Raw genomic sequence first — 108,675 nt, forward strand, 5'->3', positions numbered from 1 at the left:
CGGTGGCGCGGGCGTCGGCGCAGACCTACGGAATGATCTTCAACCAGCCGGTGTTTTACGATTTTGAGAAGCTAAAGATGCCGACCGTGTTGTTCATTGGTCAGAAGGACAACACCGCCATCGCCAAAGATGCTGCACCAGAAGTACTGCGCAAGGAGTTGGGCAACTATCCGGAGTTGGGCAAGGCCGTTGCCAAGCGCATCCCTCAGGCGACGCTGGTGGAATTCGCCGGGCTTGGTCACGCCCCGCAGATTCAGGACCCTGAGCAGTTTAATCGGGTGTTGATCAGCAACCTGAAGCGTTAATCCTTGTTGGCGCCGGTGGGATACCGCCCACTCGCGCCATGAGGATCACTGACGTAAGCGCATACGCAGCATCGGATAGGGCCTTCCCAGCCCATCGACTTTCGAGCGGCCGACGACTTCAAACCCTTGCTTCACATAGAAGCCCAAAGCTTGCGGGTTCTGTTCGTTGACATCGAGCTGGTCAATATCGAAGTGCTCGATGGCGTAGTTCAGCAGCTTCTTTCCCAGCCCTTGGCCACGGCATTCAGGAGCGATGAACAGCATTTCCAGCTTGCCGATGGTGGTTCCCGCGAATCCTGTGATTTTCAGGTTTGAATCGCGCAGACAGATCAAATTGACCGCGTCCAGGTACTGGGTCAGCAACAGGTTCTTCAGCAGGGCGATATAGCCGTCGGGAAGGAAATCATGGGTAGCGCGTACGGAGTCCTCCCAGACCCGAGCGATTTCCGGGTAGTCATAAGCTTTCGGCAAATAGATGACCGAATGGTGAGGCATGGTGCCGGCTCTCCCGTGACTCAGACCTGTACGCTGAAGCCCTTACGATAGCCAGAAAAAACAAACCCCGCCGTTGGAGGGGCGGGGTTGGTGTCACTCAGATCAGATTGTCTCGGCCCACAAATCGTATTCATCGGCATCGATCACGCGACACATCACTTTGTCCCCAGGCTTGAGGTTCTTGTCGCTTTCGACGAACACACTGCCATCGATTTCCGGAGCATCGAAGAAGCAACGGCCCACGAAACCTTGCTCGTCCACTTCGTCGATCAGGACTTCGATTTCCTTGCCGATCTTCATCTGCAGACGCGCGGCGCTGATGGCCTGTTGGTGAGCCATGAAACGGTCCCAGCGTTCCTGCTTCACATCGTCCGGCACGATGGCTGCGTCCAGCAGGTTGGCTGGCGCGCCTTCGACCGGGGAGTACTGGAAGCAACCGACGCGATCCAGCTGCGCTTCGGTCAGCCAGTCCAGCAGGTACTGGAAGTCTTCTTCTGTCTCACCCGGGAAGCCGACGATGAAGGTGGAACGGATCACCAGATCCGGGCACTGCTCACGCCAGTTCTTGATGCGCGCCAGGGTCTTGTCTTCGAAGGCCGGACGCTTCATCAGCTTGAGGATCTTGGGGCTGGCGTGCTGGAACGGGATGTCCAGGTACGGCAGGATTTTGCCTGCGGCCATCAACGGAATGATTTCATCGACGTGCGGGTACGGGTAAACGTAGTGCAGACGGACCCAGACGCCGAGCGAACTCAGGGCCTGGCACAGCTCGGTCATGCGGGTGCGGACCGGCGCGCCGTTCCAGAAACCGGTGCGGTACTTGATGTCGACGCCGTAGGCGCTGGTGTCTTGCGAGATCACCAGCAGCTCTTTGACGCCGGCTTTGACCAGACGCTGTGCTTCGTCGAGTACATCACCCACCGGACGGCTGACCAGCTTGCCACGCATCGACGGGATAATGCAGAAACTGCAACTGTGATTGCAGCCCTCGGAAATCTTCAGATAGGCGTAATGACGCGGGGTCAGCTTGATGCCTTGCGGTGGCACCAGGTCGATCAGCGGGTTGTGATTGAGGTTAGGTGGCGCGGCGTCGTGCACGGCGTTGACCACCTGCTCGTACTGCTGCGGACCGGTCACCGCCAGCACGCTGGGGTGAACATTGCGGATGACGCTCTCGTCCACGCCCATGCAGCCGGTCACGATAACCTTGCCGTTTTCGGCCAGGGCTTCGCCGATCACTTCCAGCGATTCTGCCTTGGCGCTGTCGATAAACCCGCAGGTATTGACCACCACGACATCGGCGTCTTCGTAGGTCGGCACGACTTCGTAGCCTTCCATACGCAGCTGGGTAAGGATGCGTTCGGAGTCGACGAGTGCCTTCGGGCACCCAAGGGATACGAATCCAACCTTCGGGGCGGAAGGCGTGGTAACGATGGACATGACTAACCTCGGCGTAGTGTGCCCAGGCTGTTGGCCGAGACACTGACTGGGCGCTTGGTGCGCCTCTGATCAAAAAGTGCGCAATTCTAGCGATGAGTCGCGCGATTGACCAGTGTTAAACCAAGAATTACGACGAGTGCTGCGCTATGCTTCGCCGCGTTGCACCCAAGGTACAGACTGCGGGCGGCATCTGAATTTAACGGTGGGGCGTGGGTCAATCTCCCAGTGCGCTATCGCGACGCTCGAGTCATGGTTTCAGGAGTGGTAAATGGGTCACGCAAACAGTTCGGCAGAAGCCGGGCATCAGTCCGCCAAACCATTGAGTCTATTGGTGGCAGCGGTTGGTGTGGTGTATGGCGATATCGGCACCAGCCCGCTTTACACGCTCAAGGAAGTGTTTAACGGCGGTTATGGCGTGCAGGTCAGTCATGACGGGGTGTTGGGCATTTTATCGTTGATTTTCTGGTCCCTGATCTGGGTCGTTTCCTTCAAGTACATGGCATTCGTCCTGCGCGCTGACAATCAGGGCGAGGGTGGAATCATGGCCCTGACTGCGCTGGCGCGGCGAGCCACCGCCAAATATCCCAAATTGCAATCGGCGATGATCGTCTTCGGCCTGTTCGGCGCGGCGCTGTTCTACGGCGACAGCATGATCACTCCCGCCATCTCGGTGTTGTCGGCCATTGAAGGCATGGAGTTGGCGTTCGACGGGCTCGAACGCTGGGTGGTGCCGATTTCCTTGGTGGTGCTGGTGGGCTTGTTCCTGATCCAGCGGCACGGTACGGCGCGCATCGGCATTTTGTTCGGCCCGGTGATGGTGACGTGGTTTGTAGTGCTTGGGGTCTTAGGCGTTTACGGGATCGCACAGCAGCCGGAAGTGCTGCACGCGGTCAACCCGATGTGGGCCGTGCGCTTCTTCATCGTGCATCCAGGCATTGGCGTAGCGATTCTGGGTGCTGTGGTGCTGGCGCTGACCGGTGCCGAAGCCTTGTATGCGGACATGGGGCATTTTGGGCGCAAGCCGATTTCCCGCGCCTGGTTTGCACTGGTGCTGCCAGCGTTGGTGCTCAACTACTTCGGGCAGGGCGCTCTGGTGTTGCAGGACCCTGAAGCGGTGCGCAACCCGTTCTATCTGCTGGCGCCAAGCTGGGCGCTGTTGCCTTTGATCGCGCTTTCTACACTGGCCACGGTTATTGCCTCGCAAGCGGTGATTTCCGGCGCGTTCTCGATGACCCTGCAAGCGATTCAGCTGGGCTACATTCCGCGCATGTTCATTCAACACACGTCCAGTGATGCCCAAGGCCAGATCTACATCGGTGCGGTGAACTGGTCGCTGATGGTTGGCGTGATCTTGCTGGTACTGGGTTTCGAGTCATCTGGCGCGCTGGCTTCTGCGTACGGCGTGGCGGTTACCGGCACCATGCTCTGCACGACGATACTGGTGTCGTCAGTGATGCTGTTGTTGTGGAAGTGGCCGCCTTTACTGGCAGTGCCGATTCTGGTGGGCTGTTTGCTGGTGGATGGTCTGTTCTTCGCCGCCAACGTGCCGAAGATATTCCAGGGCGGCGCATTCCCGTTCATCGCCGGTATCGCTTTGTTTATCCTGATGACGACATGGAAGCGCGGTAAGCAGTTACTGGTGGAGCGTATCGATGAGGGCGGCCTGCCGTTGCCGATCTTCATCAGCAGCATTCGTGTGCAGCCGCCCCATCGGGTGCAGGGCACGGCTGTGTTTCTGACAGCCAGGCCAGATGCCGTTCCACACGCGCTGTTGCACAACTTGCTGCACAACCAGGTGCTGCATGAGCAAGTGGTGCTGTTGACGGTGGTGTACGAGGACAGCCCGCGAGTGCCTGCGTCCGAGCGCTTTGAAGTGGAGGCGTATGGGGAGGGGTTCTTCCGGGTGATCCTGCATTTTGGCTTCATCGACGAGCCAGATGTACCAGCCGCACTGAAGCTGTGTCACTTGCCTGAGCTGGATTTCAGCCCGATGCGAACCACCTATTTCCTGAGCCGCGAGACCGTAGTGTCTTCCAAGCTGGTGGGCATGGCGCGTTGGCGTGAAGGTCTGTTCGCCTTCATGTTGAAGAACGCCAACGGCAATCTGCGGTTCTTCAAGCTGCCGTTCAATCGGGTGATCGAACTGGGTACTCAAGTAGAGATGTAACGCACCCCTGACGATAAAAAATCCCCGCAGTCTCACGAGTGCGGGGATTTTTTTTGCGTGCAGTTCGTGGCTTATTGTGTCGCTGTCTTGCCCTGGCGCTTGTTGATGGCATCGATCAGGCGCTTGGCCAGCGCAGGGTAGTTCTCATCGAAGTGATGCCCCCCTGGCAATTGCAGCTTCTCACCTGGGGCCGTGGCTTCGGTGCAGCCGCTTTCGTCCTTCTCTTCAATGCCGTAGACGCACAGCACCTTCGCCGCCGGAAGCTTGGCCATTTCAGGGCCGGTAGCAGCTTCTTTACCTGCGGCGCCCAGCCAGCCTTCTACTGCAATCTCGAAACTGCCAGTGCGCGCGAAGGCCAGCAAAACGATGCCGTCGACACGGTTTTGATCATCAGGATCAAGGCGGTTGTAGATTGCTGGCAGCACGTCGGCGCCGAACGAGTAACCCATGAGGATGAAGCGCTTGGTGCCCCATTTCTGACGGTAATGGGCCATCAGGTCAGCAAGGTCAGTGGCCGTCTGCTCCGGGGATTTGTGCTCCCAGTAATAGCGCAAAGTATCGATACCCACGGTCGGGTAGCCGACTTTGGCCATTTCCCCGGCGACGTCTTTGTCGAGGTCGCGCCAACCGCCGTCACCGGACAGAAACAGTGTGACAGTGTCAGTCGGCTGTGCGACCGGGACTTCCACCACTGGAATGCGCAGGCCACCGTCGTCATCGTCGCCACCCACGAGTTGGTGACGAAGCGCGGTGTTCAGCACCTGCGGCAATTTGATGTCGTAATCGCCGATGCTGGTTTCAGCGTTGGGCTGGTCGCGGACCAGCTTGGCTGCGGTGTCATCCGGCCAGTCATTCCAAGCGGCATACCAGTGACCATGGGCGGCTGATTGCGGCAGATTGTCATGGCAGCCTGGATCTTCAAGATTAAGGCCGACCGAAATGGCGACTGCCTTGTCATCGGTCTGCTCTGCGAGCCAGCGCCAGGCCAGAATCGAACCTGGGCCTATGCCCCCGACCAGCGTGGCAGGCTTATCGAGTTTGCCGGCCGCCTGCTTGAACGTTTGCTCTTGCAGTGCGCAATCGTCCTTGGGCAGTAGCACCTGAACGATCTGCGCGGAACCGTCACGGCTCAGGGCCAGCAATTGTTTCTCGCTCAACGCATCTTCTGCTGTGACGGCCAGCGCGACGTGGGCTTTAGGGCTGGACGGCGGAGTAGCACGGATCAGCGCAGTGCCGTTGTCTAGTGTGAGGTTTTCCAGGGTGGCTTGCGGGGCAGGGCGGTTCCACATCCAGGCCGCCAGTGCAACGGCGAGAATAATCAGACCTGCAAGCAAAAATCGCCAGTAGCGTTGAATCATCAGCGTTTCACCAATCCAGTCAGGCCGCCTGCAATCAGGGCGGCGGTGTCAGCCAGTGCAACGAGCGGATCTAGTCCGGCGGGCACGGCCATATAGCGGGGTTCCCAGTCAGGCTGGAATTTGTCTTTGAAACGGCGCAGACCCTGGAAGTTATAGAGTTGCTCGCCGCGACTAAATACCATGGAGCCCAGACGTTGAGTCAGCGGCGCGCCGCGTCGGGGTTGCAGGCCCGATAAAGGCACCATCCCTAGGCTGAAGCGTGCGTAACCTTCCTTTTTGTAATGCAGTATCAAGCCGACCATCATGAATTCCATGGTCAACTTCGGCGCCTCAGGGTGGGCGCGCATCAGGTCCAGGCTTGCCAGGTCGTGGCGCGAGGTTTCCAGTAGATTGGAAAACGCTACCGGCTTGCCTTCGAAGTGAATGATCGCGATGCGGAAGTGCTTGAGGTACTCGGGGCTGAAGCGGCCCAGCGAGAAGCCTTTTTCGCGAACGTTCTTGCCGGTGAGCCAAGCGTCGGAGATAACTTTGAGTTCATCCAGCGGCGCTTGTCCGACTTCGTAGATTTCCAGCGAAAGACCATCACGACCACCCCGATTCCAGGTGTAGCGCAGGTCTTTCATTTCCTTGCCCTTGGCTTCGATGTCGAACTTGTGCAGATCGACCCGTGCTTCCTCTCCCAGCTTGATCGCGGTCAGCCCGATGTCCATGTAGAACGGCAGGTTCTCGGCGCGGACCTGATAGAACACAGGGCGTGCATGGTGGACGTCGCACAGATCACGAAATTGCCAGATCAGCTCGGCACGCTGTTGCGTCGGGCCGATAGGGTCATACAGCGCCACCAGACTGCGACCACGATGGGCGTACATCAGAAACGCGTTGCCGTCGGGGTGCATCAGCACTGCTTTGTCGCCGGTCAGGACCAGTCCGCCGTCAGGCTGATTAGAGGCATTGATGATCTGCGCCGCTTTCGCCAACTCTTCAGCGTCGGGCAGATGGATGACCGGGCGTGCGGTGCGTAGCAACCAGGTCAGCGACACGATCACCAGCAATACCGCGCTGCCCAGCGCTGAACGCAGACCCCGCGGGGCGTCGGCGTCAAGGGTGAATTGCCACCACAGCTGATGGCTGTACGGAACGTCCTGGTAAGCGAACAGCAGCAGCCAGAATGACGCGCCCAGCACGCAAATGCTGGCAACCAGATACAGCGGTGAAAACGGCAGTTCCAGCAGACGGCTTGGGCGGTAGAAGGAGCGTCGGAAGATCGCCAGCAAACACGCTGTCAGCAACAGCATGCTCGCTTCTTCCCAGTCGAAACCCTTGAGGATCGAGAGAATCGAGCCGACGAATAGCAGAATCGTGGTCAGCATCCAGGCCGCGGAAAGGCGACGCCGCAGGCCCTGGGCAAGCAGCAGGCACAGCACGCCAATCAGGCTGGCGCCAAAGTGCGACGCGTCGATCAAGCGATGGGGAATCAAGAACCCGAGACTTTCCAGGCGCGTATCGATTTCGGGAGTCGCCCCGGAAAACAGCAGCACCACGCCCGACAAAAAGACCAGCAGCGCGAGGATGGGTGCGCCAAGACCAGAGGCGACACGGATGGCCTGTTGCGCAAAAATCAGGCGTTTGGCTTCGCTGTATAGCAATACGAGACACGCTACGAGCAAAGGCAGCACGACGTAGATCAATCGATACAACAGCAGTGCCGCGGCTAGAGGTGCGGCGCCGAGTTCGTCGGCGAATGCGGCCAGCAATATGGCTTCGAACACGCCAACGCCACCCGGTACATGGCTCAACACACCGGCAGCAAGTGCCAGCAGGTAGACCAGCAGGAACGCTCCGAGAGGCGGAGCTGAAGGCAGTAGCATGTAAAGAACGACGGCCGCGGCTGCGACGTCCAGTGCCGTGATGAGCAGTTGCATCAGCGTCAGTTGCACGCCCGGCAAACGCAGAGTGCGACGTCCGGCGCGGACCAGCAGATTATGAGGCAGCGTCTGTTCAGGCAGGCGACGGCGATACACCGCAAAACCAAGCAGTGCCGTTAACGCCAGGATGATCACTGAAACGGTGGCAAGCACTGGTACCGAAAGGTGCAGCGCCAGAGAAGCCGATGGCAGATCGCTCAATGTCGCCAAGGCCGCCAGAGGGGGTAGGGCGCAACCCAGCGACAGGCTGGCGAACAACGTCATTCGGGCTACTTCACCGGCGCCCACGCCATGGCGCGAATACAGCCGGTACCGAACGGAGCCGCCCGAAAGCATGGACAGGCCCACGGCGTTGCCGATGGCGAACGCACAGAAACCGCCCATGATCAGCGTCTTCCTGGGCAAGTTCACGTTGGCATAGCGGCTGGCGGACCACTCGTACCCCAGCAAAATGGCGAACCCCACGACAGTGGCCAGTACAGCGCCAATCAACGACGGTGCAGGAACGCTGAGCAAGGAATCCTGCAACGCATAGATGTCCAGCTCTGCCAGCATATGGCGGCAAGCGATCAGGGCGACTGCAAATAAAAGAATCGTGACGCCCAGCCCAATGGACTGACGGTTCTTGCCGAAAAAATCAAGCAAGCGCCGTCGGGCAGGGTGAGGCGATGTATGCGCCGGGACTGCTTCGGCATTGTTGTCTGACGGGTTGGCGCGCATCAATCACTCCTTGGATCGTGCGCGACAGGATGGAGGTATACAGCCAAGTTACCAATCCCTACGCAAAAAATAATTCAGGATGTTAGCGCTTCAACGTCTAACGAGCGAATAAGGCGGAAACGTTTAGGGAGCTATTCAGTCTAGGTTCAGCTGATCTCTACCCTATCGGCAGCACGATGAGAAACTGCTGCGCTATTGAAAATTCAGGTCAACACCGCTTGGGACCAATGGTCCTGCCGTTGTATGACACCCCTTTGCGTGTGCTGTTCGGGGACTTTTTACCCGGGCAAAAAAAAGGCCACTCTTTCGAGTAGCCTTTCTTTCTAACGTTGGTTGCGGGAGCCGGATTTGAACCGACGACCTTCGGGTTATGAGCCCGACGAGCTACCAGACTGCTCCATCCCGCGTCTGTGTGGCGGCATTCTACAGTCGAACGCCGAAGTGTCAACCTTTAATGCAGAACCTCGACAAAATAACCACATCTGCTGAAGAGCGTTCGTAAGTGGCGGTGTAGCAAGGCTTTTATGAATAGACGCCGATCGTTCCATTGCCGGGATAAATGCCGGCACCAAGGAAGCAGTGGCCGGGTAAAAACGCACACGCACAAAAAAGGCCACTCTTTCGAGTAGCCTTTTTTGATGTTTGGTTGCGGGAGCCGGATTTGAACCGACGACCTTCGGGTTATGAGCCCGACGAGCTACCAGACTGCTCCATCCCGCGTCTGTGTGGCGGCATTCTACAGAGGAATGACGGGCTGTCAACCGTTGCATTGAAAAAAATGCTTTTCCTTCAATCGCTTAGCGAGCTGCATAAGCGGCGAATATACCAGCAGCCCCAGCGGGGCGGGCGTATGAGCGTATATTCCTACGGCCGATCTGGACATTGGCAGGGCGCATATTCAGACATTTCCTGCTGACAGGTCTGCGTGGCAAGTGCGGCGTTCGGGCGTCAGTGAGATACTGCGCCACCATCCTCCGTACGACCGCACGTTATGCCGCAGCGCAAAATCATCCATGTTGACTGTGACTGTTTCTACGCCGCCATTGAAATGCGCGACGATCCGCGGCTGGCCGGCAAACCGTTGGCGGTGGGCGGGTCGCCGGACCGGCGTGGGGTGATTGCCACCTGCAACTATGAGGCGCGCGCCTACGGTGTGCGCTCAGCGATGTCTTCGCGTCATGCGCTGACGCTGTGTCCGGACCTGACCATCGTCAAGCCGCGTTTCGATGCCTATAAAGAAGCCTCGAAAGAAATCCATGTGATTTTCCGCGAATACACCGATTTGATCGAACCGCTGTCGTTGGACGAAGCCTTCCTGGACGTATCGGAGAGCGAACACTTTGGCGGCAGCGCTACGCGTATCGCCCAAGACATCCGTCGACGGGTTTCCAATCAACTGCATATCACGGTATCGGCAGGGGTCGCGCCGAACAAGTTTCTGGCCAAGATCGCCAGCGACTGGAAAAAGCCCAACGGGTTGTTTGTGATAACCCCCGATCAGGTCGAGGCATTTGTTGCTGATCTGCCCGTTTCCAAGTTGCACGGGGTCGGCAAGGTGACGGCGGACAAGTTGGGCAGGCAGGGCATTATTAGCTGCGCCGATCTGCGCCAATGGAGCAAGCTCTCGCTGGTCCGGGAGTTCGGCTCATTTGGTGAAAGGCTCTGGGGCCTGGCCCACGGGATCGACAAACGCCCGGTGCAGAACGACAGTCGCCGGCAATCGGTCAGTGTCGAGAACACCTATGACACAGATCTGCCGGACCTTGCGAGCTGCGTGGAGAAACTGCCCGCGTTGATTGAGACGTTGTCCGAGCGCATCGAGCGAATGGATACCCAATACCGACCGGGCAAGCCCTTCGTGAAAGTGAAATTCCACGACTTCACGCAGACGACTCTGGAGCAGGCGGGGGCAGGGTGGGATCTGGAAAGTTACACCCAATTGCTGACACAAGCCTTCGCCCGGGGTAGTAAACCGGTTCGGCTGCTTGGGGTAGGGGTTCGACTGCATGACCTGCGCGGCGCCCATGAACAGCTGGAGCTGTTCACCCACTGACCCCACAAGTCTATGTTGTGGGGCTATTCGGCAAGTCAGGCAGGGCGAAGTTATTCAGCGCTGGCCGGCACAGCAACCAGACGGCCCGCATCCTTGGCAAGGGACCGTAAAAACTCGTGCTGCAATTGCGGATCGTTGCGGGTCATTTCGATCAACGTCTGTTCCAGTTCGCTCGCTTCTTCCTCAAGTCCCAATTCAGACAGGCGCTTTACGCGATGAACCCACTGGCTGACTTCATCGTCTTCCAGGTCATCGTAAATTAGCCCATGGGCCTCGATCAATTTGCCGCGCAGTGACTTGCTCAGTGGCAAAGACGCGTTGGTGTGGACGGTGGCCTGATCGTCTTCCACTCGAAGGTTAAGTTGAGTGACGCGACTCAGATCCTGTTCCGCGAAGGGACTGTCCAGCAGGTTGATACGCAGCACGCCATTGCGATCGGTGGTCAGTTCGTGGGCCTGATTGCCGGCTTTCACTTCCACCGGACTCTCGCTCCAGGGCAGGCTCGTGTGCTCGATACGATGATCATGCTGAACCTCGTCGATACCCGCCAGGTTTTGCTGTGCGCGTCCGTGGGAGGGAACGTTCATGAACGGATTGAGCCCGGCAACGCCGTAGCTGATCCAGTCTTTGGTGACGCTGTCGGGCAGGCTGCCAAATGTGATGACATTGACGATGTTCGCGCCGATCCCGGCGACGACTGTCACAGCCCCCAGCGGAATCTCGTAGATCTCCCGCCAAGGCTGATAGGGGGTGTAGCGGTCGTAGTGACGCGTGACTTCAAATTCGGTGACGTCGAAGGTTTTTAGCTCGTGAATGCGCACACGCCGCTGCGGCAGTTCAAGGGTCTTGGGCTCACCGATATCCACTTCCAGGCTGTGCTCTAGCAGTTTTCGCTCGACGCGTTCTTCGTGCTCGCTGCGTTGAGACAAATGATTGGCGCAACCGCCGATCAACAGCGTGCCGCAAAGCGTAGCGCTTGCGAGGCTTAGGGAACTTCGCTTGGACATGGGATCTCTTGCAGCAGAAAAGGCGAACACATTCGGACAAGCGTCGAAGCTGAGGGCGCGCGTTCGCAGGACGAACGCGCGCAGGTCTCAGCGGTTGAGACGACCCTTGATGAAAGACAGCACGTCAGCGACGGGCAATGCCTGGGCTTCTGGCTCGGTGCGGCTCTTGTATTCCAGGTTGCCTTCGGCCAGACCGCGGTCGCTGACGACGATGCGGTGCGGGATGCCGATCAGTTCCATGTCAGCGAACTTGATGCCAGGGCTCACTTTTTTGTCGCGATCATCAAGCAGCACCTCGAAGCCGGCAGCCGTCAATTCAGCGTAAAGCTTGTCGGTGGCTTCACGCACAGCCTCGGTTTCATAACGCAGCGGGACAAGGGCGATCTGGAATGGCGCCAGGGTGTCACTCCAGATGATTCCGTTAGCGTCATTGTTCTGTTCGATAGCGGCCGCCACTACGCGGGAAACGCCAATGCCATAGCAACCCATGGTCAACAGGACTGGCTTGCCATTCTCACCCAACACCTGGCACTTCATCGCTTCGCTGTACTTGGTGCCCAGCTGAAATATGTGGCCGACTTCAATACCGCGCTTGATCACCAGCGTGCCTTTGCCGTCAGGGCTTGGGTCGCCAGCCACGACATTGCGCAGATCGGCAACCTCAGGCACCGGAAGGTCGCGCTCCCAGTTCACGCCGAAGTAGTGCTTGTCATCAATGTTTGCACCGATGCCGAAGTCGCTCATCAGCTCGACCGAGCGGTCGATGATGCATGGCAGTGGCAGATTCAACGGGCCCAACGAACCTGCGCCAGCGCCGATCGCGTCGCGGAGTTCTGTTTCGGTTGCCATTACCAGCGGGCTGGCTACCTGATCCAGATTGGCAGCTTTGATTTCGTTGAGTTCATGATCGCCGCGAATGATCAGCGCGATTAATTTGCCTTCTTCTGCGGCGTGGACCACCAGCGTCTTGACGGTTTTCTCGATGGGCAGGCCAAACTCTTCGACCAGTGCAGCGATGGTCTTGGCGTTAGGTGTGTCCACCAGACGCAGCTCTTGAGTGGCAGCGCCGCGGCTGGTTTCCAGAGGAATGGCTTCTGCTTTTTCGATGTTCGCAGCGTAATCCGACGTATCGCTGAACACGATGTCGTCTTCGCCGGATTCGGCCAGTACGTGGAATTCGTGAGAACCAGCACCGCCAATCGAGCCGTTGTCTGCTTCAACCGGGCGGAAGTTCAGGCCCAGGCGGGTGAAGACATTGCAGTACGCCTGATGCATGCGATCGTAGGTTTCCTGCAGGGAATCCTGAGTCGTATGGAATGAGTAAGCGTCCTTCATGATGAATTCACGGCCGCGCATCAAACCAAAGCGCGGGCGGATCTCGTCACGGAACTTGGTCTGGATCTGATACATGTTGATTGGCAGCTGCTTGTAGCTGTTCAGCTCGTTGCGTGCCAGATCGGTGATGACTTCTTCGTGGGTCGGGCCCGCGCAGAACTCGCGATCATGTCGATCCTTCAAGCGCAGCAGCTCAGGGCCGTATTGTTCCCAGCGACCTGATTCCTGCCACAGTTCGGCCGGTTGAATACCGGGCATCAAGACTTCCAGAGCGCCTGCTGCGTCCATTTCTTCACGCACGACCGCCTCGACTTTGCGCAGTACACGCAAGCCCATGGGGAGCCAGGTGTAGAGGCCTGATGCCAGTTTGCGGATCATGCCAGCGCGCAGCATCAGTTGGTGGCTGATCACGACTGCGTCGGAAGGGGTTTCTTTCTGTGTGGCGAGCAAATATTGACTGGTGCGCATGGTAGGCCGTTGTCGGTTGCTGGGACTAGAAATGACCCGGCATTGTACGGTGGTGATACGGTCGAGTACAGGGCGAGGGCGGCGTTACGAAGGGAGAGACAATGGTTTTTGCAAGCAATGAAAAAGCCCGGCACAAGGCCGGGCTTTTCTATAACGAGTGTCAGACTGTGCGATTACAGAACCGAAATCGGGTAGTCGACGATCAGACGGAACTCGTTAACATCGCCTTCACCCTCGTCGGTGTTGGCACGGTGGAACGCTTGACGGATGCGGAAAGACAAGTCTTTCGCAGGGCCAGTCTGAACAACGTATTTAGCTTCAACGTTGGTCTCGTGGTGGCTACCGTCTTTGCCATACAGGCCGGTGTAGGTGCTGTTCGATGGCGTGTTGGTGCCGTCGATGTCAGTACCGCTGATGTAACGGGTCATGAAGCTCAGACCAGGTACGCCATAAGTGGCCATGTTCAGGTCGTAACGTGCCTGCCAGGATTTCTCGCCAGGACCGTTAAAGTCGGAGTATTGAATCGAGTTCGCAAGGAAGATCGAGTCGCCGCCGCGGTTGTTGTCGCCGATACCGATGTAGTCGAACGGGGTGTCGCCGTTAACTTTCTGGAAAGCCAGGGTCAACGTGTGTGCTGCCAGGAACGAGTAAGCTGCAGACATCGAATAAGCGGTGTTGCTGATATCGCCCGCTTTCTTGCTGCCGGTGTCTTTGGTGTTGTAGATGTTGAAGTCGAAAGCCAAAGACTGGTCGTCAGTTAACGGCAGTGCGTAGTTCACGTTACCGTAGTACTGGTTCCAGACGTCTTCCAGTTTGCTGTAGTAGAAGCCAACACCGAGGCTGTCGGTAATGGCGTACTTGCCGCCGCCATAAGTAGCAGAGTTGGAAGTCACACCAGCGTAAGTGGCCCAGATATCGCCGTTACGGTTGGTTTCGTCCTGGCTGGTGCCGGAAGTGAAGCGACCTGCTTCAACGTCCAGACCCTTGAGCTCGCTGCTCTGCAAGGTGACGCCAGTAGCAGTTTGTGGCAACAGACGGGAACCGCCGACTGCGAACACTGGGTTTTGAGGCTGCATGTCGCCGATTTTCAGCTCGGTTTTCGAGATGCGGAACTTGGCAGCTGCGCCGGCTTTGCCGAAGCTGTCTTCGTTTTTGCCTTGGCTGTCGGTAACCAGGTTGCCCGAACCTGAATACTTGTCGGAGCCGTCAAGTTTGAAACCGACGTAACCGAATGCGTCAATACCAACACCAATCAAACCTTGGGTGTAACCGGAGCTATAAGTACCCCAGAAACCTTGAGTCCAGTCTTTGTCGTCTACAGCACCGTTTTTCTTGTCGCGGTTGTAGTAGTAGTTGCGAGCCTTAAGATCCAGATGGCTGTCTTCTACAAAACCCTTGGCTTCAGATTGGTCGCTTACGAAAGCTGCCGCTGTTGCCAGTTGGGTGCTGGCGGCGGTAACTGCCAGTGCGATTGCGCTCCACTTCATCACTCTCATCGTGACTTTGCTCCTTTGGTTTTTAAGAAGAGTACTGCCGTCCCACCTGTTTTTTTATCTGGGCGGCTCTTTCTTTTTGTGTCGGCGAAACTTATAGCACGCTGACATTATTGGCGATAGTTACGAACCTATCCTTTCAAATTCTTTACGGCGTTGTCGCAAATCGGTGCTGTCCGTGTCGCCTTTAAACAGCCTCAATCATCAAAAAACGTACAACTACGACAGTTTTTACGAGGGCTACAACCCACTCCGCAGTGGTCTGAAATCCGCCCTGCACATCTCCCCAAGGGAGCCTGGCCGTTGCCGCTTTCTGGCCTTCGTTTGGATTCTTTCGGATCCGCCCTGATGAAGCTCCTGTGAGTGATAAAGCAACAACCGTGCTCAAAGTTCCTGGTGACATGAAAAAAAAGTGAAACGGCGATGCTAATTCGCAGGTTTGCCTTGTATCTATATGTTTTTAATGAAAAAAATATTAGTCAAATAAATGCATATTTTGTCTTGGTAGGGGCAGCCTACGTCCCGAAGATGTCACCTTCGTTACCTGCTACCCAGTGTAAGTGAGTAAATCGCGGATGTGACGGGTAGATCCTGCTCCAGCAGTGAGTCGTTTTGGTGCGCGAGCCTGAATATATGCCAGATATTGGAACCTGGATCCCACTGCCTCGCCGAATCGGATGCAAGCGGCAGTCAATTCGTTGATCGGAAAATGCGAAGGGCTTGATTAGACATGATTTACGCCAGGAACCCCTTGAAAGTCGTGGCGGGGGGTACAGCCATTCTCACTGGGCATCTTGGGTCATATCAGTGCGTAGCTATCAAATTCGTTCAGCGGTGGTGCATGCCGCTTGGCAGGCTATTGATTGCGGTAGCTGTCTCTGACTCAACAATGATTGTGCAAAGTGCTGCTCGCGGCGTTGGCATGCGTGATTCCCATGCCTTTCCCGCGTATCCTGCCCGCTATTACGTGGCAGCGTCGAAGTGCTCTGCCAGGCTTAACCCGTTTGAGGTGCACTTATATATGTTTGTCTTGGATGCGCGGTTAGTGCAGGACACTTTCCCTGTCGGAGATTTCCCACTGTGCCGGTTGCTATTGTCAAACGACGCGAACTATCTGTGGTTCATTTTGGTGCCACGTCGTGCTGACATATCGGAAGTGTTTGAATTGACGGAAGTGGATCAACTGCAGCTGTGGAAAGAGACGACCACCTTAGCCCGCTTGCTCGGCGATACGCTTAAGGCAGACAAGCTCAATATTGCCGCCTTGGGTAATGTTGTCAGCCAATTGCATATGCACGTCATCGTTCGCTATCGCACTGATATTGCCTGGCCAGCACCGGTCTGGGGTAAGCATCCCGCCAAGCCATATGCCTCTGAGCAGGTCGTCGCGATTTACCAGCAACTCAAGGACGTTATGCCAGATGATTTCCAGTTCGCGCAGGAGCAGGTATGAGCGTCGACGACCGGGTTACCGAGCTTGAAACCCGCCTGGCATTTCAAGACGACACCATCCAGGCCCTCAATGACGTATTGGTTGTGCAGCAGCGCACACTGGAAAGGATGCAGCGCCAGGTCGCAGCGTTGATCAAGCGGCAGGATGAGATGGGTGGGCAATTCGAAGCGTCAGAGGAAGAGGCGCCACCGCCTCATTATTAAGCGGCGCTCCTCAGTTGCAAGAGTCCATAAAAAAACGCGCCCCGACCGAGGCGCGTTTTTTTTGTATTACAGACGCTTATCGGCGAGGCAGCGCCGCAATCACATCTTCGGCTTGCAGGCCTTTATCGCGGTTCATCACCGAGAACTCCACGCGCTGGCCCTCGACCAGTACGCGGTGACCTTCTCCACGGATGGCTCGGAAGTGCACGAAGATATCGTCGCCAGAGTCGCGCGAGATAAAGCCAAACCCTTTGGATGTGTTGAACCACTTCACGGTACCGGTATCACGATTGCCGAGGTCTTGGCTCTGAGCTGCCGGGGAGGAGGGTGATGACTTATAGAAGCTGACAGCCAGATGAAGTGCAACTGCGATCACTACGGCGATCAGGCTAATCAGAATGGCCGGTTGGCCTGCGATGGTTTCAAGCGGTATCAGCAAAATCATGATTTGAAGAACGACAGCAAGGATGAGCAATGCGCTGACCAGATTTTGCAATTGGTGGCGTGGTCCTCTGTTCCAATAGGGGATCACTGGTGCAAGCACCAGGTTAAGCAAGCCGAAAAAAGCAAGATACAGCGCATCGGGTTGAGAGAGGTAGGAGGCTAATGCCTCGCTGCGCAATCCCGGTATGAATGACAGCAGCAGGGCAGCGGCGCCCGTTAGCAGGTGGACTATTTTCAACATTTTGAATAACTCACATTAAGACGGATCACGAGGAAATAGCTGCTGACCTTCGGTACGCTTCAAAAAAGTGGAAGGCGTGATGCACTTGGGTCAAGTCAGCCTATGCGCTACAGCCGGTTGGCAAATCGATAGCGACACGTGGTGTATTTAACAGCAAAGCCGAGAGCTACTCAAATCAAGTGCTTAGCGTTCCTGAATGTGGAGATGAGTGGCCCTTTGACTTGAAATTGGCTCTCCTGCGCAGAAGGCTATTGCAGAGCGGTCGGACCAATGATGGCTGGCCCCTTGCGGGATAGGCATCCCAAGCTTTTGGTGTTCGGGGCGATGATCGGCGCATGTGATATACGCCTTTAGTCAGTCGCCAGGAACGAACCTCATACCGATGGATGGCTGCGCTTGTGGCGCGCTCTTGGTAGAGTGGTAAAGATTTGTATGCAAAACACCATCATATAAAGGGGAAGAAACATGGCAATCGATATCGGTATTAGCGAAGAGGATCGCAAGTCGATCGTGGACGGTCTTTCGCGTTTGCTGGCTGATACCTATGTGCTTTATCTGAAAACCCACAACTTCCATTGGAATGTCAGCGGCCCGATGTTCCGTACTTTGCATCTGATGTTTGAAGAGCAATATAACGAGCTCGCGTTGGCAGTTGATTCTATCGCTGAACGTATTCGGGCACTTGGCTTCCCGGCACCGGGTACTTATTCAACTTATGCGCGCCTGTCGACCATTAAAGAAGAAGAAGGCGTTCCAAGTGCAGAAGACATGATTCGCTCGCTGGTCCATGGCCAGGAAGCGGTAACGCGAACTGCACGCGGTATTTTCCCGCTGCTGGATAAAGTCAGCGACGAACCTACCGCCGACTTGCTGACGCAGCGTATGCAGGTGCATGAGAAAACCGCCTGGATGCTTCGCTCCATGCTCGAAACCAAGTAACGCAGTGGGCGAGCGGCGCCCCGCGCTGCTCGCCTCGCTACCCTTGTCCTCATTCACCTCCGATAACGACCCGGCAGATCTGCCTCCGAACCCGCGCTGTCACCTGCTGGTTCCGTATGTGTCCATTCATATCGGCCGCAATTCAGCTCTCCAGGAAAAATACTTGATAGATGCCATAAGTATGTTGGCTTAAGGTTTTAATTTCCTTTTCGTATATGGCAGCCTCGAAAAATTAATAATTACCACCATAAATCTTTTTTACCAATTGCCTATGGTAACTACCCGATATTCCTCGGATAAAAGTGGTTCTCTCCTACGCTCTTCAGGTGTTGTACCTGCTGGATAAACTGGTCCGGTTAAGGCTTGATAGAGCTGCATTCATGTATGTAAATATTTCTTGGTAACTGAGTCAGGTATTGAAATTAAGGAGGCGTCATGGGTCGAGTATTCTCTCGAGAAATGAATGATATGGACGGGGGTGTCGGTATAACGAGCGATCCATTTGTTGAAAATTTCAACATGCAACTGGCACAGCCTCAGGCGCGGTCAGTGAGATTGAATGGTTTGGCAACGTGTCTGCGCCTTGAGGAGGTTTACTGGAATATCCTCTCGGAGATGGCAAGGATCAACTGCTGTTCTGTGAACACGATTTTGTCGCACGTCGATCGAGAGGTTCACCTGCGACACGGAGGAGTGAAGAATTTCAGCGGGCTGATTCGAGTGGTTTGCGTGACGCATCTACTCAAGGGTGACGATTTGCATCTCTCGAAAGCGTAATACCGAAGGATTCGAAATTTCGCAGGCTTGCCGTGAGCCGGGCCTGCACTCTAAGGGCTGCCTTGCCTGCGCGACAGACCCGCATGGGGAGGCAGTCGTCGTTGCGATCAATTTGCGCGGCTGCACAGCCTTGATTAACTCTATATAATCCCCCGCCTTACTATGGAAGGCAGATACATACCGCTGGGTTGATCTGCATACCGAGGCTCTCGCACCGTTGCCCGCCAATGATGACGAGGGCTCCACCGAATTCCGAATTACGAGAAGTGAAAACACGATCATGATGCGCAGCCATTATTGCGGCCAACTCAACGAGAGCCTGGAAGGTCAAGAAATCACCCTGTGTGGATGGATTCACCGCCGTCGCGACCATGGAGGTGTGATTTTCCTCGACATTCGCGATCGTGAAGGTCTGGCTCAGGTAGTGTTCGATCCTGATCGTGCTGAAACCTTTGCTGCTGCCGATCGCGTGCGCAGCGAGTACGTGGTCAAGGTGACCGGCAAGGTTCGTGCGCGTCCTGCTGGCGCGGTTAATGCGAACATGGCCTCCGGCGCAATCGAAGTGCTGGGCTATGACCTTGAAGTGCTCAACGAATCTGAAACCCCCCCGTTTCCTCTGAACGAATACTCAGACGTCGGTGAAGAAACCCGTCTGCGTTATCGCTTCATTGACCTGCGCCGCCCGGAAATGGCTGAAAAGCTGCGTTTGCGCTCACGCATTACATCCAGCATCCGTGGATTCCTGGATGGCAACGGTTTCCTTGACGTTGAAACGCCGATCCTGACCCGGGCTACCCCTGAAGGCGCACGCGACTATCTCGTTCCGAGCCGCACCCATGCTGGCAGTTTCTTCGCCTTGCCGCAGTCGCCTCAGCTGTTTAAGCAATTGCTGATGGTTGCGGGCTTTGACCGCTATTACCAGATTGCCAAATGCTTCCGTGATGAAGACCTGCGCGCCGACCGTCAGCCTGAGTTCACTCAGATCGACATCGAGACCAGCTTCATGAACGAAACTGAAATCATGGGCGTGACTGAAACCATGATTCGTAAGCTGTTCAAGGAAGTGCTGGATCTTGAGTTCGGTGACTTCCCGCACATGACCTTCGAAGAAGCCATGCGTCGCTATGGCTCTGATAAGCCGGATCTGCGCAACCCGCTGGAACTGGTTGACGTTGCCGATCAGCTCAAAGACGTCGAATTCAAGGTATTCAGCGGTCCGGCCAATGATCCGAAATGCCGCGTCACTGCCCTGCGTGTTCCGGGCGGGGCGAGCATGCCGCGCAGCAAAATCGATGATTACACCAAGTTCGTAGGCATCTACGGCGCCAAGGGCCTTGCGTACATCAAGGTCAACGAGCGTGCCAAAGGTGTTGAAGGTCTGCAGTCGCCTATCGTCAAAAACATCCCGGAAGCCAGCCTGAACGTGATCCTGGATCGCGTTGGTGCGGTTGACGGCGACATCGTGTTTTTCGGTGCCGATAAATTCAAAGTGGTCAGCGAAGCATTGGGTGCGCTGCGGATCAAGGTTGGTAATGACCTGAACCTGCACACCTGTGAGTGGGCACCGATGTGGGTCGTCGACTTCCCGATGTTCGAAGAAAACGAAGACGGCAGCTTCTCGGCCTTGCACCACCCCTTCACTGCGCCGAAGTGCTCACCTGAAGAGTTGGAAGCCAGCCCTGCTACGGCGCTGTCTCGTGCGTACGACATGGTTCTCAACGGCACCGAGTTGGGCGGCGGTTCCATTCGTATTCACCGCAAGGAAATGCAGCAAGCGGTGTTCCGTCTGCTGGGTATTTCAGAAGACGAGCAGCAGGAGAAGTTCGGCTTCCTGCTCGACGCTTTGAAATACGGCGCACCGCCTCACGGCGGCCTGGCGTTCGGTCTTGACCGTCTGGTTATGCTGATGACTGGCGCTCAGTCGATTCGTGAAGTCATCGCTTTCCCGAAAACCCAGAGCGCTGCGGACGTAATGACGCAGGCTCCAGGTGCTGTCGATGCCAAAGCGTTGCGCGAGCTGCACATTCGCCTGCGCGAACAGCCTAAAGCCGAGTAAATCGGGATCGGCGTTCTGTATATAAGGAGCGCCCTGATACTGGGCCGCAATGAGTGAAGCGTCGTCGCTTGAGTTATTTAAGCGACGGCGTTCGTGTTTCAAGGTTTGGAGCGTGTTATGGCTGGTCATTCCAAGTGGGCGAACATCAAGCACCGCAAAGAGCGTCAGGATGCCAAGAAAGGCAAGATTTTTACCAAGTGGATTCGTGAGCTGACTGTCGCTGCTCGTCAGGGTGGTGGAGACCCAGGTTCGAATCCTCGTTTGCGTCTGGCGCTGGACAAGGCCTTGGGCGCAAATATGACTCGCGACACCATTGATCGCGCCGTTTCCCGTGGCATTGGTGCCGATGACGGCAACGATGTTGAAGAGCTGGGTTACGAAGGGTACGGTCCGGGCGGAGTGGCGATCATGGTTGAAACCATGACTGATAACCGCAACCGCACTGCCGCAGCTGTTCGCCATGCGTTCAGCAAGTGCGGGGGTAATCTTGGTACCGACGGCTCGGTTGCTTATCTTTTTGAGCGCAAGGGCCAGATTTCCTTCGCGGCAGGTGTCGACGAAGACGCCCTGATCGAAGCGGCCATGGACGCCGATGCTGACGACGTAGTGACCAACGAAGATGGCTCGATTGACGTGTTCACCTCGTTTGCGGGTTTCTATGCGGTACGCAACGCTATTGATGCGGCAGGTTTTAACGCTTCCGATGCTGAAATCGCCATGCAGCCTACTACCAGTACGGTGCTTGACCTTGAGATGGCTGAGAAAGTATTGAAGCTCATCGACATGCTTGAAGATTTGGACGACGTACAGAACGTTTATTCCAACGCTGAAATCCCGGACGATGTGCTGGAGCAGCTTGGCTGACAGTACTTTTGTCGGGAATTTGAAGCCGGAGCGACGAAGCGTTGATGACCTCATCGCTATCGGCCTCCGGCTTCTGCCTTTATGCTGCGATTCTTTGTGCGCACCACTTCTCATGCTGCAGGCGTTATGACTCTTATTCTAGGTATCGACCCCGGTTCGCGAATCACCGGTTACGGCGTTGTACGCGACACCGGACGCGGCTGCGAATATGTCGCTTCGGGATGTATTCGCACGGGCAGCGGGTTGCTGCACGAACGATTGCAGATAGTTTTTCGAGGCGTCAGGGAAGTCATTCAGACCTACGGTCCCGTAACGATGGGCATTGAAAAGGTGTTCATGGCCAAAAATGCCGACTCTGCGCTGAAGCTGGGGCAAGCTCGGGGCGCGGCTATCGTTGCAGGTGCGGAAGAAGGTCTGGAGATTGCTGAATATACGGCGACTCAGGTCAAGCAAGCGGTCGCCGGAACCGGTGGCGCGAACAAAGAGCAGGTGATGATGATGGTCATGCACTTGTTGAAACTGACGCAGAAACCACAGATCGATGCATCTGATGCGCTGGCGATTGCGCTGTGCCACGCGCATACCCGTTCAAGTCTCATCCCTCACGGTTTGAATACCGCGCGTAGCCGGGGTGGACGACTTCGTCTCTGAGGCATTATTCGCTAATAAATTTTCACTTGCAGGCAACGCAAGTCCTGCAAACATGGCGAACACGGTCAAGCCGGGAAAGCGCATTGCTCCGGTTATCGAAAAGGATCTGATAGGTGATTGGACGTTTACGCGGTTCACTGGTCGAGAAACAACCGCCGCACCTGGTGCTGGATGTGGGTGGAGTGGGGTACGAAATTGAAGTCCCCATGACCACGCTTTACAGGTTGCCGCACCTGGGCGAGCAGGTCACCCTGCATACTCATCTGGTTGTCCGCGAAGACGCGCACCTGCTGTTCGGATTCTATGAGAAGCGTGATCGCGAGATGTTTCGTGAGTTGATTCGCCTCAACGGTGTAGGGCCCAAGCTGGCGTTGGCTTTGATGTCCACTCTTGAGGTCGACGAGCTGGTACGTTGCGTTCAGGCCCAGGACACTTCGGCGCTGACTCGCGTCCCTGGGGTCGGCAAAAAGACCGCCGAGCGTTTGCTGGTCGAACTCAAGGACCGCTTCAAGGCCTGGGACTCGCTGCCGGGTTCGTTCCGGCTGGTGTCTGAAGGGCCGGGCGCGCCGGTACAAGTGGCGACGGCCGAATCCGACGCGGTCAGCGCGCTCGTTTCGCTTGGATACAAGCCTCAAGAGGCCAGCAAAGCAATTTCCGCAATCAAGGACAAAAATTTGAGCAGTGAAGATTTGATCCGGCGCGCATTGAAGGGGATGGTCTAAGTGATTGATGCCGACCGCCTGATAGCCGCCACCGGGGGACGTGACCGAGACGAGCAGCTTGATCGCGCGATACGGCCGCTGAGTCTGGCCGATTACATTGGTCAGCCCACCGTGCGCGAGCAAATGGAGCTGTTCATCCAGGCAGCACGTGGACGCAACGAGGCGCTCGACCATACGCTGATATTCGGTCCTCCCGGTCTGGGCAAGACGACCCTGGCCAACATCATTGCTCAGGAAATGTCGGTTTCGATCAAAAGTACCTCAGGGCCAGTACTTGAGCGTCCAGGCGACCTCGCGGCAATACTGACCAACCTTGAGCCGCACGACGTCTTGTTCATCGACGAGATTCACCGGCTGTCGCCTATCGTCGAGGAGGTGCTGTATCCGGCGATGGAAGATTTCCAGCTCGACATCATGATCGGTGAAGGCCCAGCTGCGCGCTCCATCAAGCTCGATTTGCCACCGTTCACGCTGGTGGGGGCGACAACCCGGGCTGGCATGCTGACCAATCCCCTGCGTGATCGATTCGGAATTGTGCAGCGTCTGGAGTTCTACAACGTCGCGGACCTGTCGACGATTGTCTCGCGTTCGGCAGGTATTCTGGGATTGCATATAGAAGACGCGGGGGCATTCGAGATTGCCAGGCGTGCCCGTGGCACTCCGCGTATTGCCAATCGGTTGCTACGTAGGGTCCGAGACTTCGCCGAAGTTCGGGCTCAAGGCCAGATTACCAAGGAGATCGCTGATCTGGCCCTCAACTTGCTGGACGTGGATGAGCGCGGCTTCGACCATCAGGATCGACGACTACTGCTGACGATGATCGAGAAGTTCGACGGCGGGCCGGTAGGGGTGGATAACCTTGCCGCTGCGATCAGCGAAGAAAGACACACGATTGAAGATGTGCTCGAACCCTATTTAATCCAGCAAGGCTATATCATGCGCACGCCTCGCGGCCGTGTAGTGACACGTCACGCCTATCTGCATTTCGGTCTTAACATCCCGTCCCGAATGGGCGAGCTGCCGACCTTGAGCGCGCCGGTCGAAGATAACGATGATTAAAGACGATCCCGGGCGATTTATTCGGATGTTTCATGGTCTGACGGGCAGTCGCGAGAAAATCCTGACGCGCCACGCAGCAAAATCGATGAAAAACAGTTGCCTGGCCGGATTGGCAACCTGAGGAGTAAGCACTAGAGTATGCGCGCGCAAACCGGGGGTCAGTCGTTCGCACATCGCTGTCGCGTTTATTACGAGGACACCGATGCGGGCGGCATCGTCTATTACGTAAATTATTTGAAATTCATGGAGCGGGCTCGTACCGAGCGGCTGCGGGACCTGGGTTTTGCCCAATCCGCACTGGCCGGTGAGAACCTGTTGTTTGTCGTGCATTCCAGTGAGGCCCGATATCACAAGCCTGCCCGGCTGGACGATGAGCTGCTGGTCAGCGCCGAAGTAACCGAATTGAACCGTGTCAGTCTGCGCTTTCATCAACAAGTCAGGCGGGCAACGGATGATGTACTGCTCTGTGAGGGGCAGTTTTTAGTGGCGTGTGTGCGCGCCGACAGTTTGAAACCCCGGGCCATTCCCGAAGCTTTGCGCACGGCCTTTGCCGGTCAGAGCGGCGCGGGTACACAATCAGAGCAGGAGATACAGCGTGGAAGCTAATGTCGTCGACCATTCCTCCATGTGGAGTTTGGTCAGCAATGCCAGCGTGGTCGTTCAATTGGTAATGCTGATCCTGGTGGCTGCTTCAGTCACTTCATGGGTCATGATTTTTCAGCGCAGCAGCATGCTGCGTGCAGGTCGTCGTGCGCTGGACAGCTTCGAAGAGCGGTTCTGGTCGGGCATCGATCTTTCCAAGCTATACCGTCAGGCGGGTAGCAACCCGGACCCGGATTCTGGTGTGGAGCAAATCTTCCGCGCGGGCTTCAAGGAGTTTTCCCGCCTGCGCCAACAGCCTGGTGTCGATCCTGATGCCGTCATGGAAGGCGTGGCCCGTGCCATGCGCGTTGCGATTTCCCGTGAAGAAGAAAAGCTTGAGCAAAGCCTGCCCTTCCTCGCAACCGTAGGTTCCACAAGCCCATATGTAGGTTTGTTCGGGACCGTCTGGGGGATCATGAACTCCTTCCGTGGCTTGGCCACCGCTCAGCAAGCTACCTTGGCAACCGTTGCGCCGGGCATCGCCGAAGCACTTATCGCGACTGCCATCGGCCTGTTCGCGGCAATCCCTGCAGTAATCGCCTACAACCGTTTCGCCGCTACCGGTGAAACCCTGATCGGTCGTTACTACACATTCGCCGACGAATTCCAGGCAATCCTGCACCGTAAAGTGCACACCAGCGAAGACTAAGCAGGTATTTCCAAATGGCTTTAATCGCTCGCGATCGACGAAAAAAACGCAAGCCGGTCGCCGAAATGAACGTGGTGCCATACATCGACGTGATGCTGGTGCTGCTGGTCATTTTCATGGTGACCGCACCAATGATTAACCAGGGCGTGAAAGTTGATCTGCCCAAGGTCTCCAGCGAGGCCTTGCCGCAGGACAACAACAACCAGGTGCTGACCATCTCGATCAAAGCTGACAAGACCTATTACTGGAACCTTGGCACCGAAGTCGATACCGACAAGCAGATGGACAAGGCCATGACCCTGCCGCAACTGACCAGCGCTGTGACCAAAATCATCGCTGCTGGACGGGAAGCTGGCAAACAGACTCAGGTCTTCATTCGTGGTGACAAGACCGTCGACTACGGGGCAGTCATGGGCACCATGGGTGGGTTGCAGAAGGCCGGGGTCGGGAACGTTGGTTTGATTACTGAGGCGCCCTGATGCAGCCAATTCGAGAGCCGACAGCCTCGGAAAGCTACTTCTGGCCCGCGGTTTGGGCTGTGGCGTTGCACGTCCTGATTTTTGGGCTGCTCTTCGTCAGTTTCGCGATGACACCGGAACTGCCTGAGGCCAAGCCTATCGTTCAGGCGACGCTCTATCAGTTGAAGTCTAAAAGTCAGGCAACAACCCAGACCAACCAGAAGCTTGCCGGCGAGGCAAAGAAATCCGCTGCGCGACAGACCGAAGTCGAGCAGATGGAGCAGAAAAAAGTTGAGCAGGAGAAGCAGGAAGCGGTGAAGGCGGCGGAACAAAAGAAAGAGGATGCCGCTCAAAAAGCCGAAGAACAGAAGGCCGAAGAAACCAAGAAGGCGGACGAGGCTAAAAAGGCGGATGACGCCAAGAAAGCCGATGACGCTAAAAAGGCTGAGGCCAAAAAAGCTGATGACGCGAAGAAAGCGACAGAAGAAAAACAGTTGGCTGACATAGCCAAGAAGAAAGCCGAAGACGACGCCAAGAAAAAGGCCGACGAAGACGCCAAGCGTGCTGCCGCTGAAGAAGCGAAGAAACAGGCAGCCGACGACGCGAAAAAGAAAGCCGCTGAAGACGCCAAGAAACAAGCTGCCGATGATGCCAAGAAGAAAGCGGCCGAGGACAGCAAGAAGAAGGCTGCTGCCGATTCTGCCAAGAAAGCCCAGGAAGCTGCGCGTAAGTCTGCTGAAGACAAGAAGGCCCAAGCACTGGCTGACTTGCTTTCCGACAAGCCGGAGCGTCAACAGGCATTGGCCGATGAGCGTGGCGATGAAACAGCGGGTAGCTTCGATGATCTGATTCGTTCGCGAGCGGCTGAAGGGTGGGCTCGACCACCTTCGGCGCGTAAAGGTATGACAGTGGTCCTGCAAATCGGCATGTTGCCGGACGGTACGATCACTTCAGTCACGGTTGCCAAGGCAAGCGGAGACGGGCCTTTTGATAGCTCCGCGGTGGCTGCGGTCAAGAACATTGGTCGTTTGACAGAAATGCAGGGTTTGAAACCTTCTGATTTCGCCCCTTACCGGTCATTCAAGATGACATTCACACCTGAGGATCTAGCCTTGTGATAAACATTCTTCGAGGATTGCTTGTCGTTCTATGTTGCGCAGCGGGAATGGCCGCTGCCGACGAAAAGAACATCCTGGTCACCAGCGGTAGCGACCGTGCCACGCCGATTGCGGTCGTACCGTTTGGCTGGCAGGGCGGTAGCGTATTACCGGAAGACATGTCGTCGATCATCAGCAACGACATGCTCAACTCGGGTTATTACACCCCGATCCCCAAGCAGAACATGATCAGCCTGCCGACTCAGGCAAGCGAAGTCATTTTCCGTGACTGGAAAGCGCTGGGCGCTCAGTACGTCATGGTCGGCAGCATCACTCCGGCTGGCGGGCGGCTGCAGGTGCAGTACGCACTATTTAACGTGGCCACTGAGCAGCAAGTGTTGACTGGCAACGTGTCAGGCACGCCTGATCAGTTGCGTGACATGTCGCACTACATCGCTGACCAATCGTTCGAAAAACTGACTGGCATCAAAGGTGCGTTCTCCACCCGCATGTTGTATGTCACGGCTGAGCGTTTCGGCGGCATGAATACCCGCTACACGCTGCAGCGGTCGGATTACGACGGTGCCCGTGCAGTGACCTTGTTGCAATCGCGCGAGCCAATTCTGTCACCGCGTTTCGCGCCTGATGGCAAGCGCATCGCTTACGTGTCCTTTGAGCAGAAGCGTCCGCGCATTTTCATTCAGCACATCGATACTGGCCGTCGTGAGCAAGTGACCAACTTCGAAGGTCTTAACGGTGCTCCTGCATGGTCTCCGGATGGCAGCAAGCTGGCGTTTGTTCTATCGAAAGACGGTAACCCCGAAATCTACGTGATGAACGTAGCGTCTCGTCAAATCAGTCGTGTGACCAATGATGCGTCGATTGATACCGAACCATTCTTTGGTAAAGATGGATCGACCATTTACTTCACATCCGATCGTGGTGGAAAACCACAGATCTATAAAACCAACATTAGTGGTGGTGGTGCAGAACGCGTAACTTTCATCGGTAACTACAACGCCAACCCTAAACTGTCGGCAGATGAAAAAACGCTGGTTATGATTCATCGCCAGGATGGATTCACCAACTTCAAGGTTGCAGCTCAGGATTTGCAACGCGGTAGCGTTAAAATCCTCACAGACAGCAACCTTGATGAGTCGCCTACTGTTGCGCCCAACGGCACCATGGTAATCTACGCCACCCGCCAGCAGGGCCGGGGAGTCTTGATGCTCGTGTCCATTAATGGACGCGTAAGGCTCCCGCTTCCTACCGCTCAAGGCGAAGTCAGAGAACCTTCCTGGTCCCCTTACCTGAACTGACGCGGCGCTTCACGTTTTACTTAACACACTGGGGTTCATTAGGAGTTTTACGATGGAAATGCTGAAGTTTGGTAAATTTGCTGCGCTGGCTCTGGCCATGGCTGTAGCTGTAGGTTGCTCGTCCAAAGGCGGTGATAATGCCGGCGAAGGCGCTGCTGTAGATCCAAACGCTGGTTACGGCGCTAACACTGGTGCTGTTGACGGCAGCCTGAGCGAAGAAGCTGCTCTGCGCGCAATCACCACCTTCTACTTCGAATACGACAGCTCGGACCTGAAACCAGAAGCCCTGCGCGCTCTGGACGTTCACGCCAAAGACCTGAAAGGCAATGGCGCTCGCGTAGTTCTGGAAGGCAACACCGACGAACGTGGTACTCGTGAGTACAACATGGCTCTGGGCGAGCGTCGTGCGAAAGCCGTTCAACGCTACCTGGTCCTGCAAGGTGTTTCGCCAGCTCAGCTGGAAGTGGTTTCCTACGGTGAAGAGCGTCCAGTTGCTACCGGCAACGACGAGCAATCCTGGGCTCAAAACCGTCGCGTCGAACTGCGTAAGTAATTTGACATGCGAACGTGCCGCCGTGCTTTAACCGTTTTGGCCCTCTCCCTTCCGCTTGCAGCGTGGGGTGCGGTTCCTGTGGTCGATGACAATTCTGGCTCTGCTGGTAGCAGTTATCCGCCATCAGGTTATGGTACGGCCGGCGCCTACGCCGGGGGTGGGGCTACGGCTCAACCCTCGGCGCAAGGTCAGCTGTTCATGCAGTTGCAACAGATGCAGGAAGAAATTTCGCGCTTGCGCGGAATAGTTGAAGTCCAGCAAAACGATATCCAGCAGATAAAGCAGCAATCGCTGGAGCGTTATCAGGATCTCGATTCCCGCATAGGAGCTGGCGGCGCACCTGCTGCACCAGCTGCCAATAATTCTTCATCCGACGGCAGTAACAAAGCCGGCGGATCGTCCGTTGCACCGGCCGGGGCTGCCCAAGCGCCCCAAGCGGGCAGCGAGCCGCCTGATCCCGCCAAAGAAAAGCTTTATTACGAAGCTGCTTTTGACTTGATCAAGGCAAAGGACTTCGACAAAGCCAGTCAGGCTTTTTCGGCTTTTCTACGCAAATATCCGAACAGCCAATATGCAGGTAACGCGCAGTATTGGTTGGGCGAAGTGAATCTGGCCAAAGGCGACCTTCAAGGCGCAGGTCAGGCGTTTGCCAAGGTGAGCCAGAATTATCCCAAGCATGCGAAAGTGCCGGATTCTCTGTACAAGCTGGCCGATGTCGAGCGTCGCCTTGGTCATACAGACAAGGTAAAAGGTATTTTGCAGCAGGTTGTTGCCCAATATCCTGGCACTTCGGCCGCTCAGTTGGCGCAGCGAGATCTTCAGCGTCTCTGATCAAGTCTGACCGCCGATTCAAGAAAGCCGCGCTTTGCGCGGCTTTTTTCGTTAGAATCCTGCACCCGAAATTCCGGTATTGTTTTCGCTTCTCTGGATTCTGCGAGCGCAGAGTGCTTTGAAGTGCCTGACGGAGGCGGATGGCCTGTTTAGCCGTTACGCCCGTGGCCTATATGCACGACACATTACGTATCACCGAAGTCTTTTACTCGTTGCAGGGTGAAACACGCACTGCTGGTTTGCCCACTGTGTTCGTGCGCCTTACAGGTTGCCCTCTTCGTTGCGAATACTGCGACAGTGCCTACGCCTTCACCGGCGGCACAATACAAACGCTGGATTCGTTGCTTGAACAAGTCAGCAGCTATCGTCCTCGTTACGTCTGCGTCACGGGAGGCGAACCTCTTGCCCAACCCAATGCAATTCCACTGCTCACGCGTCTGTGCGATGCGGGTTATGAAGTGTCGCTTGAGACCAGTGGCGCATTGGACATTTCCAAAGTCGATCCTCGTGTAAGTCGTGTTGTCGATTTAAAGACTCCAGGCTCCAAGGAAGTGACGCGCAACCGGTATGAAAATATCGAGTTGCTGACCGCTAATGATCAAGTCAAATTCGTTATTTGCTCCCGGGAAGACTACGACTGGGCAGTATCGAAGATCATTCAATACGGATTGGATCGGCGCGCAGGCGAGGTGCTGTTTTCCCCGGTGCACCGTGACCTGAATGTCAGAGATTTGGCTGACTGGATCGTCGCCGACAATTTGCCGGTGAGGTTGCAACTGCAACTGCACAAGATCCTCTGGAATGATGAACCGGGACGCTGATATGAGTGAGCAAGCAATGAGCGAGAAAAAAGCGGTAATCCTGCTGTCGGGCGGTCTGGATTCGGCCACGGTCGTTGCGATGGCTCGTGCTGACGGTTACGCCTGCTACACCATGAGCTTTGACTACGGTCAGCGCCACCGTGCCGAATTGCACGCCGCTGAGCGAGTGGCGAAAGATCTGGGCGTCATTGAGCACAAAGTGATTGGGCTCAATCTCAATGGCATTGGCGGTTCCGCTCTCACTGACAGCAGCATCGACGTACCTGAGACTCCAGGTGAAGGCATCCCGGTAACCTACGTCCCGGCGCGAAATACCGTATTTCTGTCGTTGGCGTTAGGCTGGGCCGAAGTGTTGGGTGCCCGCGACATATTTATCGGCGTGAATGCGGTGGATTATTCCGGCTACCCTGACTGCCGCCCCGAGTTCATCGAGTCATTCGAGCGCATGGCCAACCTTGCGACCAAGGCCGGGGTAGAAGGGCTGGGCTTTACTATTCAGGCGCCGCTGCAGAACCTGAGCAAGGCCGATATCGTCAAAGCGGGAATGCGCCTTGGTGTTGATTACGGGCTAACGGTTTCCTGCTATCAGGCTGATGATCAAGGTCGGGCGTGCGGCAAATGCGACAGCTGCCGCTTGCGCGCAGAAGGCTTTGCAGCGGCGGGTGTGAGCGACCCAACTCGCTATTTTTAAATTATTTTCAAATCAGGTGTTGAATTACTGAGAAAAATCAGTAATATACGCGCCACCACAAAGCGGGTCGTTAGCTCAGTTGGTAGAGCAGTTGGCTTTTAACCAATTGGTCGTAGGTTCGAATCCCACACGACCCACCATTTTGAAAATCTGGAAGGCCCACGAAAGTGAGGATTTCCAGGTTTTTTTTTGCGTGAAGAAAAGTGGTTCGGTACCTGCAAACGAATAGCAGGCGCGCGTAGCAGGCAGGACGCGTTCCCAGGCGGGCCGGTCTAGATGAGCAGCCGCTGCAGGCACTCAGCGCCATGACACCATTAAATCGGCTGATGCCCCGGTCAGTCATGCTCCCCTGATATTCGAGCTAAGCTTGCCCCCAGTGAATGCAGTCTGGAAGAGCGCGTAAGCCGGGCTATTTCTGCATTGCATCGCATCCCGGCGTTCACCTGTGGAAGGAGCGAAACATGTACGACCCCTTCAGTCTTTCCCGTTTCGTCGACGCCCAGGGGCCAGCTTTCAGCCGAGTCATGGCCGAGCTGCGTTCAGGCCGTAAAACGAGCCATTGGATGTGGTTTATATTTCCGCAGTTGAAAGGTCTTGGTCGGAGCGAGATCGCCAATCACTTCGCTATAACAGGCGCGGACGAGGCCCGGGCGTACCTTCAGCACCATCTGCTCGGCCAGCGACTTGAGGATTGCGTCAAGGCGCTGCTACAACATCACGAACTGAGTGCTGTGCACATCTTCGGCTCACCGGATGACATGAAATTGCGCTCCTGCCTGACGTTGTTCAGCAGCGTCCAGCCTGAATCAGCCGTGTATCAGCAGGCCCTTGATCAGTTTTATTCAGGTGAGCCGGATCGCAAGACCCTTTGCCTGCTTGAAGCAAACCTCAGGTGATATTCATAGCAGCCAGCGCACGCGTGCAGGCGTTGAATACGTACCACCAGCCTCTTATGAGCGTTTCTACCCACTGCTGATTCTTCTTCGGGGCGGCAAGAAGGCGGTGCTTCCAATCTTTACGAGCCACGCACGCCAACACGTTTGCGCATGTCGGCACTGATCGTCTGGCGGGTGTTGCTGAGGTCCGCCCAGGGATCTGTGTCGAGTTCGCCCAGTCGTTCGTGGATATTCCCTATGTTCCAGGCATTGGCGCCCTTGATCTCCAGCAGTTCCTCTCGAAAGATCGGCACCGACACTGGCAAGCCTTCACGCGAGCGAACGGCGTACGCACAGATGGTTGTCGCCCCCAGGCCGTTGCGCAGGTAATCGATGAAAATCCGGCCGACGCGATTCTTGGGTCCGGAAACGGCCGAGAATCGATCCGGAAGCAGTTTCGCGATGTGTTTGACGATGCCATGGCTGAAGCTCTTGACCGCTTCCCAGTCGTCCTGCGGTGTCAGCGGAACAACCAGGTGGATGCCTTTGCCACCGCTGGTCTTCAGGAAGGATTTCAGTCCCAGCTCATCCAGGACGGCCAGCGTCAATTGGGTGGCTTCCACCATGCTTTTCCAAGGCAGCGCCGGGTCGGGATCGAGATCGAGTATGAAGCGATCAGGCCGTTCAAGCTCCTCGGACACCGCATTCCAGGTATGCAGTTCGATGGTGCTCATCTGCACGGCGCCAATCAGGGCTTCGATGTTGTTGATCAACATCACGGGGTGTCCGGTGTATTCCTTTCCCATGGTTTCGATGCCGGGTATGGCAAGACGGTCGGCGTTTTTCTGAAAAAACAGTTCGCCAGCGATGCCGTCGGGTGCTCGAACCAAAGCAACCGGGCGGTCAGCAAGCTGGGGCAGCAACCACTCAGAAATCTGGATGTAGTAGTCGGCTAGATCGCGCTTGGTGGCACCGCTAGTAGCGTCAATCACGCGCTCGGGGTGCGTCAGTCTGATCTTGCCGGAAGTCGCCGATTGAGGCTTTGTCGCTTCATCGTTCTGTGCAGTTACGCGCGACTTTCTTGGTGGCTTGGATTGGGTTGGTGTCTTCTCACTGATCGGTTGAGCAGGGCGTTCTTCGGTAATGGACTCGGCTGGTTTGTCGTTACGCATCCCATGAAACACTGCGTGACGTACGGAGCCTTCTTTGGTGATTTCCGCGAACGCCACTTCTGTCAGAAGAATCGGTTTGAGCCAATGTACGCCTTTGGCTTCAAAGCCCGTCGGTGGATTAACAACCGGCGCTTTCTTGATTTCCAGTGGTACCAGTTGGCCGTGAATTGTTGTCAGGGTGGCTTCGTTGAATCCGGTTCCCACTTTGCCTGCGTAGCGTAATTCACCACTGTCGGCGTCGTGCAGCCCCAACAGCAGCGCGCCGAACTTACTCCGGGCGCCCTTGGGGTCGCTGTAGCCGACGACCACGAATTCTTGCCGCCGTTTGCATTTGAGCTTGATCCAGTCCCCGCTGCGACGTGACACGTAGCCACTGCCTACGCGTTTGCCGATCAGGCCCTCCATTTTCATCTGGCAGGCACTGTTGAGCAGCGCATCCGGCTCCTCGCCGAAGTCTTCCGAGAACCTGAGGTTTTCGTCCTCACTGGCCGCCAGCACCTTTCCCAGCGCAGCGCGACGCTGTTGGAGTGGCACCTCACTCAGATCCATGCCATTGAGGTAAGGAAGGTCGAACACGTAATAAACGATATTGCCGCTTCGGTTGACCTCGAATGCGTTCTGCAACGCCTGGAAATCAGGGACACCTTCTTCGTCGGCAACAACCATTTCCCCATCTAGCCAGGCCGACTTGAGTCCCAACGCGGCGATGGCCTCAGCTTGGCGGGGAAGCTTGTGAGTCCAATCGTGACCATTGCGCGTGAAGAGCTGGACCTTGCCGTCATCAACTCTGGCCATGATGCGATAGCCGTCGAACTTGATCTCGTAACGCCAATCGCCTTCAGGCGCCGACTCCACCAATGTCGCCAGTTCGGGTTTGAAGCTGTCAGGCAGCACTGAAGCCACAGCTCCCGTTAATTGCGCCTTGCCCGGTTTCTTCCTGGGAGCCGGTACTTTTTCCACTGGTTTAGGAGTGGCGGCCTTACCACCAAGCTTCTTCGGCAGATTTGGAGGCGGTGCTGATTCAGCCGCAGCCCGGTCAGTTTTTCTGGAGGACTTTTTCGGCTTTGTCTGCGGCTCCCCGATCTCAATCCAGGTGGGCGCATGATCGCTGGCATGCTCTTCACCGCGCACCCATGCGTCTACACCTGCGTTCAGCAGATAAGGAGCTAGTGTCGGGTTCAACAGTAAATGGTCGATCCGCAGCCCGGAATTAGTTTGCCAATGCTTACGAAAGTAATCCCAGTACGTATAAATGCGTTCTTCCGGGTACAGATGCCTCAGTGAGTCCAGCCAGCCTTGCGCCAGCAACCGCTCAAAACAATCACGACTCTCAGGCTGGAGCAAAGCGTCCTTAAGCCAGGAGCGAGTGTTGTAGATATCCAGATCGGTGGGCACGACGTTGAAGTCGCCCGCGAGCAAAACCGGGTGCTCGCTGGATTGTAAGGTCTTGGCATGTTCAATCAGATGTTCGAACCACCTGAGTTTGTAGTCGAACTTTGGACCCGGTTGGGGGTTGCCGTTGGGCAGGTAAAGGCATGCGACGATAACGCCGTGGGCAGCAGCTTCAAGATAGCGAGATTGAGTATCTGCCTCTTCGCCCGGAAGACCCTTGTGAATCAGCAGCGGTTCGGCGTCGCGCGCCAAAATGGCCACGCCGTTCCAGCTGGCCTGGCCCAAGTGCAATGAGCCATAGCCCGCCGCTTCAAGCTCGCGCGCGGGGAAATCCTTGTCCTGCGCTTTGAGTTCTTGCAAACACACGATGTCAGGCTGTTCACGCTCAAGCCATTTCAGAAGATTGGAAAGTCGTGTGCGGATGCCGTTGACGTTGAATGTCGCTATCTTCAGCGTTTGCATCTTTCGTTCCTTCGATTGATCGAGCCTCCTTATCTGAGGCGCGGCAGTCGGTGGAGTTCGAGATTTTTCGGCCCAGAGCGTGGCCGTATGAGAGATTTACCGAACGACATCGCGTTCTTGCCTTCGAACTCATATGCCGCGACTCATTCGAGGCTACCGGAGGCGAAAAATGAAAAGTAAGTCAGAGCTGGAAGGTGGATCAGGAAATGGTGCATCAATGGCGCCGCTCGAACCAGGCAGTCCGGATGTGATGCCCAATCCGCCAGTCGAAAATTCAGACCAATCGGACGAAAGCAAAACCCCCGTGGAGGACGATGGGGCAAGCGAAGAAGAGGATATGGAAGATGTGGAGGTCAACAATTCAGTCTCGCAAGAGAGCCCCCCTGAACGCTAGTTGATAGTCTGCCGCCTTCATGAAGATGAGGCTTTTCAACGCACAGGCAGCGCTGATTAGCCTGATCTTCGGGGTAAGTCTTGCCGCATTTTGTACAGGAATGCTTAGCTTTCGCGAGGCAGAGAATACCCGTGACACACCAGTTCAAGCTCATCCCAAGGGTTAATGGCTTCACGTCCGGAACGACAATTCGATAGATGCTGAAAGGGCAGGGATTTGTCGTTTTCGGATTGCTTGGCATGGCACTCTCGGCAGGTTGCACAGCCGCCACGAAGCTGCCACTGAAAATGCCACTTAATGAGTCGATCTTGAAAATTCATAATTCATAACCCCTCCGGATTCAACCTCGGAGCGGGATTGATCAATGAGAATGCGCGCTACCTATTCGAATAGATATATAAATCTCGCACGCAACTCATTTGAGTGATGGCCGGTAACGGGGTCGATACTCGGTAGATACCGGATCAAAAAGAGATGGAGCCGAAATGATCATGCCGTTGACGGTGAAATAGATTCTCTATTCTGACTACCTAATCCACACAAATCAGTTGGGTGTTTTTAAATAACGGTGTTCGTGATCCGCAGTAGGTATTTGGATGGAATCGTATTGGCCGAACAGCTTGTAGCGGTTAATGGCTATTTTGTCGTAAATCCAGTCGCGCATTCCGCGGGGCACGATCTGCGCTATCTGTAGCCAGCGCCACGGAGCTCGCAATCTTGCTGCGATCTCGAACATGGCTTCTGATCGTATGAAAAACTCGTCTTTGGAAATAAGGACGATTGTATTGAAGTTGTCGGTGGGCAAGCCTGCCCAGGCCAGCAGTTCCTGCCCTTGAGAAGACTGGACCGTCGCCAGCTTTATCAGGTGCGCCTGATCATGCGCAATCACGAATCGGGCCCATCCGTTGCAAAGCTTACAGGTGCCATCGAAAAGAACGACGGTATCCTCGGGAGCAAGCAGGGGCGGTGGGGTATTTTTCTCGTTACGCATGCTCTTCTCTCGTAATAGGCCGGGTGAGGCAGCGCTTGGCAGGTCATCCAAAGCACGGTTATGACATCGTGGCTTCCATTGTTTGCTTAAGCATTTCAAGCGCTTGATCAATAAGTCTGTTCGTTGAACTTCGTTCGACCCCTTATGTTCGAAGTAGCTCATTAAATAAACATGGGGTTTTACACGTGCAGAAGTTTTTAGCTTTTCCTCTGATATTGGCTGCCGCCATCAGTATGTCGGCGTGCGACTCAAAGTCCGAAGACAAAGCACAAGAAGCTCAGCATCACGCCGAGCAAGCTCAAGACAAAGCGAACGACGCCGCCACAGAAAACCAGAAGGCCGCCAAAGCTGAAGCTGAGTCAAAAAGCGCTGCAGCCGCAGAGAACAAAACATTTGTTCCCTCCAGCGCGGTTCCTGAATCCATTCAAACGCCGCCCAAGAACTGACTGCGTATAAGGACTGTGATCTTTGAGACTTGGCCGCAGAGATCGCTGACGACGCTAAAACCGGCGCAGAGGGAGAAGGTTTTTTCTGTCTGTCGTCGGGTGTAAACTTCGCGCTCGCGCGCAGGCGCACTCAGGTCTAGCGAACATGACACAGATTTCCGAACGCCTTCTGGTTCAGGCTCATCTTGATGCCAAACAGCCCAAACCCCTGACGCCCGATCAAGAGGCGCAATACCGCCGCGACATTGCCGCCGAGCTCAAGGCTCAGGACGCGGTACTGGTTGCCCACTATTATTGCGACCCGGTTATTCAGGCTTTGGCCGAGGAAACCGGCGGCTGCGTGTCTGATTCCCTTGAGATGGCGCGCTTCGGCAGGGATCACCCCGCCAAGACCGTACTGGTCGCAGGCGTGCGTTTCATGGGGGAGACCGCAAAGATCCTGACCCCCGAAAAACGTGTGCTGATGCCGACCCTCGAAGCCACTTGCTCACTTGATCTGGGGTGCGCCGTAGATGAGTTTTCGGCGTTCTGCGACAAGCATCCCGAGCGCACGGTGGTGGTGTATGCCAACACCTCAGCCGCTGTCAAAGCCCGGGCTGACTGGGTCGTGACTTCAAGCTGCGCGTTGGAGATTGTCGAAAGCCTGATGGACAACGGCGAGAAAATCATCTGGGCACCGGACAAGCATCTGGGCCGCTATATCCAGCGTGAGACCGGCGCCGACATGCTGCTGTGGGATGGCGCTTGCATCGTCCACGAAGAGTTCAAGTCCAAGCAGCTCGAAGACATGAAGGCGTTGTATCCGGACGCTGCGATCCTGGTGCATCCCGAATCGCCCGAGGCGGTGATCGATCTTGCGGATGCAGTGGGCTCTACCAGCCAGTTGATTGCCGCCGCGCAGAATTTGCCGAACAAGACTTTCATCGTCGCGACCGACCGGGGCATTTTCTACAAAATGCAGCAGCTATGCCCGGACAAAGTGTTCATCGAAGCCCCGACCGCTGGCAACGGCGCTGCCTGCCGCAGTTGCGCACATTGCCCTTGGATGGCCATGAACACGCTGGAGCGCACCCTGCAGTGCCTGCGTGAGGGCACCAATGAAATCTTCGTTGACCCGGCGATCATTCCCCACGCCGTCAGACCACTGCAGCGCATGCTGGATTTCACCCAGGCTGCGCGGTTGAAGCTGGCGGGGAATGCTTGAATCCTCTGTAGGAGCGCGTGTTAATTCATCATCTCTTTCACCGCCCGCTCCTGAGCGATGATTTCTTGCTGGCGGGCGTCGATCCGTGACGCCAGCTGGAAGTTGTTGTTCGCCCGACGTTTGGCGAAGTCCAGTTGCTGGATGGCCTGTTTGAAGTCACCGACCAGCGCAAAGTATTCGGCGCGGGCCTGATGCAGGCCGATGGTGTCGCCGGACAGGCCGCGCGTTTCCGCAACCATGTACCAGACGTCCGGGTCTTCCGGGCGGCTCTTCACCAGTTTTTCGAGTACTTTCTGCGCCTCGGGTGCGCGGTTTTGCTTGAGCAAGACGTCAGCCCGCTCCTGGATGAGCGGGTAGTTGTCCGGATAGATAGACAGCATCCGCTCGACCCGCTGCTGCGCGTCGGGCAGCCGGTTGTTGGTGATATCCAGGTCGATCTGCGCCAGGTTGTAGGTGATGTCATTCGGAGCTTTGTCGAGCAACGGCTTGAGTGACTCGCGCGCCTCGTTCAGTTGTCCGGCCTTGGTCTGCGCCAGTGCCAAGCCGTAGCGTGCAGCGTCGGACTTCGGGTTCTCGGTCAGTTGGGCGCGGAAACGCTTAGCCGCCATGCCCGGCGTTTCCTCGTAAATCAACGCAACGCGAGCGCGCATCAATTGATACTGCGGGCTGTCTTCCTTGCCGCCGGGCTTGGATTGCTCGGCGCGGTTGCGAGTGTCGGCGATGCGCGATTCGGTCACCGGGTGACTCATCAAAAACTCAGGCGGTTTGCGGTCGTAACGGTACTGGCGCGCCAGCCGCTCGAACATGGTCGGCATGTTGCGCGGGTCGTATCCGGCTTTTTCCAGGTTGAGAATGCCAATGCGGTCTGCTTCCGCTTCATTCTGGCGAGAAAAGCGCGCCTGCTCCTGAATCGCAGCAGCCTGTGTGCCGGCAATGGTGGCGATCCCGGCATCACCCGCGCCGGCTGCGGCCAGCACGATGCCAGCAAGCATGGCCGCCATCACAGGGACCTGCATGCGCTGTTGCGCCTGCACCCCTCGCGCAAAGTGGCGTTGCGACAAGTGAGCCAGTTCGTGTGCCAGTACGGCGGCGTACTCGCCCTCGCTTTCAGCGTGCAGAAACAGGCCTCCGTTGACACCAATGATCCCGCCTGGCGCGGCGAAGGCGTTGATTTCCGGCGTGTTGATCAGAATGAATTCAAGGCGGTGGTCTTGAACCTGGCTGGTTTCGGCCAGGCGGTAAACCGAGGTTTCGACATAATCCTTGAGTTGCGGATCATTGAGTTGCGCAACTTCCGAGCGCAACAGACTTAACCATGCGCGACCCAAATCATGTTCTTGTTGTGGAGAAACGACCGCAGAACTGGCGTCTCCGAGCGACGGCAAGTCATCGGCCGAACTCGGCATGGCGAGCAAGCATGCAATCGTCAGCAGGGTGGGGCGCAAAAAATTCATGCACGAAACTCTAAGGCAGAAAGGCCTTACTGTAGCTGGCTCAATAGCTTGCTGACCAGAGTGGGGTATTCTTGCGCTCTTATGCGAAACGTTCGCCAGTTCGGTTTGTGTTTTTCCACAATTGAATGTGTCTGCCCGGAGAGAAACGATGTCTGACGCTGTAGTGCGCCCCGAGACCTGCGATGCCGAGCTCGATGCCAGCGGCCTTAACTGCCCGCTGCCCCTGCTCAAGGCCAAAATGGAGCTCAACCGCCTGACAGCCGGGTCGGTCTTGAAAGTCACGGCCACCGATGCTGGCTCTCAGCGTGATTTCAGAACCTTCGCCAAATTGTCCGGCCATGTATTGCTGCACGAAGAGGCGGCCGACGGCGTCTATCGCTACTGGCTACGCAAAGCTTGATTTTGTTCACCCTCCGCCCAAAGGATTTTTGATGTTCAAGGTGCTTCGTGACTGGATGCAGCGCTACTTTTCCGATGAGGAAGCGGTGGTGCTGGCGGTATTGCTGATCCTGGCGTTCACGATCGTTTTGACTCTGGGCGGCATGCTCGCTCCGGTGCTGGCCGGTTTGGTGCTGGCGTTTCTGATGCAGGGGCTAGTGATCCATCTGGAACGCTTGCACATGCCCGAGGGCGCCGCCGTCGCATTGGTTTTCGCACTGTTCATGGGCGCGTTGGGGGTTTTCCTGCTGGTGCTGGTGCCTTTGCTTTGGCATCAGCTGATCACCCTGTTCAACGAATTGCCGGGCATGCTCGCTAAGTGGCAGTCACTGTTACTGCTGCTACCTGAGCGCTATCCGCATCTGGTGTCGGATGAACAGGTATTGCAGGCCATCGAAGTCGCGCGCGGGGAAATCGGCAAATTCGGTCAGTGGGCGCTGACCTTCTCGCTGTCGAGCCTGCCACTGCTGGTCAACATGATGATCTACCTGGTGCTGGTGCCGATTCTGGTGTTCTTCTTTCTGAAGGACCGCCGCATGATCGGACGCTGGGTGCGCGGGTATCTGCCCCGTGAACGCACGCTGATTACGCGCGTCGCCGAAGAAATGAACCGGCAGATTGCCAACTATATTCGCGGCAAAGTCATCGAGATCTTCATTTGCGGCGCCGTGACCTACGTCGCGTTCTGGGCGATGGGCCTGAATTATTCGGCGCTGTTGGCGATGTTGGTGGGGATTTCGGTGGTGGTGCCTTACGTCGGTGCGGTCGTGGTGACCGTGCCGGTGGCGTTCATCGCTTTGTTCCAGTGGGGCTGGAGCGATCAGTTCATCTACTTGATGGCCGTCTACGGCATCATCCAGACGCTGGATGGCAACGTGCTGGTGCCATTGCTGTTTTCCGAAGCGGTGAGTCTGCACCCGGTCGCCATTATCTGCGCGGTGCTGCTGTTCGGCGGGCTCTGGGGCTTCTGGGGGATATTCTTCGCCATCCCGCTGGCCACGTTGTTCAAGGCCGTGCTGGATGCCTGGCCGCGCAATGAGCCGACGGTCGCGCCGTTGTTGTAGGGGGGCGGACTCTGTAGGAGCCAACTTGTTGGCGAGAGGTCTTTGAGCGGCGAATCAGATCCGCCGTCTCGCGAATAAATTCGCTCCTACAGGATGAACATCAAGCGTTGTTCAGCGCCTGAGCCTGCTCCAGCACCGCATCAACATGCCCCGGCACTTTCACGCCACGCCATTCCTTGCGAAGTACGCCGTCCTTGTCGATCAGGAAAGTACTGCGGTCGACGCCCAGGTATTCCTTGCCGTACAGCTTTTTCAGCTTGATCACATCGAACAGCTGACACAGCGACTCATCCTTGTCCGAGATCAGCTCGAACGGAAAAGCCTGCTTGGCCTTGAAGTTCTCGTGGGACTTCAAACTGTCCCGCGACACACCAAACAAAACGGTATTGGCAGCTTTGAAGGCTTCGTGCTGATCGCGGAAACCTTGTCCCTGGGTCGTGCAGCCTGGGGTGCTGTCTTTGGGATAGAAATAAAGCACCACTTGCTGGCCTTTCAGCGCAGACAGGCTGACAGCCTGATCGCTGGTGGCCTGTACCTGAAAGTCGGTAACGGGTTTATCCAGTTCAACGGCCATGAGGTTTCCTTACATCGGTGCTTGTGGGCGCCAGGGTTCGATCAGCGCATCGAGATTCAGTGCGTCGGCGAAATCCAGGAACTGGTCACGCAGCCAACTGATTTGCGTACCGGCTGGCAGGGTCACGGTAAACGTCGCGTTGAGCATGGTGCCGCCGGTTTGTGGGGCCTGATAGGTGTCGCAAATCAGGTTCTCCAGCTCGACGTTATGGTCGATGAAGAACTGACACAGCTCATTAATGATGTCCGGGCGATACGCCGAGCTGACATAAGCCACATAAGGCAGAGCCTCCGGGCGGCTTTCGAGCGAAGCGCTGCGCACCACACTGACGGTGAAAGCGTGTTTCTTGGACAGGTTCGGCAGGCCGGTTTCGAGGCGGGCCAGGGCGTCCCAGCTGCCGGAAATCTGGAGAATCAGCGCGCTGTACTCGCCATGACGAGTCAGACGGGAGCTGACTACCGAGCAACGGTTTTCATGACTGGCGCGGCACAGGACGTTGGTCAGCTCCATTGGGTTGGCGCCAAGGGCACTGATGACAAGGAATTGTTCGCGAACTGTGGGGATTGACGACATGCAGCATTCCTAAGCGATGAGCGGTCGGTACATTATTGGCTTGCGTGGCGGGTTCGACGAGCGTCGACATCAAAAATACCCCCGTGCCGCTGGCTGATCGCGCTGGCGTGAGCTAGCCACGGCACGCGACGACAACGCTGGAGCGGGGGTTGCGACGACGAAAACGGGTGATCGAACGAGCTGCGCAGATGACCAGTACCGATCAAAGAATGAAGGGTAGCGAAAACCGTCGCTCAGGGGAATGCTCGTAGCACGGTACTTCGCTTGTGCAAGGCTGATGGCGCCAGTACCATTACCGCTCTCTTTTTCCGGCAGGAGCGGTTTGCATGATTGCGGGCAGTATGGTGGCACTGGTCACACCGATGGATGCACAAGGACGTCTTGACTGGGACAGCCTGAGCAAACTGGTGGACTTTCACCTGCAAGAGGGCACCAACGCCATTGTTGCCGTCGGCACCACTGGCGAATCCGCGACGCTGGACGTCAACGAGCACATCGAAGTCATTCGGCGTGTGGTCCAGCAGGTCAATGGCCGCATTCCGGTCATCGCCGGTACGGGCGCCAATTCCACCCGCGAGGCGGTCGAGCTGACCACCAACGCCAAAAACGCCGGTGCCGATGCCTGCCTGCTGGTAACGCCGTATTACAACAAGCCGACCCAGGAAGGCTTGTACCAGCATTTCAAGCACATCGCCGAAGCCGTCGACATCCCGCAAATCTTGTACAACGTGCCGGGCCGTACAGCCTGTGACATGCAGGCCGCCACTGTCATTCGACTGTCGACAGTCAAGAACATCATCGCTATCAAAGAAGCCACCGGCGACTTGCAGCGCGCCCGAGATATTCTGGCTGGCGTAAGCAGTGACTTCCTGGTGTTCTCCGGCGATGACGCAACGGCTGTCGAGCTGATGCTGCTGGGCGGCAAAGGCAATATTTCCGTAACTGCCAACGTTGCGCCGCGCGACATGAGCGATCTGTGCAAGGCCGCGATTGCGGGTGATGCCGTGACCGCTCGTGCGATCCACGAAAAACTGATGCCCTTGAACAAGACTTTGTTCATCGAATCCAACCCTATTCCCGTGAAATGGGCCCTGCATGAAATGGGTTTGATGCCGGACGGTATCCGTCTGCCGCTCACCTGGCTCAGCGAAGCCTGTCACGAACCGCTGCGGCAGGCCCTGCGCCAGTCCGGCGTATTGGTTTAATGAGGAAGCACTACGCAATGAAGCGACTGGCCGGACTTTCCGCACTAGCCCTGATTATCACCAGCACCAGCGGTTGCAGCTGGTTGTTTGGCCAGGATGGTTATTTCCGTGATCGCAGCAGCGATTACCTGGAAGCAACTCAGAAGCCACCGATGCAGCTGCCTGCCGGCGTTGCCGAGACCAAGCGTCTTGACCCGCTGTTGCCGATCCCGCGCAACGTGTCTGACGACGCTCAGAAGGGCGGTGAATTCAACGTGCCGCGTCCGCAGCCGTTGGCCACCACTCAGGAAGCCAGCGATTTCAGCCTGCAGAAAGCTGGCGATAACCGCTGGATTCTGGCTCAGCGTTCCCCGGCCGAAGTCTGGCCAGTGGCGCACCAGTACTTTGAAGACAACGGTTTCCGCATTGCCGAAGATCGTCCTGCCACAGGCGAGTTCAACACCAGCTGGCAGCGCATGGACGAATTGTCCGCAGCGGTCGCCAAACGCATGAGCACCGGTGGCTCGGCTGCCGACACCGAAACCAAAGTGCGCGTACGCATCGAGCCGGGTGTTCAGCGCAACACTAGCGAGATCTACGTGGTCAGCGTTCAGCGCCCGGCAGGCAGCACGTCAGAGGCCGAGTTTCCAACCAACAGCACCAACGTTGGCCTGGATTCGGTTTTGACCGATGACATGCTGGCGAGCCTGAGCCGCAACGCCGAGAAGGGCGGTTCGATCTCCCTGTTGGCTGCACAGGATTACGACACCCCAAGCCGCGTTTCGCTGAGCGAAGATGGTAGTGGTAACCCGGTTCTCAACCTGGGTGCCGACCTTGATCGCGCATGGTCCAGTGTGGGCCGCGCGTTGGGGCAGGGCGATTGGCGCGTTGAAGACATCAACCGAAGCCTGGGTCTTTACTACATCAACCTGGCTGAAAAGGCCGACAAGCCTGAAAACAAACCTGGCTTCTTCGCGCGCATGTTCAGCAGCGAAGAAACCACGGAACAGAAAGAAGCCCGTGCCGACCGCTATCAGGTCCGCCTGAGCAAAGTGGGTGACAACGTGCAGGTGACGGTCGAGAAGAACATCAACACCGTCGCGCCGTCTGAAATCGCCCGTCGCGTGCTGGGTGTGATTCAAGACAACCTCGGTTAAGTGCGCTTCGCGGTTCTGGGCAGCGGCAGTCGTGGCAATGGCACGCTGATCGCAAGCAACGACACGTACGTTCTGGTCGATTGCGGTTTTTCTCTGAGAGAAACCGAACGTCGGCTGGACCGGTTGGGTGTCAGCGGCAAGCAGCTGAGTGCCATCCTGGTGACCCACGAACATGCCGATCACGTGCATGGCGTGGGTTTGCTGGCTCGGCGCTACGATGTGCCGGTGTATCTGAGCGACGGCACGTTTCGCGGACTGCGCAAGCCTGTTGACGTTGCCGGTGTTCTGGCAGGCGGCCAAGCGCTACAGATCGGAGCGTTGAGCATCGATGTGGTCACCGTTGCCCACGATGCGCTGGAGCCTACGCAGTTTGTGTTCAACAACGGGCAACGCCGATTCGGTCTTTTAACCGACCTCGGCTCCTGGTGCCCGTCAGTGCTGCAAAGTTACACCGGCCTCGATGCACTGATGATCGAGTCAAACCACTGCCGTGACATGCTCGCCCGCGGTCATTACCCGTACTTCCTCAAGCAGCGGGTCGGTGGCGAAAGAGGGCATTTGAACAATCATCAGGCCGCAAACCTGGTGAGCGAGTTGGGATGGCAGGATTTACAGCACCTGGTGCTGGCGCATCTGAGCAGCAAAAACAATCTGCCGCATCTGGCCCGGCAATGTTTCGTCGACACCCTCGGGTGCGATCCGGACTGGCTACAATTGGCCGATCAAGATTCAGGGCTCGACTGGCGTGAAATCGCCTGACGTCCCAAACGGGGCGCCTTGCCCAACCATTAACGGGCGCCTGGCCCAACTATTTTGCAAGCGGAGCCCATCATGGAAAAACGTGAAGAACTCTACCGCGGCAAAGCCAAGTCGGTTTACACCACTGACGACGCTGACCGCTTGATCCTGCTGTTTCGCAATGACACGTCGGCATTCGACGGCAAGCGCATCGAACAGCTTGATCGCAAAGGCATGGTGAACAACAAGTTCAACGCCTTCATCATGCAGAAGCTCGAAGCTGCTGGCATTCCGACCCAGTTCGACAAACTGCTGGCCGACAACGAAGTGCTGGTCAAAAAGCTCGACATGATCCCGGTCGAATGCGTTGTGCGTAACTACGCCGCAGGCAGCCTGGTCAAGCGTCTGGGCATCGAAGAGGGTCAAAAGCTTGATCCGTACACCTTCGAACTGTTCCTGAAAGATGACGCCAAAGGCGACCCGTTCATCAACGAATCCCACGTTGTGGCGTTTGGTTGGGGCACCGCTGAACAGCTCGTTCGCATGAAAGAACTGTCGCTGAAGGTCAATGAAGTACTGACCAAGCTGTTCGACGACGCTGGCCTGCTGCTGGTCGACTTCAAGCTTGAGTTCGGCGTGTTCAGCGACGGCTCCATCGTGCTGGGCGATGAGTTCAGCCCGGACGGCTGCCGCCTGTGGGACAAGGACACCAAGAAGAAAATGGACAAGGACCGCTTCCGTCAGGGTCTCGGTGATGTCATCGAAGCATACGAAGAAGTCGCCCAGCGTCTCGGCGTGCCGCTCTAAAGCCTGGAAGGTGACGCAAGCATCTGATAGCACGCGAAAAATCCTCAAAAAGGGGTTCGCGTTCTGCAACTGAGCTGTTATGATGCGCGCCGTTGGAGAGATGCCGGAGTGGCCGAACGGGACGGATTCGAAATCCGTTGTACTGGCGACAGTACCTAGGGTTCAAATCCCTATCTCTCCGCCATAATTGAAAGCCTTCATAAACCAATAGGTTGTGAGGTTTGGCAAAGCGGGTTTGCACCGCCGCTTTGTACCAAAGAAATAGCCCTGATCTGCGGATCGGGGCTTTTTTTTGGTCGATTTTTGATTGGAGCGAGGCGATTTCATTCTGAACGCTACGGTTCTTCCGTCCGTTGTAGTGCTCAGCGCTGATCCACGCAGCGAAGGCGTTTTGCGTGCCATTCAAATCCCCACGCGGTTGCCAGCCCATCTGGCGATACTGCTCACGCATCGCCAGCCCTTTCTATTACTGCTAAACCAAAATCATCGCGAAGTATCCGAAGACCGTCAGCAGAATGCCGGACACGGCATACGCCACGGGGAAGCCAATCCACGGCACGGTGCTGTCGATTTCTTTCGCGGCTTCACGTGCTGGTCCGGAATGGCTGCGAGCGCCAGCCACGCCGCCCATAAGGATCGCCGGGTTGATTTTGAAGATATGAAAACCTACCGCCCAGACGATAAACGGCGGAATGGTGCAGGCGACGAAGCCCAGTACGAAGATCTTTAGCGCGATGATTGCGCTGATCTGCGACACAAGATTCGCCCCTGCATTCACGCCGACGATCGCGACGAAGAAAATCAGTCCCATGTCTTCGAGGATGTTGCGCGCAGCGTTCGGTGTGTTGCCGAAGAATCGAACGCGCGACACCAGCGACGAAACGATAATCCCCGAGACCAATAATCCGCCAGCGTTGCCCAGGCCAACCGCTGCACCGAATGCCGGCACTTGAATCAGGCCGATCAACAGACCAAGTATCATGCCGAGTGACAGCGTCAGCAGATCCGTCGCGGTGCTTGGCCGAGCCACTTTGCCCAGCAGCGCGGTGGCTTTGTCGATGGCGCTGCGCAGACCGATCAGGTGCATGACATCCAGTCGCTGCAAGCGTGTTTCCAGGCCAACGGGGATTGGCGCGCCGCCACGCTCAATGCCCACCAACTGCACTTGTCCCGCAATCGGCGACTGGCTGAAATCCTTGAGCGCCTTGCCTATGGCGTCGTGGTGAGTGACCAGAATGACGGCCTCATCCAGAGGTATATTCAGCGCCCGGGCGTCTGGTACTTCAGGGCCGATAAGACCCATGTGATCGGTCAGTGCGTCAAGGCTGCCGCCAAGGGCAATCACGTCCCCCAGTTGCAGCACCAACGTTGGATCAGCGCCAAACAACTGATCAGCCCGCTCCACATTCTCGATCTGGTAGAGCGCGAACCGCTCGCGAAATTGCGCGATGCTTTGGCCCGCCAACTCCTTGTTCTCCAATCGGTACGCGCGCAGATCGAAGGGCCGATAACCGCTTAGCCCTGCATCGTCGACATTGGGCACGCCGTGCTCGATCTCATAATCTTTGGCCGCCTTGCGCGCATCGACGCGCCACCAGCGCGGCAGGTATTTGCAGATCAGGATGATGCCGACCGTTCCCCAGATATAAGTGATGCCATAGGACAACGCGATCATTGCTGTCGCGGCCGCCGCCGTTGTGCCGGGCGGTAGGGGTACTACGCCCGAGGTGATCGCCTGTTCGGCCGAGCCAATGGCGGCAGACATGGTTTGTGAACCGGCGAGAATCCCGCCCGCAGCGCCCACGGGAAGGGCCAGCAGCCGAACGCCGAGCACTACGATGCCGAGCCCCAGAAACGACGAGAGAATGGCCAGGAACGTGAACTTCAGGCCATCACCCTTCAAGCTGTTGATAAACGAAGGCCCTACGCGCAGGCCGACCCCGTACATGAACAAGTAATAAAACAGGCTCTTGGTGAAGTTATCCAGCTCGAAATGCACGCCGTAGTACGACGCCCAGGTGGCGATGGCGCAGCCGATGACAATCGCCCCAGCGACCGCGCCTAGCCCATAGCCCTTGATCGTGCCCCGGCCTACCCAGACGGACAGGCCAACGACCAGGAACAGAAGAATGTAGGGATTGTGTTGCAGGAAGGTAAAGAAAGCAGTCACGTCGATTCGCACCCGGCTGTTAACGCTAAGGCACCGGGCCTCAAGACCCGGTGAGTGAGGTGTGCGCTCAGGCGACGTTCGGAGTGTCGGCCGGGATGACTGGAGCCGCGATAGCGCCATGACTGAAGCTTGGCCCCGCATCAGAGTGCTCGACACGGTTCTTTTGCAGGTAAGCCAGGGCTTTGCGCAGGTCATCCAGCAGCAGTGCGACCAGGTCGCGACTTACGCCGTGCCGTACCAAAACCCGCTGCACCACGATGTTTTGGCGGTCAGACGGCAGGGGATACGAGGCGATCTGCCAGCCACGCATGCGTACACGCTCTGACAGGTCATACAGGGTAAAACCATGGTCAATGCCGTCCTTGAGCTTGTAGCAAACTGCTGGCAAACCGTCCTTCCCGTCGTACACCAGTTCCAGTGAGGGGAACTTCAGGATTTCTGCCGCCAGCCACTGCGCCGTGTCGGAACAGGCCTGCTGAATGCGCGTATAACCGTCGCGTCCAAGCCGCAGGAAGTTGTAGTACTGCGCAATGATTTCACCGCCTGGTCGGCTGAAATTCAGCGCGAAGGTCGCCATATTGCCGCCCAGGTAATCCACGTAAAAGATCAGCTCTTCTGGCAAGTCATCAGTGGAGCGCCAGATTACCCAGCCCACGCCCAGCGGCGCCAAGCCATATTTGTGGCCTGAAGCGTTGATGGATTTGACGCGTTCGATCACGAAATCCCATTCAAGATCTTGCTGGATAAAGGGTGCAATAAAGCCACCGCTGGCGGCGTCAACATGGATCGGGATATCCAGGTCGAGGTCGCGTTGCATCGCGTCCAACTCTGCAGCGAGGGCAGCAACGGGTTCATAGATGCCGGTGAAAGTCACGCCCAGGGTGGCTACGACCCCGATGGTGTTCTCGTCGCAATATTCTCGCAGGTCGGCCGGCAGCAGTCCCAGGGCGTTGCCACGCAGCGGCACCTCGCGGATTTCCACATCAAAGTACCGGGCAAACTTCTTCCAGCAAATCTGCACCGGGCCGCACACAAAATTGGGTTTGTCGGCGGGCAGACCAGCCGCTTCCCTGCGTTTCTTCCAGCTCCATTTCAGGGCCAGACCGCCGAGCATCGCGGCCTCGCTGGACCCGGTAGTCGAACAGCCCACCGTTTGCCAAGACTTAGGCGCGTGCCACAGGTCCGCAATGATGTGTACACAGCGGTTTTCGGTCTCCGCCGTTTGCGGGTACTCGTCCTTGTCGATCATGTTTTTGTCGAGGGCATCGGCCATCAACTGCTTCACTTCCGGCTCGACCCATGTGGTGCAGAACGTCGCCAGGTTTTGTCGGGAGTTGCCATCGAGCAGCAACTCGTCGCGCACCAGGTTATAGGCGGATGACGGCGTGATTGACTGGTCAGGAAGCCGGTACTTGGGCAGCGTGTGCTGGGAGGAGCCGCTCGAGTAAACGTCTTCGATGGCTTGATCTTGAATCTCTACGGTTTTATGAAGTGCCATGAAATCCTGCTCTTGATGAGGGGAATGGCGTAGACGTCGATCGATAGCGACCGATCTGACTGCGTCAGGAAGAAAGCAATTAACGGCTGGCAAAAAAGTGGCTGTCCAATGCAGCAACAGTGACTTGAGCGCCGTCGCCTGCGCGCGGGCAAACGTTCGTGCATTCACAGGGCCCGATGGTGCTCGACTTTTATCCCCTGACATTGACAAAGATCATTAACAGCGCAGATGCCTCGACATTTGCCGGGCGCGAGAGCGTCTAGAACGGGCTTCGCTGAGGATGCGCGAGCGCGCGGATAACAGATGACGGCCATTATCAGGAAGACAAACTGGAGCGGAATCTCAACAACGTGACGCCGAAGAAAACCGAACCTATCGCGGTCAGTGCCAGCAAATCCGGCCACACCAGACTGAGCCCGGCGTTGCGGAACAAGATGGCAGTGCTAAGGCTGACAAAATGGGTCGAAGGCGACAGCTGCATCACCCACTGCAACCCGCTTTGCAGATCCGGAGAATGGAAGGGTGCGCAGTGGGCGGTCTGATCTAGATCAATGAGTGACTGACGGGCAGAGCGTCGGGACATCGCGAGGCATCCTCGGCACCTACGATTGTTGTGTCATCCGCCTGTGGCAGTCTCAAATGGCCCGCTGATTAACGCGGGCAGTGAGTTGCTCAGCGCTTTCTTTGCGTTCGGAGTAACGGTCTACCAGTTGATCCTTGTGGTCGCGCAGCAGCACCGTGAACTTCACTAACTCCTCCATTACATCGACGATACGGTCGTAATAGGGGGAGGGTTTCATTCGGTCATTATCGTCGAACTCCATGTAGGCCTTCGGCACGGACGATTGGTTCGGGATGGTGAACATGCGCATCCAACGGCCCAGGATACGGAGCTGGTTGACGACGTTGAACGACTGCGACCCCCCGCAGACTTGCATCACCGCAAGAGTTTTGCCCTGAGTAGGACGAACCGCCCCAAGCGCCAGTGGTATCCAGTCGATTTGCGCTTTGAAGACACCCGACATCGCGCCATGACGTTCAGGAGAACACCATACCTGGCCCTCCGACCATTGCATCAAAGCCCTGAGTTCCTGCACTTTTGGGTGCTCAACGGGGGCATCGTCGGGCAGAGGCAGACCAGTTGGATTGAAAATCCGCGTTTCAGCGCCAAAGTACTCCAGCAAACGGGCGGCTTCCTCAACGGCCAAGCGGCTAAACGAGCGAGGTCGGGTTGATCCGTAGAGCAATAAAATCCGCGGCTTGTGGTCGCTGGCGCCAGTTGTAGTCGGTGCGGAATCGAACAATCCGGCATCAAGGTTTGGCAGTGGGTTTGTCATGTCTGGACCTGTTTAAAGAGCGCCGATGCGATCAAGCTCGCGCTTGAGTTCATCGCGGCTCAGGGTATTAAACGGGAGGTTAAAGAAGGCCAGGCAGCGTCGCTTGATACGCTCCAGTGTTGCACTGAAAGCTGCCTCTACGTGAGCTTCGTCGCCGTCAATTTCGGAGGGATCTTCCAGGCCCCAATGGGACTTTACTGCCGGGCCGAAGTAGACCGGACAGGATTCCCCTGCGGCTTTGTCACAGACAGTGATGACGATATCTGGCGGGCAATCTTCGAATGCGTCATTGCCTTTGCTATTGAGCCCAATGACTGAAATACCGGCGCGCTCCAGTGTGGTCAGACTGCGGGGCAGTACCGTTCCTTTGGGGAAACTTCCGGAGCTCACCGCCTGGAAGCCTTCCGGTGCCAGATGATTGAACAACGCTTCGGACAAAATGCTTCGGCAACTGTTGGCCGTACACATGAACAGAACTCGCATTAATAGCTCCTGAGGGGAATGCAGTAACGGAAACTGCAGCCAGCACGCAGCGCTGTGCCCGACGAATTCAGCAACAGGCGGTTTCGCGAATCGGGCGTCCGTCCATTTCTTGCAGTCGGGAAGAGTTTTCCTGAAGCCATTCAGCGTTTTCGCGCAACGTCACCTGCAAAACCTCATGAACCCAGGCTGGCAACGTCGGATTGAGTCGGTAGTAAACCCATTGCCCCTGGCGTCGATCCAGCAACAGCCCGCTGCCGCGTAGCTGTGCCAGATGCCGGCTTATTTTCGGCTGGCTGTCGTCCATTGCTCACATCAGCTCGCAAACACACAGCTCGCCGTGGCTTGCAATCAGCAGAGTGGCGCGGGCGCGAGTCTCGTCAGACAGGCATTTGAAGACTTCGGGAGGACTGAACATGAAGTGACCGTTAGATATGAGTAGTCGTATATACGCATATCCATATATACCGAGCAAGCTCTCGGTCTGTTCGATGAAAAATATCTGACCAAAAGCCTCAGATATCTCCGAGGCGAATATCGGTCTGACGCTTTCTGAAACCAGTGGCTTTCGAGCTGATTACCGGCGTGATTTATTAGGCGCGATGGTTTCGTCACGGTGCCAATAGCCGACCCGCTCATAGTGGTCATATAGGCTCTGCTCTCCGTCACGGCTCAACTGCTCCGAAGGTTCATAAGCAGGAGAGGCCCTGACCGCCGCGCGTTCGAGGTCCAGCGAAATGGTTTTGTCGTGCCACGACACCTCGTCGATCCACTCAGGCGCAATCAACACGCAGTGTCCCAGCCACCAGTTGCTGGTGTTGACCACCAGATATTGAACCGCCCACGTGTCTTCATTGATCAGCACGCTCTCAACGTGCCCAATCTCGCCGTCCAGGGCTTTGATGTGGTAGCCCATGATTGCCTTGCAACTGCGCAAGCGTAGATCGTTGTCTTGCGGGGGCAACGGGGTTTGTTTTGTCTGCTCCTGGAGCGCCTGACGCTCGTCGTCGGCGCCCTGTTGCGGCAATCCTTCCGGCTCACTCCAGTAGCTGGAATAGCCGTAGTAACTGAGGTGCTGTATCTCGTGATGCCGGTATATGGGTTGGTCGGTATCGATGTGGGGGCTGTTTTCGATGTGCTGTTTGTTAATGCTCACCGGCAAATTATGCGATCCCCATTCTGGCTGTTGAATGGAAAGCGGGGAGATCAGCACTTTGCGGCTGGAAAGCCAGGAGCCGGTCTCAACCAGGAGGTAACGAATGACCCACGCGGCGTCATCGAAGTAGAGGTCTTTGAGCTCACCGACATCACCGTCAACGGCGCCGATGGTGTAATCCTCAAGGTCTTGCAGGCTTCGCAACATAGGGCTGTCCATTTGTCGTGCCGTTCGAGTACTCGGCACAGGGAGGGGATACAGGCCAAGTTCTCCTCATGGCCGCAAGCGGTTCATAGACCATAGCAGCCAGCGGCATAATTGCTGGTCGATCAAGTGATGGCGATGCCTGCACTCTGAACCACTGGGCGGCTGGATGTGCTTTCACCCCCGCGAACAGCGCGATGCCGACCAACACTTCGTTGCCGGCTACGTTGCCGATCAGGGTGCGTTCAAAGGCAGGGATAGATGTCTAGTCATCGACTGCTCTCGCATATTCAAGCCCCTGCGGCCCTCTTGCGGCTGCACGACATTCGACGCTGACCCGGCGCTCGAAACCGTCATCAATCAGCGTCAACGCGCCGCCTTCGATGGGTTTGCCGTCGAGTGTCACCGCGGTGTCCATCGTGACGCCTTGGCGGACGTCGAAATGGTACTGCGTCGCGCCGAATCGATAACTCAGGGTGAAGCCAGGCCAGCCTTCAGGGATCAACGGCTCGATGCTCAGCACATCACCTTTGCGCCGCAGGCCCAGCAATGACTCGACGGCCAGGCGATACATCCATCCGGCCGAGCCTGTGTACCACGTCCAGCCGCCGCGTCCGGCATGGGGTGCTGTGCCGTAGACGTCGGCGGCCATCACGTAGGGCTCGACTTTATACGTGTCTATCCTCACGTTATTTTGCGGGTCGGCGGGGTTGATCAGGTGCAGCAACTCCCAGGCCTTGGCGGTATCGCCCAATTGCGCGAACGCCATCGCTGCCCAGACAGCCGCGTGCGTGTACTGTCCGCCATTTTCCCGTACGCCGGGCACATAACCCTTGATATAGCCGGGGTCCTGTTTGCCTTTGTCGAACGGAGGATCGAGCAGCAGAACGGCCCGGATCTCAGGTTTGACCAGGTGCTGGTCCAGCGCCTGCATGGCCTGGTGTTGACGCTTTGCCGAGCCGACCCCGGAGAGCACCGACCAGCTCTGGGCGATGGAGTCGATGCGGCATTCATCGTTGATCGCCGAGCCGAGCGGCTGCCCATCGTCAAACCAGCCGCGACGATACCAGCCCCCATCCCACGCGGACGCTTCAAGGCTGGCGCTCAGCAGAGCGGCATTGTCGTTGCAGCGCTGCGCGAAATCCTGATCGCCGTGCCTTGTAGCCACAAGAGCGAAGCGCTCAAGCACATCACAGCCGAAGAACCCCAGCCAGACGCTTTCGCCACGGCCCAGGTAGCCGACACGGTTCATGCCATCGTTCCAGTCGCCGCTACCCATCAGCGGCAGCCCGTGCTCGCCCCGGCGCAGACTGTGTTCGATGGCCCGCACGCAATGCCGATACAGCGGCTCGCGCACGTTCGAAACTCCCGGCAGGTCGTAATAGGACTCTTCGCCGGGGTTTAACACTCGCCCCTCCAGATACCCGGCGGGCTCGTCCAGCACGGACAGATCGTCGGTGATCTCCACGTAGCGGCTGGTCGCGGCAACCAGCCACAGGAAGTCATCCGAACACGCCGTGCGCACGCCGCGGTTCAGCGGCGGGTGCCACCAATGCTGCACATCACCTTGCTGATATTGGTGGTTGGCGCACAGCAACAAGTGGCGGCGTACCGTTGCCGGGTCGGCATGAATCATCGCCATGCTGTCTTGCAACTGGTCTCTGAACCCTATGGCACCGCCCGATTGGTAATAACCACTGCGGGCCAGAAAACGGCAGGCGATCACCTGATACATCAGCCAGCCGTTGACCATGACATCCAGTTCCGGAGCCGGAGTCTTGACCTGTATGACCGAGAGCAGGGACCGCCAGTGTTCCCGGACTTTTTGCAGCTGCACAGCTGCTTCCTGCACGCCCCGGAAGCGCTGCACCAGTTGCGTCGCCGCCTGAGAACTCGTCTCTGCGCCCATGCGCAGAATCACTTCGGTGCTTTCGCCGTCTTCCAGCGTCACCTTGCGCTGAATAACCGCGCACGGGTCCAGGCCACCGCCAGTGCGCCCGGACAACCCGGCATGATGCATGGCTGCCGGGGACTCAAGGCTACCGCCGCGGCCGATGAACTCGGTGCGATCCCCCGTGATGCTGTGATCGATGCCATCGGTGTCGAAGAACGCCACGCGCTCGCTGAACTCGACCGAGTAAGCATTTCTGGCGAAAAACGCGCCGCTGACCGGATCGGACTGCGTCACGACGTGCATGGCCGACTTGCTGCGCAGGTCCCCCAGCACCCATTCCACATAACCGGTCACGGTCAATTTTCGGCTGCGGTCGGAGGTGTTGTGTACCACCAACCGCGAAAACTTGATCGGCGCGTCCACGGCGACATAAACCCACAACTCGGTGTTGATGCCGTCGCCCTCATACTCGAACACGCTATAGCCAAACCCATGGCGGGTCCGGTAACGGCCGGGCCCCGGGCAGGGCTTGGGGGTGGCCGACCAGAACTGACCGGTTTCCTCATCACGCAGGTAAATCACCTCGCCGCTGGGGTCGATAACCGGGTCGTTGTGCCACGGCGTGAGCCGGAACTCATGGGCGTTCTCCGCCCAGGTGTACGCACTCCCGGTGTTGGACACGACGCTGCCCATTTGGGCGTTGGCGATGACATTGACCCAAGGGGCGGGCGTGGTTTTATCGGTGCTGGCGGTGATGACGTACTCGCTGCCGTCTTCGCTGAAACCCCCGTAATCGTTGCTCAGCAACAGCGGCGCAGCGACCGGCGCTGGCAGCGTCGGGGTCGGCAGATATCGCCGGGTAGCCAGGAAAGGAACGTACACAGGCGCGACGCGCCGCCGGTGTATCTGTTCGGTGAGAGTGCCTAATCCGTCACTGAGCACCAGTCGCGCGACTGACAGAATCAGCGTCCGGTCCTCGGTGGACATCTGCTGCGCCGTGCGCACATAAATCCCGCCCGAACGATCCACCAGCGTTGCTTCGCTGCCCGACGTCACCAATCCCATAATCGCGTCTTGCAACTGCTGACGGTAACCGGCCTGATCTTCGTTCCAGATCAGCAGGTCCACCACCAGGCCCTTCTGGCGCCAATAGGCGTGGGCCTGAATCATCTTCTGCACCAGATCAATATGATCCAGGCTTCTGATTTGCAACAGCACGATGGGCAGATCGCCGGAAATAGACTGGCCCCAGAGACCCTGCTGGTTGCGCCGATTGGCGATCAGCATGGCGCTGTTGGCGCGCATCGCTGCATTGGCAAAAATCAATGACGAGGCCATCTGCTCAAACAGCCGGGCATCTGGCGGCGAGGCATTTAGCTGGCGCAGCAGGACCTGGCTGTGGGTCCACGACAAATCGAAGACTCGATCAGCCAAGTGTCGATCACGGTATTTATTGATCAGGGACACGCAAGCGTCGCGGTCGTCAGCAACGCCGGTGACCAGATCTATCGTCGCCAGCTGTCCAGGCTGAAGGGTGATCCGGCAGCGGATCGCAACGATAGGGTCAAGCACCGCGCCAGCGCTTCCCGACAACTGCTCGCACTCAGCGTCCAGCGCGGCGGGTGACTGAAGGCTGCGCCCTCGGCCGATGAAACGGGCGCGGTCGGTTTCGTAGGAAATAGCGTCGATGTCGACGCCATGGGCGGCCAGTAAATGGCACATCCAGGGCGTGCGCTCATCGCTGTCGCGGGGACGGCGGTTGCAGATGATGGCCTGCAGCGGCATCAGCAACTCGGTCTGTACAAATAGCTTGCTGAACGCGGGGTGCATGGCATCACTTTCTGGCGAAGTCAGTACCACTTCAGCGTAAGTCGTGATCTCCAGGCTTTTGGCAAACAGGCTGCGATTGACGATGTGCAGGCGGCGCAACTCGATGTTGTCTTCGGGGGAAACGACGATTTCCATATGCGAGTCGAAGTCCAGTTCCCGGGCACGGTATTCCGCACGCGCATCGCTGAAGATCGTTTCATGGCTTTCGGTTTGACGCTGTGTGGGCTGAAAGGCCGCTGACCAGAACGTCCCTGTTTCAAGGTCCCGCAGATAACAGAACGTCCCCCAGTTGTCTTGGGTCATGTCTTCATGCCAGCGCGTCACGGCAACGTTGTTGCGCCGGCTATAGCCGCCGCCCGCGCTGCTCAGCATCACGTGATAATTGCCATTGGAGAGCAACTGAACGGCGGGGCGTTTGTGACCCGGATTGGCAAATATGCGCACATCGGTGTCCTGACTTTGGCCAGCGTCGCCCAGCGCCGGTGGCTGCGCGGCTTGCAGGTAAGGAACCGCCGTTTTGGGCACCCGCTCTTGCAGCAGCAACAAGGCCGATTGCAACGCCGGGTCGGACTCAAAGCGGCGCTGCATCGGTTGGTTGAGCAACACACTGGTCAGCGCCAGCAAACTCATGCCCTGGTGATGGGCCATGAACGACTGTACGAAGGCAAAGCGTTGCCCTCGCGGAAGACGCGCTTCGGTGTAGTCCAGCGCTTCGTAAAGCCCGTAGCGGCCAGCGGCGCCCTTTGCAGCCAGGCGTTGCAAGTTCTTGCAGGCAGCGTCGGGGTCGATCATCAACGCCAGAGCACTCGCGTAAGGCGCGACCACGATGTCCTCGCCCAGCCCACGTTTGAGTCCCAGTGCCTGTACGCCAAACGCGCGGTACTGATAATTGAAATGGGCGTCGAGTGTGTAATAACCGGATTCCGACACGCCCCACGGAATGCCCAGGCGCTTGCCGTGATCGATCTGCACGGCCACGGCGGCGTTGCAGGTCTGGTCGAGCAGACTGCCGTCATAGTTGGGCATGACCAACATCGGCATCAGGTACTCGAACATCGAGCCCGACCAGGACATCAAGGTCGGCACCCCGGCAGACTCTCCCAACAGGCGACCGAGCGTAAACCAGGCTCGTTGCGGGATCTGGCCCTGGGCGATGACCACGAAATTGGTCAGGCGCACCTCCGACGCCAGCAAGTCGTAGTAACCGGTGTCCAGCCGCCGCTCTTCGGCGTTGTAGCCGATGACGAACAAATCCCGTTTGCTGTCGTAAAGCAGCGAGAAATCCATCCACGCGAGGTCGCCCGACAGGGCGATCAAACGGTCCAGGCTGGCGATCGATTGCGTTGCTGCGCTGCGTACCGTTTGCACGCGGCTGTGATATTCGATGGCCCAGTCAGCGTCATCGAGTTGCGCCAGTTGCCGCAGGGTCTGGCGGGGCGGTTCACGACCGGCCAGCGGGGCGGGCAGGTGATAACGCTCAAGCGCCGAGATCCAGTCGCTGCATTGCGCGGCGAAGGCGTTTTGCCAATAGCCAATCTCGCCTGCCGTTTCTGGCTGCGCCCCTGGTATCAGGTCGCGAGCAGTCTCCAGCATGTCCAGCAATGCGTTGGTTTCAAGTGCGTCAGCGGCTTGTTCGAGCAGTCGCTGTACGTCGCTCAACATGCTGTTGCCACCGGAGGTTGCAATCAGCGTGTCCAGCGTATCGCGCAGGCCATTGACGATTGAAATATTCAGCAGGGCAGCGTCGGGCAGTTGCACCAGCCCTGCGCGTAAGGTGAGTAACAGACCGGCCAGGTTGCCGCTGTCCACGGTGGAGATGTAAAGAGGCCGCAGCGGCTTGAGCGTCTGGGTGTCATACCAGTTGTAAAAATGCTCTTGGTGGCGTTCCAGGGTGTTCATGCTGTCCAGTGATGCCGCCAGCCGTCGCAACATCCGGTCGGTACTCAGATAACCGAAGTCGTGAGCGGCCAGATGCGCCAGCAACGCCATGCCCATATTGGTGGGGGAGGTGCGATGGGCAATGGTTCGCTTGGGTTCTTCCTGAATGTTGTCCGGTGGTAGCCAGTTGTCCTGCGGGCCGACGAACTCGTCGAAAAACGCCCAGGTCCGGCGGCTCAGCACCCGAAGAAAGCGCAGGGCTTCGGTCGACGGTTCAAACTGTGTGCGCTCGGGGGCTGCGCTGAGCCTCCAGGCGATCCACGGACCCGCAAGCCACGACAGCCAGAGCGGGGCAGCGATGACCAGCGTGATCGGATCAGCCGACAACGCGGCGAATGCCATCAGGCCGAACAGCGGGCCTATCCACATCTCCCGGTAGAGCCCGACCAGCGAATTGGCCGAATTGCGCTCGACTTCCCGCGACGACTGCCATTGCAGCAGCAGACGCCTGCTGAAACCGATCCGCCACAGCGAGCGCGAAATGGCACCTGCGCTGTAGTACATCTCAAACGGCAGCCAGGCAATGGTGGCACCGACTTGCGCAAGGTCTTGCGCCAGCCCGCTCAACAGCGCCGCCAGGTATTGCCGATAAGGCACATTGAGTGGCGGTTGCAGCACATCGGTGAGGGTCCGAAGCAGCGGTTGCATCACCAGCAGGCCAACCACCGCCAGTGTCCAGGCCACCGGTTCGCTACTGGCCAGCCAGCCCCATGCGAGCATCAAGAGCAACGCCAACGGCTCAAGGCTTCTTCGCAGGTTATCCAGAATTTTCCAGCGTGCCATGACGTCCAGACGGTTACGCGTCCATTCACCGCTGGCGTTGCGGGTCCACGGCAGCATCCACGGGAACAACTGCCAGTCACCGCGAATCCAGCGATGCCGACGTTTGACGTCAGCGCTGTAGCGCGCTGGGTATTGTTCATACAGCTGCACGTCGCTCAGCAATCCTGAGCGGGCATAGCAGCCTTCGATCAAGTCGTGGCTGAGGATCTGGTTATCCGGCAGGCAACCTTCCAGCGCACAGGTAAAGGCGTCTACGTCATAAATACCTTTGCCGATGAAAGACCCTTGCTGGAACAGATCCTGATAAATGTCCGAGATCGCCCGCGTATAGGGATCGACGCCACCGCCACTGCCAAACAGGCGCGAATAAATCGATCGAGGGGTGCTGGTCAGGCTGATACCGACCTGCGGCTGCAACAGGGCGTAACCGGCGATGACCTTTTCCTGGCGGGCATCGAATATTGGACGATTCAACGGATGCATCATGGCCGCCACGCAATGGCGTGCGACGTCTCGGGGCAGCAGGGTGTCGGTGTCCAAAGTCAGCACGTAACGCACCGATTGCAGCGCCAGAATGTCGCCGACAATCGTCGTGAAACGCTGTTCGCCGTGTCCACGCAGCAGCGCATTGAGGTCGGTCAGCTTGCCGCGTTTGCGTTCGTGGCCCATCCACGCCTGTTCACCGGGGTTCCAGCAACGCGGGCGGTGCAGCAAGAAAAACCGGTCTGCCGTGCCATCGGCGTATTTGCCATTGAGCTCAGTGATGGCCTGGGACGCGTGGGCGAGCAAATCGGCGTCCTGCGCCATGACTTGCTCCGGCGCATCAAGGAAGTCGGTCAGCAGCGCGAAATACAGATTGTTGTCCCGGTTGGCGAGAAACCGAACCTCCAGGCCCTCCACTAGCTCCTCGATATCGGCGCGCGAATCAATCAGCGTCGGAATCGCCACCAGGGTGCGGGCTTCGTCAGGAATGCCGGTGGCGTAGTCCATCTTCGGCAGCATGGTCGGCAACAGGCTGAAGGTGACCAGCCAGTTGATCAGGCTGACCCCCAGTCGACTGGTCATGATCAAACACGGCACTGCCAACGCCAGCAATGCCAGGTCAGGCAAGCCATCGCGCTCGGCGGAAGCCAACAGCGGCAGGGCAAATATCAGCGTAAGAAACGCTGCCGGTGCGAGATAAAACGTCGAGGGTGAGCGTTGCAGCAGGCGCTTCCAGCGTTCGTGCAGCGGCACGCGGGCACCAAGGCGTTGCTCAAGCGCGCCAATGCCGGCGCCGATCAGGTAAAAACCGATGTGGCTGGCGAGTTCGACGCCCGGCCCGGCGCCGCGTTGCTCGGCGGACAGCTGGACGACTGTCTGCGCCACCTGAATTTCCGAGTGCTGACTGCGCCGCGCAAGCCGCTCGACCATGTGCCGGTAGTTGTCGCGGGTGGCGAAGTCCATGGAGCGGTAAACCGACGCCGGATCATTGTTCAGCGTGTGTTCGACATGGCTCATCGATTCGACGAACTCACGCCAGTTGGTGGCCGACAGCAGGCGCAGGCTTGCAATGCTGTTGCTGATGGACACCTGATCGGCGGACTGTTGCTGCGCGTCGAGCTGCACCTGGCGCTCGGTGCTGGAGCCGGTTTCACCAAGTATCTGCTCGATCCAGTTCAGCGGAAGGGCTAATGCTGCGCTCTGTCCTTGAAGACGGCGGGCGAATTCGGCGACAAATGCGGCCGTCAGGGGAGGGGCGGAATGGGCCATATCGGCGACGGTCAACACCACACTCTTCACGTCCCGCTCGGAGATCTCGATCAACCGCTCGGCCCAGTCATCGGCCAGGTTTCGGTCGTCCCAGTTGGCCATGACCCGGGAGGCGACACGGCGCAGGTTTTCGATCAGCGCCAGACGCAGCATGATCGGGATCGCCCACAACTCGCCCAGCGCCAGCGGCATGACGGTTTGATAGGCAACGACGAAGCGCCGCAGGCTGATTTCATCGAAGCGCCCGTCACCATGTGAAATGGTTTCCAGCGCGATGTCATAGACCCTCGGCAGGCCGGTTGAGGGGCCATTGATCAGGCGCGGCAGTTCTCGGCTGTACCCTTTGGGCAAGTGGGTTCGCGCGGTGCGAATGTGGTCTTCAATCAGGAAATAGTTGTCCAGCAACCATTCGGCCGCAGGCGTCATGCGGCGGCTGGACAGCTGCGCGTCTGTAAGCGCCGTGCAGCTGCGCATGAGCAGAACTTCGTTGTCGTCCAGCCTGCCCAGCAGAGAATCCTGCGCAGACAAGGCACTGAGCTGGTGTTGTCCGGCCAGCGCTACGCCGTGATCGGCCATCTGGTCAGCGTTGAACAGCTCGGCGCGCAGCATCCGCTCATAGCTGAATTTAACCGACGGGAATGAGCCGGTTCGGCAGAAGGCAAGCAGCCCGAGTGAGCGCTGTTTAGTACGTGTCCATAGGCTTGTCATAGGTTCCTTGATTGGACACGTGCTCAGGCAGTCTCGCCAATACCAGCGGTGTGCTCAGCACGATGCCGGCACCGGTGTGCCGTCGTGGGCGGTGTTACTGAAGCTGTGGCGCCCGGTGATGACTCTCACTGAGTTCAGACAACGGCAGCAGGAGGGTAAAGCGGCTGCCCGATCCCAGTCCGTTACTGTGGGCAACCACGCTGCCTCCATGGGCTTTCACCAGGTCACGAACCACCGTCAAGCCAATCCCCAAACCCTTCTTGTTGATGCTCAACGCATGTTCATCCTGAACGAAGGGTTCAAAGATCATCGGCAAGGCCTGGGCTGAAATACCCACACCATCGTCTGAGACCTCGATCCGCGCCCACCGGCCCTCGACGCTGTACGAGAGCGTGATGACGCCAGCCGTGGGGGTAAATTTGGAGGCGTTACCCAGCAAGTTTGACAACACTTGCGTGAGCCGAAGTTGATCTCCCTCAAGGTATGACGTCACGGCGCTGATATTGAGTGCCAGCGTTTGTTGTTTTGCCGCGATCACAGGCGCGCATACGTCTATCGCTTGCTGGATGACGTCAGACAAATCAAGGGTTTTGAGGGTCAGTCGCAGCTTTCCGGTGCTGGCCCGGCTCACGTCGACCAGATCCTCAACCAGCCGCGTCAGGTGCTCGATCTGTCTGCCGATAATCGCGTGCAGCCGGGGCATGTCTTTTTCGTTGACGTGCGCCAGCATTTCGGTGCTCAGGCTAAGGGGGGCCAAGGGCGCGCGAAGTTCATGGGCGACCATGGCCAGGACAAATTTTTCGTGGCGCAGCGTGGTTTCCGCCTGCTGCTGTAACGCCTGCGCATTCAGCGCCGCGAGTACCAGCGCACCATTGGCCTCGCGCAGGGTAACTACGGTCGCCTGCCCTTCGCTTTGAATACGCAGCATACCCAGTACAAGCTGTTCATTTGCGGCCAACAACTGTTCTGGTTCATGAGCAAGCTTCATGGCACATCTCGTTGAGAAGTTAAGCGGGCAGCGCGCAACCGTTTACTCGTCGCGCAGCCGCTGTGACGGGCGCCCACCCAGCAATCCTTCCCGATTGCGCAATGGCTGTCCGACTACGACGCCTTCGTCGTTGATCTCATAAAGCCGCAACTCGTCGGAGTGAGCGCTGGCACGCACCTTGACCACGGCCATCACCCGCAGCAAGCGGCTGTCGACCTCGATATAGCGCTGCACGATGATGGCGTCGGTCATGAACGCCGTGCCGTAGGGGCTGAAGCGAAGGTCGGTGTAGCGATCTCCCAGCTCGGAGGTCATCAGGATGCTGACACCTGCCTGGCTCAAGGCGCTCACCAGGCACGACAAGGACTCTCGAAAGTCCTCCCGAAACGTCGGCGCCAGCGCCAGTTCAAAGCCTGATAAGGAGTCAATCACTACCCGCGTTGCACCGAGGCGCTTGATCTCGTGCAGCAGCAGATGAACGATCTCATCGATGGACAAGTCCGAGGCGCGGCTGTCTACCAGACCTACCCGGTCGGTCTCTATCAGGTGGGAAAGCTCCGGGCTCTGGGACCGATTGGGGCGCTGCTCAAACACCGCGATAACGCCCGTTTCACCCTCGCGCGCCCCGGAGGCGAGAAAGCTGGCGGCCAGAATACTTTTGCCGGAACCCGAAGGCCCTGCCACCAATAGCGAATAACCTTGCGGCAGACCACCGCCGAGCATCTCGTCCAAGCCGGAAATACCGGTTTTCAGACGTGCGCGCGAGGCCGCAGCGTTGCCCAGGGGCCTCATGCTGTTTTGCACCGGTGCGAACACGTTGATGCCGGTCTGGTTGATGCGAAAGGTATGCAGACCCGGCAGGCTCGGCTGACCGCGCATCTTCATGATCTGCATCTGGCGGACCATCGAATTGCGCTGCACGCTCTGGCCCATCCAGATCAGGCCGTCGGCCACAGTGAAGATGGGATTGCTTTCAGTCTGAGAAAAGTACTCGCCGATCAGAAAGGTGGTGGCCTGCCAACTGGTCATCATCACGCCCAACTGCTGGACGAATTGCGGCAGGTTGTTGTTGGGGTTGGCCTGTGTCTGGCTGGCGAGCACCACCGAGCGGAACGAGTCAACGAACACCAGACCGGGGTTGTAGGTTTCGACCTCAGCAACGATGCGTCTTAGCACCTCGTCGAGATCGCCCGCGAGGGTGTCCATCGAGAGGTTTATGTAGCGCACCGAACGGTTGATCTCCTCGTTCTGGAAGAACTCGAACTGCTGCTGGTAGCGCAACATTTTCAACGGCGGTTCACCCAACACCGTGAAGTACAGGGCAGGGCGCTCGGGCGTAGCCAGGGCGAACATCATCTGATGGGCAAGGGTTGTCTTGCCGCTGCCGGGCGGGCCAGCGATCAGGTTGAACGAGAACTCCGGCAGTCCGCCACCCAATACATCATTGAGCCCTGGCACACCGGTAGACAGACGCTTGATATGTACAGTGGTGCTCATGTCTCGCCGCTCTGGTGATCGTTTCGGTCCATTGAGCTGGCCGTCCATTCGCCCACCAGTTGCTCGGTGAGCGAGGAGCCAATCAGCGAAACCAACAACGTGTGAAATGTGCTGACCAGCGCATAGCCGTGTCGACGAGCGTCGGCGCTGCTTTGCTGGACCAGCATGGCTTTGAAGGAGGAAGTGTTCATGGCCGCTTCTTCGCTCGCGTTCAAAGACTCGAAACAACTGTGGGTCGCCGCGCACAAATGCAGGCAGCGCCGATAGAGCGCGGCCACTGCGAGCGGGCCCAAAATGGGTGTCAGCACTGCGCGCATATCATCGAGTGTCAGCACAAATGCTTCGGCAACCTGATCGGCGCTGTAGCGGCCGTTGCCCACGGCCTTGAGTATCGGCGCGCTGCGTCTTGGTTCATCACTTGGCATGAGCATCATTACTCATCAGCACGATAGGAACTGGAGAAAGGCCGCGTCATCTTCGGGCTAGAGCCCGGGGCCGAGTTCCAGCGGCGGATAGTGTCGGTTGCTGAGTGCGCCGTCTGTCTGCTAGCGCACATAGGGAAAATCTATTCAGGAAGTCAGCGCCGCACCCTCGATATCTTGCAGGCTGGCGGCGAGCGCCAGGCGGGCCAGGGCCGGTATGGAGCGCGAATGGGTGCGGGTCATGATCGAAGCGCGATGGTTTTCGACCGTACGCTGGCTGATGCCCAGGTCCGCAGCGATGTTCTTGCTGGGATGACCGGCCAGCACCATGTCCATGATCTGGCGCTGGCGCGTGGTCAGGCTCGCGATGTAGTCAATAGCGCCTTGGCGTCCGGCCAGAATCTTGTGGTTGTGCTGGGATCGGCCCAACGCGCGATTGATGCTGTCGAGCATTTCGCTGCGGTCGCACGGCTTCTCGATGAAGTCCCACGCCCCGGCTCTCATCGCCTCCACGGCAATGGCGATATCGCCGCTGCCGCTGATGATGATGGTCGGCAGCTGATCCCCTTGCTGCCGAAGCCCGCGCAGGGTCGCTATGCCGTTCAAACCAGGCAGGCGGGCATCGATCAGCAGGCAGGCATGCTCCTGTGAGCGGTAGGCGGACAGAAATGCCTCAGCCGTGGCGAAATCATTCACCTGATAGCCCTCGCCCTGAAGAATCTGGCGGACCGTGTCGCGCATCACGCTGTCGCTGTCCACGACATACACCACCGCCTGGCTGGACTCGCGATCACCAGACTTCGGGTGCTCGCTCCCCAGCGGAGCAAACATGGCGTGTACCAGCTGGATCAGGTCTTTCAGCTTGGCGGGCTTGTGCAGCTGAGTACATTGCGCAGCGGCGATTTCAAATGAGGCTCGACTGGACACATCGCCCGTCAGCACGATCGCCGGGACTTCCGAGCGCCATTGATTGCGCAGCGTCGCGATCAGCTCAAGGCCACTCATGTTGGTGCCCAGGTGGTAATCGGCGAGGATCAGGTCAGGCTTCAAACCGCTGTGGAATATCCAGCTGAGCGCGGCGGCACTGTCCAGCGCCATTGCCACTTCGTAGCCCTGATGATGCAGCAGAATCCCCAGCAGCTTGAGCAGGTCAGCGTCGTCCTCGACGATAAGAATGATCCCGCGATGACTGGCGACGGGGCGTTGCGCCGCACGTAACGGAGTGCTGAAAGTGCTCGGTTCAAGGGTGATGGCTGGCGAGAGCGCAATGCTGATGGCGTATACGGTTCCGCCGCGCACCCCGGGCTGGCGATGCAGTTGATGGCCGAGCATTGCGCCCAGGCGCTGTATGTCGGTGAAGTCAGCATCAAGGCCAGGCTGCGCCGCGCCGCCGCCCTGGGTTCTGATCTCCAGACTCAGCCATCCACGGTGACGACGACACCCCAGCAACAGGCGCCCATTGGCGGTGTGTAGCAGTGCCAAGTTCAGCAGAGCGTGGATCATCTGTTCCAGCAGTCGGGGGTCGCTGTGTATCGACTCATGGCAGGGCACGATGCGCAATCTGGCACCGCATTGGCGGGCGCAGCCTTGCAGGTCCGGGCCGATTTTCTGCAGCAGGGTGTTGAGCTGGAAGTCCCCTCGGTGGGCAATCACCGCATCAGCCTCAAGCGACGTGTCTTGCAGGATCTGATTGATCATTGCGGACATCGCCGACAGCGTGTGACCAATCTGCTCGGCCAGATCCAGAGTGGGCGCTTCGTGCAGCGTCTCCCTCAACAGCGCTTGCAGCAGTTTGAGCGTTTGCAGGGGCTGGCGCAGGTCATGGCTCAAGACAGAAAGCATATTGAGATGGTTGATCCGGCCGATCTCCACTTCCTTGCGCGTCCGACCAAGCTCCGAGGCAAGGTGCCGGACGTCAGTGAGATCGGCGAAGGTCATTGAAACCCCCGCTTGCGCTAAGCCTTGCGCCTCGAAACGCGCCACCCGGCGTCGATAAATACGCTGATCGCGACTGGTGATTTCCCGCTCCGGATCACCGTCCTGACTCAGGGCAGTCGCGACGTCCGCGGCCAGCTCTTCGCCCAAACCACTGGTGCTGAGGTCAAACAGGGATCTACCTATATCCACTGACCGGATATTGATCAGCGACGAGATGGCAGGGGTGAAAAAAAGAATGTTGAGGTTGGCGTCCAGAAACAGCGTGGGGGCGGCGGCGAGATGGAGAAAAGGCTGAAACGGGTCACTGATTTCATTGCCGAGGGCGGCTTCCAGGGGTGGTCCTGTTTGGCGACGCATGCTGTTTACCTCGATGAAGGGACTTGTAAGAGATTAGACGTGAATGTGCGTTGCATTCGCTCCCCCCGTCGGCTGGAAGGTCGTTACCGCCGGGTTTCTTTGCTGCGAGGTTTCGGTGAAACGGCTCTGACGCCGCGTACACGGGGCGATCAAGGCGTCTAGGTATATTCCGAACTGCCGGTTTTTCGGCCACATGGTTACTGTGCAAGCACGGCCAGCCTGGGCATCCAGAGCAGTCAATGATCGATCACGATAGCAAGTCTGGGTGTAACAGTGCCCAGAGTTTGGGTCTGGATCAGCCGCTGCAATGGGTTGCAGGCAGTTGCCGCATTTTCGATAACAACTGACGTATCAGTGAGCAGTGGAGAACGACCATGAACAGAATAATGCTAGGGACTTCGTTGGTATTGGTGATGGTGATGACGTCTGGGTGCATGCAGCAACGTCATCGTGAAATAGAGGCCAGGATCAGCGGTGCCGAAGACATGGCTGCGGCTGCCAGAGTGCATGCCAATGAAGCTTATATCAAGGCGGAGCAAGCGCTGAAAACGGCATTGGAAGCGCAGAAGTCAGCGGACGATGCCAACCGGCGTGCCAGCCGGATGGTCGACAAAAAATGAAGCGAATCATGGGGCTCTGTCTGGCGCTGACGGTGGGCTGCGCGCAACTCCCGGCAGCTCAGTCGCCTGCCCCAACGGCAATCCGCGAGAAGGGCGTTGTCGATATCGGCGCGCCTCGTGTCGACATTGAGCCCTCAAGCGCCGATCAGAAAACGGCCAAGGCCAAGGCGCTGATGGGAGTGGAAGGACGCGGGTGGGTGTTTGACCCACTGTTCGCCACCGCTCGCAATGACCGTGGAGATGACATCGCCGTCTGTGGTCACGCACGGCAATCGGGCAGCGACAACACGCTATTTTTTGCGGTGTACCAGGGCGAACTACTGCTGTGGGATGACCGCGCTCCCCCAGGGCTCAGCATCGAGAATCAGTTTCTGACGCTGATCTGTAGCGCCAAGCCGCTGTAAATGAGGCAATCGATATGTTGGCTACCCAACTGCAGCAGAGTCCGCGATTTAACACCGCCTTTGTGTTGCGCAGTGTTTCGCCGCGTGCTTTGTCGATGGGGCTCAGCCTGCGCGAAGTTGAGCGTCTGGAAACCCTGGTCATTGACAGGATCAAGGTGAAGGCGGGGGCAGCACTGTGCCGTATGGGCGACCCCTTGCGCTCTCTTTATGCCGTTCGCGTGGGTTCATTCAAGAACTGCAAGGTGTCGGTTGAGGGTCACGAACAGATAATCGGCTTCCCGATTGCGGGTGAATTCCTCGGTCTGGACGCCATCGGCACCCATAAACACACCTGTGATGTGGTGGCACTGGAAGACAGCGAAGTGTGTTCGATTCATTTCTCGAGTCTGGAAAAACTGACTCAGGACATGCCGGCCTTGCAACACAACCTGAGCAAGCTGCTCAGTCGCGAGATCGTGCGTAGTCACCATATGTTGTTGCTGATGGGCAACATGAATGCAGAAGAACGGCTGGCGACGTTTCTGCTGAACTTGTCCCACAGCCTCAGTCTTCTCGGAAACTCTCCCAAGAACTTTGTACTGAAAATGCGTCGCGACGATATCGGTTCTTACCTTGGGCTGCGTCTTGAAACTATCTGCCGCTGCATCGCGCGCCTGCAGCTTCACGCACTGGTCGAAATTTCCGGGCGAGACGTGAAGATCGTCAATATGGAAGGGCTCAGGTATCTCGCCGCAACCAGCGCAATACGTGAATTGTAAGCCCTTCGTCACGCCGTTTTTTCCTGCCTTTCTGTGCCTGCGCATGCCCCCTTGTTCATCACCGATTGAGTAGTTTCCGAGGCTGTGCGCGTGACGACCACGCGAGTAGGTTTTCAGGGGCCGGGCACGATGCGAACGTCGCTTTCGGCTTCTTCTTTTTCACAGAGGCTTGGATCATGAAAACCGATAGACAGTTGAAAGATGACATCACTTCAGAGCTGCGCTGGGAGCCCTCGATCAACGCCGAGCAGATCGGTGTCGAGGTCAAGGATGGCGTGGTGACGCTCGCGGGGCAGGTCGATACCTACGCTGAGAAGTGGAACGCGGAAAAGGCCGCCGAGCGCGTCGCCGGGGTACGGGCGCTGGCGATGACAATGACTGTCAAACTCGCCGGTCCCCATCTGCGCACCGACCCGGAGATTGCTGCGTCGGCCATAACCGCGTTGCAGTGGAAAACGTTTTTGCCCAATGACGCCATTCAAGTGACGGTGGAAAACGGCTGGGTGAACGTTTCTGGCACAGTGGAGTGGGAATATCAGCGCCAGGCGGCGCTCACTGCGCTGCGGGATCTGACCGGTATCAAGGGCATGAGCAATCACATTTTGATCAAGCCCAAAGTGTCAGTCAGCAGCGTTAAGTCAGACATCGAGGCGGCGTTGAAGCGTCGTGCCATTGATGACGCCGCGACTATCCATGTCGAAGTCAAAGGCTGCGATGTGACCCTTAGCGGCACCGTCAAAAGCTGGCCCGAAAGGGAACTGGCGCGTTACTCGGCCTGGAGCACCGCAGGGGTGCAGGACGTGGTGAACAACATCGTTGTGACTTACTAGCGCTGACTGCTCCCGAGGAATTGACATGACCACGCAAGGTTCATACGCCTACATCTTCAACACCCACGCCGAGGCCGAAACGGCAATCCGCGCCCTGAGCAAATCGAGTTTCGACGTCAAAAAGCTCTCGATTGTCGGCAAGGGCTATCACAGTGAAGAACACCCCATGGGTTTCTACACCGTCGGTGACCGGATGAAGACCTGGGGCAGCATGGGTGCTTTCTGGGGAAGTATCTGGGGAATCCTGGCGGCACCGGCGGTGTTTTTCCTGCCTGGGCTTGGCGTGATAGCTCTGGCCGGACCCATCGTGACGTTGCTGGTCAGTGCGCTTGAGGGGGCCGCGGTGATCGGCGGCCTGTCAGCGATCAGCGCAGCGTTCATGAGCATTGGTGCCAGTAAAGACGACGTGATCAGGTACGACACTGCGCTCAAAGCAGATAAGTACGTCCTGATTGTGCATGGCACGCCCGATGATATCGGCCATGCGCGTTCGGTGCTCGATAGCTGATTGATTCGTGTCCGAGCCTGCCGCCTCCGCGCTTTAAAGCCTGGGGCGGCGACCGGCTGTGCTGGACACCACGGCGCTGAAAGGCCTCATCCACCTCTGTAAATGCGAGCTCTTTGCCATGACTATTGATTACGCAGTTGAAAGGATATTGGCTGAAATTGATGCGCAAACGCCCGACGAACACTGGATTCAGGCGCTGGACAATGGCACTCAGGTGCTGATTCGCCCACTGCATGTGGAGGATCGCTATCGCGAGTTCGCTTTCATCAATGCGCTGTCTCCCGCCACAAAACGCTTTCGATTCCTTGCGACGGTCGCGGAAGTTGACGACACACTGCTCGATCAAATGATGGACATCGATTACAAAAACCGGATGGCCTACGTGGCACTCGTCCATAAAAAAGGCGCATTGACCGAAATCGGCGTGAGCCGTTACGCCGACCTTGATGGCGGCAAACGTTGCGAGTGCGCCGTGGTCGTGGCCGATAAGTGGCAGCGTCAGGGGCTGGGGTTTTTGCTGATGGAGCATCTGATAAAAGCGGCGCGGCGCAATCACTTTCAGACCATGGCGTCGTTGGACCTGACCGACAACCCGGCCATGCAGCATCTGGCGAGAAAACTGCGGTTTGCCAGATTTCACAACACCACGGATTTCAGCGAAGTGATCCATGAGTTCGATCTGCGCCGATAATTGGTCGGGGGCGATTGGCTACACTGCCGCCCCGAACAGTCGGCCCACGGACGCTGTGACCACCATCGCCAGCGCTCCCCAGAACGTCACGCGGCAGGCACCGATGATCAACGAAGCGCCGCCTACTTTCGCCGCAATGGCGCCGAGCAACGCCAGAAACAGCAGTGACATCAGGCAAGTGGCGATGATGACGTGCGCCAGCGGCACCCACACCGTTACCGCCACTGGCAATGCAGCCCCGAGGGTAAAGCTCGTCGCCGACGCCAACGCTGCCGGGAGTGGCCGGGCGCGCACCACTTCAGAAATACCCAGTTCATCCCGGGCGTGCGAACCCAGCGCGTCGTGTGCCATCAACTGCTGTGCTACCTGCGCAGCCAGTTTCGGCTCAAGGCCTCTTGCAACGTAAATGTCTGCCAGCTCTCGGTGCTCCGCGAGCGGTGTTGTAGCGATTTCTTTTTCCTCCCGGTCAAGGTCGGCGTGTTCGGTGTCGGCCTGGGAGTGAACGGACACGTACTCGCCTGCCGCCATCGACATGGCACCCGCCACCAGCCCCGCGACCCCCGTCACAATCAACGTCTGGTGGGTGGTGCTGGCGGCTGCAACGCCGATCAACAAGCTCCCGGTGGAGACAATCCCGTCATTGGCGCCGAGCACGGCTGCCCTGAGCCAGCTGATGCGACTGCTCTTGTGGGTTTCAGCGTGGCGTCGTGTGAATTGACTCATCGAAAATGCCCTGCAGTGGGTGGGTTGAGTTGAATCTGTAGGTAGTTTCCGAGGCTACTCACGAGGGGGGCAGAGGCCTAAATTAGTGGCCTGAGCAGCAGCGGCCGAAGCGATGGTCAGCGTGTAAGCACTCAGTCATTCAGGATCTACCGTAGTCACCGAATCGCCAATGCGATCTCCTTCACCTTCGGAATCAACCTCATGAAAACGGATAAACAGCTGAAAAATGACATCCTCGCCGAGTTGCGCTGGGAACCGTCGATCAATGCCGAGCAGATCGGCGTCGAGGTCAAGGATGGCGTCGTCACGCTGGCCGGTCACGTCGACAGCTACGTTGAAAAGTGGGCCGCTGAAAAAGCGGCTCAACGGGTGTCCGGGGTGCGCGGCCTGGCTGTAGAAATGGACGTCAATCTGCCAGGTTTGAGCGAGCGCAGCGACGGCGATATTGCCAGCTCTGCGAGCAGTGTCCTGGACTGGACGACCTACCTGCCCAAAGACGCAATAAAGATCCAGGTCGAAGGCGGCTGGGTCACCCTGTCCGGCGATGTGCAGTGGCAATATCAGCGCGCAGCCGCCATGGAGGCGGTCCGTAATCTGATGGGCGTCAAGGGCATCAGTAATGACATCTCACTCAAGGCCAGCGTGTCAGCCAGTGGGGTAAAAACCGATATCCTGGAAGCGCTCAAACGTCGGGCGATTGTCGGTTCACAGAAGATCAAGGTTGAAGTGTCAGGGGCTGACGTGACGCTGTCCGGCACTGTCGATAACTGGTCAGAACGTGAGCTGGCCCGGCACACGGCATGGAACACCACAGGCGTGACCAACGTTCAGGACGATATCGTCGTCGTGTCCTGACGCAGACACGGTGCAAGGCAATGGCCTGGCACCGTTTTCCACGAACACGCAACAAGGTCATGACGTGATACCGGCGGTCATCACGGAGCCAGCACGTACTCGTGAAAAACCCTTGGCCCATGTTCGGCATCTTCGCGCCGCGTGAATCCCAGGCTTGCCGTCAGCCCGTCAATGGCCAGGTTGCCCGCCGCATCCATCGACGACATCTTGCTGAAACCCTTGCGCTTGGCCGCCTCCATCAAGTGATGCATCAGCGTCGTCGCCACTCCCCGTCGTTGCCACTCATCGGCCACCGCCACAGCAAATTCGCAGTGAGCGTCCCCTTCATAGGCACCGTAACGGGCAACGCCCACTTCAGTGAGCGTGCTGTTGTGGTAGACCAGCGCGATGTAGGCCAGACGTTTGCGCACGTCGACGTCCATAAGCTGGTCGTGGGGCGGCTTCCGGTCGCTGAACGATCCGAGAAAGCGAAAGTGGGGAATGCCCTTTCCCAGGCTGTTGAAAAAAGCGAAGTCTCGATCACGGTCCTTGTCAGCCAGTTCACGGATCAGCACCGGGGTTGCGTCGCTCAATGTTTCAACCCAATACCCTCCGATCAGGCCTTGGGTTTCATCGTTGAATTGCTGGATGCTGCTGGAGGTATGAGGCATTGCAGTTACTCCCGCTGAACGCGTAAAGAGGGGACACGGCTCAAGGTCAATCGATGAGCAAATGGTTTTCTACGTTTCTTACCCCAGGCACCGACCAGGCGGCGTGCTCTACGGTTTTACGTTCAGTCCATCGATTGACGAAGCCTTCGAGTTTCACCAGATTGCCGACGGCGCTGACCCGAATTTTGCTGGCATCGAGCTCGGAATTACGGGCCAGTGCTGCCTCGATAAGGGTCTTGAGGTCTTCGACGCTGACCTTGGGTTTGACCGCCAGCATGTTGTTCAGCCCGGCAACGCCAGCCAGTGTCTGGATAGCGTGTTGCGCGGCTTCTTTCTGGTATTGCCACTCCACCTCACCCTCAAGCGTGACCCAGCCCTGCTGCACCTTGATCTGAATTTTGTCGGCAGGGACCGCTGTGTTCCAGCGAATCAGGTCCAGGCAGCGCGAGGCAATCAGGCCGTCGTCGATGGCCATGTCGGTGGACACGCGCACTTCCAGTTCCTCTGCCACGGCACGCACGCCCTTGACGCTTTTAACCGCGTGTTCGGCAGCGATTTTTTCGGCGTAGGTCCGCACATGGCCTGAAAGCACCACCACCCCATCCTCGATGCTCACACCAATGGCCGCCGCGTCGATGTGCGGCACGAACTCAAGCTCATCCAGAATCTGTCTGCGTAGTATCAGGTCGCTCATGATCATTGCTCTTGGTGGCGGGATAGGCGCGACCGGATGACTCAGGCCGCGATCTGATCATTGAGCGCGTGCTGGAGAAGCAAACATTGAGCTTTGTCAGTGAAAGACGCTTAAAGGCTGCCGCTTGTTGGTTTTCCCGGCGAACGGGCCTTACGCCCGTGAGGGATCGGCGTGTTGGTGCGCCAATATCGCTGCATTTCAATGAACAGAAATGATGCGGTCCAGGTGATCAGCACCAGACCTGTCAGCGCCTCCAGCCCGGTCAGATACTTGAGCGGCCCGGTCGGGCTGATGTCGCCAAAACCCAGGGTGGTGAAGGTCGTGAATGAGAAATACACCGCATCCATGAAGCTGCCGTCGAAGTTGCCGGTCAGGTGCCCGAGCGACTGCGAGCGGTTCATCCAGTAATAGCCCAGCGCAAATATCCAGACTTCGATGGCGTGGGCGATGAGAGCGCCCAACACCCCGAAGACCATGCGGAAGCGGTGCCACAGGTTGAGCCTGGGCATCAGCAGATTCAGGCGCAGCAGGCATTCGTAATGAACGATGACCGCCGTGGTGATGATCACGATGTTGATGAAGGTGACAGCGATCATAAGGGGCTCCAAAGGCCTTAATGTGCATCGAGCGATATCTGTCCGGCTTGATAAATGTCAGGACGGCGAGTACCACGGCACGCCAACTTATGATCTACATCAGGTTCGCCCCGCCATGAGTGCTCACACTGTGTGCAGGGCAAGTAGCCCGCGCCGTGGGACACAGGATCACGAGCAACTGTTCGCTGATCTACACGTGCGACGATTATCGAGGTCTCCGTGACAGACTCACCGTGCCTATTACTGATTGCATCCCCCCGGCAGGAGCGCACGCCTGCTTTCGAACGGGCGATTGCACTCGCGAAGGCGAGCGGTGCGGGACTGCGTATCGTCGCCGTCGATTACGTCAATACGCTGGAAATCATGGGTTTTTTCAACCCGGACGCTTTGTCGACGCTGCGCGACGGTTATCTGCACGCTCATCGTCGGTGGCTTGAGTCGCAAATCGAGCAGGAGCGAGATGCCGGGCTCAATGTCTGCATGCAGCTGATGTGGTCGGGTGATGTCTATCACGACCTGCATGACTACGTCCGAGCCATCGCCCCCGTCATGGTCATCAAAGACATCCATCACGAGCCTTCGCTCAAGCGCCTGTTCTCGACGCCGCTGGATTGGCACTTGCTGCGACAGTGTGTGTGCCCGATCCAGTTCGTTACCGGCTCCACCCACCCGTTGCCACGCAAGATTCTGGCGGCGGTCAATCTCTATCGCGCCAACGATGCCGAGTTGCGGTTGAACGACACGCTGCTAAACACCGCGTCTCGCCTGGCGCAACAATGCCAGGCAACGCTGCACGTGGTGTACGTGTACGACTGGGCGGCGATATACGCGAGCGGCGCAAGTGCTTTTGGCGCGCAGCCGGTCGAGAGCGGGTTTCAGGAAGCGTTAAGTGACGCCCATGAAGAAGCGTTTGCGCTGTTGTGTACGCAGCATGGCATCGCAGGCAATCATCAGCATTTCTTGACCGGCACGCCGCGAACGACCCTTGAAGCCTTCGCCCGGCAAAATGAGGTTGATCTGCTGGTGATGGGGACGTTGCCGGTGTACGGCGTTCAGAAAGTCATGGGCGACACCGCCGAAAACCTGCTGATGCATGCGCCTTGCAGCGTGCTGGTGGTCAAGGCCAGCACACTCAGGGTCGCAGGTTGATTTTCAGAGTGTTTTCGGGCCGTGGGCACAGCCGTTGAGCATGGCGCTCAAGCGCGCAAGATCGAGAATCTCCACGGCCCGCCCGGATATCCGCACGATACCTTGATCGCGCAGTTGCGCGATGGCACGACAGATTGTTTCCAGGCGCAACCCGAGATAGGAACCGATGTCTTCCCGAGTCATGCGCAGCACGAACGCGGTATGTGAATACCCACGTGCGGCCATACGGCCCGACAGATTGAGCAGGAACGCAGCCATGCGTTCCTCGGCGTTGAGATTGCCCATCAGCAGCAACATCTCATGGTCGCGAACAATCTCCTGGCTCAGCACGCGATTCAGATTGTGTTGCAGCGAAGGCAGCTCCCGAGACAACCGCTCCAGCTGGTTGAAATGAATAGGGCAGACTTCGCTGTCCTCCAGGGCAATGGCGTCACACACATGGCGGTCATTGCTGATCGCGTCACAGCCCAGCAAATCCCCGGACATCTGAAATCCGGTCAACTGATCGCGCCCGTCCTGCGAAGAGATGGTGGTTTTGAAAAAACCGAAGCGCACGGCATACAGCGAACGCAGAGGATCACCGGCGTGATAGAGCGCCGCGCCTTTTTTGATCTTTATGCGTTGAGGAATGATTGCAGACAAACGATCACTGTCGGTGACGCTCATCCCCACGGAAAGGCACAGCTCACTGACGCTGCAGTTGGAACACTCTGCCTTGAGGAACAAACCGGGAACGGCGGCCAAATGGGCTGTCATGTGAATCTCCTTATTCAAGCCAGCATAGGCGCGTGGGGAGGCCAGAGATAGCGGGCATTTCAAATGTGGATGAGCGGGGCCGCTCTGCACCAGATGTCTGCGTACTTGATGTAGATCAAGGCGTGTTCGGTGCAGACATAAATACTCATACGCCACGACCTGCACGGCTATTTTCTGCCCTGCGGTCGCCCTGTCATGCCGATGGAGGTGCGCCATGTTTGAATCCGAGCGTTTGATGCTGATCGCTTCGCCGTTGATGAAACGAACCCCTGCGTTTGAGCGCGCTGCAGCGCTGGCCCAGGCCACGGGAGCGACGCTGCATATTGTCGCGTTCGATTACCTGGATGGCCTTGCCAGCGCCGGACTGATTCACGACCGGATGCTGGACGAGATGCGCGACAGCTACCTGCCACTCCACCGCGAATGGCTTGAAGAACAGGCCGACCTAATACGGATCGAAGGGCTCATGGTCACCACCGAAGTGATGTGGGTCACCCGTCCACTCACTGAAATCCTGGAACACCTGCGGGAAATCAGACCCTCGATGGTCATCAAAGACCTTGAGCACGAGTCCTGGCTAAAGCGTGTCATGTTCACGCCTCTGGATGTACGGCTGCTGCTCGACTGCCCGGTGCCCCTGCACCTGGTCTCGAAACTGGACCACGCGTTGCCGCGCAAGATACTGGCGGCCGTCGACCCGTTTCGCACTGAAGAGCATTTCGAGGGCATCAACGACAGCATTATCGCCAGTGCCGAAAAACTGGCGGCGCAATGTGACGCTCAGTTGCACCTGCTTTACGCCTATGACCTGACGTATGTATTCGAATCCCAGGGCGGTATGGGGTTTTCCACGGACCTGGTGCAAATCGTCTATGAAGCCGACGAGCTCGCTTTCAATGAACTGGCCGCGCGCTACGCTGTGCCACCGGAGTGCAGGCACATGGTCCTGGGAAGCCCGGCGAAGGCAATCCAGGCGTATGCGCTGGCCGAGGGCATTGACGTCATCGTCATGGGAACGGTGCATCGCAATCGTATGACCGCGCTGCTGGGCAGCACCACTGAAACCGTGGCGTACCACATGCCCTGCAGTTTGTTGACGATCAACCCGCGTCAACCCGCCGAGTAACGCCCTTCGCGAACCGGGAGTGCTAGCTTTTCAGCTTCAGCCGGTGCACCACCTGCGTGGCATCCAGAGGGTCCGGGCGAGACACGAATCCAAGCGACTGGGCCAGGCGGCGCATGTGCGAGTTGGTCGCTGAGTCCATGGACTGCATGTGCGTGAAACCGTTGGTGCGTGCGGCGTCGATCAGATGAATCATCAATCGCTTGCCGAGCCCCTTGCGCTGCCAGGCATCGGCCACGACGACCGCCGATTCACACTCACCCTCGATGCCCATTGCGGCGTAGCGCGCCACACCAATCTCGGTCAGCACGCCGTCCATCATCTGCAGTGCCACGTAAGCCATGCGCTGCTGGTAATCGACGTCCATCATCTGGTCGAGCACGAGGGCGCTTGGCTCTTTCATGGTGGCAAGAAAGCGCGAATGCCGTGCCTCTGGCGACAGGCTCTTGATGAATGTGAATTCACGATCCCGATCCATGGCCTCCAGGGGGCGGATCAGAATATGCGTGCCATCGCTCAGCGGATCGATCCAGTGATCGACTTTGATCGCGGCCACAGCGGCGTCGTCGCAGGTGACAGGGCCGGTAGGGCTTGGCGGTTGTTGCAGTGGGGCGCTCATGGCTGTGCTCCGGATGAGGTCAGTACTCAGGCGAAAACACCTGGTCTTCTCTATTTACGCCGGGTGCGGCGCGGCTTTCTGATCCAGATCAATACCGGCTTTGTGTTGGCGATCAGACTGACCACCGGTTGACTCACGTTGACTGCGGCCACGTTCATACAGATCGAGCGCCTTCACGGAGTGCCCTATGACTGATCAATCCCGCCCTGTGCTGCTGGTGCTCAATGCTGGCTCCTCAAGCATCAAGTTTTCCCTGTATGACGCTACGCCACAGACCGAGCCCCGGCTTCAGTGCATCGGCAACGGCAGCTTTGAAGTCCATACGGACACCGAAAGACTGGTCTTTCAACATACCGGCAGCGCTGCGCAGAAGCGCGAGGATTGGCCACGCAATGAGGCGTCGCCCGACAGCGGTACGTTGTTCAATCTGATGGACTGGATTGAGCGTCACACCGATGGGCAGCTTTGCGCCGCCGCTCACCGGATCGTCCATGGCGGCAACCGCAGCGAAGTCGCCGCGCCCGTTGACGCCGCACTGATGACCGAGATGCAGGCGCTTGGCCGCGCGGCGCCTTTGCATCAGCCGTTGTGTCTGGCACCGATTATGTACCTGGCCCGCGAGCATGGCGGGCTTGCGCAATTCGTCTGTTTTGACACCGCGTTTCACCACACCCTCGACCCCCTCGAAACCCGCTTTGGCCTGCCGCGATCGATGACTGAGGAGGGTCTTCGGCGCTATGGCTTTCACGGGCTTTCGTACGAATACATTGCCAGCGTACTGCCGCAATACGACCGGAGAGCGGCTGAAGGACGGACCATCGTCGCTCATCTGGGCAACGGCGCGAGTCTGTGCGGGATGGATAACGGCGTGAGCCGTAGCACGACCATGGGCTTCACCACTCTGGATGGTTTGCTGATGGGGACACGTCCCGGCCGCCTCGATCCCGGGATTTTGCTGTACCTGCTGCGCGAGCGCGGCATGAGCATTCAGGCGCTGGAGCATCTGCTTTATCACGAGTGCGGGTTGTTGGGAGTTTCCGGCGGCATCTCCAGCGACATGCGCACCCTGTCTGACAGTCAGGCCCCGGCAGCGAAGGAGGCCATCGCGTTGTTCGTGCGCAGCGTCGTGCGAGAGATAGGCAGCCTGGCGGCCGTGCTGGGCGGTGTCGATGCATTGGTGTTTACCGGTGGCATCGGCGAGCACGCGGTGCAGGTGCGCAACGCCATTCTCGACGGCTGCGCCTGGCTGGGCCTTGAACACGATTCGGCTAGCGCCACCGGACAGTCTGCGTGCCTGTCTCTGCCTGGCAGCCGTGTGTCGGCCTGGACCATTGCGACGGACGAGAACGCGGTCATCGCGCGACATGCGCTGGGTCTGCTGCATAGCGGCTGATGAAGTCGATCCACTTATTGAATCCCTGCGAGTCGCAAGGCTTGTGCATTGCACCCTCTGGAGTCGCCATGTATCGCTTCAATTCAACGCTTTCCAGTGTCGAACAAACTGACCTTGTGCCGACCATTTCGTCTGACGGTACGACGTCAGAAGCCGGGCCTCTGGACACCTATCTGCTGTCACGGCTGCACCGATACTGGAACGCCGCCAATTACCTGTGTGTCGGGCAGATTTACCTCAAAGCCAACGCATTACTGCGCCAGCCTTTGCTGGCAGAGCACATAAAACCCAGGCTGCTGGGGCATTGGGGGACTTCAGTCGGGCAGAACTTTATCTATGTGCACCTCAACCGGTTGATCAGCGAACGGCGGATCGAGACGATTTTCATCTCCGGCCCCGGTCACGGCGGTCCGACGATGAACGCCTGCGCGTGGCTGGAAGGGACCTACAGCGAAGTTCACCCGGATATCTCCGAAGATGAAGCGGGGATGCTGGCGTTTTTTCGCAGCTTCTCGACCCCCGGTGGCGTGCCCAGTCATTGCGGACCACACACGCCCAATTCACTGCACGAAGGCGGGGAGTTGGGTTACTCGCTGATGCATGCCTTTGGCGCCGCCTTCGACAATCCCGGCCTGCTGGTCGCTTGCGTCATCGGTGACGGCGAAGCTGAAACCTGCCCGCTGGAAGGCAGCTGGAAAAGTATTCATTTTCTGGACCCCCGTCGCGACGGCGCCGTGTTGCCGATACTGCACCTCAATGGCTACAAGATTTCCGGGCCAACGGTAGAAGCGCGGTTGCCCGAGCATGACCTGATCGAGTTGTACCGCGGTCGCGGTTATCAGCCGATTATTGTCGCCGGCGATGATTTGCCCGGCATGCATCAGCGCTTTGCGGCAGCGCTCAACGCCTGTCATGACGCCATTGTGCGAATTCAGACCCGTGCCAGAAAGGGCGGCGGCATAGCGCGCGCGCGTTGGCCGATGATCATCCTTCGTAGCCCCAAAGGCTGGACCGGGCCCAAAGTGGTCGATGGTCTGCCGGTGGAAGGTACTTTCCGCGCGCATCAGGTCCCGCTGGCCAATGTCATCGGCAATCCAGACCATCTCAAACAGCTGGAAAGCTGGATGCGCAGCTATGCGCCTGAAACGCTGTTCGATGCACAGGGCAGATTGTTGCCAGAGCTTCAGGCCCTGACGCCGCCTTCCGCTTTGCGCATGGGCGCTGTGCCCTACGTGAACGGCGGGCGCTTGTTGGTGGCGCTGGATCTGCCTAACTTCGCCGACTATGGCGTCGAGGTGCCGGGGCCTGGCCAGGTGATCGCCGAAGCACCGCGCAAGCTGGGTGAATACTTGCGTGATGTGATGCGCAACAACCCGCATAACTTCCGCGTGTTCGGCCCTGACGAGACCAACTCCAACCGCCTCAATGCAGTGTTCGAAGCCAGTAATCGGACTGCCTCCGGCCCGTGCCTGGACATTGATGATCATCTCTCTCCAGACGGGCGAGTGATGGAAGTGCTGAGCGAGCACCTGTGTGAGGGTTGGCTGGAAGGCTATCTGCTCACGGGTCGACACGGCATGTGGTCGACGTACGAAGCGTTCGCGCAGGTGGTCGATTCGATGGTCACTCAGCACGCCAAGTGGTTGCAGCAGAGCCGCGACTTTGCCTGGCGCCGTCCGTTGGCCTCGCTCAACATCCTGATCAGCAGTCATGCCTGGCGCAACGATCACAACGGGTTCAGCCATCAGTCCACCGGTTTTGTCGACAACGTGCTGCAGCGCCGATCTGACGTGGTCCGGGTGTATTACCCGCCGGATTCCAACTGCCTGGTCAATGTCTACGATCACTGCCTGCGCAGCCGCAATTACGTGAATGTCGTGACCTGCGGTAAACAACCGGATTTCCAGTGGCTGGACTTCGACGCTGCGCTCAAGCATTGCTCTCAGGGCGCGTCGATCTGGTCGTTTGCAGGCACCGATGACGAGCATCCCGACGTGGTCCTGGGCTGCGCCGGTGATGTACCGACGACCGAGGCGGTCGCCGCAGCCTGGCTGCTGCAAAAACATGTGCCCGGTATTCGCGTCCGGCTGGTTAACGTCGTGGATCTGGGCATTCTCAGCGCCCCTGAAGACCGGCCTCACGGCATGGATCACGTGTCGTTCGAGGCATTGTTCACCCGTGATGCGCCAGTGATGTTCGCCTTTCATGGCTCGACGTGGGTCATTCACTCCATGGTTCACGGCCGGGCAAACGAAGCGCGTTTTCACGTGCGGGGTTTCAGCGATCGCGGCACCACCACCACCCCCTTCGACATGGTGGTGCTGAACCGCATGAGCCGTTACCAACTGGCCATCGACGCGTTGAGCCATGTACCCCGCCTGCGGGCTGAGAGCCTGGACGCCGTTCACTACTTCGAAAATCAGTTGCGCCGCCATCACACCTGGATTCGCGAGCATTTCGAGGACATGCCAGAGATTCGCAACTGGCACTGGACGGCTGATTTCAGTCAACCGCTCACGCCACCTGCGCTGGCGCAGGGGCATGTGCGAGGGCAGACGTTCACGGATGCCTGATGCAACGCGAAGCCACTTGCTCGTCCACCTGTTGATTGGAAGAGGTCCCCTCATGAACAGATCGAACAACAGACATCAGCACCCGGCCCGAGGGCTGGACGGACGGTGCGTACACGCTTCGCCCGGACGGGGCTCCTTGTCATGACGGAGACTGCACCAGGTCAATCATCATTGCTCAGCGATGCGTCATTGATCGGTGTTGCGGATGTCGTTCTGGCCCTCGATACCCATCTGGAAAAGGGGCTCACCGCCAGGGAGGCGGCAGCGCGGCTACTTCTTGACGGTCCCAACCAATTGCGCGCCGCGCCAACGGTTGCAGGCTGGCGCCGAGCGTTGGCGCAATTGCAAAGCCCGCTGATCTATCTGCTGGGCGCGGCTGCGGCGATCGCCCTGGTTGCATGGTGGTTTGACGACAGGGGGCATGCCGGTCTTACAGGCTGGCCGTTGGATGCGATGGTCATCGTCTGCGTCATTGTGCTGAACGCCACGCTGGGTTGGTGGCAGGACGTCAAAGCGACGCAGGCAGTCGCCGCCCTCGCCAAAATGACAACAGCGACGTCGGCAGTGCTGCGAGACGGTGTTGTGCTACGCGTGTCCAGCGCCGGGCTTGTGAAGGGCGATGTGCTGATGCTGGCCGAAGGTGACGCGGTAGGTGCTGATGCGCGGTTGACACACACCGCTGCGCTGAGAGTGCTTGAAGCCTCATTGACGGGAGAGAGCGGTGCAGTGCTCAAAGATGCGGCTTTGCTGCTGGCGCCGGTGGCGCTCGCAGATCGGCGGAACATGGTTTTCAAAGGGACGGCGGTCGCGCAGGGCACCGGACGTGCCGTGGTGACAGCCATTGGCATGCGCACAGAGGCAGGCGGCATTGCCACGCTGCTGGACAGCACCGCCGACGCCCCGACGCCGCTGCAAATCGAAATGGTTTATCTGGGCAAAGTGCTCGGTATCGCGGCCCTTGTGATCGCCGCTGTAGTGGTCGCGACCGCATTGGTCATCTCAGGCAACTACAGCGTCGCCTCGGTCGTTGCGGTGCTGTTGATGGGGGTTTCACTGGCCGTGGCTGCCGTGCCTGAGGGGCTACCGGCCATCCTCTCGGTGGTGCTTGCCATGGGCGTACGGCGTATGGCGCTGCACCATGCCATTGTCAAAAAGCTCGCCTCGGTGGAGACACTCGGTTCGGCATCTGTCATCGCCACCGATAAGACGGGCACGCTTACGCGCGGCGAAATGACAGTGCAGAGGGTAATGACCGCGTCTGGGCGTAGTGACATCTCCGGCGTGGGTTATGTCCCGCAGGGGCTAGCCGAGCGAGACGGCGTTGAGCTACAGGCCGGCCCCTTGCGTGATGAAGTGGAAGCGGTGGTTGAGGCAGGGAGCCTTGCCTGCAACGCGCAACTTCAGCAGAGCGATACCGGCGCGTGGATCATTCAGGGCGATCCGACAGAAGCTGCGCTTTTGGTCGCGCAGCACAAGCTTCTAGGCATTGAAACAATGTCCGGGCGTTTGCATCGCTTCAAGCGCCTCGGTGAGATCCCCTTCACGTCACAGCGCAAAATGATGTCGGTGCTGGTGGCGGATCATTCCCTGGGCGAGGCGCATCTGCTCCTGACCAAAGGCGCGCCTGATGTGCTGCTGGCTCGGTGCTCTCACGTTCGCAGGGGACGCGTCACTGTGGCTCTGAACCAAACCCTGCGTGATGAGTTGATGGCGGACGTAGACTCGATGGCCAACGATGCGCTGCGAACCCTTGGCGTGGCTTGCCGCTCGTTGCCCGCGGATGTGCAGGTCCCGCACGATATTGCCGACGCGGGTGTACTCGAACACCACCTGGAATACATCGGGGCTGTAGGCATCATCGACCCTCCTCGCAAAGAGGCGGCGGTGGCGATAGCCGACGCCAGCCTGGCCGGGATTCGGGTGATCATGATCACTGGTGACCATCCTCGCACGGCACTAAGAGTCGCCGTTGATCTGGGAATCGTTGAAGCCGATGCGCCAGTGTTGACCGGCCTCGACATCGAAGCGCTCGATGATGCCGACTTCGCATTAGCCGTATTGGATACTTCAGTCTTCGCGCGGGTGGCACCCAGTCACAAGCTGCGCATAGTTAGAGCGCTGCAAAAAGCTGGCAACGTGGTCGCCATGACCGGTGACGGTGTCAACGATGCCCCGGCGCTCAAAGCCGCGGACATTGGCGTGGCAATGGGCGTGACGGGTACTGAGGTGACGAAGGAAGCTGCACGCATGATCCTCACCGACGATAACTTCGCCACCATCGTGAGGGCAGTCCGGGAAGGTCGCGGCGTGCTGGATAACATCCGCAAATTCCTGCGTTATCTGCTGTCTTCCAACCTGGCCGAGGTGATAACGGTATTCGCAGGCGTAGCAGGGGCCGGGATCATCGGACTTACAGATCCGGCAAATACTTTGGACAGCGCGGTCGTCCTCCCTTTGCTCGCTACGCAGATCTTATGGATCAATCTGGTCACTGACACCGGACCTGCACTGGCCATGGGTGTCGACCCTGTCGCCGGAGACGTGATGCTGCGCAAGCCGCGTTTGCGTACCGAGCGCATTATCGATGCTCCCATGCTGTGGGGCGTGATCGAAGGTGGTGTCGTGATGGCGGCATTGACCCTGGCGACGCTGGATCTGTTTCTTCCGGGCGGTTTGATCGATCCGGTGCGCGCGCTGAATCACAACGGCCCGTTCAGTCTGGAACTGGCACGAACTGCTGCGTTCACGGTGCTGGTGCTGACTCAGCTGTTCAACTGTTTCAACGCCCGCTCCGGCACGGCATCGGCCTTGAGCGGGGCATTCTCCAACCGCTGGTTATTGGCTGCGGTGGCGCTCGCAGCGCTTTTGCAGGTTGCTGTAGTCAATCACCCAGTCTTGAACGCAGCCTTCGGCACTGTCCCACTTTCTCTTGGCCAGTGGACGGTGTGCGTCGCTATGGCCAGCGGAGTTTTGTGGTTCGCCGAGGTGCGCAAACTCATTCGCAGAACGTGGGTTCGCCGCAGGCCTTCGACTCCGCTATCGGCAAGTTCGGGACGTTCCCCCTCTATCAATATTCGCTCTGAAACTGGTCGGCACGCCGTCTCGGATCACCCACCTACGCATTCGAAAAAGGTCATCATATGAACAGACTAAAGGTCGCTGCAGGCCTGAGCGCTCGTACCAGCTTTCTCACGGATCGAGATGTTGTCGATTTCGGCGCGACCGATCTCACCGATGTGGCGGCGATAGTGCTCACGGCTGAAGATCTCCGCGAGGGCCGCGTGGATGACATCTGCCGATCAGGGTTCGACATTCCGGTGTTTTTTGCCGTCGCTCAAGAGGATGAACTGACGCGTCAGACCATTCTGGATGTCGAAAAAGTACTGCTGCAAGTCAGCGGAGTTTTCGACCTCGGCGCCGGCAACGCCGAGTTCTATGGACACAAGCTTGAACGGGCGGCCACGCAGTACGAAGAAGCCTTGTTGCCGCCGTTTTTCGGTGCGCTGAAGCACTACGTCGAGCGCGGCAACTCGACGTTCGCCTGCCCGGGGCATCAGGGTGGCCAGTTTTTCCGCAAGCATCCGGCGGGCAGACAGTTTTTTGATTTCTTCGGTGAAACGCTGTTCCGCGCCGATCGCTGCAATGCCGACGTTGAAATGGGCGATCTGTTGATCCATGAAGGCGCACCGCTGGAAGCCCAGAAGCGCGCGGCGAAGGTCTACAACGCCGACAAAACGTATTTCGTCCTCAACGGCACATCGACGTCCAACAAGGTTGTGACCCAGGCCTTGCTGACGCCGGGTGATGTGGTGCTGTTCGACCGGAACAATCACAAGTCCATTCACCAGGGTGCGTTGTTCCAGGCGGGGGCGACGCCGCTTTATCTGGAAACGGCGCGTAACCCCTACGGCCTGATCGGCGGCATCGACTCGCACTGTTTTGAAGAAAAGTATCTGCGTGAGCAACTGCGCATCGTGGCGCCTGCCAAAGCCGACGATGCCCGGCCATTTCGCCTGGCAATCATCCAGCTCGGCACTTATGACGGGACGGTGTACAACGCCCGGCAGATCGTCGACCGCATCGGTCATTTGTGCGACTACATCCTGTTCGACTCAGCGTGGTTGGGTTACGAGCAATTCATCCCGATGATGCGCGACTGCTCGCCCTTGCTCCTGGAATTGGGGGCAGACGATCCGGGGATTTTTGTCACCCAGTCCATCCACAAACAGCAGGCCGGTTTCTCCCAGGCCTCGCAGATTCACAAGAAAGACCGGCACATCAAGGGGCAGGCGCGCTATTGCAACCATCTACGCCTGAACAACTCGTTTATGGCGCAGGCCTCCACCAGCCCGTTTTATCCGCTGTTCGCGTGCCTGGATGTCAACGCGCGCATGCACAGTGGCCGCAGCGGCCATCGCCTGTGGGATGAATGCGTACGCGCAGGTATTGAGGCGCGCAAGCTGATGATGGACAACTGCACGCTGATCAAACCGTTTGTGCCACCGACCATCGATGGCCGGTACTGGCAGGACTATCCCACGGACGAGATTGCCAACGACCTGCGGTTTTTCCGCTTTCACCCTGACGAGCGCTGGCATGCGTTTGAAGGTTATGGCGAAAACCAGTACTTCATCGACCCCTGCAAACTGCTCTTCACCACGCCCGGCATTGACGCCGAAACCGGGCAGTACATGGACTTCGGGATACATGCTGGCGTGCTGGCGACCTTCCTGCGCCAGTACGAGATTGTCCCTGAGAAGAACGACCTCAATACCATTCTGTTTCTGCTGACCCCTGCTGAGGGCAAAGCAAAAATGGAGCATCTGGTGGCGCAAATCGGGCGCTTCGAACGGTTCATCAAAGACGATGCGCCACTGGCAATTGTGCTGGCAGGGATCTACGCCGCCCATGAGGTGCGCTATCGCGATTACAGCATCCGCCAGCTGTGTCAGGAGATGCATTCGCTCTACGCGCGTCATGACGTGAAGCAATTGCAGAAGGATATGTTTCGCAAAAAAGGCATGCCGACAGTCGCGATGGACCCGCGAGAAGCCAACCTGGAATTCGTGCGCGGCCACGTAGAACTCATCCCGCTGGAAGACGCCCGCGGGCGCATGGCTGCAGAAGGCGCGTTGCCTTATCCGCCTGGCGTGCTGTGCGTGGTCCCTGGCGAAATCTGGGACGGCGCGGTGCTTGAGTATTTCCTGGCGCTGCAGGATGCGATCAACCAATTCCCCGGATTCAACCCTGAGTTGCAAGGTGTGTATCTGCGCACCGAGACCGACGGCCGCATCCGTGCATACGGCCATGTCATCACGCAGTAAATGCGATCCGGGCAGATACGTCTGGCAATGATCAAGGGTTACGAGCCACCTGGAAAGGCGGGCTTTTGGAGTACTACATGGCCACTGATGCAAAAAAAATGAGCGTTCTGCAGTTGACCGTTCTCACGGGCATCAACATGTTGGGTTCGGGCATTGTGCTGCTGCCCTCCAAACTGGCGCAGGTCGGGACGATTTCGATTATTTCCTGGATCGTCACGGCGCTAGGTTCTCTGGCGCTGGCGTATGCCTTTGCCAAATGCGGACGTTTCAGTCGCAAGCCCGGCGGTATGGGCGGTTATGCCGAGTACGCGTTCGGTCGCTCCGGCAACTTCATGTCCAACTACACCTACGGCGTGTCGCTGTTGATTGCCAACGTCGCCATCGCGATCACGGCGGTGGGTTACGGGACGGAGCTGTTCAACATATCGTTGTCGCCAATGGGCGTGGCGGTGGTGACGATCGCTTTGCTCTGGTTGACGACCGTGGCGAACTTCGGTGGCCCGCGCATTACCGGACAGATCGGCAATATCACTATTCTGGGTGTGATCATCCCGGTGGTGGGTGTCTCGCTACTGGGCTGGTTCTGGTTCAAGCCGTCGTTGTATGTGTCGGCCTGGAACCCCCACGACATGCCGCTGATGCAAGCGGTCGGTGCATCGATCTCAATCACCCTCTGGGCTTTTCTGGGCCTGGAATCGGCCTGTGCCAATACCGACGCCGTTGAAAATCCCGAGCGCAATGTGCCCATAGCCGTTCTCGGTGGAACAGTCGGCGCGGCGGTGATCTACATCGTCTCGACCAACGTGATTGCAGGGATCGTCCCTAATGCTGACCTCGCGGCGTCTACGGCGCCGTTCGGGCTGGCCTTTGCGATGATGTACACGCCGATGGTGGGCAACGTGATCATGGGCTTGATGATCATTGCGTGCGTCGGTTCATTGCTGGGGTGGCAGTTCACCATTGCTCAGGTGTTCAAAAGCTCGGCCGATGTCGGGTACTTCCTGAAGCTCTTCGGCAAGACCACTGCGGGCGGCGTACCGATCGTCGGTATGTTGGTGCTGGTGGTGTGTCAGACGGTGTTGACGCTAATGACGATCAGCCCGGATCTCAGCAAGCAGTTCGACATGATCGTCAACCTGGCGGTGGTGACCAATCTAGTGCCGTATCTGATGTCGATGGCGGCGCTGATGACCATTCAGAAAGCGGCAGGCATCACTCCGCGCAAGGCGTTGTTCACCAATGCGATTGCCTATGTCGCGGCCGCGTACAGCTACTACGCGCTCTACAGCTCAGGCGCAGAAGCCATGATGCTGGGCGGTATCGTCACCATGCTCGGGTGGACGTTGTACGGTACGGTCAGCCGCCGGTTCATGAGTGTCACCGACATTCCGCCTGTTCCATTGGCGGACGCAAACGTTCCCCTGGCCGTCACCCCCGACGTACGACGGGCAGGCTAATGCGTCATCTCCGGCTGCGTGATTCGGGCCAGATGTCAGCCAATCTTCATTCAACGCAAAGGTACAGCTCATGAAAGGCAAGATGCAGGCGGCCGTCGTCGAAGCATTCGGCAAACCCTTGGTGCTGCGCGACTGTGACATCCCCACGCCGGGGCCCGGACAGATCCTGGTCAAAACCGAAGCATGCGGGGTGTGCCACACCGATCTGCACGCCGCCCGGGGCGACTGGCCATTGAAGCCGACACCGCCCTTCATTCCGGGGCATGAAGGGATCGGCATCGTCGTGGCATTAGGTGCTGGCGTGACGAGTGTGCGCGAGGGCGAACGCGTCGGTGTGCCGTGGCTTTATTCGGCGTGTGGTCATTGCGAATACTGCCTCAGTGCCTGGGAAACGGTCTGCGCCAGTGCTCAATTTGGGGGCTACACGCAAAATGGCGGGTTTGCCGAATACATCCTGGCGGACCCCAATTACGTCGCTCATATCCCGGCAGGTCTTGATCCGCTTGAAGCGGCGCCAATCATTTGCGCGGGCATCACCACGTACAAGGGGATCAAGGAGGCCGATGTCAGGCCGGGGCAATGGATTGTGATTTCGGGCGTAGGCGGGCTGGGCCACTTGGCGGTGCAGTATGCCAAGGCCATGGGGTTGCGCGTGTGCGCTGTGGACATCGATGACCGCAAGCTGGCCCATGCAAGCAAGCTCGGTGCCGAGGCTGTAGTGAATGCGCGGGAGGGCGATCCGGTTCAAGCCGTTATCAATATCACCGGCGGCGGCGCCCACGGGGTGTTGATTACTGCGCCCTCGCTCAGTGCATTCAAGCAGGGCGTCGGCATGACGCGAAAACTCGGCACCTGCGTGTTGGTCGGCTTGCCACCAGGCGAGTTTCCAGTGCCGTTGTTCGACGTGGTCGCCAATTGCATCACGGTCCGAGGATCGTTTGTCGGCAACCGCCAGGACATGGCCGAGGCCTTGGCCTTTGCGGCAGAGGGCAAGGTCAAAGCCGACATCGAGGTGCGGCCTTTGTCGGACATCAACCAAATCTTCGAGCAGCTTGAGCGCGGTGATGTGCAGTCGCGCGTGGTCATAGATTTTAGCGCGAGCTGAAATTGTTCGTTGTGATAGGTCAAGCGATGAACCGAAATAGCCATATCCATAGCTGAGTCTTCCTCCGTGAATTTTTACTGGTTCAGGCAACTGAAAGGACGTCCTTCATACATCGTTTCGCACGCTCCTTGCTGTAACCACCAAGCGTCCCAGCAAGCCTCTGTTACCAACGAACCTGTGGGTTCTCACGCCCAGTGTGAAACGTTGTGAAGCGACGCAATAAAGCCATTTGCGCGTGCTAGCGTCTCTGATGGGCGTAGTCAGTGGGACGATGCCCGACATTCATGACGGAGCAGCGCCGATGTCCACGACCGTAACCCCCGCAGGTGGCTTACCTAACAATCAGAGGTCTTCCACCTCTGTGTTTGACGCCAAGCTGGACATTGCCAAGTCGAGCAAAGTAATTGCCGATTACCTGCGCCAGACGGGGAAGTCGGCGATTACCCTCCAGGACCTGACGAAGCTCGCCGACAATTCGTCGGGCAAGGTGCCTGTTGATGTGTCCGATGCCGCCAATTACCTGCAACGTCATCCGGATGTGTTCGCGGCTATCGAAACTCACGACGTTGCCGGCGCCGATAACCTGTCCGGGGTCTGGAACTTCGATTGGGCAGCCAGCGGTGGATTGAAGGGGACTGCAACCGAGGCTATCGCCAAGATGCAGGACACCTTCGATTTTGCAATTGCAAAGTCGGCTCAGATAACCGAGGTCACGACTGGCAAGAAGGCTGAACTGGATTCTACCAAGCAACGCCCCGCCAACTGAGTTCAGAGTGGTCATTCAATCCGGTGCCAGCCCTCCTGATACCGGATTTTAAGTGCAGTGCCCATATTTGCTTGCGTCAAAATTCTAAGGCTCTCTTGTTAGTGGAACGGCTCATACGCTGAACAGAAAATTCACAACCCATTGACCTCGCACCGACATGACGGTGATTAGCCTGATAGTCATCGTCATTGGAGAGTGTCCATGAACACCCCAGCCAAGCTAAAACTTTCCGAAAAGTACGGCAAAGCACTTGCGCAGAGTTACTTTTTAAAGCGGCATGAAAGTTTTTTAAAAAGACTGGCTAATTATCGGGGTGAACAATTAGCCAGCGATGCGCTGGATAAAGCAGGAGAGCCTGGTCTGGTTCTTGATTTGCCATGCGGCAAAGGAAGGTTTTGGCCAATACTTGCCCAAAAACCTAATCGAATTATCATCGGCGCCGATCATTCGCTTGAAGTACTTAAAACAGCGATGGCTAGTCAATCAGCCCAGGTCGTGAGTCGAGTTAAGGCTCTGCGCACCTCCGCGTTCGATATTGAATTGCCCGATAATTCGGTAGATAGCATATTTTGCATGCGACTGCTTCATCAATTAGGCAATGCAGACCAACGACTGACCCTGCTCAAAGAGTTCTACAGGGTCACGCGCGAGACCGTCATCGTGTCATTGTGGGTCGACGGTAATTTCCAGTCCTGGCGGCGCAAGCGTTATGAGCAGCGACGCATGACCAGTGGCACCGATACTGAGCATAAAAGCCGGTTTGTGATTGGTCGCTCGGTCGCCGAGGAGGAATTTCAGCAAGCGGGTTTTCAGACAGTCAGCAAGTCTGACTTCATTCCTTTATATGCGATGTGGCGAGTCTACGTGCTACGCAAAATCTGAAATTAAAGTTTGCTCTTTAATTGAATGCACCTCCATGAAGTCAATGATGAGAACTGTACTGATGGTTAAAGCCAAGAAGCTCTTGGCCGTTGTTGCAACCTTTTGTTGCCTGGCCTTCACGACCGGCTATATGTTCTGGCCACGCTCGCCATTGGCTTTGGGGCGAGGTGATAACTTGACATTATCCGGTCTATATAAGCGTTGGGATAACGGCGATGTAGTGGTATTGGTCCGTCATGCCGAGCGATGTGACCGCTCCAGTAACGAGTGTCTGGGGCCCAAAGACGGCATCACTGCGTTGGGCAAGGAAGTATCGATGGATGTTGGTACGTCATTCAAGGATCTTGGTCTGGACCGTACAGATATAATCAGCAGCCCTTCAACACGAACAGCGCAAACAGCACTGTATATGTTTGGCTACCCTGCCCAGACGCAGGAATGGCTCTACAACTGCGATAAGTTCATGCTCGACGAAGTTATTGCGCACAAGGCGAGCCATCGAAACCTGATTTTGGTAACCCATAGCGGCTGTATGAGTCACATAGAAAGCCAGCAGGGCTATGCGCATGCAGACAGCAGCGAATATGACAGCGCACTCTTTCTTGCCGTGGATGCTCAGGGGAAGCCGCACATTGAGGGTGTCTTGAATCCTGAGGGCTGGAAGAGGCGGTGATCGGGCAGGTATGTCGCCCCTGTTGAGGGCGACACGCTCGAACGCAACGCTTCACATCTTACGGTTGTGGATCTTTGGGCTCCCAGTTGAGCAGTTGCTGGGTGAAATCATGACTGGCGGCCTGGTAATAGGAAATCGCCCGGATAACCAATGGATCGGCGCTGGTGGCTTTTGATTCCACGCTTTCCCCCAAGGCATTGTCATGCCGACGCAAGCCTTGGCGCGGGCTGAGAATGGCCAGATTGCTGCCGTCGAACAGCCCAAGGTGCTGGTAGTTGCCCACTACCACACGCGGCGGCAGAGAATGTTCGAGGAAGAGATTGCGTCCGAAAAAGGTGGATTGGTAGTCCATGTTCAGCAGGCCGAGTAGGGTCGGCGCCAGATCGATCTGGCTTGCGAGCCGTGAAATCTCCGCAGGCTGGATCATTTTCGGGGCATAGATGAACAGCGGAATGGAATAGTTGGCGATGGGCAAATCCTCCATGCCTGCGCTGCCAGCGGTGTGGTCGGCCACGAAGATGAATATTGTGTTGTCGAACCACGGCTTCTCGCGGGCGTCCTTGAGGAATTTGCCGATGGCGTAGTCCGTGTACTTGACGGCACCGTCGCGTCCGTTGCCCGACGGGATGTCGATACGCCCCTCAGGGAAGGTGTAGGGACGATGATTGGACGTCGTCATCAACTGCAACAAGAAAGGCTTCTTGTTGGCGAAGTTGGCATCAGCAAGGTTCAGCGCCTGACGATAAAGGTCTTCGTCAGCCATGCCCCAGGCATTTTTGAAATGGATGTCCTCTTCTTTGACGCTGCTCTGGTCGACGACGCGGTAGCCGTTGCCACTGAAGAATGCATTCATGTTGTCGAAGTAGCCGCGTCCGCCGTAGACGAAAACGCTGTCATACCCCACCGCTGCCAGTTGCTGGCCCAGGCTGGCGAATCCGCTTTCACGGCCCACACGTTTCACGATTGAACGTCCGGGCGTGGGCGGCATCGACAAGGTAATGGCTTCCAGGCCCCGATCTGTTCGAGTGCCTGTGGCGTAGAAGTTGTTGAAGTACAGACTGTGTTTGCGCAGCTCATCCAGATTGGGCGTCAGGTTACGGGTGTCGCCATTGCTGCCCAGGTACTTTGCGCTCAGGCTTTCGATGGTCACCAGGACGATGTTGGGCGTGCGCGCCGTACCTGGATTGTCGATCAGGCGGCGAATGTCCAACGGGTCTTTACCGATGAACGTGCTGTTGGGTTCCGCCAGTTCTATGCGCATCTGCTCGGCGACCTGCGCGTCGGGCAGGGTGCTGTAAAACTGCTGATAGTCCAATTCGTTGTTTCTGAACGCTGCAAAAAACTGATAAGGGCCATTGCTCGCCAATTCACGCTGATAGGCGTTACCGCCCTCACCACGCGGGCTGTCCTGATCAACCCATTGCACGCTCACTCCGGCCAGCACCAATAGAAGTGCAACGCCGATAAAGCGCTTTCGCAACGGCGGCAATGGCGCTTTTGCCGATGCTGCAGTTGCTCGGCTTAAAGCAATACTCAATACGATTGCAACCACGGCCAGGAGGCTGAGCAATTTCCCGATGGGATAAGACTCGAGGATGTTATTGAGGACTTCATCGGAATAGACCAGATAGTCGACGGCGATGAAGTTGAAGCGCACCCCGAACTCGTCCCAGAACAGCCATTCCGCAACCGCTACAAACAGCATCACGAAGATGCTCAGGGTCATTATGATCTGCAAAAACCAGCGATGCCCCCGGGCTCGCCACAGCGCTGGCGGACACAGCAGCACGTAAAGTCCCAGAGGCACGGCGGCATAGGTCAGAAAGGCAAGGTCGTAGAGGAGGCCTGTACCGAAGGTGAATAAAAACTGATGTCCGGCCTCATCAAGATGGGTCGCGACTAAGAAAAGACGGGTCAGAAAAAATATAATGAGCCACGTCCCTGTGGCCAATAGCAAGAACCGGACGGGACCTGATGTGTGAATCCGCATATATAAACTCCTTTGGGGCTGGAGATATCTGATCTTTTTGTGGAGTCTCTGCGTTGTCTTTCTCGGTTGCCGAGTAGCGGCAGAGTCGGTCAATACAACGAGGCCCTTTTTGTCAAATATCGTATTGCCGTAATATCCTGGTAAGTGTTGCGCGATATTTCTGTACTATCTGTTTGAATATCTCCGTGCTTATTACGTGAGTTGTAAAAAATCATTGCGCTGAGTGCGAAAGGATTATCCGCGTTTCGCTATTTTTATCCAGACCCAAACAGTAAATGAGGGCTATGTGCTGGTCTTCTGGCATTTCTTCCATCCTTGGCAAACACGGCTTGCAGGTGATTCTCGGTCCAATGATCAAGGCACTTGCACACTGGCAATCGGGACAGCGTCAACGGCCTTGACGCAGCTTTTTGCCAGCCATGGGCATTCTCGGTTCCAGACAAATCGGCTTTGCGGCGAGCCTTGATCATCGTAATAGGCAATTTGCATCCGGCTTTGACTGAAGTCGAGCTTGACGAATCCTGCGCTTGCGGCCGAGAAAGTGGTTTCTGTGTCAGCACTGATAACAGGGTAGATCGTCTGCCCGCCGCCACCGGAAATCAGCCAGGCCGGTTCTTCTGGGCGAAGCAGCAATTGTTGATTGTGATCGTGCCCGGACAGATACAGGTCAACGTGAGTACGCTGTAGCGCAGGCAGCAGTTGGGTGACCAACTGAGTGATTTCATCATGCTTGCCTGCATTGCGTACCGGATGGTGCGCTGCTACGACTCGCCACACGGGCTGCGGATCGGGCTGGTCGAAGGCTTTCTCGAGAAAATCGATCTGGGTCTTGAGTGCACTGGCAGGCACGGCACTGTCGAGGAACACGATGCGCAACAAAGGGCGTCCATCAATATTGCCGAAATCTTTGGTGTAGGTATGAGCTGGCATCTGCCAGCGTCCCGACCCCGCGTGTTGAAGGCTGTATTGGATCTCTATCTCACTGGAAACGGGATAGTCGTGGTTGCCGAGCACCGCATAAAACGGAATGTGGCTCAGGTATCGCCCCCAGTAGACCCGCTCGAACTTCATTTGCCAGTTCCAGTCGTGGATACCGGTCAGGGATTTGCCATAAAAGTTATCGCCCAATAGCAGCACCATATCGAGCCGGCCGTCACGAGCAGCAACCCGTTCCATCGCCTGCGCCACCTGCCACTGCTTGAAGCTACCGCTTCCTTGGTCACCGATGCCGATTAAGGAAACTTGCTCATTGTTATGAGCGACCCGCGGTGCATAAAGCGACGGCGGGTTATAAACGAAATTGGCTACGGCCGCGCTACCTGCTATCAGCAAGATAAAGCCACCTATCGCCCATTTCCCAGCCGATGATGCAGCAGATCGTCGACTGTTGTTTGCCTGCGATTTAGTTCGCTGCATTTTGGGAGGCTCGATCAGTGGAGCAATGAGTAAAACCGACGTTTATAAGCAATATGGGTTATTTGATTTGTTTGCATTTCTCATTCTTTCAGACGGGTTGTTAACAAGACGTCAACATTTCGTTGCATATACTGCCCGCGCCTCAATTATTCCGTTTGCTCATCCCAGGTAATCGAATCCATGGTCTCGCACGCGCGCTTGTTGCTGCTGTTGGGTGGTCTGCTGTTCTTCTTTGCCTTGGGCAATCACCAACTCCAAAACTCCACGGAACCCAGGGTCGCTGGCATTGCCATGGAGATGTACCTGAGCGGTAATTGGGTGACTCCGGCCTTGAACGGGCAGCCATTTCTGGAGAAACCGCCCCTGAGCATCTGGCTCGACGCCATGGCCATTGCCGTATTCGGTGCAACGCCGTGGGCCGTGCGTCTGGCTTCGGCGTTCGCAGGCATGTTCAGCGTGTTGCTGTTGTACGCCATGCTGCGCCGATTCGGACGGCCAGCGAATATTGCCTGGGCCGCCGCGTTTGTGCTTGCCACTACCGCGAGCTACTGGAGCAATGCGCGCCAGGTTGGCGAAGACGCGCTGTTGGCCTTGGGGGTGAGCATTGCGCTGCTGGCCTATTTCCATGCCCGCAGGCTTGCCGACAGCCACGGCGCTCAGACTGGATCGTGGCTATTGTTTTGTCTGGGCATCGTCATCTCGACCTTGAGCAAGGGGGTGCTTGGGCTTGCCATGCCGGGGGTCGTGATATTCGCGTATCTGATGTGCGAGAGCATTCAACAGAGACGGCTGGTGCTGGCCGACTGGCTGCGTCCAGCGCTGTTCACCCTGCTGGCGCTGTTGCCGCTGATGGTGTGGCTGGGCTTTCTCTATGGGCAGGGTGGAACCCAATCACTCAAGGATGTGCTGTGGACCAACAGCGTTGGTCGTTTCAGCGGTTCTTTCGAAGACGCCGGGCACTACGAGCCTTTCTATTACTACCTGGCCAAACTGCCGGAAGCGTTTTTGCCGTGGAATCTGTTGGTCTATTCCGGGCTTTGGCACTTTCGTAAAGCGTTGGCAGGCAATCGTTATTTGCTATTTTTCAGCCTTTGGTTGTTGGCGCAGTTTTTATTGCTGAGTCTGGCGTCCAGCAAGCGCACGGTGTACCTGATGTCGCTGACCCCGGCTGCGGCGGTGATTGCCGCTGAATACATGGGGGTACTCGCAGAACGCATACGAACCCTTGCAGGCAGGTCCAAGTGGGCGAAGGCCATAGTCCAGTACCAGCGTGCGATGCTGTCAGTCGCGGTAATTGTGGTCACCACGATCTATCTGGCGATTGCGCTTTGGCTGTTGCCCCGGGCAGACCAACAGCTGTCATTTGTTCCGCTGACCGAGCGGATACAGGCCTCGCAACAGCAAGGCCATCGCATCGCACTGTTTCAACCCAGCGAGCGGCTGGTGGGGGCCAGTGTGTTTTATAGCCAGAGCCTGCTGGACACTGTTTTGTCTGATGAGCAACTGACCGCCTTCCTACTCGAAGCCCCCGGCAACATTGCCATCATGGAACGACAGTCCACGCCCCAGGCTCCGCTCAAGGTACTGGACAGCGTCAAGGTTGGGGATCGTGTCTACTATTTCGTAAACCAATAGCCTTACAGGCGCTCACGACGTGGAGACACCATGACCGCAATGGCTGCGCGGCAATTTTTGGGCATCACGCAAGGCCGTATGCGCCTGGAGGCCTTCGTTGCCATGGCCTTGGCGCTGGTGCTGTTCACTTCAGGCAACTGGGACCGGGACATCATCGGGTTCGATTCAAGGTTCGTGATGTTTGCGCAGGAAATGCTGCGCCACAGCCCGCGGTTTTTCCCCACGACCTACGGCGAACCCTATGCGGACTACTCGAGTTTTTCGACGCTGCTGATTTATCTGTTTTCGCTCCCGCTGGGGCGGGTGACCAGCCTGAGCGCATGGTTGCCCACCGCAATTGCATCGGCGGTCATGGTGGGCTTGATCTATCGCCTGCTGGTGCCTTATTCACGACAATGGGCCTGTCTGAGCATCGCGCTGTTGTTGCTGACCAATACTTTCATCACCGAAACACGTTCAGTGTCACTGGATCAGATGCTGGCAACAGTGGCTTTCGCGGTGTTCTACCTTGGCTACGCCGCTGATTATTTCAACGCGCCGCGTCGTTTAGGATGGGTCTTTGCGTTACTTGTGCTGGGGTTTGCCATCCGTGGCCCCGTGGGACTGGTGGTGCCCACCGGTGTGTTGTGCAGTTACTACGCGATGGGTGGGCAATGGCGACGACTGCTGATCTTCGGGTGCACAGCGCTGGTGTTGCTGGTCCTGTGTATCGCGGCACTGCTGGCGTTGGCGTGGGTCACCGGCGGTTCAGGCTTTGTCCAGGAAGTGGTGCGGATGCAGTTTTCGTCGCGCATGGATGGCAGCGAAGGCTCCAGTCCGGTGTTGTGGTATTTCAGCAGTTCGCTCGGTAATTACGCTCTGGCGTATCCATTAGCGCTTGTTGTGCTTGTAACAGTCTTGGTGATGGCGAGAAAACCCGGCACACCCGCACTGAATCTGGTTTGGTTGTGTCTGGCTGCGGGGGCCACGGTGATGATCGGTCTGTCGATTCCTCAGGCCAAAAAAGCCCGTTACATGCTGCCCATGCTGCCTATGGCAGCCATCGTCGCGGCTTATCCGTTTCAGATCACAGGGCAGCGTTGGGCAACGGTTTTGCGTACTTCGATCCTTGGGATCTGCTCTGTGGTGCCGGCCCTGTTGTTTACCGGCCTACTGTTGGTGAAACCGCGATTCCCCGAGCAATTGGGCAGCATTGGTCCAGCGCTGATCGTGCTGGGATTGCTGCAAATCGTGGCGCTGGCGATGCTGACGCGACCACGTGATCGCACAGCGGGCCTTGTGATATGTGCAGTTTTGGCCGTATGGGGCAGCTACATCGGGGTGTTCGAAAAAGTCGAACGTAACCTCTACGACACCGAGCAGTTCAGCCTAAACGTGCGCGACATTCTGCGCGCCGATCCTCTGCCGCTGGTACTGCACGGCATGGGTAAAGACGCCAAAGCCATCAAGTTCATGGTCAACCTGAATGAGGATTTGCAACCGCAATTCTCCAATACCGCCCAACAACTGCAGGCCACACGTACGCCTGCTTACGTCGTCATGAGCAATAGCGATTATCAGACGTTGGGTAATGCAGTGGGGCGCGTGCCAGTGGTTTACAGCGGGCGTTTCGACAAAGAGGACTACGTACTGCTGCGTCTGGGTGACGGAACGATCGACGCGCCATGATTTCACTGGCGCGCCCGCACTGATTCAGCTCGTCTGGACGCTGGCCAGCCTTGCGTAGCTGTCCCAGGATTTCTGCGGAATCGGCAGATCGCAGGATTCGCCGCGGCCCATGGGGAAGTAGTGAAAACCATTTTGGGCCAGGCGCTCGGTGTCATACAGGTTGCGCCCGTCAAAGATAACCGGGGCTCCAAGGCGTTGCTCGATCAGCTCGAAATCCGGCGCCTTGAACTGCTGCCATTCGGTACAGATGATCAGGGCATCAGCGTCGTTGAGCGTGGACTCAGGCGTACCCATCAGAATCAGGTCCTTGCGATTGCCGTAGAGGCGCTGGGTTTCCTGCATCGCTTCAGGGTCGAACGCGCGCACTGTGGCGCCAGCTTCCCATAATGCCTCCATCAACACCCGGCTCGGGGCATCCCGCATGTCATCGGTGTTGGGCTTGAAGGCCAGCCCCCAAAGCGCAAAGGTCTTGCCGCGCAAATCGCCCTGGTAGAACGCGTTGACCCGCTCGAACAGTTTGTTCTTTTGCCGTTCGTTGATGGCTTCCACTACCGACAGCAAGTCGTTGGAGCAATGGGCTTCCCTGGCGCTGTGGATCAGGGCACGAATGTCCTTGCCGAAACAGGATCCGCCGTAACCACAACCGGGGTAGATGAAGTCGTAGCCTATTCGCGAATCGGCGCCGATACCCAGGCGCACCGACTCGACGTCTGCACCTAAATGCTCGGCCAGTTCGGCGATCTGGTTGATGAAGCTGATCTTGGTTGCGAGCATGCAATTGGCTGCATATTTCGTTAATTCGGCGCTGCGCAAGTCCATGAACATAATGCGATCGTGGTTGCGGTTGAACGGCGCATACAGCTCACGCATGACTTTTCGCACGGCCTCGTTTTCACAGCCGATGACGATGCGGTCAGGTCGGCGGCAATCATTGACGGCTGACCCTTCCTTGAGGAATTCCGGATTGGACACGATATCGAACTGCAACAGACGACCGGCCTGACGCAGCTCATTTTCGATGTGGGCACGCAGGGCATCGCCGCTGCCGACCGGCACGGTGGATTTTTCGACGATGATCAGGGGTTCTGCCCTGTGCCTGGCAATGGCTTCACCCACGGCGAAAAAACCCGACAGGTCCGCCGACCCATCTGGCCGGGAAGGGGTACCGACAGCGATGAACAGCACCTCGGCGTGTTGTACCGCAAGCTGTTCGTCGCAGGTGAACTGCAGGCGTTTATGGTCCAGGTTCTCGCGCACCAGATTGGCCAGTCCTGGCTCGAAAATATGCACCTGACCTTGGCGCAGTTGGTCGACCTTGATCTGATCGATGTCCATGCAGATGACGTCATGGCCAACCTCGGCAAGCACCGTCGCCTGCACCAGCCCGACATATCCGCTACCGAAAACGCTGATTTTCATGGGTGAGATCCTGAAGATGAGGACTGGAAATGCGCCGGCGATTGATGGTCAAAACGCCCATCACGATCAGCGTGACACCCACGGTTTTCGTTACCGTGAACGTCTCATGGAAAAACGGTAAAAGGGCGGCGAGCGCGTACACCAGCACGTAACTGATGCTCAGCAACGAATAGGCCCGGCCAAGCGGCAAGTCGCGAAGCGCACCAAGCCAAAGGAGCATGGAAAGCATGTAGGCCAGGACCGAGACGCAGACCACCGCGAACGCGTTGAGGTCGATCTGTCCGGCAACCGTTGCATCGGGCCATTTGCTGGGGGATGGCAGGCGGCTCATGCTCCAGCGCATGCCCAACTGGGCCGCGCTGACCAGCAGCACGCTGCCCAGAGTCAAAGCGATCCCTGTGCTGCGACTCATGTCTGGCCGCCCAGCAGGACCACACCTGAAAGAATCAGCACGACGCCAAGCCAGTGCTGACGGTCGACCGGCTCCTTGAATACATAGCGTGCGGTGAGGGTGATCAATACGAAGTTCAGGCCCAGCATCGGATATGCAATACCCACGTCCATCCGCTGCAGCACCATCAACCATGTCAGCAGACCCAGCCCCATGCATAGCAATGCCAGCCATAACCAGCGTGAGCGCAGGGCGCAGGCCACGCCGGGGAATGCTCCCCGCCATTGTTCAACGGCAAGCTTCTGGGCGATCTGGCCAAGACAGGTCAGCGCGCATGCGGCCAATAGCATCAGCCAGATCACGACGCAGACTTCTCGTAGATAAGGATCACCAGATTGCCTTCGTCATAGCGCCGGCCGTCTTTGGGCAATAGATCGAGTTCACGTAATTCCTCGTCGCTTTTGCCGCGCATGAGCACGCCCACCTGGCCCTCGCGTCGAGCCTGTGTCATCCACTCGTCGATAGCTCCCATCCCTATTTCACGGCCTTGTACATCTGGATAGCCGAGGCCGTATTCGAGCTCACCCAAGGTGTTGAACAGCGCAATGTCGGGGCGTTTCAGGCGCCACGCCAAGGCCGAGGCAGCGCCTAGATCGTTGCTCAGCAAATGCCTGCTGGCGGTCAGTTCGACCAGATGCTTTGCGACGAACTGGTCCGGTGCCTTATTGGAGACCACGCTGTTGGGTAACGCCGCCGGCAACAATCCAACGAGCAACCAACTGCCCAGTGCGGGCATCGCCCAGTATTTGAGCGGCATCCAGCCCTGAAGCGCGTTAGTCAATATCCAGCCTGCCAGCACGGTGATTGCCAGCAGTAAGTGCAGGGGTTCGTGGTCGTACACAGGCTGTTTGATTTGCAGGTAAACGAGTGCTGCCAGTCCGACCGTCGCCATCAGCGCATTCAATACGCCGTTGATACGCAGTGATCGGGTCTTTGCCTGTTTGAGCTGATCAACCAGCGCATCGCCCATCATCAGCGCCAACGGCAGAAGACAGGGCAGAATGTAGGTCGGCAGTTTGCCCTTGCTCATGCTCAAAAAAGCCAAGGGGAACAGCAGCCACATCAGCAAAAAACCGCTGACCGGCTGATGCTTCTGCTGCCATGCCTGCTTGAGCGTCGCAGGTAGCAGCAATGCCCAGGGCACGCAGGCCGCCACCAGCAGTGGCAGGTAGAACCACCAAGGCTGGGCATGTTGCGCATCTTCACCGGCGAAGCGGCGGATGTGCTCATGCCAGAAGAAGTAGCGCCAATAGTCAGGCTCCTGACTGTGGACCGCCAACACCCACGGTAAACACACCGCGATGGCGATCACTACCGCCAATGATCCGTATTTGAGGAGTTCACGCAGGCGCTTTTGCCAGACCATATAGGGCAGCGCGATCAATACCGGCAATGCCCAGGCCAGAAACCCTTTGGTCAGAAACCCTATGCCACAGGCCAATCCCAGCACTGCCCATGCAGTCAGACGTGAACGACCCGTGTTGTGAATGGCGTACCAGAAAGCAACCAGACTCAGGTTGGTCCACAGGGTGAATTGCGGGTCCAGATTGCTGTAGCCCGCCTGCCCGGCAACAAATCCAAAACTCATGAACAACAGCGCACTGGCGAAGCTCTTGCGCGGATCGTTCCACAGACGACCTGCAATCAGATAGGCAAGGACGATGCTCAGCCCAGTGCTGAGCGCCGAGGCAATTCGTACGCCGAACAGGTTTTCGCCAAAGACCGCCTGACCCAGGGCGATCAGCCAATAACCGCCAGCCGGCTTTTCAAAATAGCGCAGACCCATGAAGTGGGGAGCCGCCCACTGGCCGCTGTGAAGCATTTCCTGGCTGATCTGCGCGTATCGGGTTTCATCGGGAATCCACAGGCCGTGGGAGCCAAGCGGCAGTACATACATCAGCGCGAATGCCAGCACGAGCAATGCGATGTGTCGAGATTGTTGAGTCATGACTGCTGCACCCCCAGCCATCCCTCTCGTCCGTTCAATGCGCCACGCACAAGATGGCTTGAGGGCAAGTGCTCAATATTATCCGGCAACAGCAGGCCCAAGGGCTGCCAACGGATGTCCCGAGCCTTGGCCTCACGCAGCAGGTGTTTGAAGTCCTCGGCCATGACGATGCCTTCGACTTCTGCGTGAATGGTGTAGACGTTAAGTTTGTTCGGGGAGAAGCGCTGAAGGATGAAATCGGTGTAGTCCTGAGCACCGAGTAGCGGGCCGACCACTTCGTCATAGGTGGGTAAATCGACCGGGATCTGCGGCGTCCCCGGACGTCCATCGGGCAGGAGCGGGCGAAAGATGCGGTTGCCCCGGCAATCGCTGTTGTAGCGAAACGCGAACGGCTCTTTGGCCTGTACCACATGCTCGTCGGCGCGCCAGCCAGCGGCGGCTGAACAGACCACAGGGCCGCCAAGAATGTCGCTCAGGCAGTCGACGCCGCGACGGATCTGCTCGGTCAGTTGAGCCTGGTCCCAGCGTCCTGCATTGGCCTGCCAGCCATGGTGGTCCCAGGCGTGCAGTCCCACCTCGTGACCGGCCTCAAGAGCGCGGCGCATCAAGGGGCCAAGATCACGGCCAATCGATTTGCCCGGCCACGCAGTACCGGCCAGCAGAATGTCCCAGCCATACAGGCTCGCCGCCCGCGAGCGCAGCATTTTCCAGAAAAACTGTGGGCGCGCCAGGCGCCACAAATGACGGCCCATATTGTCGGGTCCGACGCTGAAGAAAAACGTCGCTTTGACCTGTGCCTCGTCGAGCATGTCCAGCAATCGAGGCACGCCTTCGCGGGTGCCGCGGTAGGTATCGACATCGATTCTCAGACCGGCCAGCATCAGCGCGCATCCGACTTTTCAGTCATGGCTTCGCGCAGAAAAAAGTCCAGGGTCTTGCCGATGGTCTCGCTCAACTCAATGGTCGGTGTCCAGCCGATCAGACGTCGTGCATTGTCGATGCTCGGTTTGCGGTGACTGACGTCTTGATAGCCCTTGCCGTAGAACGACTGGCTTTCGACTTCGCGGAAACCGGCGAACGGCGGGAAATTTGAGCGCAGCGGATGGGCCTCGAATTGACGCAGCAGCTCTTCGCCCAATTGACGAATGCTGGCCTCGTTGTCCGGGTTGCCGATGTTGATGATCTGACCGTTGCAGCTGTTGCCACGGTTTTCGATGATCCGCGCCAGTGCTTCTATGCCGTCGGCGACGTCGGTGAAGCAGCGCTTCTGAGCGCCGCCGTCGACCAGGCGAATTGGTGTGCCCTCTACCAAATGCAGAATCAACTGCGTGATTGCGCGTGAACTGCCGATTCGTGCGGAGTCCAGGCGATCCAGCCGTGGGCCCATCCAGTTGAATGGACGGAATAGGGTGAACTGCAGGCCTTTTTGTCCATACGCCCAGATCACACGGTCCAGCAGCTGCTTGGAGACCGAATAAATCCAGCGCTGCTTGTTGATCGGTCCAACGACCAGATTGGAGGTGTCTTCGTCAAAGCTTGGGTCCTGGCACATGCCATACACTTCGGACGTGGAGGGGAAAATCACCCGCTTGTTGTACTTCACGCAGTAGCGCACGATCTTCAGGTTTTCCTCGAAGTCGAGTTCGAAAACCCTCAGCGGGTTGCGCGTGTACTCGATGGGCGTAGCAATCGCTACTAGGGGCAAAACTACATCGCATTTTTTGATCTGATACTCGATCCACTCCGTATGAATGCTGATGTCGCCCTCGATGAAGTGAAAATTGGGCTTGTTGCGCAGACGCTCGATGGCATCCGAGCCGATGTCCATTCCGTAGATTTCGTAACGATCGTCTTGCAGCAGGCGCTCGGACAGGTGATTGCCGATGAAACCGTTGACGCCCAGGATCAGCACCCGGGTTCGGCGTAGCGGGCGACGCTTGTCGACACCCAGCAGTCGCGAGCCTTCGACCAGACCGAATTCGCGGGCCAGTTGCGGTCCGCTGAGGTACAGGCCGTCTTCACCCCGCTGTCCGGCGCTGATCACCAGTGAACCCTCGCCACAGGCAATCCGCAGCGGGTCGCAACTGATGACCGTGCCCGGCGCGAATCCGTCATTGGCGTCCTGGACACGGGCGCTCCAGACGATCAGTTTGTGCTCGCCCACCGGACAAAATGCGCCGGGGTAGGGTTGGGTCACTGCCCGCACCAGGTTGTACAGGCGTGGGGCTGAAAGCGTCCAGTCGATCAAGCCGTCGGCAGGGGTGCGTCGGCCAAAACAGCTTGCCTGAGACTCATCCTGCGGTATGCCCGACAATTGCCCCTGCGCCAGTAAAGGCAGGGTTTCGGAGAGCAGGTCCGCAGCCGCCTCACGCAGTTTGCCGTGCAGCGTCAGTGCAGTATCGGTGGCACTGATCGACACTCGTTGCTGAGCGACGATGGCGCCTGCGTCGGCGCGCTTGACCATCTGGTGCAGGGTGACGCCGGTTTCGCTTTCACCGTTGACCAAGACCCAGTTGGCCGGAGCGCGACCGCGATAGCGCGGCAACAGCGAACCGTGCAGATTGAAGGCGCCGTGCCGGGCACACGCCAGTAGCGACTCGCTAAGCAATTGGCGGTAGTAGAACGAGAAAATGAAGTCAGGGTCGAGTTTGCCGATCCGCTCCAGCCAGAGTGGATGATTGGGATCTTCGGGTGCATGCACCGGAATATCATGTTGAGCGCAAAGCTGGGCCACGGAGCCAAAGAAGGTTTTTTCTTTGGGATCGTCGGCATGGGTGAACACAGCGGCGACATCGAAACCGGCGTTCAGCAGGGCCTGCAAACCAACACAGCCAATATCGTGATAAGCGAAAACCACAGCTTTCTTGCTCATGGCGCAACCTTGCTCAAATAAGGAGTAGCGGGGGAGTCGGTCGTGTGAGTGGTGGCCGCAGTAGAGCAGCGCACGACTTTTTCGATGAAGAAGCGCGGACGGGCACGGACGTCGCTGTACATGCGTCCCAGGTACTCACCCAGCAGGCCCATGCCGATGAACTGCCCGCCGGTGAAGACGAACAGCACGGCGAAGAGTACGAATGTGCCGTGCCCGGCCCAAGGTGCTCCGAAGATCAACCGCAGCACGATCAGTAGAACGGCAAACAGCACTCCGAGGAACGCCATGCTGAAGCCGATGATGCTGAGCAGCCGCAGGGGCGTGGTCGTCATGCAGGTGACCAGGTCGAACATCAGGTTGATCAGGCGCATGGGGCTGTATTTCGAATCGCCGTGTTCGCGTTCCGCATGGTCGACCAGCACTTCGGTGGTATGGCGCGCGAAACTGTTGGCGAGAATCGGTATGAAGGTGCTGCGTTCGCGACAGGCCAGCATGGCGTCGATAATCGTACGTCGATAGGCGCGCAACATGCAGCCGTAATCGCTCATGGCCACCCCGGTGGAACGCTGCACCGCCAGGTTGATCAGCTTGGATGGCCAACGCCGCCAGGCAGAGTCCTGACGATTGCTGCGCACGGTGCCGACCACGTCGTACCCCTGCTGCGCGAGCAGCACCAGGCGCGGGATTTCTTCAGGAGGGTTTTGCAGGTCAGCATCGAGGGTGATCACCACATCCCCCGTGCACTGCTCGAAACCCGCCATGATCGCTGCGTGTTGGCCATAGTTGCGATTGAGAATGACGGCCACCACCGGGCTGCCCTCGCGCTCGGCCGCCTGCTGCAGGATGTCGGCCGAGTCGTCGCGACTGCCGTCATCGACCAGCACGATCTCGAAGGGCTGTTGCAAGCGAGCACAGGCTGCTTCAGTACGCCGCAGCAACTCTGGCAAGCTTTGCTGTTCGTTGTAGACCGGAATGACGATCGACACCCGGTTGATGGCATAAGGTTTCAAAGGCGCGATTCCACGATCGATTCAATGGCACTGACGACGCGGTCGACATCACCCAGCGTCATGTCGGGAAACAGGGGAATGGAGCAAAGCCGTGCGGAGTTCCATTCGGTATTGGGCAAATGAACCTCGGAAAAACGCTGGCGGTAATAGCGGTGCAGGTGAGTGGCGATAAAGTGAATCCCGGTGCCGATGTTGCGAGCCTGCAACGCCTGCATGAAGGCATCCCGGTCCAGCCCGCACCGCTCGGCATCAATACGCACGATGAACAGGTGCCAGGCATGCAGATGGTCATGGCGGGGCAGGGCTAATGGCAGCAGCGGAGTGCCAGCCAGCCGTTCTTGATAATGACTGGCCAGCATTTGGCGTTTTGCATTGATCTGGTCGAGCCGCTGCAACTGAACCAGCGCAATGCTGGCGTTGATGTCGGCCAGGTTGTATTTGAAGCCTGGCTCTATCACTTCAGCCTGTGGTTTGCGCCCAAGCGTTATGCGGTCGTAGGCGTCAACCCCCAGTCCGTGAAACTTGAGTTGTCGTATCCGGTCGGCCAGCTTTTGGTCATCGGTGACAAACATCGCCCCTTCGGCACAGGTCATGTTCTTGATCGCGTGAAAGGAGAAAATTGCTGTGCCTTGAGCGCCGATCGGACGACCCTTGTACTGCGTGCCTGCCGCATGTGCGGCGTCTTCGATCACCGCGATGCCATGCCGCTCAGCCACCGCGTATAGCGGGTCGAGATCGAACGCTGCGCCGGCATAATGCACCGGGACAATGGCTTTGGTGCGGGGGGAAATGGCTTGCTCGATCATCGACGCGTCCGTCATCAGCGTGTCGCGATCGACATCGACAAATACTGGTGTCGCTCCCAGCAAACAGATCATGTTTGCCGTGGATACCCAAGTCTGGGATGGTGTAATGACCTCATCGCCCGGCCCGACGCCTAGCGCCAGCAATGCGATGTGCATGGCTCCGGTAGCCGATGACAATGCCACCGCATGGCGAGCGCCCACATGCTCGGCGAATCGCTCTTCCAGCTTGTGGCATTCGGCCCCCGTTGTGATCCAACCCGAACGCAAAACACGGCTGACAGCATCAACTTCCTCATCGCCGATGCTGGGCCGTGAGAAGGGAAGAAAAGCTAGATCCATTTTTATTCTCCCGGACTCAATGAGACCGATAAATGAGCGCTCGATAGCTTTAAATGCGAATGCAGTCTTGTCGATAAGTATGGATGCACGAATTGATACAGCGGTTTGAACGCCTCAAAACGATATGGACGGGATTGAGCTCTCGGCTTGTGCATTAGTTACAATCGCTCGCATGCTGCTTTCAAGTGATCAAATAGTGCGAAGAACGATAGTCCACCAAATATGAAAAATACGTTTATGCGGCGTGAGTTTTCCATTCTCTTTTTTAGTGCTGTATCGCGTGGTTGTCAGGGGCAGGCTTACGTTGATACCTGGCCGCTTAATATTCGTAGGCTTCAGTGTTTTCAGGGTTTATACCCGAATGGATGAATCAAAGCGGATAGACAGCCGTCGTTCAGCTTGCCTGTGATAACAGCCAAACTTGGCGCAGGCGACGATTTAAACTAATACTGATGTTTAGTTAAGCTTCGATGACAGATAGACGTTAGTTTCAATAGTTTTTAACGCTAGCAGATACGCGAGAAAATACAATTATTCGGCTTGATGGCAATAGTAAGTCGCAGTGGTACACCGCGAATGATAGTTATCGTCGCGTTGGTCACAGATTTAACGGTATGGTCAAGGCGTTGAATGTGTACGTGACGATGCATGAACGCCACATTCCCCTTGTAGGAGTGATGTTCTGAAGGGGAGGGTGAAACAAGGTGCGCCATTCTCAGGCGCACCTGTTTTCTGGACGTTACTGCCAGGCGCGGTCGCCGTTTTCGTCTTTGATCCGCGTCGGCAGGCCCATCAGGTCGAGCGCTCGCAGGAACGGCTCGGCGGGCAGTTGCTCGACGTTGACCATGCGCTGCACGTC

The 108,675-nt window shown here is 57.6% G+C and carries 91 protein-coding genes, 4 tRNA genes and 4 pseudogenes (1 of these 99 running past the window's edge); 53 read left to right on the forward strand and 46 right to left on the reverse strand.

The genetic code is table 11. The features are described from left to right. A protein-coding gene (locus tag ACWKV9_RS19845; RefSeq protein WP_483837837.1) for an alpha/beta fold hydrolase crosses the window boundary here: on the forward strand, window positions 1–305 show its end. The gene continues 691 nt to the left of window position 1, outside the view; only the last 305 of its 996 coding nucleotides appear in the window; its start codon lies off the left edge, out of view; its stop codon occupies window positions 303–305. A 45-nt stretch (window positions 306–350) separates the two neighbouring features. Here ACWKV9_RS19845 and ACWKV9_RS19850 read toward each other — a convergent pair whose 3' ends face one another. Together ACWKV9_RS19850 and rimO are read right to left on the reverse strand one after the other, a co-directional pair. Beyond that, entirely contained in the window at window positions 351–800 is a 450-nt protein-coding gene (locus tag ACWKV9_RS19850) for a GNAT family N-acetyltransferase (protein ID WP_483837838.1), read from the reverse strand. 102 nt (window positions 801–902) lie between these two features. Further along, window positions 903–2,240, reverse strand: coding sequence for a 30S ribosomal protein S12 methylthiotransferase RimO (gene rimO, locus ACWKV9_RS19855; RefSeq protein WP_483837839.1), 1,338 nt, complete (start codon window positions 2,238–2,240; stop codon window positions 903–905). 268 nt (window positions 2,241–2,508) lie between these two features. On the opposite strand from rimO, the gene ACWKV9_RS19860 reads away from it, so the two are divergent. Then, the gene (locus tag ACWKV9_RS19860; RefSeq protein ID WP_483837840.1) at window positions 2,509–4,407 is read left to right on the forward strand and encodes a potassium transporter Kup; all 1,899 of its coding nucleotides are present in this window, start codon (window positions 2,509–2,511) and stop codon (window positions 4,405–4,407) included. 71 nt (window positions 4,408–4,478) lie between these two features. Here ACWKV9_RS19860 and ACWKV9_RS19865 read toward each other — a convergent pair whose 3' ends face one another. From ACWKV9_RS19865 to ACWKV9_RS19880, 4 genes are all read right to left on the reverse strand, one after another. Then, window positions 4,479–5,765, reverse strand: coding sequence for a virulence factor family protein (locus tag ACWKV9_RS19865; protein WP_483837841.1), 1,287 nt, complete (start codon window positions 5,763–5,765; stop codon window positions 4,479–4,481). After that, window positions 5,765–8,410, reverse strand: coding sequence for a bifunctional lysylphosphatidylglycerol flippase/synthetase MprF (gene mprF / locus ACWKV9_RS19870; protein WP_483837842.1), 2,646 nt, complete (start codon window positions 8,408–8,410; stop codon window positions 5,765–5,767). The genes ACWKV9_RS19865 and mprF overlap by 1 nt, the downstream gene beginning before the upstream one ends. A 330-nt stretch (window positions 8,411–8,740) precedes the next feature. Then, window positions 8,741–8,817: transfer RNA gene (locus tag ACWKV9_RS19875), tRNA-Met, on the reverse strand. 236 nt (window positions 8,818–9,053) lie between these two features. Then, window positions 9,054–9,130 (reverse strand) — tRNA-Met (locus tag ACWKV9_RS19880). A gap of 271 nt (window positions 9,131–9,401) precedes the next feature. Between ACWKV9_RS19880 and dinB the strand changes: the two genes are divergently transcribed. After that, window positions 9,402–10,463: a DNA polymerase IV gene (gene dinB, locus ACWKV9_RS19885; protein WP_483837843.1), complete on the forward strand. Its 1,062-nt coding sequence runs from the start codon at window positions 9,402–9,404 to the stop codon at window positions 10,461–10,463. A gap of 50 nt (window positions 10,464–10,513) precedes the next feature. Here the strand turns inward: dinB and ACWKV9_RS19890 are convergent, their stop codons facing one another. From ACWKV9_RS19890 to ACWKV9_RS19900, 3 genes are all read right to left on the reverse strand, one after another. Continuing rightward, complete coding sequence (locus ACWKV9_RS19890) at window positions 10,514–11,470, reverse strand: hypothetical protein (RefSeq protein WP_483837844.1); 957 nt, start codon at window positions 11,468–11,470, stop codon at window positions 10,514–10,516. An 87-nt stretch (window positions 11,471–11,557) separates the two neighbouring features. Continuing rightward, entirely contained in the window at window positions 11,558–13,273 is a 1,716-nt protein-coding gene (locus tag ACWKV9_RS19895) for a proline--tRNA ligase (protein ID WP_483837845.1), read from the reverse strand. 173 nt (window positions 13,274–13,446) lie between these two features. Beyond that, window positions 13,447–14,769: an OprD family porin gene (locus ACWKV9_RS19900; RefSeq protein ID WP_483837846.1), complete on the reverse strand. Its 1,323-nt coding sequence runs from the start codon at window positions 14,767–14,769 to the stop codon at window positions 13,447–13,449. Window positions 14,770–15,787: 1,018 nt separating this feature from the next. Here ACWKV9_RS19900 and ACWKV9_RS19905 point away from each other — a divergent pair. Both ACWKV9_RS19905 and ACWKV9_RS19910 read left to right on the forward strand, forming a co-directional pair. Continuing rightward, entirely contained in the window at window positions 15,788–16,219 is a 432-nt protein-coding gene (locus ACWKV9_RS19905; RefSeq protein WP_483837929.1) for an HIT domain-containing protein, read from the forward strand. After that, window positions 16,216–16,422 carry a SlyX family protein gene (locus ACWKV9_RS19910; RefSeq protein ID WP_483837847.1) on the forward strand — a complete coding sequence of 69 codons (207 nt, stop codon included), beginning with the start codon at window positions 16,216–16,218 and terminating at the stop codon, window positions 16,420–16,422. Before ACWKV9_RS19905 ends, ACWKV9_RS19910 begins: the two co-directional genes overlap by 4 nt. Before the next feature lie 76 nt (window positions 16,423–16,498). Here the strand turns inward: ACWKV9_RS19910 and ACWKV9_RS19915 are convergent, their stop codons facing one another. Both ACWKV9_RS19915 and ACWKV9_RS19920 read right to left on the reverse strand, forming a co-directional pair. Then, window positions 16,499–16,696: a cold shock domain-containing protein gene (locus ACWKV9_RS19915; protein WP_238591726.1), complete on the reverse strand. Its 198-nt coding sequence runs from the start codon at window positions 16,694–16,696 to the stop codon at window positions 16,499–16,501. 87 nt (window positions 16,697–16,783) lie between these two features. Continuing rightward, window positions 16,784–17,107 (reverse strand): annotated as a pseudogene (locus ACWKV9_RS19920) (cold shock domain-containing protein membrane protein); the annotation flags it as partial. 465 nt (window positions 17,108–17,572) lie between these two features. Here ACWKV9_RS19920 and ACWKV9_RS19925 point away from each other — a divergent pair. The 18 genes from ACWKV9_RS19925 (at window position 17,573) to ACWKV9_RS20010 (ending at window position 32,132) form a co-directional block, all read left to right on the forward strand. Next, window positions 17,573–18,046 (forward strand): Dps family protein, encoded by a 474-nt coding sequence (locus ACWKV9_RS19925; protein ID WP_483837848.1) that lies wholly within the window; start codon window positions 17,573–17,575, stop codon window positions 18,044–18,046. Window positions 18,047–18,481: 435 nt separating this feature from the next. Beyond that, complete coding sequence (locus tag ACWKV9_RS19930; protein ID WP_483837849.1) at window positions 18,482–18,823, forward strand: ribbon-helix-helix domain-containing protein; 342 nt, start codon at window positions 18,482–18,484, stop codon at window positions 18,821–18,823. 280 nt (window positions 18,824–19,103) lie between these two features. Then, complete coding sequence (gene aspS / locus ACWKV9_RS19935) at window positions 19,104–20,879, forward strand: aspartate--tRNA ligase (RefSeq protein ID WP_483837850.1); 1,776 nt, start codon at window positions 19,104–19,106, stop codon at window positions 20,877–20,879. A 117-nt stretch (window positions 20,880–20,996) separates the two neighbouring features. Beyond that, the gene (locus ACWKV9_RS19940; protein ID WP_483837851.1) at window positions 20,997–21,743 is read left to right on the forward strand and encodes a YebC/PmpR family DNA-binding transcriptional regulator; all 747 of its coding nucleotides are present in this window, start codon (window positions 20,997–20,999) and stop codon (window positions 21,741–21,743) included. Between the two features lie 126 nt (window positions 21,744–21,869). Then, a complete protein-coding gene (gene ruvC, locus ACWKV9_RS19945) occupies window positions 21,870–22,394 on the forward strand; it encodes a crossover junction endodeoxyribonuclease RuvC (protein ID WP_483837852.1) in 525 nt (174 codons plus the stop codon). Window positions 22,395–22,507: 113 nt separating this feature from the next. Then, entirely contained in the window at window positions 22,508–23,116 is a 609-nt protein-coding gene (gene ruvA / locus ACWKV9_RS19950) for a Holliday junction branch migration protein RuvA (protein WP_483837853.1), read from the forward strand. Next, complete coding sequence (gene ruvB / locus ACWKV9_RS19955; RefSeq protein WP_483837854.1) at window positions 23,117–24,175, forward strand: Holliday junction branch migration DNA helicase RuvB; 1,059 nt, start codon at window positions 23,117–23,119, stop codon at window positions 24,173–24,175. Window positions 24,176–24,313: 138 nt separating this feature from the next. After that, the gene (ybgC, locus tag ACWKV9_RS19960) at window positions 24,314–24,781 is read left to right on the forward strand and encodes a tol-pal system-associated acyl-CoA thioesterase (RefSeq protein ID WP_483837855.1); all 468 of its coding nucleotides are present in this window, start codon (window positions 24,314–24,316) and stop codon (window positions 24,779–24,781) included. After that, the gene (gene tolQ / locus ACWKV9_RS19965) at window positions 24,771–25,466 is read left to right on the forward strand and encodes a protein TolQ (protein WP_483837856.1); all 696 of its coding nucleotides are present in this window, start codon (window positions 24,771–24,773) and stop codon (window positions 25,464–25,466) included. The genes ybgC and tolQ overlap by 11 nt, the downstream gene beginning before the upstream one ends. Window positions 25,467–25,480: 14 nt before the next feature. Next, complete coding sequence (tolR, locus tag ACWKV9_RS19970; RefSeq protein ID WP_483837857.1) at window positions 25,481–25,945, forward strand: protein TolR; 465 nt, start codon at window positions 25,481–25,483, stop codon at window positions 25,943–25,945. After that, entirely contained in the window at window positions 25,945–27,042 is a 1,098-nt protein-coding gene (tolA, locus tag ACWKV9_RS19975) for a cell envelope integrity protein TolA (RefSeq protein WP_483837858.1), read from the forward strand. The genes tolR and tolA overlap by 1 nt, the downstream gene beginning before the upstream one ends. A 47-nt stretch (window positions 27,043–27,089) precedes the next feature. Next, window positions 27,090–28,340: a Tol-Pal system beta propeller repeat protein TolB gene (gene tolB / locus ACWKV9_RS19980; protein WP_483837859.1), complete on the forward strand. Its 1,251-nt coding sequence runs from the start codon at window positions 27,090–27,092 to the stop codon at window positions 28,338–28,340. Window positions 28,341–28,392: 52 nt separating this feature from the next. After that, the gene (pal, locus tag ACWKV9_RS19985; protein WP_483837860.1) at window positions 28,393–28,893 is read left to right on the forward strand and encodes a peptidoglycan-associated lipoprotein Pal; all 501 of its coding nucleotides are present in this window, start codon (window positions 28,393–28,395) and stop codon (window positions 28,891–28,893) included. A gap of 6 nt (window positions 28,894–28,899) precedes the next feature. Beyond that, window positions 28,900–29,724 (forward strand): tol-pal system protein YbgF, encoded by an 825-nt coding sequence (gene ybgF / locus ACWKV9_RS19990; protein ID WP_483837861.1) that lies wholly within the window; start codon window positions 28,900–28,902, stop codon window positions 29,722–29,724. 173 nt (window positions 29,725–29,897) lie between these two features. Then, window positions 29,898–30,545, forward strand: a complete 648-nt coding sequence (queE, locus tag ACWKV9_RS19995) for a 7-carboxy-7-deazaguanine synthase QueE (protein ID WP_483837930.1) — start codon at window positions 29,898–29,900, stop codon at window positions 30,543–30,545. Window positions 30,546–30,561: 16 nt separating this feature from the next. Then, on the forward strand, window positions 30,562–31,236 hold the full coding sequence (gene queC / locus ACWKV9_RS20000) for a 7-cyano-7-deazaguanine synthase QueC (RefSeq protein WP_483837931.1): 675 nt from the start codon (window positions 30,562–30,564) through the stop codon (window positions 31,234–31,236). Between the two features lie 64 nt (window positions 31,237–31,300). After that, window positions 31,301–31,376, forward strand: a tRNA-Lys gene (locus ACWKV9_RS20005). A 321-nt stretch (window positions 31,377–31,697) separates the two neighbouring features. Beyond that, complete coding sequence (locus ACWKV9_RS20010; protein WP_483837862.1) at window positions 31,698–32,132, forward strand: DUF1810 domain-containing protein; 435 nt, start codon at window positions 31,698–31,700, stop codon at window positions 32,130–32,132. A gap of 119 nt (window positions 32,133–32,251) precedes the next feature. Here the strand turns inward: ACWKV9_RS20010 and ligD are convergent, their stop codons facing one another. After that, window positions 32,252–35,137 carry a DNA ligase D gene (gene ligD / locus ACWKV9_RS20015; RefSeq protein WP_483837863.1) on the reverse strand — a complete coding sequence of 962 codons (2,886 nt, stop codon included), beginning with the start codon at window positions 35,135–35,137 and terminating at the stop codon, window positions 32,252–32,254. A 169-nt stretch (window positions 35,138–35,306) separates the two neighbouring features. On the opposite strand from ligD, the gene ACWKV9_RS20020 reads away from it, so the two are divergent. Next, a complete protein-coding gene (locus ACWKV9_RS20020) occupies window positions 35,307–35,531 on the forward strand; it encodes a hypothetical protein (RefSeq protein ID WP_483837864.1) in 225 nt (74 codons plus the stop codon). Between the two features lie 544 nt (window positions 35,532–36,075). On the opposite strand, the gene ACWKV9_RS20025 is transcribed toward ACWKV9_RS20020, so the two are convergent. Then, window positions 36,076–36,522, reverse strand: a complete 447-nt coding sequence (locus ACWKV9_RS20025) for a thiol-disulfide oxidoreductase DCC family protein (RefSeq protein ID WP_483837865.1) — start codon at window positions 36,520–36,522, stop codon at window positions 36,076–36,078. 185 nt (window positions 36,523–36,707) lie between these two features. Between ACWKV9_RS20025 and ACWKV9_RS20030 the strand changes: the two genes are divergently transcribed. Beyond that, window positions 36,708–36,968 carry a hypothetical protein gene (locus tag ACWKV9_RS20030; RefSeq protein WP_483837866.1) on the forward strand — a complete coding sequence of 87 codons (261 nt, stop codon included), beginning with the start codon at window positions 36,708–36,710 and terminating at the stop codon, window positions 36,966–36,968. 145 nt (window positions 36,969–37,113) lie between these two features. Next, window positions 37,114–38,172, forward strand: coding sequence for a quinolinate synthase NadA (gene nadA, locus ACWKV9_RS20035; protein ID WP_483837867.1), 1,059 nt, complete (start codon window positions 37,114–37,116; stop codon window positions 38,170–38,172). Between the two features lie 20 nt (window positions 38,173–38,192). On the opposite strand, the gene ACWKV9_RS20040 is transcribed toward nadA, so the two are convergent. Beyond that, window positions 38,193–39,626: a M48 family metalloprotease gene (locus ACWKV9_RS20040; protein ID WP_483837868.1), complete on the reverse strand. Its 1,434-nt coding sequence runs from the start codon at window positions 39,624–39,626 to the stop codon at window positions 38,193–38,195. 148 nt (window positions 39,627–39,774) lie between these two features. Between ACWKV9_RS20040 and ACWKV9_RS20045 the strand changes: the two genes are divergently transcribed. Beyond that, on the forward strand, window positions 39,775–40,026 hold the full coding sequence (locus ACWKV9_RS20045) for a sulfurtransferase TusA family protein (RefSeq protein ID WP_483837869.1): 252 nt from the start codon (window positions 39,775–39,777) through the stop codon (window positions 40,024–40,026). Between the two features lie 31 nt (window positions 40,027–40,057). Then, window positions 40,058–41,128 (forward strand): AI-2E family transporter, encoded by a 1,071-nt coding sequence (locus ACWKV9_RS20050; protein WP_483837870.1) that lies wholly within the window; start codon window positions 40,058–40,060, stop codon window positions 41,126–41,128. Between the two features lie 100 nt (window positions 41,129–41,228). Here the strand turns inward: ACWKV9_RS20050 and ACWKV9_RS20055 are convergent, their stop codons facing one another. Both ACWKV9_RS20055 and ACWKV9_RS20060 read right to left on the reverse strand, forming a co-directional pair. Beyond that, the gene (locus ACWKV9_RS20055; RefSeq protein WP_483837871.1) at window positions 41,229–41,702 is read right to left on the reverse strand and encodes a peroxiredoxin; all 474 of its coding nucleotides are present in this window, start codon (window positions 41,700–41,702) and stop codon (window positions 41,229–41,231) included. A gap of 9 nt (window positions 41,703–41,711) precedes the next feature. Beyond that, window positions 41,712–42,275 carry a glycine cleavage system transcriptional repressor gene (locus ACWKV9_RS20060; RefSeq protein WP_483837872.1) on the reverse strand — a complete coding sequence of 188 codons (564 nt, stop codon included), beginning with the start codon at window positions 42,273–42,275 and terminating at the stop codon, window positions 41,712–41,714. Between the two features lie 326 nt (window positions 42,276–42,601). Between ACWKV9_RS20060 and dapA the strand changes: the two genes are divergently transcribed. The 5 genes from dapA to ACWKV9_RS20085 all read left to right on the forward strand — a co-directional run bounded on the left by dapA (window position 42,602) and on the right by ACWKV9_RS20085 (window position 46,345). Then, window positions 42,602–43,480, forward strand: a complete 879-nt coding sequence (gene dapA, locus ACWKV9_RS20065) for a 4-hydroxy-tetrahydrodipicolinate synthase (protein WP_483837873.1) — start codon at window positions 42,602–42,604, stop codon at window positions 43,478–43,480. Window positions 43,481–43,497: 17 nt separating this feature from the next. Continuing rightward, the gene (locus tag ACWKV9_RS20070; protein ID WP_483837874.1) at window positions 43,498–44,616 is read left to right on the forward strand and encodes an NlpB/DapX family lipoprotein; all 1,119 of its coding nucleotides are present in this window, start codon (window positions 43,498–43,500) and stop codon (window positions 44,614–44,616) included. Beyond that, the gene (locus tag ACWKV9_RS20075) at window positions 44,617–45,375 is read left to right on the forward strand and encodes an MBL fold metallo-hydrolase (RefSeq protein WP_483837875.1); all 759 of its coding nucleotides are present in this window, start codon (window positions 44,617–44,619) and stop codon (window positions 45,373–45,375) included. Window positions 45,376–45,447: 72 nt separating this feature from the next. Continuing rightward, window positions 45,448–46,161, forward strand: coding sequence for a phosphoribosylaminoimidazolesuccinocarboxamide synthase (gene purC, locus ACWKV9_RS20080; protein WP_483837876.1), 714 nt, complete (start codon window positions 45,448–45,450; stop codon window positions 46,159–46,161). A gap of 94 nt (window positions 46,162–46,255) precedes the next feature. Then, window positions 46,256–46,345 (forward strand) — tRNA-Ser (locus ACWKV9_RS20085). Between the two features lie 288 nt (window positions 46,346–46,633). On the opposite strand, the gene ACWKV9_RS20090 is transcribed toward ACWKV9_RS20085, so the two are convergent. From ACWKV9_RS20090 to ACWKV9_RS20150, 13 genes and pseudogenes are all read right to left on the reverse strand, one after another. Continuing rightward, the gene (locus ACWKV9_RS20090; protein WP_483837877.1) at window positions 46,634–48,331 is read right to left on the reverse strand and encodes an aspartate:alanine exchanger family transporter; all 1,698 of its coding nucleotides are present in this window, start codon (window positions 48,329–48,331) and stop codon (window positions 46,634–46,636) included. Window positions 48,332–48,398: 67 nt separating this feature from the next. Then, complete coding sequence (gene gad / locus ACWKV9_RS20095; RefSeq protein WP_483837878.1) at window positions 48,399–49,829, reverse strand: glutamate decarboxylase; 1,431 nt, start codon at window positions 49,827–49,829, stop codon at window positions 48,399–48,401. A gap of 316 nt (window positions 49,830–50,145) precedes the next feature. Continuing rightward, a pseudogene (locus tag ACWKV9_RS20100) lies at window positions 50,146–50,322 on the reverse strand (ABC transporter permease); the annotation flags it as partial. 142 nt (window positions 50,323–50,464) lie between these two features. After that, window positions 50,465–51,166 (reverse strand): arsenical resistance protein ArsH, encoded by a 702-nt coding sequence (gene arsH, locus ACWKV9_RS20105; protein WP_483837879.1) that lies wholly within the window; start codon window positions 51,164–51,166, stop codon window positions 50,465–50,467. Between the two features lie 12 nt (window positions 51,167–51,178). Continuing rightward, window positions 51,179–51,649, reverse strand: a complete 471-nt coding sequence (locus tag ACWKV9_RS20110) for an arsenate reductase ArsC (protein ID WP_483837880.1) — start codon at window positions 51,647–51,649, stop codon at window positions 51,179–51,181. Between the two features lie 67 nt (window positions 51,650–51,716). Continuing rightward, a pseudogene (locus tag ACWKV9_RS20115) lies at window positions 51,717–52,064 on the reverse strand (metalloregulator ArsR/SmtB family transcription factor). 159 nt (window positions 52,065–52,223) lie between these two features. Continuing rightward, window positions 52,224–53,009 carry a PRC-barrel domain-containing protein gene (locus ACWKV9_RS20120; RefSeq protein WP_483837881.1) on the reverse strand — a complete coding sequence of 262 codons (786 nt, stop codon included), beginning with the start codon at window positions 53,007–53,009 and terminating at the stop codon, window positions 52,224–52,226. 75 nt (window positions 53,010–53,084) lie between these two features. Beyond that, window positions 53,085–53,235: pseudogene (locus tag ACWKV9_RS20125) on the reverse strand (Crp/Fnr family transcriptional regulator); the annotation flags it as partial. A 36-nt stretch (window positions 53,236–53,271) separates the two neighbouring features. Then, a complete protein-coding gene (locus ACWKV9_RS20130) occupies window positions 53,272–61,911 on the reverse strand; it encodes a glycoside hydrolase family 94 protein (RefSeq protein WP_483837882.1) in 8,640 nt (2,879 codons plus the stop codon). Window positions 61,912–62,005: 94 nt separating this feature from the next. Continuing rightward, entirely contained in the window at window positions 62,006–62,899 is an 894-nt protein-coding gene (locus ACWKV9_RS20135) for a sensor histidine kinase (protein WP_483837883.1), read from the reverse strand. 42 nt (window positions 62,900–62,941) lie between these two features. After that, complete coding sequence (locus tag ACWKV9_RS20140; protein ID WP_483837884.1) at window positions 62,942–64,396, reverse strand: ATPase domain-containing protein; 1,455 nt, start codon at window positions 64,394–64,396, stop codon at window positions 62,942–62,944. Next, window positions 64,393–64,821: a hypothetical protein gene (locus ACWKV9_RS20145; protein ID WP_483837885.1), complete on the reverse strand. Its 429-nt coding sequence runs from the start codon at window positions 64,819–64,821 to the stop codon at window positions 64,393–64,395. Before ACWKV9_RS20145 ends, ACWKV9_RS20140 begins: the two co-directional genes overlap by 4 nt. A gap of 144 nt (window positions 64,822–64,965) precedes the next feature. Beyond that, window positions 64,966–67,113: a response regulator gene (locus ACWKV9_RS20150; protein ID WP_483837886.1), complete on the reverse strand. Its 2,148-nt coding sequence runs from the start codon at window positions 67,111–67,113 to the stop codon at window positions 64,966–64,968. A gap of 374 nt (window positions 67,114–67,487) precedes the next feature. On the opposite strand from ACWKV9_RS20150, the gene ACWKV9_RS20155 reads away from it, so the two are divergent. The 6 genes from ACWKV9_RS20155 (at window position 67,488) to ACWKV9_RS20180 (ending at window position 70,924) form a co-directional block, all read left to right on the forward strand. Then, window positions 67,488–67,733, forward strand: a complete 246-nt coding sequence (locus tag ACWKV9_RS20155; protein WP_483837887.1) for an Lpp/OprI family alanine-zipper lipoprotein — start codon at window positions 67,488–67,490, stop codon at window positions 67,731–67,733. Continuing rightward, window positions 67,730–68,137 carry a hypothetical protein gene (locus ACWKV9_RS20160; RefSeq protein WP_483837888.1) on the forward strand — a complete coding sequence of 136 codons (408 nt, stop codon included), beginning with the start codon at window positions 67,730–67,732 and terminating at the stop codon, window positions 68,135–68,137. The genes ACWKV9_RS20155 and ACWKV9_RS20160 overlap by 4 nt, the downstream gene beginning before the upstream one ends. 14 nt (window positions 68,138–68,151) lie before the next feature. Continuing rightward, the gene (locus ACWKV9_RS20165; RefSeq protein WP_483837889.1) at window positions 68,152–68,895 is read left to right on the forward strand and encodes a cyclic nucleotide-binding domain-containing protein; all 744 of its coding nucleotides are present in this window, start codon (window positions 68,152–68,154) and stop codon (window positions 68,893–68,895) included. 176 nt (window positions 68,896–69,071) lie between these two features. After that, on the forward strand, window positions 69,072–69,725 hold the full coding sequence (locus ACWKV9_RS20170) for a BON domain-containing protein (RefSeq protein WP_483837890.1): 654 nt from the start codon (window positions 69,072–69,074) through the stop codon (window positions 69,723–69,725). A gap of 25 nt (window positions 69,726–69,750) precedes the next feature. Beyond that, window positions 69,751–70,233 (forward strand): general stress protein, encoded by a 483-nt coding sequence (locus ACWKV9_RS20175; protein WP_483837891.1) that lies wholly within the window; start codon window positions 69,751–69,753, stop codon window positions 70,231–70,233. A gap of 118 nt (window positions 70,234–70,351) precedes the next feature. Further along, the gene (locus ACWKV9_RS20180; protein ID WP_483837892.1) at window positions 70,352–70,924 is read left to right on the forward strand and encodes an N-acetyltransferase family protein; all 573 of its coding nucleotides are present in this window, start codon (window positions 70,352–70,354) and stop codon (window positions 70,922–70,924) included. An 18-nt stretch (window positions 70,925–70,942) separates the two neighbouring features. Here the strand turns inward: ACWKV9_RS20180 and ACWKV9_RS20185 are convergent, their stop codons facing one another. Next, window positions 70,943–71,647 carry a VIT1/CCC1 transporter family protein gene (locus tag ACWKV9_RS20185; protein WP_483837893.1) on the reverse strand — a complete coding sequence of 235 codons (705 nt, stop codon included), beginning with the start codon at window positions 71,645–71,647 and terminating at the stop codon, window positions 70,943–70,945. A 201-nt stretch (window positions 71,648–71,848) separates the two neighbouring features. Here ACWKV9_RS20185 and ACWKV9_RS20190 point away from each other — a divergent pair, with 201 nt between their 5' ends. Then, window positions 71,849–72,502 (forward strand): BON domain-containing protein, encoded by a 654-nt coding sequence (locus tag ACWKV9_RS20190; protein WP_483837894.1) that lies wholly within the window; start codon window positions 71,849–71,851, stop codon window positions 72,500–72,502. Window positions 72,503–72,582: 80 nt separating this feature from the next. Here ACWKV9_RS20190 and ACWKV9_RS20195 read toward each other — a convergent pair whose 3' ends face one another. The 3 genes from ACWKV9_RS20195 to ACWKV9_RS20205 form a co-directional block, all read right to left on the reverse strand. Then, entirely contained in the window at window positions 72,583–73,152 is a 570-nt protein-coding gene (locus tag ACWKV9_RS20195; protein WP_483837895.1) for an N-acetyltransferase family protein, read from the reverse strand. A gap of 46 nt (window positions 73,153–73,198) precedes the next feature. Then, the gene (locus ACWKV9_RS20200) at window positions 73,199–73,846 is read right to left on the reverse strand and encodes a BON domain-containing protein (protein ID WP_483837896.1); all 648 of its coding nucleotides are present in this window, start codon (window positions 73,844–73,846) and stop codon (window positions 73,199–73,201) included. Window positions 73,847–73,956: 110 nt separating this feature from the next. After that, window positions 73,957–74,442, reverse strand: coding sequence for a potassium channel family protein (locus tag ACWKV9_RS20205; protein WP_483837897.1), 486 nt, complete (start codon window positions 74,440–74,442; stop codon window positions 73,957–73,959). A gap of 219 nt (window positions 74,443–74,661) precedes the next feature. On the opposite strand from ACWKV9_RS20205, the gene ACWKV9_RS20210 reads away from it, so the two are divergent. Further along, window positions 74,662–75,591 carry a universal stress protein gene (locus ACWKV9_RS20210; RefSeq protein ID WP_483837898.1) on the forward strand — a complete coding sequence of 310 codons (930 nt, stop codon included), beginning with the start codon at window positions 74,662–74,664 and terminating at the stop codon, window positions 75,589–75,591. 3 nt (window positions 75,592–75,594) lie between these two features. On the opposite strand, the gene fnr is transcribed toward ACWKV9_RS20210, so the two are convergent. Then, window positions 75,595–76,347: a fumarate/nitrate reduction transcriptional regulator Fnr gene (gene fnr, locus ACWKV9_RS20215; RefSeq protein WP_483837899.1), complete on the reverse strand. Its 753-nt coding sequence runs from the start codon at window positions 76,345–76,347 to the stop codon at window positions 75,595–75,597. 214 nt (window positions 76,348–76,561) lie between these two features. Between fnr and ACWKV9_RS20220 the strand changes: the two genes are divergently transcribed. Continuing rightward, a complete protein-coding gene (locus tag ACWKV9_RS20220) occupies window positions 76,562–77,473 on the forward strand; it encodes a universal stress protein (protein WP_483837900.1) in 912 nt (303 codons plus the stop codon). Window positions 77,474–77,495: 22 nt separating this feature from the next. Here the strand turns inward: ACWKV9_RS20220 and ACWKV9_RS20225 are convergent, their stop codons facing one another. Further along, the gene (locus ACWKV9_RS20225; protein ID WP_483837901.1) at window positions 77,496–78,089 is read right to left on the reverse strand and encodes an N-acetyltransferase family protein; all 594 of its coding nucleotides are present in this window, start codon (window positions 78,087–78,089) and stop codon (window positions 77,496–77,498) included. 54 nt (window positions 78,090–78,143) lie between these two features. Then, on the reverse strand, window positions 78,144–78,266 hold the full coding sequence (locus ACWKV9_RS20230) for a hypothetical protein (RefSeq protein ID WP_483837902.1): 123 nt from the start codon (window positions 78,264–78,266) through the stop codon (window positions 78,144–78,146). Window positions 78,267–78,276: 10 nt separating this feature from the next. Between ACWKV9_RS20230 and ACWKV9_RS20235 the strand changes: the two genes are divergently transcribed. From ACWKV9_RS20235 to pmrG, 9 genes are all read left to right on the forward strand, one after another. Beyond that, window positions 78,277–79,482 carry an acetate/propionate family kinase gene (locus tag ACWKV9_RS20235; protein ID WP_483837903.1) on the forward strand — a complete coding sequence of 402 codons (1,206 nt, stop codon included), beginning with the start codon at window positions 78,277–78,279 and terminating at the stop codon, window positions 79,480–79,482. Window positions 79,483–79,550: 68 nt separating this feature from the next. Next, a complete protein-coding gene (locus tag ACWKV9_RS20240; RefSeq protein WP_483837904.1) occupies window positions 79,551–82,055 on the forward strand; it encodes a phosphoketolase family protein in 2,505 nt (834 codons plus the stop codon). Window positions 82,056–82,196: 141 nt separating this feature from the next. Continuing rightward, entirely contained in the window at window positions 82,197–85,199 is a 3,003-nt protein-coding gene (locus tag ACWKV9_RS20245; protein ID WP_483837905.1) for a cation-translocating P-type ATPase, read from the forward strand. Further along, window positions 85,196–87,379, forward strand: a complete 2,184-nt coding sequence (locus ACWKV9_RS20250) for an ornithine decarboxylase (protein WP_483837906.1) — start codon at window positions 85,196–85,198, stop codon at window positions 87,377–87,379. Before ACWKV9_RS20245 ends, ACWKV9_RS20250 begins: the two co-directional genes overlap by 4 nt. A 77-nt stretch (window positions 87,380–87,456) precedes the next feature. Further along, the gene (gene potE, locus ACWKV9_RS20255; RefSeq protein WP_483837907.1) at window positions 87,457–88,836 is read left to right on the forward strand and encodes a putrescine-ornithine antiporter; all 1,380 of its coding nucleotides are present in this window, start codon (window positions 87,457–87,459) and stop codon (window positions 88,834–88,836) included. 70 nt (window positions 88,837–88,906) lie between these two features. Continuing rightward, complete coding sequence (gene adhP / locus ACWKV9_RS20260; protein WP_483837908.1) at window positions 88,907–89,941, forward strand: alcohol dehydrogenase AdhP; 1,035 nt, start codon at window positions 88,907–88,909, stop codon at window positions 89,939–89,941. A gap of 301 nt (window positions 89,942–90,242) precedes the next feature. After that, window positions 90,243–90,707, forward strand: coding sequence for a hypothetical protein (locus tag ACWKV9_RS20265; RefSeq protein ID WP_483837909.1), 465 nt, complete (start codon window positions 90,243–90,245; stop codon window positions 90,705–90,707). A gap of 201 nt (window positions 90,708–90,908) precedes the next feature. After that, a complete protein-coding gene (locus ACWKV9_RS20270; RefSeq protein ID WP_483837910.1) occupies window positions 90,909–91,589 on the forward strand; it encodes a class I SAM-dependent methyltransferase in 681 nt (226 codons plus the stop codon). A 61-nt stretch (window positions 91,590–91,650) separates the two neighbouring features. Further along, a complete protein-coding gene (gene pmrG / locus ACWKV9_RS20275; protein WP_483837911.1) occupies window positions 91,651–92,262 on the forward strand; it encodes a lipopolysaccharide core heptose(II)-phosphate phosphatase PmrG in 612 nt (203 codons plus the stop codon). 58 nt (window positions 92,263–92,320) lie between these two features. Here pmrG and ACWKV9_RS20280 read toward each other — a convergent pair whose 3' ends face one another. Beyond that, on the reverse strand, window positions 92,321–94,252 hold the full coding sequence (locus ACWKV9_RS20280; RefSeq protein ID WP_483837912.1) for an LTA synthase family protein: 1,932 nt from the start codon (window positions 94,250–94,252) through the stop codon (window positions 92,321–92,323). Window positions 94,253–94,606: 354 nt separating this feature from the next. Next, complete coding sequence (locus ACWKV9_RS20285) at window positions 94,607–95,428, reverse strand: metallophosphoesterase (protein WP_483837913.1); 822 nt, start codon at window positions 95,426–95,428, stop codon at window positions 94,607–94,609. A 420-nt stretch (window positions 95,429–95,848) separates the two neighbouring features. Between ACWKV9_RS20285 and ACWKV9_RS20290 the strand changes: the two genes are divergently transcribed. After that, window positions 95,849–97,303, forward strand: a complete 1,455-nt coding sequence (locus ACWKV9_RS20290) for an ArnT family glycosyltransferase (RefSeq protein WP_483837914.1) — start codon at window positions 95,849–95,851, stop codon at window positions 97,301–97,303. Between the two features lie 78 nt (window positions 97,304–97,381). Then, window positions 97,382–98,971, forward strand: a complete 1,590-nt coding sequence (locus ACWKV9_RS20295) for an ArnT family glycosyltransferase (RefSeq protein ID WP_483837932.1) — start codon at window positions 97,382–97,384, stop codon at window positions 98,969–98,971. 24 nt (window positions 98,972–98,995) lie between these two features. On the opposite strand, the gene ACWKV9_RS20300 is transcribed toward ACWKV9_RS20295, so the two are convergent. The 8 genes from ACWKV9_RS20300 to arnB are packed head-to-tail and all read right to left on the reverse strand — an operon-like array spanning window position 98,996 to window position 107,816. Further along, window positions 98,996–100,390 carry a UDP-glucose dehydrogenase family protein gene (locus tag ACWKV9_RS20300; protein ID WP_483837915.1) on the reverse strand — a complete coding sequence of 465 codons (1,395 nt, stop codon included), beginning with the start codon at window positions 100,388–100,390 and terminating at the stop codon, window positions 98,996–98,998. Beyond that, window positions 100,368–100,802 (reverse strand): 4-amino-4-deoxy-L-arabinose-phosphoundecaprenol flippase subunit ArnF, encoded by a 435-nt coding sequence (arnF, locus tag ACWKV9_RS20305; protein WP_483837916.1) that lies wholly within the window; start codon window positions 100,800–100,802, stop codon window positions 100,368–100,370. The genes ACWKV9_RS20300 and arnF overlap by 23 nt, the downstream gene beginning before the upstream one ends. Continuing rightward, the gene (arnE, locus tag ACWKV9_RS20310; RefSeq protein WP_483837917.1) at window positions 100,799–101,143 is read right to left on the reverse strand and encodes a 4-amino-4-deoxy-L-arabinose-phosphoundecaprenol flippase subunit ArnE; all 345 of its coding nucleotides are present in this window, start codon (window positions 101,141–101,143) and stop codon (window positions 100,799–100,801) included. Before arnE ends, arnF begins: the two co-directional genes overlap by 4 nt. Further along, complete coding sequence (gene arnT / locus ACWKV9_RS20315; RefSeq protein WP_483837918.1) at window positions 101,140–102,789, reverse strand: lipid IV(A) 4-amino-4-deoxy-L-arabinosyltransferase; 1,650 nt, start codon at window positions 102,787–102,789, stop codon at window positions 101,140–101,142. The genes arnE and arnT overlap by 4 nt, the downstream gene beginning before the upstream one ends. Further along, window positions 102,786–103,670 (reverse strand): 4-deoxy-4-formamido-L-arabinose-phosphoundecaprenol deformylase, encoded by an 885-nt coding sequence (gene arnD, locus ACWKV9_RS20320; RefSeq protein WP_483837919.1) that lies wholly within the window; start codon window positions 103,668–103,670, stop codon window positions 102,786–102,788. Before arnD ends, arnT begins: the two co-directional genes overlap by 4 nt. Then, window positions 103,670–105,661, reverse strand: coding sequence for a bifunctional UDP-4-amino-4-deoxy-L-arabinose formyltransferase/UDP-glucuronic acid oxidase ArnA (gene arnA / locus ACWKV9_RS20325; protein WP_483837920.1), 1,992 nt, complete (start codon window positions 105,659–105,661; stop codon window positions 103,670–103,672). The genes arnD and arnA overlap by 1 nt, the downstream gene beginning before the upstream one ends. Further along, window positions 105,658–106,671 carry an undecaprenyl-phosphate 4-deoxy-4-formamido-L-arabinose transferase gene (gene arnC, locus ACWKV9_RS20330; RefSeq protein WP_483837921.1) on the reverse strand — a complete coding sequence of 338 codons (1,014 nt, stop codon included), beginning with the start codon at window positions 106,669–106,671 and terminating at the stop codon, window positions 105,658–105,660. The genes arnA and arnC overlap by 4 nt, the downstream gene beginning before the upstream one ends. Continuing rightward, on the reverse strand, window positions 106,668–107,816 hold the full coding sequence (arnB, locus tag ACWKV9_RS20335; RefSeq protein ID WP_483837922.1) for a UDP-4-amino-4-deoxy-L-arabinose aminotransferase: 1,149 nt from the start codon (window positions 107,814–107,816) through the stop codon (window positions 106,668–106,670). The genes arnC and arnB overlap by 4 nt, the downstream gene beginning before the upstream one ends. Window positions 107,817–108,675 lie beyond the last annotated feature (859 nt).

Source organism: Pseudomonas corni (assembly GCF_057128765.1).

What these genes read in the sequence shown, in the direction of transcription:
- ACWKV9_RS19850 (WP_483837838.1), bottom strand. Translation starts at nt 800, where the DNA reads ATGCCTCACCATTCGGTCATCTATTTGCCGAAAGCTTATGACTACCCG.
- rimO (WP_483837839.1), bottom strand. Translation starts at nt 2,240, where the DNA reads ATGTCCATCGTTACCACGCCTTCCGCCCCGAAGGTTGGATTCGTATCC.
- ACWKV9_RS19860 (WP_483837840.1), top strand. Translation starts at nt 2,509, where the DNA reads ATGGGTCACGCAAACAGTTCGGCAGAAGCCGGGCATCAGTCCGCCAAA.
- ACWKV9_RS19865 (WP_483837841.1), bottom strand. Translation starts at nt 5,765, where the DNA reads ATGATTCAACGCTACTGGCGATTTTTGCTTGCAGGTCTGATTATTCTC.
- mprF (WP_483837842.1), bottom strand. Translation starts at nt 8,410, where the DNA reads ATGCGCGCCAACCCGTCAGACAACAATGCCGAAGCAGTCCCGGCGCAT.
- dinB (WP_483837843.1), top strand. Translation starts at nt 9,402, where the DNA reads ATGCCGCAGCGCAAAATCATCCATGTTGACTGTGACTGTTTCTACGCC.
- ACWKV9_RS19890 (WP_483837844.1), bottom strand. Translation starts at nt 11,470, where the DNA reads ATGTCCAAGCGAAGTTCCCTAAGCCTCGCAAGCGCTACGCTTTGCGGC.
- ACWKV9_RS19895 (WP_483837845.1), bottom strand. Translation starts at nt 13,273, where the DNA reads ATGCGCACCAGTCAATATTTGCTCGCCACACAGAAAGAAACCCCTTCC.
- ACWKV9_RS19900 (WP_483837846.1), bottom strand. Translation starts at nt 14,769, where the DNA reads ATGAGAGTGATGAAGTGGAGCGCAATCGCACTGGCAGTTACCGCCGCC.
- ACWKV9_RS19905 (WP_483837929.1), top strand. Translation starts at nt 15,788, where the DNA reads ATGTTTGTCTTGGATGCGCGGTTAGTGCAGGACACTTTCCCTGTCGGA.
- ACWKV9_RS19910 (WP_483837847.1), top strand. Translation starts at nt 16,216, where the DNA reads ATGAGCGTCGACGACCGGGTTACCGAGCTTGAAACCCGCCTGGCATTT.
- ACWKV9_RS19925 (WP_483837848.1), top strand. Translation starts at nt 17,573, where the DNA reads ATGGCAATCGATATCGGTATTAGCGAAGAGGATCGCAAGTCGATCGTG.
- ACWKV9_RS19930 (WP_483837849.1), top strand. Translation starts at nt 18,482, where the DNA reads ATGGGTCGAGTATTCTCTCGAGAAATGAATGATATGGACGGGGGTGTC.
- aspS (WP_483837850.1), top strand. Translation starts at nt 19,104, where the DNA reads ATGATGCGCAGCCATTATTGCGGCCAACTCAACGAGAGCCTGGAAGGT.
- ACWKV9_RS19940 (WP_483837851.1), top strand. Translation starts at nt 20,997, where the DNA reads ATGGCTGGTCATTCCAAGTGGGCGAACATCAAGCACCGCAAAGAGCGT.
- ruvC (WP_483837852.1), top strand. Translation starts at nt 21,870, where the DNA reads ATGACTCTTATTCTAGGTATCGACCCCGGTTCGCGAATCACCGGTTAC.
- ybgC (WP_483837855.1), top strand. Translation starts at nt 24,314, where the DNA reads ATGCGCGCGCAAACCGGGGGTCAGTCGTTCGCACATCGCTGTCGCGTT.
- tolR (WP_483837857.1), top strand. Translation starts at nt 25,481, where the DNA reads ATGGCTTTAATCGCTCGCGATCGACGAAAAAAACGCAAGCCGGTCGCC.
- tolA (WP_483837858.1), top strand. Translation starts at nt 25,945, where the DNA reads ATGCAGCCAATTCGAGAGCCGACAGCCTCGGAAAGCTACTTCTGGCCC.
- tolB (WP_483837859.1), top strand. Translation starts at nt 27,090, where the DNA reads ATGGCCGCTGCCGACGAAAAGAACATCCTGGTCACCAGCGGTAGCGAC.
- pal (WP_483837860.1), top strand. Translation starts at nt 28,393, where the DNA reads ATGGAAATGCTGAAGTTTGGTAAATTTGCTGCGCTGGCTCTGGCCATG.
- ybgF (WP_483837861.1), top strand. Translation starts at nt 28,900, where the DNA reads ATGCGAACGTGCCGCCGTGCTTTAACCGTTTTGGCCCTCTCCCTTCCG.
- queE (WP_483837930.1), top strand. Translation starts at nt 29,898, where the DNA reads ATGCACGACACATTACGTATCACCGAAGTCTTTTACTCGTTGCAGGGT.
- queC (WP_483837931.1), top strand. Translation starts at nt 30,562, where the DNA reads ATGAGCGAGAAAAAAGCGGTAATCCTGCTGTCGGGCGGTCTGGATTCG.
- ACWKV9_RS20010 (WP_483837862.1), top strand. Translation starts at nt 31,698, where the DNA reads ATGTACGACCCCTTCAGTCTTTCCCGTTTCGTCGACGCCCAGGGGCCA.
- ligD (WP_483837863.1), bottom strand. Translation starts at nt 35,137, where the DNA reads ATGCAAACGCTGAAGATAGCGACATTCAACGTCAACGGCATCCGCACA.
- ACWKV9_RS20020 (WP_483837864.1), top strand. Translation starts at nt 35,307, where the DNA reads ATGAAAAGTAAGTCAGAGCTGGAAGGTGGATCAGGAAATGGTGCATCA.
- ACWKV9_RS20025 (WP_483837865.1), bottom strand. Translation starts at nt 36,522, where the DNA reads ATGCGTAACGAGAAAAATACCCCACCGCCCCTGCTTGCTCCCGAGGAT.
- nadA (WP_483837867.1), top strand. Translation starts at nt 37,114, where the DNA reads ATGACACAGATTTCCGAACGCCTTCTGGTTCAGGCTCATCTTGATGCC.
- ACWKV9_RS20040 (WP_483837868.1), bottom strand. Translation starts at nt 39,626, where the DNA reads ATGAATTTTTTGCGCCCCACCCTGCTGACGATTGCATGCTTGCTCGCC.
- ACWKV9_RS20045 (WP_483837869.1), top strand. Translation starts at nt 39,775, where the DNA reads ATGTCTGACGCTGTAGTGCGCCCCGAGACCTGCGATGCCGAGCTCGAT.
- ACWKV9_RS20050 (WP_483837870.1), top strand. Translation starts at nt 40,058, where the DNA reads ATGTTCAAGGTGCTTCGTGACTGGATGCAGCGCTACTTTTCCGATGAG.
- ACWKV9_RS20055 (WP_483837871.1), bottom strand. Translation starts at nt 41,702, where the DNA reads ATGGCCGTTGAACTGGATAAACCCGTTACCGACTTTCAGGTACAGGCC.
- ACWKV9_RS20060 (WP_483837872.1), bottom strand. Translation starts at nt 42,275, where the DNA reads ATGTCGTCAATCCCCACAGTTCGCGAACAATTCCTTGTCATCAGTGCC.
- dapA (WP_483837873.1), top strand. Translation starts at nt 42,602, where the DNA reads ATGATTGCGGGCAGTATGGTGGCACTGGTCACACCGATGGATGCACAA.
- ACWKV9_RS20070 (WP_483837874.1), top strand. Translation starts at nt 43,498, where the DNA reads ATGAAGCGACTGGCCGGACTTTCCGCACTAGCCCTGATTATCACCAGC.
- purC (WP_483837876.1), top strand. Translation starts at nt 45,448, where the DNA reads ATGGAAAAACGTGAAGAACTCTACCGCGGCAAAGCCAAGTCGGTTTAC.
- gad (WP_483837878.1), bottom strand. Translation starts at nt 49,829, where the DNA reads ATGGCACTTCATAAAACCGTAGAGATTCAAGATCAAGCCATCGAAGAC.
- arsH (WP_483837879.1), bottom strand. Translation starts at nt 51,166, where the DNA reads ATGACAAACCCACTGCCAAACCTTGATGCCGGATTGTTCGATTCCGCA.
- ACWKV9_RS20110 (WP_483837880.1), bottom strand. Translation starts at nt 51,649, where the DNA reads ATGCGAGTTCTGTTCATGTGTACGGCCAACAGTTGCCGAAGCATTTTG.
- ACWKV9_RS20120 (WP_483837881.1), bottom strand. Translation starts at nt 53,009, where the DNA reads ATGTTGCGAAGCCTGCAAGACCTTGAGGATTACACCATCGGCGCCGTT.
- ACWKV9_RS20130 (WP_483837882.1), bottom strand. Translation starts at nt 61,911, where the DNA reads ATGACAAGCCTATGGACACGTACTAAACAGCGCTCACTCGGGCTGCTT.
- ACWKV9_RS20135 (WP_483837883.1), bottom strand. Translation starts at nt 62,899, where the DNA reads ATGAAGCTTGCTCATGAACCAGAACAGTTGTTGGCCGCAAATGAACAG.
- ACWKV9_RS20140 (WP_483837884.1), bottom strand. Translation starts at nt 64,396, where the DNA reads ATGAGCACCACTGTACATATCAAGCGTCTGTCTACCGGTGTGCCAGGG.
- ACWKV9_RS20145 (WP_483837885.1), bottom strand. Translation starts at nt 64,821, where the DNA reads ATGCCAAGTGATGAACCAAGACGCAGCGCGCCGATACTCAAGGCCGTG.
- ACWKV9_RS20150 (WP_483837886.1), bottom strand. Translation starts at nt 67,113, where the DNA reads ATGCGTCGCCAAACAGGACCACCCCTGGAAGCCGCCCTCGGCAATGAA.
- ACWKV9_RS20155 (WP_483837887.1), top strand. Translation starts at nt 67,488, where the DNA reads ATGAACAGAATAATGCTAGGGACTTCGTTGGTATTGGTGATGGTGATG.
- ACWKV9_RS20160 (WP_483837888.1), top strand. Translation starts at nt 67,730, where the DNA reads ATGAAGCGAATCATGGGGCTCTGTCTGGCGCTGACGGTGGGCTGCGCG.
- ACWKV9_RS20165 (WP_483837889.1), top strand. Translation starts at nt 68,152, where the DNA reads ATGTTGGCTACCCAACTGCAGCAGAGTCCGCGATTTAACACCGCCTTT.
- ACWKV9_RS20170 (WP_483837890.1), top strand. Translation starts at nt 69,072, where the DNA reads ATGAAAACCGATAGACAGTTGAAAGATGACATCACTTCAGAGCTGCGC.
- ACWKV9_RS20175 (WP_483837891.1), top strand. Translation starts at nt 69,751, where the DNA reads ATGACCACGCAAGGTTCATACGCCTACATCTTCAACACCCACGCCGAG.
- ACWKV9_RS20180 (WP_483837892.1), top strand. Translation starts at nt 70,352, where the DNA reads ATGACTATTGATTACGCAGTTGAAAGGATATTGGCTGAAATTGATGCG.
- ACWKV9_RS20185 (WP_483837893.1), bottom strand. Translation starts at nt 71,647, where the DNA reads ATGAGTCAATTCACACGACGCCACGCTGAAACCCACAAGAGCAGTCGC.
- ACWKV9_RS20190 (WP_483837894.1), top strand. Translation starts at nt 71,849, where the DNA reads ATGAAAACGGATAAACAGCTGAAAAATGACATCCTCGCCGAGTTGCGC.
- ACWKV9_RS20195 (WP_483837895.1), bottom strand. Translation starts at nt 73,152, where the DNA reads ATGCCTCATACCTCCAGCAGCATCCAGCAATTCAACGATGAAACCCAA.
- ACWKV9_RS20200 (WP_483837896.1), bottom strand. Translation starts at nt 73,846, where the DNA reads ATGAGCGACCTGATACTACGCAGACAGATTCTGGATGAGCTTGAGTTC.
- ACWKV9_RS20205 (WP_483837897.1), bottom strand. Translation starts at nt 74,442, where the DNA reads ATGATCGCTGTCACCTTCATCAACATCGTGATCATCACCACGGCGGTC.
- fnr (WP_483837899.1), bottom strand. Translation starts at nt 76,347, where the DNA reads ATGACAGCCCATTTGGCCGCCGTTCCCGGTTTGTTCCTCAAGGCAGAG.
- ACWKV9_RS20220 (WP_483837900.1), top strand. Translation starts at nt 76,562, where the DNA reads ATGTTTGAATCCGAGCGTTTGATGCTGATCGCTTCGCCGTTGATGAAA.
- ACWKV9_RS20225 (WP_483837901.1), bottom strand. Translation starts at nt 78,089, where the DNA reads ATGAGCGCCCCACTGCAACAACCGCCAAGCCCTACCGGCCCTGTCACC.
- ACWKV9_RS20235 (WP_483837903.1), top strand. Translation starts at nt 78,277, where the DNA reads ATGACTGATCAATCCCGCCCTGTGCTGCTGGTGCTCAATGCTGGCTCC.
- ACWKV9_RS20240 (WP_483837904.1), top strand. Translation starts at nt 79,551, where the DNA reads ATGTATCGCTTCAATTCAACGCTTTCCAGTGTCGAACAAACTGACCTT.
- ACWKV9_RS20245 (WP_483837905.1), top strand. Translation starts at nt 82,197, where the DNA reads ATGACGGAGACTGCACCAGGTCAATCATCATTGCTCAGCGATGCGTCA.
- ACWKV9_RS20250 (WP_483837906.1), top strand. Translation starts at nt 85,196, where the DNA reads ATGAACAGACTAAAGGTCGCTGCAGGCCTGAGCGCTCGTACCAGCTTT.
- potE (WP_483837907.1), top strand. Translation starts at nt 87,457, where the DNA reads ATGGCCACTGATGCAAAAAAAATGAGCGTTCTGCAGTTGACCGTTCTC.
- adhP (WP_483837908.1), top strand. Translation starts at nt 88,907, where the DNA reads ATGAAAGGCAAGATGCAGGCGGCCGTCGTCGAAGCATTCGGCAAACCC.
- ACWKV9_RS20265 (WP_483837909.1), top strand. Translation starts at nt 90,243, where the DNA reads ATGTCCACGACCGTAACCCCCGCAGGTGGCTTACCTAACAATCAGAGG.
- ACWKV9_RS20270 (WP_483837910.1), top strand. Translation starts at nt 90,909, where the DNA reads ATGAACACCCCAGCCAAGCTAAAACTTTCCGAAAAGTACGGCAAAGCA.
- pmrG (WP_483837911.1), top strand. Translation starts at nt 91,651, where the DNA reads ATGGTTAAAGCCAAGAAGCTCTTGGCCGTTGTTGCAACCTTTTGTTGC.
- ACWKV9_RS20280 (WP_483837912.1), bottom strand. Translation starts at nt 94,252, where the DNA reads ATGCGGATTCACACATCAGGTCCCGTCCGGTTCTTGCTATTGGCCACA.
- ACWKV9_RS20285 (WP_483837913.1), bottom strand. Translation starts at nt 95,428, where the DNA reads ATGGAACGGGTTGCTGCTCGTGACGGCCGGCTCGATATGGTGCTGCTA.
- ACWKV9_RS20290 (WP_483837914.1), top strand. Translation starts at nt 95,849, where the DNA reads ATGGTCTCGCACGCGCGCTTGTTGCTGCTGTTGGGTGGTCTGCTGTTC.
- ACWKV9_RS20295 (WP_483837932.1), top strand. Translation starts at nt 97,382, where the DNA reads ATGCGCCTGGAGGCCTTCGTTGCCATGGCCTTGGCGCTGGTGCTGTTC.
- ACWKV9_RS20300 (WP_483837915.1), bottom strand. Translation starts at nt 100,390, where the DNA reads ATGAAAATCAGCGTTTTCGGTAGCGGATATGTCGGGCTGGTGCAGGCG.
- arnF (WP_483837916.1), bottom strand. Translation starts at nt 100,802, where the DNA reads ATGAGTCGCAGCACAGGGATCGCTTTGACTCTGGGCAGCGTGCTGCTG.
- arnT (WP_483837918.1), bottom strand. Translation starts at nt 102,789, where the DNA reads ATGACTCAACAATCTCGACACATCGCATTGCTCGTGCTGGCATTCGCG.
- arnD (WP_483837919.1), bottom strand. Translation starts at nt 103,670, where the DNA reads ATGCTGGCCGGTCTGAGAATCGATGTCGATACCTACCGCGGCACCCGC.
- arnA (WP_483837920.1), bottom strand. Translation starts at nt 105,661, where the DNA reads ATGAGCAAGAAAGCTGTGGTTTTCGCTTATCACGATATTGGCTGTGTT.
- arnB (WP_483837922.1), bottom strand. Translation starts at nt 107,816, where the DNA reads ATGGATCTAGCTTTTCTTCCCTTCTCACGGCCCAGCATCGGCGATGAG.